Here is a 113,605-nt window from a genome sequence, read left to right on the forward strand (position 1 = left end):
GGATCTTCTCCCTGACGACGTCGGCCTCGATGCCGTAGTCGGTGTACTTGGCCAGGATGCGGCTGACGCGCTGCCAGGGTGAGAGGTTGGGGTAGCGGTCGGTGCGCTCCTCGAGGTCCATGAGGAGGGTGAGGTCCTCGCCGGTGACGGTGAGGGTCGTCTGCCCCGGCTGATTGCTGGCCCCCACCTCGTGGCGCACGATGAGCCCGTCGAGGAGGACGATCGGCGTTCCCTTGACGACGGCCGTGACGATCACACGGGTGCGGGGGTCGAAGAACCCCTCCGGGAGCAGCCGGTCGACGATCGCCCCCTTCTTGGTGAGGTCGAACGCCATCTGGAAGCCGCTGCGTTCGCCCGCGGTGGTGGTGATCTGCGCGGACAGCAGCGCCTCGGTGACCTCGGCCGGCACCGGGCGGGTGAGCTGGGGCCCCATGCGTAATTCCAGGTGGATGGGCCCCTGCCCGACGGGCTCATCGGCCATGGCGCCCACCGCCTCCGCCCGGGAACCCGCCCGGGATCGCTATCTCCTCGCCCGGCTCGGCGGTCAGCTCGCGCGGGTCGAGGACGGGGTTAGCGTCGGCGATCCGCCACCACGCGGCGGGGTCGCCGAAGTAGCGCTGACCGAGGTGGTCGGGGCGTTCGCCACCGCTGACGGTGTGGGTGGCGGTGCCCTCGGGGTTCGCGCTGATGGGCGGCAACAGCCGCCGCTTGACGTACCGGACGGGGGTGCCGTCGGGTTGGGTGTGGATCCCGATCTCGGCGTCGTGGTAGCGGCTGGAGCGGGGGTAGGGGTGCGATCCGGGTATCGCGTCGAGCGCGCTCTCGTACGACTGTGGCTCTGCCATCCGCTACACCCTCCCCAGCCCGATGTCCCCGCTGTTCAGCCCCAACGCACTGAGCGCCCCGCCACGCGCCGCCGCCGCGAGCCGCTCCTTCTGCGCGAGGTGCGCGAGGTAGAGCTCGGCGCCACGGTGGCCGGCGGGGAGGTCGCTGATGGTGAGCACCTTCAGCCCGATGCCGAGGGACGCCCGGATGGGATTGAGATTGACGTCGAACGCCGATTCGTTGATGGAGAGTTCCGTGATACGGACCGGCATGACGCGCTTGCTGCCCCAGGTGAAGAGCGTCAGCGGCATCTCGATCGGGGTGATCTCGATGGTCCCCTTCTTGGCGAGCCGCATGGCCTCCCGTAACGCCGCGGTGGTCGGCTGCACGAGCATTTCCAGGGTCGCGAGCTGCGGGTGTATCCCGTCGGGCGCGGCCACCTCGAACTGATCGGTCGCATCGATCTCCGCGGTGAACTTCCACGTCTCCTGGGCGGGCCCCTTGAGCCTCAGCGCCTCATTCCGGTCCCCGCTTCCGCTGCCGCCCCCGCCGCTGTCTGCTTGGTCCCCGGCGGATTGGGGTGAGAGCGAGCGTTCCAGGGTGTCGGGGTTGAACTGCAGCACGATGATGCGTTGGGGGGTGCCGCGCTCGGGGTCGACGAGGACGATGCCGGAGCGGATGGGCTTGGGGATGTCGGCGTAGGTGGTCACAGGCGGGCCTCCAGGCGCTCGACCAAGGGAGAGTAGTCATGGTCAGGGAAGATCTCCGGAAACAGCTCCAGCATGCCCTCAAGATATCCACGGATCTCTCCGAATCCCCGGGCGAGCGAAATATCGGTGTACAAATACTGCCACCCGTACGTCCCCTTGGTGAGCAAGATCGCGTCCAAGTACTCCCGGTACGTGATGTCCATTTTGATGAAACCGGGAGGGTAGGGAGAGGCACCAATATCCGCAACGTCGCTGTACCAGACCTCAAGCGGACCGAGGCCAGGCTTGAGCCGGATATACGTGAGCATGCCCGCTCCGGAACGCGGCGTCTGATCCATAACGCGTAGTTCCGACAAGAATTGGCGTTGGAACTCCGTGTCCGCTCCCCGGGCAGGGCCATCTGGCTGACTCAGTATGTCGTGGAAGGGACGCAGGAAGAACTCGCCACTGATCTCCGGCAGTTCACGAGTATGGAGGATGCTGTTGTCGGCCGCTTCTTCTTCGTCGTCGTAAGCGACGTCATCATCCTCGTCATCCTCCCCGGCTCGGGTCGACCATCGACATCCGAAGTCGATGAAGCGCAGTCCGCACGACCTGATGTCCTCATCCAGCACCAGGTCCGCCCATTTCTCGTTGAAGGCGCCCAGCGGCGGAAGGGCCTCCAAGGGAGGGGTCAGCCGGTCGGTGTCTCCACAGTCGGCGTCCAGTACCGGACAGTTCGCAATCTCCTCCAGTGACGTCAGATGCCGCTGTTCATTCGGGGTCAACTCCGACATTGGCCTTTCCTTTCAGTGGCGCAGAACAGCGCGCTTAGTTGAACCTGAAGTAACCGTACCTTTCCCGGTGTTTCAGCATGGCCAGGAGTCCAGGAAGGTCTGCTATCACTCTCCCGCTCGGGAGGGAGTACTTCCGCATCGCGTTTCTCATCTCCTGAAAGTCGTTGAACTTCCCGGCCCTGCTCCGCTCCTGCATGAAGGCATCCATGAACGCTTTCCGCTGGGAGCGCTTACTGGAGAGATTCACCCGGAATCCAAATGCGACTTCGATTTCAGGACGCGTGGCCGTATTGATCGGAACCGAGGAGAGCGGGGCGTAGTTGTGCACCGGCACCGGAGGAGGGGGGAACCGCAGCGTCGCCACGTTCCGCGATCCGGGCTGTAGCTTTTTCCAATGCGAGCGGCTGCGTCCCGAACCTCGCTCCTTTTTGTACATGCCCCACGCGGCATCGATCTTTTCGGGGAATCCCCTGGGGTACGTGGGGCCATGCGGATAGGGGCCAGGACTTTTGCCCGCGTAACGCTTCAGCTTCACCTCGTACCACCCGGGAAGTGGCGGATTCAACTTCGACGGTTCACCGAATATGTTCGCCGGTATCTTCTCGAAATTGTCGTAGAAGGGTCCATTTATGTCGTTCCGGGCAGGAACGAAGTTGGATGTCTTGGCGGGACCTCCCAATTGCCGGGGGATCAGGTGCATGCGATCCCATTGGTGCGGATTGTTCTGGAGGTCATACCTCACCAGGTAATCCCAACCTTCGGTGTACTGCCCCGACGGTTTCCTCCCGTATTCCTTTCCATACTCTGGGTTTATGTACTCGGCCACTGTCGTGATGGCCGGCCGCACATAGTTCTGTGGCGTCGGGCTGATCCCCGGATCCGGTAGTTGATATTTCTGGAGGTACCGCATCACGCTCTGCTTGTAGCCTCGCGTCACTGTGCCGCCAGGGTTGAGGCTGGCGCGCACCTGAAACCTCTCGCCGCCCATCACGTACAGGCGGGTGAGGCGATACCGGCGGCGCAGAACGGAAAGCAGGGAGTCCAGCGTATCCTTGTGCACTCCGGGCTCGAGCTCACCTTCGATGATCGGGCGAATCCGGGCGATGATCAGCGCCAACTGCGCATCCTTGAAGTTGGACGACTCCTCCTCTTCTCTCCGGTCATCACGCTTTTCGTCCTTGTTCCCCCTATTTCCCTTACCGCGTGATCCCTTACTCCCTTTACCGTCCTTATCGGGTTTGGGTTTCCGGGAACCGGGCTTGTCTTCGTTCTTGTCGTGCTTGGGCCTCCTGCCGTCATCCTCCCCGGGCTTCTTGGACTTGTGAGGAGCGTCGTTGTCGCCCTTGGGCCTGCGGGGGCCGTCCTTGTCCTCTGTCGACTTGGTCGGGCCCGGAACCTCGGACTTGGCCGGGTCCTGGTCGTCGCGCTTCAGCGGGGAGCCGTTGTCGTCCTTGTCCGGCTTGGGCCTCGTCTCCGGTTCGGGCTTCGGCTTGGCCGGGGGTTCCGGCTTGGGCTTGGGCTTGGCCGTGGGGGCTGGGCGGGTGTCCGGGCGGTCCTCGGCGGGCTTGGGCTTGCCGTTCTTGTCCTTGGTGGTGGGGGCTGGGGTCTTGGCGTCGGGTGTGGGCTTCGGCCTGCCGGGGGTTTCAGGCCGGGTGGGTTTGGGGTGGGGGCGCGATGGCGTTGTGGGCTTCGGCTTCGTGGTCGTTGTCGTTGTGGGGCGCGTTGCGGGAGTACTCGTCCTCGGTGAGGTCGGCTCTTGCGACTTCTCGTCGGGCTTCGGCTTGCCGCCCCGCCCGTCCGAGCCCTCCCCGTCCGTACCGCCCTTGCCGCCGGCTCCGTCCTTGCCGCCCTTGCCCTGGCCCAGCTTGGCGGCGATGGCCTTGAAGCGCCGGCCCACCTTCGCGACGTACTTGCCGATGCCGGACAGCAGCGCCTCGTAGGCCAGTTCGAGGAGCGCCACGATGCCCGCCGCGACGGCCTTCGCGAAGAGGATTCCCGCGCCGCCCATGCGGACGAGCTTCAGCCAGTCCAGGACCGCGCCCACCGCGCGCAGGATCGCCCCGAGCGCGCCGATGGCCGTGCGGATGGCGTCGATGACGGCCATCACCCAGCCCGCGCCCGGGATGAGCTTGGCGATGACCTTGGTGATGACGATCTCGCCGATGATGAGGGGGAGTTGGGGGACGATCGCGTCCCACGTCTCCTTGACGATCCGCTCCAGGGTGAAGCCGCCCTTGAACAGCTTGTCCAGGATGGCCTTCGGGACGCCGATGATCTCCTCGATCTTGGACTGGAACCACTCTTTGACGGCGGACTTGACCTCCCGGAACAGATGGTTCTTCGCGCCGTCCACCGCCGAGTTCTTGGCGCCGCTCAGCCAGCCGCCGGGGTCGGAGAGGAAGTCGACCGCGATGAGCATGAAGTCGCCGAGCGCGCCCAGCAGTTTGGAGGCGAAGTCCAGGACTGCCTTGACCGCGTCCACGACGGCCTTCACCACGTCGAGCAGCATCTTCTTGAGGACGTCGAGGATGCCGCTCAGCAGCTTGCCAAGGGCGTTCAGCAGGTCGGTGACGGCCTGCTTGAGCATGGTGGCGAGCTTGTTGACGAGGGCGATCGCCGCCTCGACCAGGCCCATGATGACGTTCCGGATGCGCTTGGCCAGGTCGATGACGGCCCGCACCATCGCCTTGGCGAACTCGATCAGGTCGTTGATGAAGTTCTTGATCGCGTCGACGATCGCCTTGCGGGCGTCGTTGATCCAGCGTTCGACCGTCTCCTTGAAGTTCTTGATGAAGCCGACGACCGCGTCACGCGCCTCCCTGATGACGCGGACGATCGCGTTCTTGATCTCGATGACCTTGTTCTTGATCCAGTCGAAGGCCTTGCTGACCCAGTTGCCGGACTCCTGGACGCTGTCGTCGCGCTTCTTCTCGGCGTCCCGTTCGGCCTGGTCGCCCTTGTCCTGGATCTTCTTGTCGCTGTCGTCCTTCTCCTTGTCGACGTCCTTGTCGGTCTGCTCTTCCTTGTCCTTGACGTCCTTGCGGATCTTGTCGTGCCGTTCGGTCTTCTTGTCCCCGAGAGACTGGAGCTCCTTGTCCTGCTCCGTGCGCCAGTCCGCGCGTTCGGCGGTGACCTCTGTCATCGCCTTCTCGCGCTCGCTCGCCTGGCTCTTGGTGTTGGCGGCTATCTCGGCGTCGACCTGTCGCTTGTGTTGCCGCTGGCCGTCCCGGAAGTCGCGGTCCTTGGTCTGCCGCCCTTCGGACATGCGCTGCCGGCCGTCGGTGAATGCCGCCTGGAACTGCGGTCCGCGTTCGTGCTCGGCCACTTCCGACGCGGCCTCGGGCGGTACTGCCCCCGTCGTGGCGCCGCCCTGGGGCGCACCGCCGCCCCCGCCGCCCTGCTGTCCGGGGACCTTCGCGGCCATCTGTTCCTGGGGAGCGTCGGGATAGACCTGGTCCTCGCCCATCCCCCGGCCGGCGTCGTCGCGGCCCGTCGCGACGGTCTCCTGGCCCTTGGTGTCGACGGCGGAGCCCTGCTCACCGGCCGTCTGGTCGGCGGCGCCCCGCATCCGCACGCCCGGTGCGTTGCCCGCCTGGGCCTGCTTGAGCGCTTCGTCCTTGGTCGGCAGCCCGGCGAACTTCGCGGCCAGGGCCTGGGGGTCCACTACGGGTTTGTCGGCGCCGAAAAGGCTCGCGACCCCGTTCACGATCTTGCCGCCGATGAAGCCCAGCGCCATCTTGAAGGTGTCCCAGCCGCCCGGCTCCTCGGCCTTCTCCGCCTCGATCTGGCCCTCGGGCTCCTTGGCACCCGTGACCTCGGCCTCTTCCTGCTCCGGGGCCTCGGACTTCTGGGCCGGGTCCTGCGAGTACTGGGCCGGTGCGTCGGTCTCCGGCTTGCCCTGGAGGGTCCGCGGGGCGCCTGCCGGGCGCCGCATCGAGGGCGGGGCGGCGGCGAGCGCCTTGTGTTCGTCGCCGACGGTGCGGTCCACCGAACCGCTCACGCCGGTCATGGCCTGAAGCGCCACATGGGGCTTGAGCTTCGAGGCCGTGGACAGGCCCGCTTCCGGGGACACCTGGGAGAGGTTCGGGGACGGTCCGGAATCCCTCTTCTTGCTCTTGGCCGGGGCGGACGCCTTGCCGCCACCACCGCCCACACCGCCGCCGCCCCCACCGCCGCCGCCTCCGCCCGCACCGCTGGGTGCCTTCGCCGCCGGAGCCGACGTGGGCTTCTCGGTCTCCGGGGTCGGGGCCGGTGCGGACGTGGGGGCGGGGGCCGACGCCGCGGGTTCGGCGGTCTTCTGGGGTTCCCTGGTGGACGGCGCCGGCTCCGCTGCCGGAGCCTCGGTCCGAGTCCCCGTACGCTCCCCCGGCGAACTTGGCTCGCTTCGCGCCCCGCTGCTCGCCCCGCCCGGCGTATCCGCGTTCGACCCACCCGTGACCTGGGTGTCCCGCGCGGGTGAGGGGGACGGGGAGTCGGCGGTCGGCTCGCTCCGGCCCGACGGCGCCGCGGCCGTCTTCTTCTGTTCCCGTTCGGCCGCGGGCTCCTGCGCGGCCGCCTGACCGCCCACCGCCTGCTGCGACGCCTTTTCCCGCGCACCGCCGGATGTCTCGCCCGCCGCGGGAGTGCCCTTCTCCTCCTTCGCGGCCTGTTCTCCGGTCTCGCTGCCGCCCTCGGACCTGCCCGCGGCCTCCTGCACCGTCATCTGGGCGACGACGGGTCCGTCCTTCGGGTCGGCGCCGCTCTTCGGGTCCCTCGTCGCGGCCGGTCCCGGGCGGCTCTCCGCGGCCTGCTCCACGGCGAGACCGCCGAGACCGCCGAGCCCGTCGCCTCCCGGAGCGCCGCGGTCCGCCTCTGCCGAGGGCTCGGGAGTTTCGGTGGCCGCGTCGGCGGCGTCCTCCTCGGGTTCGGCCTCCGCCGCCTCGTCCTCGGCGTCCTCGGCGTCCCGCTCGGCCTGGACCTTGTCGGCCTTGGTCACCGGAGGGGCGGGGAAGGACGGGAGCGGAGGGGCGGCGGACGAGGAGGGGTCGAGCTCGTCCGCGGTCGGTACGCCGGAGACGTCGAGGTCCTGGGCGGGCAGGAAGTCCTCGGGCTGGAGCTTGATGTCCCAGGCGCTCTTCTCCTCGCCCCCGACGTCGACCTCCGACTCGCTGCCGGAGCCGAACGGATCCTCCTCGGCCTGCTCCTCCGGGCCGTCGAGGTCCTGGGCGCGTACTCCGTCGAGGGTGGAGATCGCGCCGGACGGCCGGGGGTCCTTGCCGGACGCCACCGGCGAACCGGTGGGCTTCTCCGCCCCCCGTTCGTCCTCCTGCTTCGGCTGCCTGCCCGCCACGAGCGCATCGACCGCGCCCGGACGGTTCTTGGCCGCCGACTCCTCCTTGCTCGGTGTCGCGACGCCCTGCTGTTCCTGCTCTTCCTGCGCTTCCTGCCCCTGTTGCTCTCTCCCGGCCTTCCCGGAGCCCTCGGACTGCTTCTCACCGTCCTGTCGCCCGTCCCCGGACGTCCGGTCCGAGGGCGAGGACGGTGCGGCCTGCTTCTGGCCCCCGTTCCCGCCCCTGTCCTGGCCCCCGTTCCCGTCCCCGTCCTGACCCTCCTTCCGCGACGCGTCCCCGCCGTTGCGCGGCGTACTGCCGGGGGCGCCCTCCGCGGCGGGCTGGTCCACCTCCGGGCCCGGTGCCGGTGCCGGCCGCCGCTCCTCCGCACGGTGCTCCTCCGCCGTCCGGCGCTCGTTCTCGCGCTCGAACAGCAGCTCCTCGACCGGGTCCGGCTCGACGGCCGGGGCCGCCAGGGGTTCCGGCTCCAGGTTGTCGTCCGCCTCGATCTCGTCGACGAAGTCGAGCACCCGCTCGTGCTCCGCGCTCAGGAGCCTGGTTTCGAGGCGGTCGAGGACCGCGTCCTGCACCTCGTCCGGCATCCGCGCCAGCTGCATACGAGTGCGCTTGGAGCGGTCCTCCGGATCGCCGCGCAGGGAGCGGACGACGCTGTTGGCGAGGCGGTCGACCAGGGTGGCCGGGTCGAGCTTCTCCATGCGGTTGCGGTCGGCGTCGACCGTGGCGTAGCGGAGCCAGCCCGGGGTCGCGGACTCCTCCGGTGCCACGTCCGTTTCCGGTTGTCCGCCACGTTGCCCGCCGCGTTGTCCGCCGTGTACGAGTTCCTGGGCCGCGCTCTCCGCCTCGCGTTCGATGGCCTGCTGCGGCAGGCTCACCGCGCCCAGGTCGCGGCCCGCGCGGAGGGTGCCGAGGCCGTGGGGGTTCTGGACGGTGTGGAGCAGTTCGTGGGCGAGGAGGCGCCTGCCCTCCGTCGTGCCGGGGCGGTAGGTGTGCTCGCGGAAGAAGATGTCCTGGCCGACCGCCACCGCGTCCGCGCCCAGCAGTTCGGTGAGGTGGGCCGCGTCGCGGTCGGTGTGCAGGCGGACCTGGCCGAGGTCGTGGCCCAGCCGTTCTTCGAGGTCGCGACGGACGCTCGGGTCCAGGGGGTGCCCGGCGCCGCTGACGATGTCCTTGGGCTCGGGCGTACGGGTCGTACCGGCCCGCTCCTTGCGCTTGCGGCGCTTGGCGGACCGGGCGGAGGCGCGGTCGTCCCTTGTGGTGGACGGGGAATCGCTCATGTCCGCTTCCGCCCCCTTCCGGACAGGCCCGCGTGCACGGCCCGTGCCAGGGCCTCGCCCAGCCGGGCCGGGGAGGTGGTGGCGGGAAGCGGGGGGAGGCCGGCGAGCGCCTCGAACTCCCGGCTCTCGCCGTCCGCGGTCAGCGGTACGCCGCGCTCCCGTACGAGGCGGGTCAGCTCCGTCTGGAACGCGGTCCGGACCCGGTCCGGGTCGATGCGCGCGTCGAAGCCGGACAGCGCCAGCTCGCCGATGTCCACATGGACCGCGCTCGGCTGCTCGTTCAGACCCATCCGTGAACCTCCGAGGGCGTGAGCGAACGGTCCAGCTTCTGGTACTCGGTGCGCGCCGCCGCCAGCATGTGGCGCATCTGGAGGCGGTCGCCCTCCTCGGCGGCCAGGAAGGCGCCGGAGAGCGCGATATTGCGAATGGAGCCGCCGGCCACGGTGAGTTGGGCGAGGCGTTCGGTGTCGATGTCCTTCATCGGCGCCTGGGCGGGCAGCACCCGGCGCCAGATCTCGGCGCGTTCGCCCGCGCCGGGGAAGGGGAAGTCGACGACGAAACGGATGCGGCGCATGAAGGCCGGGTCGAGAGCCTTCTTCATGTTGGTGGTGAGGACGGCCAGGCCCCGGTACGCCTCCATGCGCATCAGCAGATAGCTGACCTCCAGGTTGGCGTACCGGTCGTGGCTGTCCTTGACCTCGCTGCGCTTGCCGAACAGCGCGTCCGCCTCGTCGAAGAGCAGCAGCGCGCCCCCGCGCTCGGCGGCGTCGAAGACCTTGCGCAGGTTCTTCTCGGTCTCGCCGATGTATTTGCTGACCACCTGGGAGAGGTCGATGATGAAGAGGTCCAGGCCCAGCTCCTTGGCCAGCACCTCGGCGGCGAGGGTCTTGCCGGTGCCGGAGCCGCCCGCGAAGAGGGCGGTGACGCCCAGGCCACGGCGCAGGGTCACGGCGAATCCCCACTCCTGGTGCACGGTGGCGCGCTGCCGTACGTGGGCGACGATCTCGCGCAGGATCCGCGACTGGTGATCGGCGAGCACCAGATCGTCCCAGGCGGCCTCGGGTTCGATCCGGCGGCCCAGCTCGTCCAGGCCGATGCGCGCCTCGATGAGCCCGGCGCGCCAGGCGAGTGCGGTGGGGTCCGGGTCGGCCGCGTCCGGGAGGTCGCGGCGTACGGCGGCGGCCGCGGACCGGATGATGTGCGGCGGCAGCCGGAACTGGGCCACGAGGGAGCGGAGATGGGTCTCCCGCATCTGGGGGATGTCCGCGAAGGCGTCGGCCCAGAGGGCGAGTTGTTCGGTGTCGTCCAGCGGGGGCACGGTGACGCGCTCGCCGCGCGGGCGGCCGGTCCGGCGCGGGTCCGGGCCGGAGACGACGAGGGGCACGGCGGCGGCGTCGATGAACGCGTCGGTGGCGGCCGTCTGTTCCCGGTCCATCTCGCCGACCTCCAACAGGAGGGCGGCGGGCAGCAGGACGGCCTCACGCTGCCAGAGACGGGCGAGGCGGTCGCGTTCGGCCGCGTCGGAGGGAACGTCCTCCGAGGCCATGACGTACAGGGCGAGCCCGGTGCGGCGGGCGGCCGTGGCGGCGATATCGGTACGGGTCGTCAGGTCGCCGCCGACGAGCTCGACCCGCAGCGGGGCCTGCGGGCGGGACTCGTTCCAGCCCTCGGCCACACGGTCCGCCGCCCGGTCGTACGAGGCGGGCAGCGGCGGTGGGACGGGGGCGCGGCGCAGCAGGCCGTGCAGACGCGCGTCGAGGTAGGGCGATCCGGCCAGGAAGTGCAGGACGCGCTCGTCGATCCGGAGCCGGGAGGTGGTGAGGCGGGTCTCGTCGTCGAGCTCGATCAGCCGCCAGCGGCGGAGCGGGGACACGGGGGTGAGCGCGCTCCAGTGCGGTTCGTCGAGCGCGGCGAGGGCGAGCGAGAAGGTGGGGTGCGTACGGGCCGGGTCGCCGCTCGCGGCGGCGCACCGGGCGGCGGCGGTGGGGTCCAGTTCGGCGGCCGCCACGAGCAGGACGAGCTGGCGCTCGAAGGTGCTGAGACCGAAGCAGGCGGCGAGCGCGTCGAGGGTGGCGGGGCCGTGGATCGCCTGCCGGTCCGCCTGCCGGTCCGCCTGCCGGTCCGCCTTTCGGTCCGCCTCTCGGTCCGCCTTCTCGCCGGACGCGGCCGCACCGCGTGCCCGCTCGCCGTGCGCGGCGGCGCCTGGTCGGTGGCCGTTGGTGGTGGCGTGGCGCGCGTGGGCGTCGACGCGGGCCAGTACGGCCTGGACGGCGGCGGCCAGGGCCTGTCCGTCCTCGGCCACGATGGCCCCAGCCGCGAAGGAGTCTCCGCCCGCGCCGGCATTGGCGCCCGCGTCGGCATCGTTGCCCGCGCCGGCATCGTTGGCTGCCGATGCGCGGGGGTCCCGCGTACCCATGCTGTGGTCCACCCCCTTCTCCCCCACCGTGTGCCTCAGCTCTCCGGGTCCCCGGAGCGCCCGCCGCGGCGCCGGGCCGTGGTCTTGCGCGGACGGGTGGGCGCGGCGGCCGTCTTGGCAGCCGCCGTCTTCGCGGCCGTGGTGCGCTTCTTGGCGGGCTTGGCCGGGGCCGGGGCCGGGGGCTCGGTCTCCGGCGCCGTCTTCGCCTCCGCCTCCGCCTGGACGGACTCGGCAGACGGCCCGTGCGGTCCTGGTGAAGCCGGTGGCTCCGGCGCCCCCGGTGCGCCGAAGGGCACCGCGCGCACCGTATGCCGTTCCACCGGCTTCGCCGGGACCGGCTGTTCGCGGCCCTCGATCAGAACCAGCGAGCCCTGGTAGCAGACCGACAGGACGTACGGGGTCTGGTAGAGCATCCCCCAGAGCTTCGAGGTCTCGTCCACATCCATCTGCGTCGGGGTGAAGCGCACCCGCTGCACCGACTCGGCCAGGTCGCTGCCCGCCAGGTACGAGCGCCGGGCGGCCTCCTCGATCACGTCCTTCGGCAGCATCGGTATCTCGTGCAGGATGCGCACCACGGCGCCGATCAGGCGCTGCCCGACCAGTTCGGATTCCTCCCCGTAGGCGCTGATCAGGTAGTGCAGGTCCATCGCCGCGGCCGGCCGCTTGAGGAGCGTGCCGTCCGAGGCCCGGGTGGGCAGGTCGGTGGCGCGCATGGAGGCGTTCGGGGTGACCTGGTAGAGGAAGATGTTGATGGTCGGTTCGGTGGGGGGCTCCGCCGGAGGTCTGTGGGTGTCCACCGTGACCGCGATGTCGATCTCGGGCCGCAGATTGTTCGCGATGAGCAGCGCGAGGGCCTGGGTGACGGTCGCGAAGGCGAGTCCGTTGCTCATGTCAGTCCCTCCTCTCGCCGCGTGCCAGGTAGTCGTCCAGGCTCAGCGCGGGTGCGCGCCGTCCCGTCGCTCCGGGGCGGGCCGCAGCTGAGCGGTCGGTGCCGGGCGGGGCGGCGGCGGTGACCTCCAGCCGCCCGATCTGGACGTGCACCGTGCGCTGCGCGGATCGGGCGCGGCGGCGCCCGGCGGGGAGCGGTGCGGCCTCCCGCCCCATGGCGGCGGCTGCCGCGCGGGCCGGCAGCGGTACGGCGGCGGCCGGGGACAGCACGCCCGCCGACGGCGGGCCGCTCGCGGGTCCCGCGGCAGCCGGTGCGGCGTCGGGGGCCGGGGCCGCCGGGGCGCCCCGCCGGGTGGCCGGGGCCTCGTGGGCGGCCGGGTGCGGCCCGACGGCGATCTGGGTGCTGGGGAGTAACAGCGGTGCGGGAGCCGGGATTTCGGCGTACCGGTCGATGTCCTCGTACGGTGCCGGATCGGCGCGTACGACGGTCTGCCGGTCGGTCCTGACCTCGCGCTCGTGCCGGACCACCTCCCGGTGGTGGTCGGCCGCCGGCGGCGGGGCCACCCGGGGAGGTGCGGACTCCTCCGGCAGCGGCGGTTCGCCCCGCAGCGCCTCGATCCGCTCGTACGGACCGGGCAGCCGCGGCCGGACCCGCACCGGGCGGCCGTCGGCGGCGCCGCCCGCCCCCGGCTCGGCCCCGAGGCCGGGGCCGGGGCTCGGCGCAGGGGCGTGCCGCGCGAGCAGCCGGTCGAAGTAGTCAGCCATCTGCGCACAGCTCCAGGTAGTAACGGCGCCGCAGCGGGCTGAGCGCCAGGATCTGAGGCTCGCTCCAGCCGTATGCGGTGGCGAGCAGGTGGACGTCGAGGAGCAGGTCCCGTGCCCAGTGGTCGAGTTCGGCCCACAGGTAGGAGGCGATGTCCAGCTCGGCCCGGGTGGCCGCACCGCATGCGGGACAGGTGACGTTGAGCGTCACATCGGCCGCCGGGTCGGCACGTTCGGCGGCCTCCGCGAGCCGCCGCTGTACGGCGTCGGGCAGATCGGCCACCGCCACGGCGAGGCGGTCGGCGGGGACCGGCCGCCCCGAGCGGTGGACGGACACCACGCATCGGACGAGCAGGGCCCGCCGGGCGCGGGCCGCGGCGGTGGTCTCGGCGGATTCGGCGGATTCGGCGGGTTCGGCGGTGTCGGCAGACGTGTCTCCGGCAGCGTCTCCGCCCGCGACCGAGAACCCGTCCACGTCCGACAACCCGCCCGCGACCGAGAACCCGCCCACGCCCGACAACCCGCCCACGTCCGAGAACCCGTCCACGTCCGAGGTCCCGTCCACGCCCAGGAAACCCTCCACGCCCGAGAACCCACCCACGCCCGAGAACCCACCCGCGACCGAGAACCCGCCCGCGTCCGAGGTCCCGTCCGCGTCCGAGAGACCGTCCGCACCCAGGAGCCCGTCCACGCCCGGGAGTCCGTCTCCGTCCGGGAGTCCGTCCCCGTCCGAGGGGCCGGCCGGGTCGGCCACGGCTTGCCCATCCACGGCGGCCACCGTCTGCCCGCCCGCCTCGGCCACCGCATGTGCCGCCGCTTCGAGGTCGGCGACGGTGGGCAGCCGGAACTCGACCGTCCATTCGCCCTCCTCCACCCGCAACGGGCCGTCCTGCCCCCGCGGGCGCACCCCCAAGTGGCGTGCGTCGAGGTCGAACTCCATGGCCTCGCCGCACGCCCCGCACTCGGCCCTGACCTGCATCCGCTCGCCGAACAGCGCTCGCCGCAGCGCGTACAGGTCCGCCTCGCGCTCGCCCACCGGCAGCGACCGCAGTTCGCCCGCGGCCGCCCCCGGGCGGGCCGCCCGGTGCAGCAGCAGGGCGCGGCCGGGGCCGTGGTGCGCCAGCCCCGCCTCCCAGATGGCCAGCAGCTCCGCGGGCCCCGTGTTCCCCATCTCTCAGGCCGTCCGCTCCCCGTACCGTGCCGTTGCCGTACCATCCTGCTCCCCGTACCGCCCCGCTCCTCTCCCGCCCCCGCCTACGCGGGGTGGGTGAACGAAGGCTCTTCCGGCTCCGGCACCTCGTAGTCCCGCTCCCAGCCCTCGCACTCCAGCTTCAGGCTCTGGATCGCGACCGCGTTGGCGTTGGCGTCCAGCTCGCCGAGCACCTGGTATTCGCTCGGCCAGGTCCGGTAGAGCTTGTGCGAGACGGCCACCTGGCCCGCCTCGTTGAGGACCTGGATGACGATGTCCTTGCGGAAGTCGGCGAGCGAGACCTCGGCGCCGAGCCCCGCGCCGACCTGCCAGACCTTGTTGGCCCAGCGGTCGAATTCGGGGTCGTGGGTGACGCCGCGCTCCAGGGTGATCCCCTCGAACTCGGACCGGCCCGGGGACTTGCGGGGCGAGCTGGGGTCGCCGCCGTTGCGGTGTTTGACGACCTCGGTGGTGCGCTTGAGCGGACTGATCTTGCTGATGCCCGCGACCGTACGACCGTCCCAGAGGACCAGAAACTTGAAGTTCTTGTACGGGTCGAAGCGATGGGCGTTGACCTGGAACTCAGCCATCACATTCCTAAATCTCGAACTGCCCGGCCATCTGCTGGATCTTGACGATCACGAACTCCGCCGGCTTGACCGGCGCGATACCGACCACCACATTCACGATGCCGGCTGCGATGTCCTCGTCCGTCGTCGTGTCCTTGTCGCACTTGACGAAGTAGGCCTGACGCGGCGTACCACCCTTGAACGCGCCCTTCTCGAACAGGGTGTGCAGATAACCGGAGGCGCTCAGTCGGATCTGCTGCCACAACTGCTCCGTATTGGGTTCGAAAACGACCCATTGCAGTCCGCGGCGCAGACTCTCCTCGATATGCAGCGCCAGCCGCCGCACCGGTACGTACTTCCATTCGCTGCTCTGCGCGTCGGCGCCGCTCAGGGTGCGTGCGCCCCAGACCAGCGGGCCCACCACCGGGAAGGTGCGCAGGCAGTTGATGCCCAGCGGGTTGAGCAGGCCGTTCTCGCGGTCGGTCAGCTGGACGCCGAGCGAGTACACCCCGGCCAGCCGGGCCTCGGTCCCGGCCGGGGCCTTCCACACGCCGCGCTCGCCGTCCGTACGGGCGATGACGCCCGCGAGTGCCCCGGAGGGCGGGAAGGCGCGCAGCCGTCCGGTGAGCGGGTCGGTGAGCCGCAGCTGCGGGAAGTACAGCGCCGCGTGGTCGCTGCGAACCGGCTCGAAGGCGCCGATCCCGGCACGGGCCGCGTCCACGCTGCCCCAGGCGGAGGGCGCGTCGACGAGCAGGAAGATCCGCCGCTCCCGGCACAGCCGGTCGGCCGCCGACAGCACGGTGACCATGTCGTCGACCGACTCGTACGCGGCGAGTTCCGGCAGCGACAGCAGATTGACGTCCTCGACGTCGCGCAGCGCCTGGAGGCCGGTTTTGTCCGCCTCGCCGCCGATGAGGTCGCGGGGGCCGGGCGGGGCGCCGTCCTCGCCGCCGGACAGCGGGAAGACGGGCGGGTTGACCGAGGCCTCCAGGCCGAGGTCATTGGCGCATTCGCCCAGGAAGCGCACCGCGTCGCCGGGGTCGATGGAACCGGCGACGACCTGGAGGCGGCGGCCGAACGCGGTGACCTCGGTACCCGCGAAGGCGTGCTTGCCGGGGGCGTCGGGCAGCGCGCGCAGCTTGCGCTCCAGGAGCAGGGCCAGCTCGGTGACGTCGCACGGAGCCTCGCCGTCACAGTCCGGGTCGTACAGGGTGAACGCGCGCTCCACCTCGCCGATCTTGACCGTCAGCTCGACGTTCAGATCGGGGAGTTCGCCCGCGAACGGCTTGGAGACCGTGCCGGAGGGGTCCGGCCGGCCCTCGCCGACCGTCTTGACCCGGACCAGCGCCGACCCGGCGTTGATCACGGTCTCGGCGTGCCGCCCGTGGGCGGGGTCGGTGGACAGGTGGGTGAAGGACTCCCGGGAGGTGCCCCGTGCGTCGAGCACATGGAGGTTGAAGGTCTCCTCCGGGCACGGGGTGTCGTAGTCCACCGCGAGGCGCAGACCCGAGCCCCAGTGGCCGGGCTCCTTGGCGTGCACCTCCAGCACCGGGCACGCGCTGTGGCCCTCGGTGGACTCGAGGGTGACGCGGGCGGCCTTGCCGGTCCCGGCCTTGGTCACGCGGACGACGACCGCCACGGTGCCGCCGTTGCCGAAGAACTGGTGCACCGCGTAGCCGACCGCGCTCTGCGAGGTCAGACCGCCGAAGCGGCGCTCGAAGTCGGCGAAGCTGGTGACGCGCACCGGGGTGTTCAGCGGGCCCCGCCGGGTGTGGCCCACGAACGCGGTCACCGAGGTGGTGACCGAGGCGATGGTACGGACGCTGCTGGGAAGCTCTTCGATGTAGACACCCGGATAGCCCGCGTGCGTCGGCATTCCCCCTCCATTCTCTTCAGCGCATCAAGAGATGAGGAGGGGAAGTGAAGATCGCTCGCGCGGATTTCCCGCCGCGCCCACACGTTCTCCGTGTACTTCCCCCGGTCGCACGCCCCCGCGAAACCGGTATCGCAGGGCTTGGAACGTCGCTTGCGGCTCCTGATGCGTGAGTGCGATCTGAGTTTCCGCGCCGGACACGATCCCGGTCAAGACATTGATCCGGTCATCTCCTTCACGTCGAAATTCTAGATCGTTTCCCGACCTTCACGAAGTTGACCAAGCTATTACCGTGCGGGATTCCTTCCGGTAATTCGTGATCGTAAAATTCCGCACGGAGTGCGCCGACGACGAGAACCCGCCGAAAGGGCAATCGGTTCGGCGTGCCGTTTTGCGGTTCCGCGCCCCCGGCGGTACCGACGGCGGTCAGGCGTCGGGCGTCAGGCGTCGGGCGTCAGGGGCGACGGCGGTCAGGCGTCGGGCGTCAGGGGCGACGGCGCGAGGACCGCGTGGCAGTCCAGCCAGGCGGACCGGCTGAGCAGCGGGCGCAGGCGGGTGAACAGGGCGAGGAGTTCGGGGCCTCGCCGCTCGCGGAAGACGGGGTCGCGGCGGGCGAGGTCGAGTTCATTGGCGGCCGACAGCTCGGCGAAGTCCCGGGCCAGCCGTGGTTCGGGAGTGTGGGTACGGCCGGTGAAGCGGTCGTGGAAGGCCGCGCCGGCGTCCCCGAGCCCCGGGCAGGTGGCCCTCCGGTCGCAGCTCGCGTAGAGGTACACGATGGCTTCGGCTTCCGCGCCGATCACCGCCGCCAGCTCACCGCGACGGCCGAGGGAGAGCAGGGTGACCGGAAAGCCGTCGGTTCCGTAGGACGCGTGGCACAGCCCCGCCAGTTGGAGCTCCGGGCGGGCTCCCCAGGCGGCGAGCCGGGCCCGTACCCGCTGGAGGTGGGCGAGGAGGGTGCCGCCGGGGTGCGCGATGCCCGCGGCGCCGAGCCGGCGCAGCAGGGTGACGGCCCGGTCGGCCGCGGCAGGAGGGGGAGCAGCAAGCACAGGTCCGTGTCCTTTCGTGCTCGGCAGGTCGGCACCCGTACCGCGCCGTCACCCGGTCCGGATCCGCGTGCCGGTGCCGTACGGGTTGCCGCCTGAGCCCTGCCACGATCGTCGCGAGCCGTGGCCACCCCAGTCAATCCTGGGGATTGCTCGCCAACTCCAAGCCATAGCTTGGAGGGTATGACTCTGAATGACCTTCGGGTGTTCGTGGCCGTGTGCCGCGCCGGGAGCCTGAGCGCCGTGGCCCGGGACCTGACCTGCACTCAGTCGGCGGTGAGCCAGCGTGTGAAGCGGCTGGAACGCGAGACCGGTGTCAGCCTGCTGGAGCGCCAGCCGCGCGGTGTCGTGCCCACCCCGGCGGGACGTCTGCTGTGCGAGGCCGCCGCCGACGGGATCGCCGGTCTCGATCTGGCGCTGCGCCGCCTCGGCGACCTGGTGAACGGGGAGAGCGGTTCGGTGCGGATCACCACCGGCGGCACCACCGTACGGCACTTCATGGCCGAGGCGATCGTCTCCTTCCGCCGGCGCCACCCCAAGGTGAGCCTGGAGTTCCAGACCGAGAGCTCCAGCCGTGGCTGTTTCGACGCCCTCATCGCCAGCAATCTGGACCTGGCCTGGATCACCCTCGGCGCCCCGGTGCGCGGGATCGAACAGCGGCCCGTGGTCGAGTTGCCGTGGGTGCTCGCCGTACGGGCCGGGGACCCGCTCGCCGCCCGGTCGCGCATGGAGGTGTCCGACCTCGCCGATGTCCGTCTGGTGCGGCTGCCGCCGAACTCCACGTCCGGCGGACGGCTCGACGCGGCCCTCGCCGCGCTGGGCGTACGGGCCGGTTCCGATACGAGCGTCGCCGACTGGGACACCGCTCTGCTGCTGGCCGAACTCGGGCTGGGACGCGCCGTGGTGCCCGCCCTGCCGGGGCTGCCGGTGCCCGGGGACGAGGGGCCGCTGCGGCTCGTACCGATTCCCGCCCTGCCGCCGCTTCCGGTCGGCTGGGCCGTGCGCCGCTGGGACGCGCTCCCGCCGCTGGCCCGGACCTTCGCCGACACCGTGGCCCGCACTCTGCGCGCGGACGACCCCGACGAGCGGCACTCGGCCGGACAGCACTCGCCCCGGCGGCACTCGGCCGAACAGCATTCCGGCGAGCCGAACTCCGCCGGGCCCCGCGGGTGACCTTTTTCGGACGTCCCCCAGCCGACGCGGGGGATGGGTCACGTCACGGAGGGCACACACCCTATGCTTCTACATGCGTGTAGAAGTCCGGAGGGAGGACGAAGTGCCAACGTGCCACCGGCCGCTGAAGTTCCGCGGCGCACGGCCCGTTGCCGCGCGGCCCCGTCCCCCGCCGCACGCGCTCTCCCCCATCCACCCATGAGCGCGTGATCACACACGCACAACGCGACAGTACGCATACGTGAAGGAGTGAACGCCGCGATGGTGTTCAAACGACTGCTCGGCTCGCTCGGTGTCGGCGGGCCCACCGTGGACACGGTGCTGGACCCCGGCCCGGTATTCCCCGGCGGGCCGCTGACCGGTCAGGTCCATCTCGAGGGCGGCAAGGCGGACTTCGAGATCGAGCAGATCACGCTGGAGCTCGTGGCCCGGGTGGAGGACGAGCGCGGCGACGAGGAGCGCGAAGGCGTCGTCCTCTTCGACCGCTTCACCGTCGCCGGCGGATTCCGGCTCGGCGAGGGCGAGCGCCGCAGCCTCCCGTTCACGGCCCACCTCCCCTGGGAGACGCCGATCACCGAGCTGTACGGGCAGCCGCTGGGCATCATCCTCGGGGTGCGCACCGGGCTGGAGATCGCGGGTGCGAAGGACAAGGGCGATCTGGACCAGCTGACCGTGAGTCCGCTGCCGGCCCAGGAGGCCGTGCTGGAGGCGCTGGGACAGCTCGGCTTCGGCTTCAAGTCCGCCGACCTGGAGCTGGGCCATGTGGGCGGCACCGGGCAGCGGCTGCCGTTCTACCAGGAGATCGAGCTCTCCCCGGCCCCGCAGTACGCGCACGCCATCAACGAGCTCGAGGTGACCTTCCTGGCGAACCCCGGCAGCATGGACGTCGTCCTGGAAGCCGACAAGCGCGGCGGGTTCTTCTCCGAGGGGCACGACGCCCTCACGCTCTTCACCGTCGGCCATGAGGGCGTCGAGCACCGCGACTGGAACACCGAGGTCGACGCCTGGATCCGGCAGCTCGTCGAGCAGCGCGCCGCCCACGGCTCGTACGGCTCCTACGGCCACGGCGAGCCGTACCCGCCCGGTCACGGCTACGGGCACCCGGACCACCACCACGGGCACCACGACGGGCACCACGACGGGCAGCGGCGCTCCGGCCCGAGCACGGCGGCGGTCGTCGGAGGCGTCGCGGCGGGTGTCGCGGTCGGCGTCGTCGGCGGAATGGTCGCCGCGGAGATCGTCGACGAGATCGGCGACGCCTTCGAGGACGACGAGGACTGACCGCCTCCCCGGCCGGGTCCCACCCGGCCCGGCCTTGGGCTCCCGGGTCCGGGACGTGGCTCCCCGGCCCGGACGTGACTCCCCGGCCCGGGACCTGGACTCCCCGGCCCGGGGCCGGACCGGGCCGGGGAGTCCGGAGGCTGGTTGAAAGACGCGGAGCTGGGCACTTCGTGGGGGCGCGTTGCCTGATACGGCCTTGCCGCCTCCGGAAGGACGATCATGAGCGAGCCCAGGCCATCCCCCCGCATGCTGCCCAGCGTCCACCCCACCCCCGGCCGGCCGGAGCCGCGGGAGGCGGTGGTCGGGTCATGATGCCGCCCCCGGAGGGCGCCGCCGAGATCCTCTTCATCGGCAACGCCACGCTGCTCATCCGCTACGGCGAGCTGACCCTGCTCACCGATCCGAACTTCCTGCACCGGGGCCAGCACGCCTATCTGGGCAAGGGGCTGACGTCCCGGCGGCTGACCGAGCCCGCCCTGGCCGTCGAGGACATCCCGGCCGACCTCGACGCCGTGGTGCTCTCGCATCTGCACGGCGACCACTGGGACCGGATCGCGCGCCGGCGGCTGGACCGCTCGCTGCCCATCATCACCACCCCGCATGCCTCCCGGCGGCTCCAGGGCCTCCACGGGTTCAGCCGGGCGACCGGGCTGCCCACCTGGCACGACCACGTACTGATCCGCGACCGCAGCCAGGTCCGGATCACCGCGCTGCCCGGCAGGCACGCCCCCGGCCGGTGGCAGCGGCTGCTGCCACCGGTGATGGGGAGTCTGCTGGACTTCGGCGAGCCGGGACGGCCTCCTCGGCTGCGGGTGTACCTCACCGGTGACACCCTGATGTTCCCGGGCATCCACGAGATCGCCCGACGCTGCCCGGAGATGCATCTCGCGGTGGTCCACCTGGGCGGCACCCGGCTCCCGGGAGGGCTCATCGTGACCATGGACGCGCTCCAGGGGGCCGCTCTGGTCAAGGCCGTACGGCCGGAGCGGGTGCTGCCGGTGCACTACGACGACTACGCCGCCTTCAGCTCCCCGCTCTCCGCGTTCCTGGACGAGACCCGGCGCCCGGACTTCCCGTCCGCGGTGGTCTACTGCGCCCGGGGGGAGCGCGTCACCGTGAGCGCGCGAGGGGCGCTCACGGCGCCCTGAAGCGAGCCTCGCGCTGACGGGCGGGCAGGCCAGCCACGCCGGGGGCGGGCCAGGCCACGCCACGCTGACGGGCAGGCCAGGCCACCACGCTAGGTGCGGGCCAGGCCACCACGCTAGGTGCGGGCCAGGCCATCACCCTGACGGGCGGGTCAGGCCGCGCTGGTGGGTGTCCGGTCGCTGTGCAGCTGCCGCAGCCGCTCCAGCAGCTGCGGGTGGTGCAGCTCCGCGACGGGGGCCATCAGGTCCGGGTGGCGCAGCAGCGGCGCGGCCCGCCGGTCGTACGCGTCGGGCTCCGTGAGCCGCCGGAACTCCCTGGGGGACGCGGCGGCGTGCGGGCAGTCGGCGAGCGCCGCCACGGCCTCACAGGCCAGGTCGGCGGAGGTGAGCAGGGCCGCCGCCCAGCTCGCCACGACCTCGTCCACCCAGGTGCGCCAGGCGCAGTCGGGGCCGCGGATCTCGTACGGCTCCGCGTCCACGAGCCAGTCCAGCCGGAAGGAGCCGCCCGGTCCGGCCAGGGCCACCAGGGCGGCGTCGGTGGGGGTCGGGTAGCGCAGCCATGCGGCCACCGTCACGGCCTGTCGCGCCTGGGCCTCGGAGAGTGACGCGTTCATCGCCCCGTCGGCCGCCGGATAGGCCCTGACCAGCCACTGCGTGGTCGCCGTGATGACGGATGACAGGTCCAGGGACAAACGAAGCCGCTCCTCGATACGACGGTAACGTCAGCACCGTACCCCCGGAACGGCGGTGTCCGACATGACGCAGATCACGGTGTGCGGCGGGGCGCTGTGGGCATGCCGGCCGCCGGACCCGGTGCCACCGGGGCCCCGGGCACCGTCGGCGCGCGCCGAACAGCGGCCGCCCGGCGGCCGCTTGGCGCATGCCCGGCCGGCGCTTGGCGGCCCGTGCGCCGGGTACCCGGCGGCCATGAACGCGCCAGGCCCCGCCGTCGGTGTGGTCATCGCCACGCGCGACCGCGCCGAGCGGCTCGCCATGGCTCTGGCACACCTCACCGCCCTGCCGGAGCGGCCACCGGTCGTGGTCGTCGACAACGGCTCGACGGACCACACCAGGGCCATGGTCGCGGAGCGTTTCCCGCACGTGCGGATCGTGGCGCACGCGGAGAACCGCGGGGCGCTCGCCCGCAACGACGGCGTACGCGCCATCGGCACCCCCTACGTGGCCTTCAGCGACGACGACTCCTGGTGGGCGCCGGGGTCCCTGTCGGTGGCCGCGGATCTGCTGAACGCCCATCCACGGCTCGGGCTGCTGGCGGCCCAGGTGCGGGTCGGCCCCGAGGAGCGGCCCGACCCGCTCAACGCCACGCTGGCCGCCTCCCCCGCCGGCCGGGCCGAGGACCTCCCCGGACCGGAGGTGTTCGGCTTCCTCGCCTGTGCGGCCGTGGTGCGCCGGGGCGCCTTCCTGGAGGCGGGCGGCTTCCATCCGCTGATCTTCTTCGGCGGGGAGGAGACCCTGCTCGCCTACGACCTCGCCGCGATGGGCTGGGGCGTCTCGTACTGCCCCGAGGTGGTCGCCCACCACCATCCGGCCCCCTCGCCGCGCGGGGACCGCGCCGCCGTGATGCGGCGCAACGAACTGATCGGCTGCTGGCTGCGCCGCCCGCTGCCGCTCGCCGCCCGGCGCACCGCCGGACTCCTCGCCGACGCCGGGAGGGACCCGGTGGCGCGGACCGCGCTGCGCGGGCTGCTCGCCCGGCTGCCGACCGCGCTGTGGCTGCGCCGGCCGCTGCCGCCGTGGGTCGAGGAGGCCGCCCGGCGGGTGGACGGGCAGCGGGCGGAGGGGTCCGGTACCGGGACAGTGGTCGGCACGCGGGAGGAGGGCCGTCCGCCATGGCCATGACGGATGACGTCGCCGCCGCAACGGCCGATGACCGCACAACGGTCGTCGTCATCACCCGCGACCGGCGGGCGGAACTGCTGCACACCCTGGACCGGCTGGCCGAACTGCCCGAGCGGCCGCCCGTGATCGTCACCGACAACGGTTCCACGGACGGCACCGCCGAGGCGGTGGCCCGGCTCCACCCGCGCGTACGGCTGTTGCGCCCCGGCCGCAATCTCGGCGCCGTGGGCCGGAACGTCGCGGTACGCCAGGTGCGCACGCCCTACGTGGCCTTCTGCGACGACGACTCCTGGTGGGCGCCGGGGTCCCTGTCGGCGGCCGCGGATCTGCTGGACCGCCATCCGGGGCTGGCGTCGGTGACGGCCCGGATCCTTGTCGAGCCCCAGGGCACCGAGGACCCCATCGTGGCGGAGCTGCGCTCCTCGCCGGTGCCGGGCCCGCGGTGGCTGCCGGGCCCGGCGCTGGGGTCCGTCCTCGCCGCCGCGACCTGCCTGCGCACCGCGGCGTTCCGTGCCGTGGGCGGGTTCTCGCCCCGGCTGTGGCTCGGCGGGGAGGAGGAACTGCTCGCCGCCGATCTCGCGGCCCTGGGCTGGTGGATGGTGTTCGCACCGGAGCCGGTCATCCACCACGCGCCGTCGGTCGCCCGCGACGCCACGGCCCGGCGGGTGCGCGGGCTGCGGAACACGCTGTGGTTCACCTGGCAGCGCCGCCCCCTGCCCTCTGCCGTACGCCGCACCCTGTTCCTGGCCCGCACAGTGCCCCGGGACCGGGCCAGCCTACGAGCCTTCGCCCAGGCCCTCGCGGGCCTGCCCGGCACCCTGGCCCGCCGGGCCGTGGTCCCCCCTAGGGTCGAGTACGGGCTGCGACTGCTGGACGAAACCCAACGAGCGTCGACGGCCCGGCGCTACGTGGGCTGACCCGGGGCCCGGCGCCATGTGGCTGACCCGGCAGCCCGGGGCTACGTGGGCTGGCCCGCTGCCCTGGGGCTAGGCGGGCTGGCCCGCTGCTCCAGGGGCACGTGGGCTGGCCCGGCGGCCCGGGGCTACGAGGCCCGCTGCTCCGGGGGCACGTGGGCTGGCCCGGCGGCCCGGGGTCAAATGGGCCCACTCCGCGGCCCGGAGCTACGTAAGCCGACCCGGCGGCCCGGCACCACACGAGCCGACCCCGTGGCCCGCCATTCCGTGGGCTGCCCTGGGTCCGGCGGCACGGGGGCTGACCCGCTGCCCCGGCACCATGTGGACTGACCCGGCAGCCCGGGGCTACGTGGGCTGGCCCGCTGCCCTGGGGCTAGGCGGGCTGGCCCGCTGCTCCAGGGCCACGTGGGCTGGCCCGGCGGCCCGGGGTCATGTGGGCCGACTCCGCGGCCCGGAGCTACGTAAGCCGACCCGGCGGCCCGGCACCACACGAGCCGACCCCGTGGCCCGCCATTCCGTGGGCTGCCCTGGGTCCGGCGGCACGGGGGCTGACCCGCTGCCCCGGCGCCATGTGGGCTGACCCGGCGGCCCGGGGCTACGAGGCCCGCTGCTCCGGGGGCATGGTCCGGCGGCCAGGCGCGACGGAAGTCCCGGGGCCCAGCACCACGTGGAGCCGACCCAGCGGCCCGGCGCTACGGGGGTCCCGGGGCCCGGCGGTACGTCGACCGGCCGAGCGCCCCAGCGGCACCTGAGCCGACCCGGCGACCCGGCGCTACGGGGGTCCTGTGGCCCGCCGCCACGTGAGCTGGCCCCGTGGCCTCCCACTCCCTCGGCCGCACCGGGGCCCGGCGGTACGTCGACCGACCCAACGGCCCAGCGCCACGTCAGCCGACCCGGCGATCACGCGCTACGGGAGCTGGCCCGGCAGCCCACCGCCGCGTGAGCCGACCCAGTGGCGCAGCACCGTGTGAGCCGGTCCGGCCGGCCCGCGCTACGGGGGCTGGTTCGGTTGGGGGCCGGGGGGTCCGGCGCCAGTGAGGGTGGGCGGTTGGGGGTGGGGGGCGGGTTCGGGGAGTTGGGCCAGGGCTGCCAGGACCTCGGGCACCGTGATCCGCAGCAGCCGCTCGTCCGGGACGTCCCCATGGGCGTCCCCCGGGCGCGCGTGGTCGCCGTCCGGATGCCACAGCGCGCGGTGGAGCGCGCCGGGCGGTGGCCCCCACAGCCGGGGGCCCACCGGGCCGAACAGCACCACGGACGGGGTGCCCAGGGCGGTCGCCAGATGGGCCAGGCCGGTGTCGCCCACGACCACCGCCCGCGCCTGGGCGACCAGCGCGGCCAGTTCGGCGAACGGCGGGTCGGTGTGGCCGCCCAGCACGGCCGGCGCGGGCAGTCCGGCACGCCGCGCCACGTCGTGGGCCCGCCCCGCCTCCCCCGCGCCCGCGGTGACGACGACCCGGTGCCCGGCGGCGCGCAGCGCGGCGCCCACGGCCGCGAACCGCTCGGCGGGCCACTGGCGCGCCGCCGCGTCCGCTCCGGGGTGGAGCACCACGGCGCCCGGGGCGGGCGAGGGGCGCACGGGTACGGGGAGGCGCAGGTCGCCGGGGTCGGACGGAATGCCGTACCAGGACAGCAGACGGCACCAGCGGAGCCGTTCGTGCTCGTCCTCGCGCCACAGGGGCCCGGCGATCCGCGCCGGGGGGTGGGCGTAGGCCAGCAGCAGGGCGGGGCGCAGCCGGGACAGCGGGCGGCTGCTGGCCGGGCCGTTGCCGTGGAGGTCCACCGCGACATCCGGCGGCGGTCCGCTCCAGTCGATCCGGCCGGGGACGCCCCGTCCGGGGGCGGAGGCGGGGATCACCCGGTCGACGGCTCCGGTGGCGGCCGCGGCCGGGGCCTGCCGGGCGGGCGCGGCGAGCAGCAGCTCGTGGTCGGGATGGGCCCGCCGCAGCGCGCGCAGGGCGGGAACGGCGGTGAGCAGATCGCCGAGGCCCAGGGCGCGCAGGACCAGCAGCCGCGGGCGGTCGGCGGCGGGGCGGCCGCTCATCGGCGGGTACGCAAGGGTGGGGCGGCGGTCCGGCCGGAGCCGGGATCGAGGGCGGGGCCGAGAGCGGCCCGGCGGGCGAGTTCGGTGGTGGAGCGCCCGTCGAGGTAGGGCAGGACAAGGGTCTGGCCGCCCCAGGCGCGCAGCACGGCGGCTTCGGGCAGGGCGTCCGCGCTGTAGTCGCCGCCCTTGACCCACACGTCCGGGCGCAGCCGCCGCAGCAGCCGCTCGGGGGTGTCCTCGTCGAAGACGGCGACGGCGTCCACACAGCCGAGCCCGGACAGGACACGGACGCGGTCGGCCACCGGGGTGATGGGCCTGCCGGGCCCCTTGAGGCGGCCCACCGAGGCGTCGGAATTGACGCAGACGATGAGGCAGTCACCGGTGCGGCGGGCGTTCTGGAGCAGCCCGACATGACCGGCGTGCAGCAGGTCGAAGCAGCCGCCGGTGGCGACGACCGTACCGCCCCGGGCGCGGACGGCCTCGGCCAGGGCGTAGGCGTCGGCGGGGCGGCGGGGCTCGGCGGGGCGGGTCCCCGGGCCGCCGGGGAACTCCCACAGGGCGGGGTTCCCCGCGCCGCCCGCCGTGACGAACGCGGCCGCTTCGGCCACGGCGAGCTGCACCGCCTCCTCGGGGAGCCCGCCGTCGGCCAGCGCCCCGGCCGCGGTGGCGGCGAAGCAGTCCCCGGCGCCGCAGGGGTCGCCCTGGGCCCGGTGGGGCGCGGGCACGTACATGGGGCTGTCGCTGTGCGGGAGGGTGAGGATGGCGCCGCGCTCGCCGAGGGTCACGGCGACGGCGGCGGCCCGCCAGCGCTCGGCCAGACGGGCGCCCCGGCCGCCGTGCGCGTGCAGCGTGTCGGCCCCGCCGGACAGGGCGGGGCGGGCGGCGCCGAGCAGGGCGCGGGCCTCGGCGGCGCTGGGCGTGGCGAGCCGTGCGCCGGGCACGGGCTGCTCACCGCGCGGATGCGGGTCCCAGACCAGGGGGACCCGGCGCGCGGCCGCGCCGAGTTGCTGCCGCAGCACGGTGGCCGTGCCGCGGCCGTAGTCGGCGACCAGGACGGCGCGGGCGTCCCGGAGCACGGCGAGGGCGGCCGGGCCGGGGTTCCCGGGGGTGCCGCCGCCGCGGTCGACCCGGACGAGCGGACGGCCCCCGGCGCGGATGCGGGTCTTGACCGGCACGGTGCCCTCCAACGGCAACTCCACCAGCTCCAGACACGGTGCCAGCGCGTTCCGTACGGTCTGACTCGCGGTGTCGTCGCCCAGCGCCGTGACCAGGACGACCTCGCGGCCCTGGCGCGCGGCGAGCATGGCGACGAGTCCCGCTCCCCCGGGGCGGCTTCGGTCCACGGCCACATCGACGACGGGCGCCGGGGCGTCCGGCGCCAGGCGGGTGGCCTCGCCGTCGATGTCCTGGTCCAGCAGGACGTCTCCGACGACGACGAGCGGTCGCGGGGCGGTGGTCATGCTCACCTCCGATCAGAGGGGACGGATGCCCAGGAACGGATGCCGGGGGACGGTTCTCAGGGTGGCGGATACGGCGCCACCGCCCCGCCCCCGGCCGCGGCCCCGTCCCCGTCCCCGTCCACCGATGCGGCCCCGCCCGCGGGCGCCGTCCCGTCCGGCAGCTCGTGGCCGGGCACTCCGACCTCGTGGTCGAAGGACTCGCACAGCAGGTGCAGGGCGACCAGGTGCGACTCCTGGACGGTGGCGGTGGAGCCGGAGCCGATGCACAGGGCCTCGTCGGCACGGAAGGCCAGCGGATTGGGGCGTGGGCCGGTCATGGCCCACACCCGCAGCCCTGCGGCCCGGCCGGTGTCGGCTGCGGCCAGCAGGTTGGGGCTGCGTCCGGAGGTGGACAGCAGCATCAGCACATCGCCCGGCCTGCCGTGCGCGGCCACCTGGCGGGCGTACAGCTCCTCGAAGCCGTAGTCGTTGCCGATGGCGGTGAGGGAGGAGGTGTCGGCGTGCAGGGCGATGGCCGAGTAGGCGGGCCGCTCACGTTGGTAGCGCCCGACGAGTTCGGCGGTGAGGTGCTGGGCCTGGGCGGCGCTGCCACCGTTGCCTGCGGCCAGCAGCCGGCCGCCGACGGGGAGGGTGGCGGCGAGGTGACGACCCCACTGGGCGACCTGCTCCAGCCCGCCTTCCCGCAGGGACACCAGGGCCTCCTGGAGCGACTGGCAGTGGGCGTGGGCCGCACGCAGCACGTCAGCCCTGGCCACCCCCGTCCGGCCCTGGCCGGAGCCCAGCGCCTGAGGGCCGGAGTCAGACGGCCGGGAGTCAGAGCCAGACGGCCGAGGACCGGACCCAGACACCCGAGAGCCGGACTCAGGCAATCGGGAGCCGGAGCCAGACGGCCGAGAATCGGAGCCGGACGGCCCAGAGCCGGACCCAGGCAGCCGGGGGCCAGGGCCAAGCGGCCGGGGGCCGGAGCCAGGCGGCTGGGGGCCGGAGCCCAGCGCCTGAGGGCCGGAGCCGGACGGCCGGGGGTCGACCGCGGCGGCTTCTTCCTGGGGCTCAGGCCGCCCGTCGCGGGTGCTCATGCCGCCTCCGTGGTGACGGGTGCCGGGCGCAGGGCCAGGACGGCCAGGTAGGCGGCCTCGGTGGCGGCGGCCACTCGGTCCCAGCTGTAGCGGGTCAGCACCCGGCGGCGGCCCGCCACGCCGCATGCCGCGCGCGTCGCGGGGCGGGCGAGCAGGGTGGCGGCGGCGTCGGCGAGGGCGACCGGGTCGCGGGGTGGGACGAGTCGGCCGGTGCCGGGGTCGGCGACGGTGTCGCGCTGGCCGCCGACGGCGGAGGCGACGACGGGCGTTCCGCAGCTCATGGCCTCCAGGGGGACGATCCCGAAGGGCTCGTAGTCGGCGGGGCACAGCACCAGGTCGGCGGCGCGCAGCAGGTCGGGGATCCGTTCCGGGGGCAGTCCGCCGATGAGGCGGACCCGGTCGGCCACGCCCATGCGGTCGGCGAGCCGGCGCAGCCGCCGCGCCTCGGGGTCGCCGTTCAGCTGGGCGGAGGGCGGCCCTCCGGCGATGACGAGTTCGGCGTCCGGCAGCAGGGTGAGCGCGGCGATGGAGACGGCGGCCCCCTTGCGCGGTACGAGCCGCCCGATCTGTGCCAGCAGGGCCCGGCGGGCCGGGCGGGGCACCGTCGGGCCGGTGGGGGTGAACAGGTGCGGGTCGACACCGCAGGGCACCACGGTGATCCGGGCGGGATCCAGGCCCATGGCGGCCAGTTCGCCGACCTCGTCACGGCAGGTGGCGACGATCCGGTCGCAGCCCTCGCCGACGGCCGTCTCCCAGGCGATGCGGTCCGGCGGGCTGGTGTCGGCGTCCGGCTGGTGGCGTCGCTTGACGGTGCCGAGCGCGTGGTAGGTGTGCGCGAGCGGCAGGCCGAGGGCGCGGGCGGCCTGGAGCGAGGCGACGCCGGACATCCAGAAGTGGGAGTGCACCAGGTCGGGTGGCGCGTCGGCCCATTCATGTGCCAGATACGCGCCGAACCGTGGCATGTACGGCAGGAGATCGTCCTTGGGCAGCTGCCGGGCGGGCCCCGCGGGCACGTGCCGCACCTCGACGCCCGTGCGCAGGGGGACGCTCGGCGGCAGGTCGGGGGCGTCGCGGCGGGTGTAGACCCGGACGCGGTGGCCGCGGTCGGCGAGGGCCCCCGCGAGCCGGGCGACGTGCACGTTCTGGCCGCCGGCGTCCACTCCGCCGAGCACGGCGAGCGGGCTGGCGTGCTCAGAGACGAGCGCGATGTCCAGTGGCTCGGTCAGCTCAGCCGGCTCGGTCAGCTTGGTCGATTCGGTCGGCTCGGTCGATTCGGTCGGATCTGTCGGCTCGGTCGGTTCCGTCGGCTCGGTCGGTCCATGGCGCGGAGTCATCGGGTCACCTCCTCCATCAGCCGCTCCCAGTCGTCGAGGAAGCGTTTGAGTCCGTAGGCGTCGAGGGCCGCCCGGCGGGCCCGCGCCCCGTCCTCGGCGGCGGCATCGGGGTCGGCGAGGTAGCCGCGTGCCGCGCGGGCGAGGACGTCGGGGCGGGTGGAGAGCACCCCGGCCCCGGCCGGGACCGCCTCGACGGCCTCGGTGGTGGCCAGGGCGACGACGGGCATGCCCAGGTGCATGGCCTCCAGGAGGGAGAGCCCGAGCGAGGTCCAGCGCACGGGGTGCAGATACAGCCGGCGCCGGGCCATCGCGGTGTGCAGTTCGGCCTGGGGCAGGTCGTGGGCGCGGCAGCGGTCGGCGGGCAGGCCGAGGTGGCGGGCGAGTCCTTCGGTGCGCATGCCGTAGACGTCGAGCGGGGCGGCCTCGCTGAGGGCGGGCAGCAGGTCGGTGCCGGTGTGTCGGCCGCGCCGGACCGGTTCGTTGACGACGACGGCGGCGCGGGCCAGCTCCCCGGTGTAGCGGTGCCCGGGGTCGACGATGCCGTGCTCGACGACGGCGGTGGGGGCGCGGCCGCTGTCCCAGAAGAGCCGGTTGAAGTGGGTGACGTGGACCAGGGTGAGGTCGTCGCGATCGGCGCAGGGGTGGCGGGTGCCGGGGACGTCGTGGTCCGGGGCGTTGTGCTCCAGGTAGACGGCGGGCACCTCGCGGCCGGGGCGCCGGCCGCCGAGCCAGCGCGCGGCCAGCTCCGCCTCGTGGGGGCGCTGGAGGACGATCAGGTCCACGGGGGTCTTCCGCAGCTCGCGCGGGGTGATCTCGGTGACCGTGTCGGGCCAGGGGTAGGTGCGGGCCCGGCCGCGGCCGTCCGGGCCGCGGCCGGGGAGGACGGGAACCAGGTAGTGGTGCGGGCCCTGGACGAAGGCCGTGGTCCAGGAGCCGTGCACATGCCACAGGAGGATGTTCATATGGCCTCCGGAGGGTCGTCGGCTCGGCCCGGCGCCAGCAGCGCGGCCACGGCGGTGAGCACCTCGGTGTCGGGGACGGAGTCCAGGCAGGGGTGGCCCGGTACCGGGCAGACCCGGGCGCGGCTGCCCGCGCACACCGCGTCCTGGCGGCCCAGCAGCCGGTGCGGCACGCGGTAGGGGGCCCAGCGTTCGGCGGGGACGACGGGGGCGAAGAGGCAGACCACCGGGGTGCCGACAGCGGCGGCCAGGTGGGAGGGCCCGGTGTTGCCGGTGACCACCACGGCGGCGCCCGCGAGGACCCCGGCGAGTTCGGGGAAGGAGGTGCGGCCGCCCAGGTCGAGGGCGATGCCGTCGGCGATGCCGGCCGTCAGCTCCTTCTCGGCCGGGCCGCCGGTGACCACCACGCGGTGGCCCGCCTCCTCCAGCGCGGCCACCGCCTGGGCGGCCCGGCCGGGGCTCCAGGCGCGGGCGGGCACGGCGGCGCCGGGGTGGACCACGACATAGGGGTCGGTGCCGGTGAGCGGGGCCGTGTCGGGGAGCGCGGTGAGGGCCAGCGCGCCGTCGTCGCCGGGCGGGAGGGCGAACCCGGACGCCTCGGCCAGGTCGAGCGCGGCCCGCGCCTCGTGGCGGTGCGGCGCGCGCCGGTGGCGCAGGTCCAGCAGGGTGCCGGGGTAGTGCTCGCTGTCGGCGGCGGTGAAGGGGATGCCGGCGAGCTTGAGCAGCAGGGCGGCGGGCAGCGGGCTCTGGTGGTACGAGGAGAGGATCAGGGCGCGGTCGAAGCGGCGTACGGCCAGGCAGTCCACGAGGGCGTCGATGAGCTCACGGCGCACCGGCGGGGCCTCGAAGCCCACCCAGGGCGCGTCGTGGACCAGCACCTCGTCGACGCCGGGCAGCATCCGGGCGGCGGGCTCGCCCAGCGGCCCGCACAGCATCGCGGTGTACGCCGACCCGGCGGCGACCGCGCGCACGGCGGGGCCGGCCAGCAGCACGTCTCCCGCGCTGTCGAGCCGTACGACGAGGGTGCGCGGCCCCGTGCGGCGCGGCCTCAAGGTTCGCCCTCCGGCCGGGCCGTGAGCCGCCGTACCGCCGTCAGCAGGTCCGGTGCGGTGCGTGCGGCGGCGGCGGTCTCCTCGGGGCGGGTCACGTCGTTGGGGACGAGCACCCCGTGGGCGCCCGCCGCCCGCGCCGCCGCCAGGTCCGCGCCGATGTCGCCGAGGACGGCGGCCCGGCGCGGATCGGTGCCGAGCGCCGCGCAGGCGGCGCGGATCAGCCCGGGGGCGGGTTTGCGGCACCCGCAGCCGTCGCCGGGGCCGTGGGGGCATACGGCCCACAGGTCGAAGGGGCCGAGCAGTTCCTCGACCCGGCGCCGTACGGCCTCGACCGCGCCGAGGGTGAGCAGACCGCGGGCGACTCCCGACTGGTTGGTGACCACCGCGACCGGGATGCCCCGCTCCCGTACCGCGTCGACCGCGGCCCTGGCGTGCGGCATCGGCCGCACCCGGCCGGGGTCGCCGTTGTACGGGACGTCCCTGATCAGGGTGCCGTCCCGGTCGAAGAGCACCGCGCCGGGGAGCCCCCGGCACACGGGCGCGCGGGCGGGGCCGCGCCGCGCCCGCGGGGCGAACAGCCACGGCTCCACACCGGGGACAGAAGGGGCTTTCGGGGCGTATGGGGCAAACACGGGCGTCGAGTAGCCCGAACACTCAATCACCAAACGCGACAGGGCGCTACACATGTCACAGGTCCCTGGCCCGCACCGTCACAAGCCGCCGTGACACGGCGGCCGAGCGGTGCCGCACCAGTCCGGCCAGCCAGTGGCCGGTGGCCACGGCCGGGATGACCGCGCTGGTCAGGGCCATTGTGGTGATCTCGTCCCGGGTGCGCGGGCCCGGCCGGATCCGGGCCAGGGCGAATTCGGCGGTGCCCGCCAGCCACAGCGCCGCCCCCACCGCGGCCGGCCGCCGCCGGCCCGCCACGGTGCCGACGAGGGCGGCGGCACCGGCCGCCGCGATGGCCAGATGGCGCGGCAGCCGGCCGCGCGGCGCGCCCGCCCTCGCCCACCAGTCGCGTCCGTGGATCCTGGTCATCAGCACGTCGTCCGCGTTGCCGGCCTGGGTGCGCACCGACACCCAGCGGTCGGCCGGGCGCACCGGATGGACCGTGCGGCGCGATCCCACCTCCAGCCGCCAGCCGGCGGCCATGATGCGCAGGGCCAGGTCGGCGTCCTCCCGGAAGGCGCGCGGAAACCGCTCGTCGAAGCCGCCGACCGACTCCAGGGCGGCCCGCCGGTACGCCATGTCGGCGGTGATCCAGCGGGCGGCGGCGAGCCCCGCGGTGGTGCGCTCCCAGTCCGTGGGCCTGCGGCCGGGCGGCAGCGGAACGGTGATCCGCGCCTGGACCCCCGCGGTGCCGGGGCCCGCCGCCGCCAGATCGGCGGCGAGGTCGTCGGCCCAGGTGGGGCCGGGGACGACATCGTCGTCGAGGAAGACGGTCCAGGGCTCGGGGGCGGCCCGGCGGCCGATGTTGCGCGCGGCGGCGGGGCCGGCGGCGCAGCCGGGCACGATCTCCACCAGGGGGGCGAGTTCGGTGGGGATGTCGGCGGGCAGCGGGGTGCAGTCCTCCAGCGGACGGTCGTCGACCAGGACGATCCGCCGGGGCGCGGGGCCCTTGGTGTCGGCGAGCGCCCTCAGGGTCACGGAGAGACTGGGGCGGCCCAGCGTCGGGATGACCACGGCGTACTCGGGTGCGTCCGTCCGCTCTCCGGCTTCCGTCATGTCCGGCTCCTCCCTCGTCGCGACGGGCCGTCGGCCGCCTGATGACGGCCCGTCGACGCTTCTCGTCGTCAGATCGCCTCGTGCGCGGCCGTGTCCGGACGGCCGCCCGCGAAGAAGGCGCCGCGGCGGATCACGAACGGGCCGATCGCCAGCAGGTCGACGGGGGCCGAGCCGAAGCACTCCAGCGCGTCCCGCGGATCGTCGACCATGGGCCGGCCGGAGGTGTTGAGGCTGGTGTTGACGACCACGGGCAGCCCGGTGCGCCGTTCGAACGCGCTCAGCAGGCGGGCCACCAGCGGTTCCGCGGCGGGGTCGACGGTCTGGATCCGGGCCGTGCCGTCCACGTGCACCACGGCCGGGATGCGGTCCCGCCAGTCCGGCGCGACCTGGTGCACGAAGAGCATGTACGGGCTGGGCAGGGGGCCGTCGAAGATCTCGGCCGCGCGCCCGGCGAGCACCATCGGGGCGACCGGCCGGAACTGCTCCCGCCCCTTGACGTCGTTGAGCCGCTCGAGGTTGCCGGAGCGGCCGGGGTGGGCGAGCAGCGAGCGGTGGCCCAGCGCCCGGGGCCCGTATTCGGAGCGCCCCTGGAACCAGGCCACGATCGCGTCCCGGGCGAGCGCCTCGGCCACCGTCTCGGCGACGTCGGCCGGGCGTTCGAAGGGCACGGCGGCCGTCTTCAGCCAGGCTTCCAGTTCGGCGTCCGACCAGCGGCGCCCGAGGTCGGCGCCGGCCATCGGCGAAGGCCGGTCGCCGCCGAGCGCGCCGAGGTAGAGGGCGCCGCCGAGCGCGGTGCCCGCGTCCCCGGCGGCGGGCTGCACCCAGACCCGGTCGAACGGGCCCTCGCGGGCGATCCGGGAGTTGGCCACGCAGTTGAGCGCCACTCCCCCGGCCAGGGTCAGCGTCCGGTCATGGGTGCGTCCGTGCAGCCAGCGGACCAGGTCCAGCAGCGTCTCCTCCAGGCACGCCTGGGCGCTGGCGGCCAGGTCGGCGTGCGGCCGCGACCACGCCTGGCCGGGGCGCAGCGCGGGGCACAGCTCCGCCCAGGGCACCCCGGTGGCGTGGAAACCGCCGTCGCCGGTGGCGTACACGTACCGGCGCAGGGCGCCGAGCATCCGCGGGGTGCCGTAGGAGGCGAGGGCCATCACCTTGTACTCGTCGCTGGAGCGCAGGAAGCCCAGGTGTTCGGTGAGCTCTTCGTAGACCAGCCCCAGGGAGTGCGGCAGCCGCTGGCCGTGCAGCGGTTCGAGCCGGTCGCCGGTGCGCCGCGCCGCGAGGTGGGAGGTGGCCTCGCCGCGGCCGTCCAGGACGAGGACGGAGCTGGGGTCGGCGCCGGGCGCGGCGAGCGCGGTGGAGGCGGCGTGGGCCAGGTGGTGGGGGACGAACCGCACGGCCTCGGGGTCCAGGCCGGGCAGGGCGGTGCGCAGGAAGCCGGGGGCCTGGCGGGCGTAGGTGAGCCGCAGCCGGTCCCAGGGGTCGTCCAGGCCCATGGACGCGGCGGGGCGGGCGAGGGAGGGGTCGAAGGAGTAGGCGACGGCGTCCAGGTCCTCGGGGCGCAGCCCCGCCTGCGCCAGGCACCAGGCGGCCGACTTCTCCGGGAGCTCCCAGGCGGAGAAGGGCACCGGCCGCTTGCCGTGTTTGCGCCGGGAGAACCGCTCCTCCTCGGCGGCGGCGACGGTGCGGCCGTCGATGACCAGGGCGGCGGCCGGGTCGTGGAAGAGGGCGTTGATGCCGAGGATGCGCATGGGCGTGACCTTTCGGCGGCCCGGGGCCGCGGCGAAGGGGCGGCCGGGACCGGCGGGGGTGTGGGGCCGGGGGATCAGGCGGCCTGGTGCCGGAACCAGTCGATGGTGCGGAGCAGCCCCTCGTCGGCGGGGACGACCGGCGTCCACTGGAGCTTGCCGCGGGCGAGGGTGATGTCCGGGCAGCGCACGGCGGGGTCGTCGGTGGGGCGGTCGATGTACTCGACGGTGGAGCGGGACCCGGCCAGCTGGATGATCTTCTGGGCGAGGTCCAGCATGGTGATCTCGTCCGCGTTGCCGATGTTGACCGGTCCGAGGAGGTCGGACCCGGCCATGGCGAGGATGCCCCGCACGGTGTCGTCGATGTAGGCGAGCGAGCGGGTCTGGGTGCCGTCACCGGTGACCGTGAGGGGTTCCCCGGCCAGCGCCTGCCGGATGAAGGTGGGCACGGCCCGTCCGTCGTGTCCGCGCATCCGCGGGCCGTAGGTGTTGAACAGCCGCACGATGCCGGTGTCCGTGCCGTTGGCCCCGGCCTCGGCGGTGGTCAGGGCCTCGCCGAAGCGCTTGGCCTCGTCGTAGACGCTGCGCGGTCCGACCGGGTTGACATGGCCCCAGTAGCGCTCGTTCTGCGGATGCTGCTGCGGATCGCCGTACGCCTCGGAGGTGGAGGCCAGGAGGAAGCGCGCGTCGTGGCGCCGGGCGAGGGCCAGGGCGTTGCGGGTGCCGAGGCTGCCCGTCTCCAGGGTGTGCAGCGGCAGCCGCAGATAGTCGGCGGGCGAGGCGGGGGACGCGAAGTGCAGCACCAGGTCGGCGGGCCGCTTCACCTCGAACGGCTTGGTGACGTCGGCGTGCAGCAGGGTGAAACCGGGCCGGTCCATGAGGTGGGCGACATTGTCCGGGTTGCCGGTGCAGAAGTCGTCCACACAGGTCACGGCCGCGCCCTGGTCGAGCAGCGCCGTGCACAGATGCGAACCGACGAACCCGGCGCCACCGGTGACCACGGCGTGCGCCCAGGTGCGGACGGGGACGACGGAGTCGAGACGCTCCATGGCCATTCCCTTCCTTCGCGCATGGGGGCCTTCCCCCAGTACCCGCGGCAAAAGAAGGCAATCAGGGCATATCCCCGTCAACCGATGGGGGAAAGATCCTCGGAGTGCACCGGCCCGGCGGCGCGAGCCGCCGCCGCGGGTTCCACGGGAACGACATCGCCGGGCCGCACCAAGGCGCGGCGGGCGGCGGCACGGCGGGCGTGCACCAGCGCGCCCGCGCCGATCACCGCCGCGATGACCAGCCCGCCGGTCACCAGGGCGCCGCGCGGCCCCGCCCACTCCATGAGCAGCCCCAGCAGGGGCGGACCGGCCAGGCCCCAGGCCGTCTGCGCGGTGCGCCAGACGCCCAGCACCCGGCCGCGCATCCCGGGCGGCGGATCGGTCTGGAGCACCGTGGCGCCGGCCGTGTCGGAGACCGACTCGGCCACCGCCATCGGGGCGACCAGCACCAGCAGCGGAAGCAGCCCCGGCGACAGCCCGGCCACCGCCTGGAGCAGCGCACCGGCGGCGGCGAGCGCGCCGACCAGCCGTACGGACGGCCGCTGCATCCGTCCCGCCAGGACCGCGCCCGCGATACCGCCCACGGCCAGCACGGTCGCGACGGTTCCGAAGTCCTGGGAGCTCCCGGCCAGCGGACCGGTGACCAGCACCGCGAGCGTCAGCCCGTAGTTCCGCCCGAAGACGGCGCTCACCGCCGTGATCACGGTGAGGGCGACCAGCCGCGGCCGCCCCATGAAGAAGGCCAGCCCGTCCCGGGCGCCGGCACCGGAGAACCGCTCCCGTCGCGGGGCGGGCGGGTCCGGGGTGGTGGTGGCTCCGCCCCCGTAGGGGCGCAGGAAGGGGATGACCGCCGTCACGCACAGGAACGACAGCCCGTTGGCGGCGTAGGCGGCCGCGGTGCCGAGCGCGCCCACCGCGACACCCGCGCAGGCCACGCCGATGAGCCGGCCGGCGCTGCTGACCACGGAGCCCAGGGCGATCGCCGAAGGGACGTCGGAGGGGGGCACCAGGTCGTTGCCGAGCAGGGCGCAGGCGGGTGCGTCCACGGTGGCGACCAGGCCGGTCACCGCGGCGAGGACCATCAGCGAGACCACGTTGAGCAGGTCGAACGCGACCAGCGCGGCCGTGACGAAGGCGACGAGGCCCAGCACCGCCTGGCTGACGGCCGCGGTCACCTTACGCGGCCAGGCGTCCACCACCGCCCCTCCGAGCAGCCCCATGAGCAGCCCGGGGGCGGCCTGCACGGCCAGGGAGACCCCGGTGGTGGCGGCGGAGCCGGTGATGTGCAGCACCAGCAGGTTCTGCACGGTCAGCTGCATCCAGGTGCCGACGTTGGACACCAGGTTCGCCGCCGACCACCACCGCATGCCGCGATGGCGCAGACTGCGCCACGGCGTGCGCGTGCCCCGCTCCGGGGAGCGGGGCCTGGGTATGAGGGGCGGCAGGCAGGAGGAAGTCATCGCGGGGTCACGCCGGATTTCCGGGTACGGGGCACGGGCAAGGGCCCTGTCCGGGGCCCGGCCGACAGCGGGCGAGCCGCCGCGCGTCGGCGACGGTCCATGCTCACAGACGGCCCCGGAATCCCCGTAACCGGACCGGGGTGGGTTTCCTCACATACCGGATATTCCCTGGTCAGAGCGGCTGTTCCGGCGCATCGCCGACAACGGGTCGGCCGCCGCTCAGACTCCCGCGTCGAGGTCGGCCCGCGCCGGCAGGTCGCGCGCGCCGAGCCGCAGGTGCTCGATGTGGTAGACCGCCTCGTCGAGGAGCTGGGCGACGTGGTTGTCGTAGAGGCTGTAGACGATCCGGCGGCCCTGGCGTGAGCCGGTGACCAGCCCGAGCGCGCGCAGCAGCCGGAGCTGGTGGGAGACCGCGGACTGCTCCATGCCGACCGCCTCGGCGAGTTCGGTGACCGCGCAGGGGGCCTGGCGGAGCCGGGTGAGGATCATCAGCCGCGAGGGGGTGGCCAGGGCCTGGAGGGTGGCGGCGATGGTGGCGGCGGAGTCCGCGTCCAGATGCGCTGCCGGGGTGGTCTGTCGGTCGGCTCCGTGTCCCATGGCATCATCGTATCCACAGCAACACTTGAAGAGATGTTCATGTGTTCCAGTATGGTGGCGGGTGCGGCCGGCGCCCCATGCCCGGCCGGCGCCCCCATGCCCGGCCGGCGCCTTACGTCCGACCAACGCCCCACGTCCGACCAACGCCCACGTCCGACCAACGTCCCACCGCTCGAGGAAGAGGTGTGCCCCGGTGTCCGCTGAGCTCATCGAGGACCGTCCCCGCGCCGACGCTCCACCACCCGCGCGGCCGCGCCGGACCCGCGTCCGCGATCTGCCCGAGGTGCGGTGGGCCGCGCTGGCCACCGCCGCGTTCCTGCCGGCCTTCCCGCTCGACCTGGCGGGCGCCCCGGCATGGCTGTGGGGCCCGCTCTACGCCGTCTGCTACGCCGCCGGGGGCTGGGAGCCGGGCTGGGCGGGACTGCGCGCCCTGCGGGAACGGACCCTCGACGTCGATCTGCTGATGGTCGTGGCCGCCATCGGGGCGGCGGCGATCGGGCAGTTCCTGGACGGCGCCCTGCTGATCGTCATCTTCGCGGTCTCGGGCGCGCTGGAGGCGTTCGCCACCCGGCGCACCGCCGACTCCGTGCGCGGGCTGCTGGACCTGGCACCCGACACCGCCGCCCGGATCACCCCCGACGGCGCCGAGGAGCGGGTGCCCGTCACCGCGCTGCGCGTCGGCGACACCGTGCTGGTCCGGCCCGGTGAGCGGCTGCCCGCCGACGGCACCGTGCGGGAGGGCATGAGCGACGTCCAGCAGGCCGGGATCACCGGCGAACCACTGCCGGTGGACAAGGGCCCCGGGGACGAGGTGTTCGCGGGCACGCTGAACGGGACGGGCGCGCTGCGCGTCACGGTGGAGCGGGACGCCTCCGAGTCGGTCATCGCCCGGATCGTGGCCATGGTCGAGGAGGCGAGCGAGAGCAAGGCCCCCGCCCAGCTGTTCATCGAACGGATCGAACAGCGCTATGCCATCGGTGTGGTGGCCGCCACGCTCGCGCTGTTCGCCATCCCCCTCGCCTTCGGCGCGGACCTCACCGAAACCCTGCTGCGGGCCATGACCTTCATGATCGTGGCATCGCCGTGCGCGGTGGTGCTCGCCACCATGCCGCCGCTGCTGTCCGCCATCGCCACCTGCGGACGCCACGGTGTGCTGGTGAAGTCCGCCGCCGCCATGGAGCGGCTGGGCGCCGTCACCCGGACGGCGCTGGACAAGACCGGAACGCTCACCGAGGCGTCGGCGCGGGTCCGCGACATCCAGGTGCTGCCCGGCGGTGACCTCGACGAGCACCAGGTGCTGGCCCTGGCCGCCGCGGCCGAGCGCCCCAGCGAACATCCACTGGCCCGCGCGGTGGTCACCGCCGCACAGGAGCGCGGTCTGCGCCTGGAGCCCGCCACGGACTTCACCTCGGCACCGGGGCGGGGCGTACAGGCGCGGGTCACGGGCCGCACCGTCCAGGTGAGCAGCCCGGCCGCGCTGCCGGCCGGCTCGGGGGCGCCGCTGGAGGACCCCGACGACCCGGTCCGTACGGCCGTCGCGGAGGTGGAGAACACCGGCGCCACCGCCGTCGCCGTACTCATCGACGGCCGCCCCGCCGCCGTCCTCGCCATCGCCGCTCCGCTGCGCGCCGGGGCCGCCGAAGCGGTGGCCGCGCTGGGCCGGCTCACCGGCACCCCGCCGGTGTTGCTGACCGGCGACAACAAGCGCGCCGCCGCCCGGCTGGGCGAGGAGGTCGGCATCACCGACGTACGGGCCGGGCTGCTGCCACCGGACAAGGTGGCCACCGTACGGGAGTGGGAGGACGCCGGGGAGCGGGTCCTGATGGTCGGCGACGGGGTCAACGACGCCCCGGCACTCGCGGCCGCGCACAGCGGTGTCGCCATGGGCCGGGCGGGTTCCGCCCTGACGCTGGAGACCGCCGACGCCGTGGTCGTCCGCGATGAACTGGCCGCCGTGCCCTCGGTCGTCGCCCTGTCCCGGCGGGCCCGCCGTCTGGTCACGCAGAACCTGGTCATCGCCTGTGTGTGCATCGGCGCGCTGGTGGTGTGGGATCTGCTCGGCCATCTGCCGCTGCCACTCGGGGTGGCGGGCCACGAGGGCTCCACGGTCCTGGTGGGCCTCAACGGTCTGCGGCTGCTGCGCACCTCCGCCTGGCCGGGCGCCACGGGGACCGATCACCAGGCCGCGGGGAGCTGAGCAGCGTCCGGGCCGGGCGGCAGACCCCCTCGACCCGCCGCCACGAGGACCGATCACCAGACCACAGGGAGCCAAGCAGCGTCCGGGCCGGGCGGCAGACCCCCTCGACCCGCCGCTCTACGATGGGCACATGCCGGTCAGCGAACCCTCCTCATCTGCGACCCGGTCGCATACGCATCCCAGCGGCGCGGCGCAGTTCGCCACGGCCGCCCATGTCTTCTCGCTGCTCTCCGACCCGACCCGGCTGCATCTGGTGTGGTCCCTCGCCCGGGGCGAGGCCGATGTCAACACCCTCACCGAGGCCAGCGGGGCGGCCCGCCCGGCAGTGAGCCAGCACCTGGCCAAGCTCCGGCTGGCCGGGCTGGTCCAGGTGCGCAAGGACGGCCGCCGCTCGGTGTACTCGCTCCACGACGGCCATCTGCGCCGGCTGGTCATCGAGGCCGTCAACCACGCGGATCACACGGTCACCGGGGCCCCGCCGCACGACTGAGCGTCACGCCACGGGCCCGCGGCCACGCCCTCCGGAACGTCTCACCCGGTGTGGTGGGCCAGCAGGCGGTGGGGGTCCGCCGCGCCCGGCGCCGGGGCCGGATCGGTGTGCACCAGGGCGGCGGTGAGCCGGGGCACCGCGTGCAGCAGGGCGTGTTCGACCCCGACCGCCACCTCGTGCGCCGCCCGCAGATCCAGGCCGCCGTCCACCTCGACCGTGACCTCGGCACGCAGCCGGTGGCCGATCCAGCGCATCCGCAGTTCGGTCACGCCCAGCACCCCGGGGACCTCGCGCAGCGCGGCCTCGCCCGTGTCGATCAGCGCCGGGTCGACGGAGTCCATCAGCCGCCGGAACACCTCACGGGCCGCGTCCCCCAGGACGAGCAGGATCGCGGCGGTGATGACCAGACCAACAACCGGATCGGCCCACTGCCGGCCGAGCGCCACGCCGCCCGCGCCCAGCAGCACGGCCAGGGAGGTGAAGCCGTCGGTGCGGGCGTGCAGTCCGTCGGCGACCAGGGCCGCCGAGCCGATCCGGCGCCCGACCCGGATGCGATGGCGCGCCACCCATTCGTTGCCGAGGAAACCGACGACCGCGGCGACCGCGACGACGCCCGGATGGGAGAGGTCGCGCGGGTGCAGCAGCCGATCCACGGCCTCGTAGGCGGCCAGGGCCGCCGAGGCGGCGATGGTGAGCACGATGACGATCCCGGCCAGGTCCTCGGCGCGGCCGTAGCCGTAGGTGAACCGGCGGTTCGCCGCCCGGCGGCCCAGGACGAACGCCACTCCGAGCGGCAGCGCGGTCAGCGCGTCGGCGGCGTTGTGCACGGTGTCGCCCAGCAGCGCCACCGAGCCGGACACCACGACGACCACGGCCTGGAGGACCGCGGTGGCGCCCAGGACGGCGAGGGAGAGCCACAGGGCGCGCATGCCCTCGGCCGACGACTCCAGCGCGGAGTCGACCTTCTCGGCCGACTCGTGCGCATGCGGTTTCAGCAGATGCGCCAGCTGGTGCCGCCGGTGGGACCGGCCTCCGTGACGGTGGGAGTCCATACGGCCATTATGTGCATACGAGTGCACGCATGCACCAGTCGGTTCGCGGAAGGCTTTCGGGGACCGCACCAGCGGCCACCCGAAGGCCGGCCGGGGACCCCGTCACCGCGGAAAACCAGCGGCCTCGGCGCCGAGTACGTTCAAAAGGGCCAGCGACTCGGCGCCAGGGGACCCTGGCGGCGCACTGTAGAGCACCAGGTGCTGGTCGCGGTCGGTGAGGGCGAGCGCATCGCAGTCGACGGTGATCTCCCCGACGACCGGGTGCCGGAAGGTCTTCGTGAGCATCTGCGCGGCCTGCACGTCATGCCGCTCCCAGAGCCGGGCGAACTCGGGGCTGCCATCGCGGAGTTCGTCGACGAGTCCGGTCACCGCGGGGTCGGACGGATAACGGGCGAGGGTGGCCCGGAGCTGGCCGACGACGCTCAGCCGGAACTCCGCGGCGTCGGAGATTCCGTAGAGCGTGGCATCGGCGCGCGCCGATGCGAGAAACGCCCGGCGGGCGAGGTTGCGGTCCTCGGGGGTGAGGAGGGCGAAGTCCTCCAGGAGCGCGGCCGCGAGGTCGTTCCAGGCGAGCACATCGAACGCGGCGGACACCACGAAACCGGCCGTCTGCGGCAACCGCTCGAGAAGCGCGAGGATGCTCGGGCGGACGTCGCGCCGGTGCAGTCCGGTGCGGTTCGGCGCGGTGCCCGCGAGGAGGTGGAGGTGATCGGACTCGGCGTCCGTGAGCCGCAGCGCACCCGCGATCCCGGCGAGGACCTCACCCGACGGTCGCGGCGCCCTGCCCTGCTCGAGCCGGACGTAGTACTCCGTGGAGATGTGCGCGAGGACCGCCACTTCCTCGCGGCGCAGACCTGGTGTGCGGCGCCGCGGGCCGGCGGGAAGGCCGACGTCCTGCGGGCGCAGCCGCTCGCGGCGGCTGCGGAGGAATGCCCCGAGCTCCTGTTTGTCCATGCGCCCAGTGTGCGCGCCGCCCGGCGGCGGATCCTGGTACTGCCTGTGCCTGTATCCGGCCGGCAGCCGGCCGAACGCTGTTGCCATGACGAACACCACGAACACCACGAACACCACCGACGGCGCCCCCGTCGGCCTGCTCACCGGCAAGGTCGTCTTCATCACCGGCGCCAGCCGCGGCATCGGGGCGGCCGCGGCCCGGCTCTTCGCCGCCGAGGGCGCCTCTGTCGTGCTCGCCGCCCGCGGCACCGACGCCCTCGACCGCATCGTGAAGGAGATCCGCGCCGACGGCGGCACCGCCGACGCCGTCACCCTGGACCTCGCCGACCCCGCGAGCATCCGCACCGCTGTCGACCACGTCGAAAAGCTCCACGGACGGCTCGACGGCGCCTTCAACAACGGCGCGGTCCCCCAGCGACAGTTCGGCCCTGTCGAGACCACCAGCGAGGAGGACATCGACGAGCAGTTCGCCGTGAACTTCCGTTCGCACTGGACCGCCATGAACGCCGAGGCCGCGCTCATGCGGCGGGGCGGCGGCGGGGCGATCGTCAACACCTCGAGCATCGGCAGCCGCCGCGCGAACCCCGCCCTGCCCGCCTACGGCGCCATGAAGCGTGCGCTCAACAGCCTTACCGAGACCGCCGCGGTGAACTGGGCCGGTGACCGTATCCGGGTCAACGGCATCACCCCCGGAGGCACCGCCACGGAGATGATCGACACCTGGGAGGCGGCGACTCCCGGCGTCGTCGAGCAGATGACCGCGACGATCCCGCTCGGCCGGATGGCCGAGCCCCGGCAGATCGCCGAGGCGGCCGCATGGCTGCTCAGCGACCGCGCCTCGTACGTGACCGGCGCGATCCTGCCGGTCGACGGCGGCGCCGGCGCCTGAACCACCGGGCCGACGAGTCGGCGAGCCGACGGGTCGGCGGGCCGGCGGGCCGGCGGGTCGGTGGGTCGGTGGGTCGGTGGGTCGATGTGAGGGGTCAGCGCGATCCGTAGGGCAGCAGCGCCATCTCCCGCGCGTTCTTGATGGCACGGGCGAGCAGGCGCTGCTGCCGGCGGCTCACCCGGGTCACCCGGCGGCTGCGTATCTTGCCGCGGTCGGAGATGAACTTCCGCAGCAGTTCGGTGTCCTTGTAATCGATGTAGGTGATACCCGCCTTGTCCAGCGGGTTGACACGGTCGCGCCGGGCATCCCGGCGGGTGGGGTGGGGGCGTCGGGACATCATCGGGTCCTCGTCTGTTCGTGCGGTGCGTACGGTGTCCGGGCCCGGGTCAGGACACCGGGTCCAGCAGTTCGTCGAAGGCGTGCGGCAGCCGGCTCCAGGCGTCCGGCCCGGCCGCGTACTCGGCGTCGGTCAGCAGACAGGAGTCGAGCAGGGCCAGCAGCCCGTCCCGGTCCAGGCCGGGCGAGGTGAAGGTGAGGTGCTGACAGCGGTCGCCGTGGTCGGGATGCCAGTCCAGCGCGGCGGCGACCCGCCGTTCGGCCGGCACCATCTCCCAGGCCGCGTCCGGCAGCGCGGCCAGCCACGGACCGGCCGACTCCACGCACAGGGCCCCGCCCGCCGCGTCCCACGACAGCAGGGTGTCGCCCCGGTCGGCCAGCCAGAAGCGGCCCCGGCTGCGGGCCGCCGCGCAGGTCAGGTCCTCCAGCGCCGCGTAGAGCCGCTGCGGGTGGAAGGGCCGCTCACGCCGCCAGACCACGGTGGCCACCCCGTGCGCGTCGCCCTCCTGCGGCAGCAGCGCACAGGCCGGGTGCTGGCGGGCGGCCGCCGCCGCGATGTCGAAGCCCTGGAGCAGGGCGGGCCCCAGGACCCCCTCGCCGAGCCGCACCTGGCGGGCGCCCGGGGTGAGCTGGGTGAGCAGCGCGTGGTCACCGTCGTCGGCGGCCTCCTCACCCGTGGGGTCCTCGGCGACGGCGATCAGCGTGGGGTACTCCAGCTGCCGGGCGAAGGTGTCGGCGATGGTGCGCTGATCGGTCGGGGCGGCGGCGAGACCCACCTCGGCCAGGTCGTCGCCGTTCGCGAGGTACGGCACCATCAGGGCCGGATCGATCGCGGTGGCCACTCCGGTCAGCTCCAGCGGGGCGCCCTCGGCCGCGATGACGGCCGCCATGGCCTGGGGTTCGACCGAGTCCCACAGTTCGACCACGGCGAGCCGGTGTCCGCCGCCGGTGGCCAGACGCAGCAGTTCGGGGACCATGTCCTCGCGCAGCGCACAGCACGCGCAGTCGTTCACCAGCGGCGCCTCGCCAGTGCCGAGCGTCCCGGAGGCGTCGCGCACGGTGCGGCGCACGGCCCGGTCGGTGGCGGCGGAGAGATCGTGGTGCAGGGCCACCGAGCCGGGCACGGTACGCAGGATCTCCTCGACGGCGGCGCGGCGGGCATCCGCGTGCAGCCCGCCCACCACCGCGACGGGCAGCCGGGTCTCGTCCGCGTTCACCGGCCCCTCCGTCCGCGCCCGTAGCGCCGCTCGAACCGCTCGACGCGTCCGGCGGTGTCCAGGACCCGCTGGGTGCCGGTGTAGAAGGGGTGGCTCGCCGCGGAGATCTCGACGTCGATGACCGGATAGGTGTTGCCGTCCTCCCATTCGACGGTCTTGTCACTGGTGGCGGTGGAGCGGGTGAGGAAGGCGAAGTCGGCGGACCGGTCGCGGAAGACGACGGGCCGGTACTCGGGGTGGATGCCGGGCTTCATGGCGGTCAGCGCTCCTCGCGGAAGTCGACGTGGCAGCCGACGACCGGGTCGTACTTGCGCAGGGTCATCCGGTCCGGGTCGTTCCGCCGGTTCTTGCGGGTCACGTACGTGTAGCCGGTGCCCGCGGTGGACCTCAGCTTGATGATCGGACGTAGTTCGTTGCGTGCCATGAGCCACAGCATACAGGGAAGTGGTTTTCATTTTCATCTAGCTGCTACGCTGCCGCGACATCCGCACCACACACCACCACCGAACGGAGGAAGAATGTCCGCCCACTGCCAACTCACCGGCCGGCAGCCCGGCTTCGGCCACCACGTCTCCCACTCCCACCGCCGCACCAAGCGCCGGTTCGACCCCAACATCCAGCGCAAGCGCTACTGGCTGCCCAGCGAGGGCCGCCATGTCCGGCTCACCCTCAGCGCCAAGGCCGTCAAGACGGTCGACCTGATCGGCATCGAGGCCGCCGTGGCCCGCATCCGCGCCCGGGGAGGGAAGGTCTGATGGCGAAGAAAAGCAAGATCGCCAAGAATGAGCAGCGGCGGGCCATCGTCGCCCGCTACGCCGCGCGCCGCGCCGAGTTGAAGGCGGTCATCGCCGACCCCCGGGCCTCGGCGGCCGAACGGCTCGAAGCGCAGCGGGAACTGCGCCGCCAGCCCCGCGACGCCAGCGCCACCCGGGTACGCAACCGCGACGCCATCGACGGCCGCCCCCGCGGCCATCTGCGCGCCTTCGGCCTGTCCCGGATCCGGCTGCGCGAGATGGCACACGCGGGCGAACTCCCCGGGGTGACCAAGAGCAGCTGGTAAACCCCGGTTGGGCCCGGGGGCGCTTAGTTGCGGCGGGCTGCTTGGTTGGGGTGGGGTCGCTTGGTTGCGGCGGGCCGCTTGGTTGCGGCGGGCCGCTTGGTTGGGGTGGGTCGCTTGGTTGGGGTGGGTCGCTTGGTTGGGGTGGGTCGCTTGGTTGGGGTGGGCTACTTAGCCGTGGCGGGCTATCCGCCGCTGTGGGTCACCTCGCCGTGGCGGGCTGCTTGGTTACGGCGGGTTGCCTGGTTGCGGTCGGCTGCTTCGCGCTGCGGCGGGTTGCTTGGTTACGGTCGGCTGCTTCGCCGCGACGGGCCGCCCGCCGCGGTGGGCTACTTCGCCACGGTGGGGCGCTTGGCACACTATTTCGGCGTCCGCACCGACGACGGTTCCCCCGCCGTGGCCGGGCGGGGTATCCGGCTGCCGGGCCTCCGCTACGAGGCGTCGGCGATGCGGAGTTCCCCGTCCCGGGGTGGTGCGAAGAAGCGGGCCACCTCGGCGTCGGTGACCTCGGCGAGATCGGCCGGGGACCAGCGGGGGCTGCGGTCCTTGTCGATCACCTGGGCACGGATGCCTTCGACGAAGTCCGGGCAGGACAGGGCCGCGCAGGAGACGCGGTACTCCTGTTCCAGCACCCGCTCCAGCGAGCCGAGCGCCCGCGCCCGGCGGACGGCTTCCAGGGTGACCTTCAGCGCCGTGGGCGACTTGGCGAGGAGGGTCTCGGCGGTCTCCTTGGCGGCCGGTTCTCCGACGGCCATCAGGCGGTCCACGATCTCCTCGACGGTGTCCGCGGCATAGCAGTGGTCGATCCACTCCCGGTGGCCGTCCAGGGTCCCGGTCGGCGCTTCGACGGCGTACCGGGGCAGGACGTCCGCCACCGGCTCCGCGGCCAGGTCCCGGGCGAGCGCGGGCAGCAGCGAGGAGGGGACGACGTGGTCGGCCAGCCCGCAGCGCAGGGCGTCGGCGGCGCCCACCGACGCGCCGGTGAGCGCCAGGTGCGTGCCCAGTTCGCCCGGTGCGCGGGACAGCAGGTGGGTGCCGCCGACGTCCGGTACGAAACCGATCGTGGTCTCGGGCATGGCCACCCGGGAGCGCTCGGTGACGATCCGCACGCCCCCGTGGGCCGAGACCCCCACGCCCCCGCCCATCACGATGCCGTCCATCAGGGCCACATACGGCTTGGGGTAGCGGGCGATCCGGGCGTTGAGCGCGTACTCGTCACGCCAGAACGCCCGGGAGGCCGCGCCGCCGCCCGAGGTCACATCCTGGTGGATCATGCGGATGTCGCCGCCCGCGCACAGCCCCCGCTCCCCCGCCCCGTCGATCACCACGGTCCGCACGGCCGGGTCCCGCTCCCAGGCGGTGAGGTACTCGGCGATCCGCGTCACCATCGGGTGGGTGAGGGCGTTGAGGGCGCGGGGCCGGTTGAGGGTGAGATATCCGGCGCGGCCCTCGGTGCGCGTCAGCACGGCGTCGTCATCGGTCGCGGGGACGGTCACGGGGTCGGTCACGGGGTCGGTCACTGGCGTTCGTTCCTTCCGGCGTTGGTGCGTTGGCGGATCTCTACCGATCCAGCACCGCCGATCCTCTCAACGCGCTTCCGGCCCGCGACAGCCGCCCGGATGCGCGCGGCGGCCGCCGCCGCGCGAGACCCTCTGGACACCCGCCGCCCCCGCCCGGAAGGGTTGGCGCAGTCCGCCACCGACCTCGGAGGACCCGCCTGATGACTCCCCATCCGCTGCCCACCAGTACGCCCGCCGCCGAGGGCGTGGACGCGCGAGGCGTCCACGCCTTCCTCGACGCCGTCGAGGGCGCGCCGGACATCGAACCGCACAGTCTGATGATCCTGCGCCACGGCAGGCTCATCGCCTCCGGCTGGTGGGCGCCGTACACCGCCGAGCGGCCGCATCTGCTGTACTCCCTCAGCAAGAGCTTCACCTCCACGGCCGCGGGGCTGGCCGCCGCCGAGGGGCTGCTGAACCTCGACGATCCCGTGGTCTCGTACTTCCCCGAGTTCGAGGCCGAGATCACCGACCCGGGCAGCCGCGCCATGCTCGTACGCCATGTCGCGGCCATGGCCAGCGGGCACACCGAGGAGACCCTTGAGCGGGCGTTCGGGGGCGACCCGGAGGAGCCGGTGCGGGGCTTTCTGCTGGTTCCACCGGATCGCGCGCCCGGCACCGTCTTCGCCTACAACCAGCCCGCCACGTACACCCTGGCCGCGATCGTCCAGCGGGTGACCGGGCAGTCGCTGACGGAATACCTGCGGCCGCGGCTGTTCGACCCGCTGGGCATCGGCGAGACGGCCTGGCTACAGGTGCCGGCCGGCCGTGACCTCGGCTTCAGCGGGCTGTTCGCCACCACCGACGCGATCGCCCGGCTGGGGCTGCTGTATCTGCGCGGCGGCGAGTGGGCGGGCGAGCGGCTGCTGCCGGCCTCCTGGGTCGCCGAGGCGACGCGGGTGCAGACCCCGACCGAGGGGGGCATGGGCGAGGGTACGGCGCCGGACTGGCGGCGGGGGTACGGGTTCCAGTTCTGGATGTCCGAGCACGGCTACCGGGGCGACGGGGCGTACGGGCAGTTCTGCGTGGTGCTGCCCGAGCACGACGTGGTGATCGCCACGACGGCGGACACGGTGCAGATGCAGGCCCTTCTGGACGCGATGTGGGAGCATCTGCTGCCCGCGTTCGGCGACGCGCCGCTCATCGGCCGCGAGGACGAGGACGCCGCGCTGGAGCGGCGGCTGTCCCGGCTCGCCCTCCCGCCTCTGGCGGCGAAGCCGGCGCCGCTCACCGACCCCGCCGCGTGGTCGGGCGCCGAGTTCGCCCCCGCGGGCGGTGCCTGCGCCGATCAGCCGACCCTGACGGGGGTCACGGTGGCCGAGGACGGCACCGGCGGGTGGAGCCTCGCGCTGGCCGAGGGGGCGTCCCGGCTGGAGGTGGGGTTCGACGGAGCGGGGTGGCGGACCGACACGGCGCCGGATGCGCCCGTCCCCACGGCGGTGAGCGGGGGCTGGACGGACCCGGACACGCTGACCGTGGACGTGGCGTTCCTGGAGACCCCGCACCACCTGGTGGTCACCTGCTCCCTCGCGGACCGCGCCTTCACCGCCCGGTGGCGCACGGTGCCGCTGCACAAGGGTCCCCTGCGCTCCCTGCGCGCACCGCGGCCGCACTGACCGGGCGGCCGCCCGGGGTTGCCCTGGGGGCGCGGTGGGTTGCGTGGGTGGGGGCGGGTGCGGGGTTGCCCTGGGGGCGCGGTCGGTTGCGTGGGTGGGGGCGGGTGCGGGGTTGCCCTGGGGTGCGCGGTCGGTTGTGTGGGTGGGTGCGGGTGCGGGGCCTCCGGGGCGGGGTTCTGGACCGTATATTTACGGCGCCGACGACAGTTGAACGTGGGGTGGGCCGGAGATTGGCGCCACAAATACACGTAAGCGTCCAGGACCCCGCCCCTCCGACCCCGCCCCCTCCCGTCTCGTCGGCGGCTCCCCGCCGGTGATCCCGGACACCTGCCCGGCCCCGGGTACGCCCGGCGGCACGGGTGCGGCCCCGTTCCCTCTTGCCTCGACGGCAACCGCGCCCGGTGGCACCTGACGCCTGCCCGGTGCCGGGCGGGGGTGGGCACCCGCCTCGTCGACGACCGCGCCCCGGCGGCCCCGGACACCTGCCCGGCCCCAGGTACGCCCGGCGGCACGGGCGCGGCCCCGTTCCCTCTTGCCTCGACGGCAACCGCGCCCGGTGGCACCTGACGCCTGCCCGGTGCCGGGCGGGGGTGGGCACCCGCCTCGTCGACGACCGCGCCCCGGCGGCCCCGGACACCTGCCCGGCCCCAGGTACGCCCGGCGGCACGGGTGCGGCCCCGTTCCCTCTTGCCTCGACGGCAGCCGCCCCCGGTGACACCTGACGCCTGCCCAGTGCCGGGCGGAGGTGGGCACACCCCGCCCCCTCCCGCCTCGTCGACAACCGCGCCCCGGCGGCCCCGGACACCTGCCCGGCCCCAGGTACGCCCGGCGGCACGGGCGCGGCCCCGTTCCCTCTTGCCTCGACGGCAACCGCGCCCGGTGGCACCTGACGCCTGCCCAGTGCCGGGCGGGGGTGGGCACCCGCCTCGTCGACGACCGCGCCCCGGCGGCCCCGGACACCTGCCCGGCCCCAGGTACGCCCGGCGGCACGGGTGCGGCCCCGTTCCCTCTTGCCTCGACGGCAGCCGCCCCCGGTGACACCTGACGCCTGCCCAGTGCCGGGCGAAGGTGGGCACCCGCCTCGTCGACAACCGCGCCCCGGCGGCCCCGGACACCTGCCCGGCCCCAGGTACGCCCGACGGCACGGGTGCGGCCCCGTTCCCTCTTGCCTCGACGGCAGCCGCCCCCGGTGGCACCTGACGCCTGCCCAGTGCCGGGCGAAGGTGGGCACCCGCCTCGTCGACAACCGCGCCCCGGCGGCCCCGGACACCTGCCCGGCCCCAGGTACGCCCGGCGGCACGGGTGCGGCCCCGTTCCCTCTTGCCTCGACGGCAACCGCGCCCGGTGGCACCTGACGCCTGCCCAGTGCCGGGCGGAGGTGGGCACACCCCGCCCCCTCCCGCCTCGTCGACAACCGCGCCCCGGCGGCCCCGGACACCTGCCCGGCCCCAGGTACGCCCGACGGCACGGGTGCGGCCCCGTTCCCTCTTGCCTCGACGGCAGCCGCCCCCGGTGGCACCTGACGCCTGCCCAGTGCCGGGCGAAGGTGGGCACCCGCCTCGTCGACAACCGCGCCCCGGCGGCCCCGGACACCTGCCCGGTGACAGGTACGCCCGGCGGCACGGGCGCCGGGCGGGGGTGGGCACGGTCCCGCGCACCCGTCTCGTCGGCGGCTCCCCGCCGGTGGCGCCGCTCTTGGTCGTGCGCGCGTGGGGTACTCGTGCGGGGTGTGACCGCGCTGCCCGCGTCGGGAGGACGACCATGGCTGTACCGGCCGCGACCCGCTCCGGCGGCATCCCCGAGCCGCCGTGGCTCGGGATCTACCTCAACGACCACCTGGCCGCCGCCACCGCCGGGCTGGTGCTGGCCCGGCGGATGACCCGTGGGCACCGGCGCTCGGCGTACGGCGGTGAGCTGGCGAGGCTCACCGCGCAGTTCGCCCAGGACCGCAGGTCACTGCTGTGGTGCATGGCATCGCTCGACATCCCCGTCCGGCGCGCCAAGGTCTACGCGGCGCGGGTGGCCGGGCGTGCCACCCGGCTGGCGCCGGGTGGTCGGCCACGGCGGCGTTCCGGGGTGAACACGCTGGTGGGGCTGGAGGCGCTGCGGATGGGGGTGGAGGGCAAGGCGCTGCTGTGGCGCTCGCTGCTCGCGGTGGCCGTCCATGACACCCGGCTGCGCACGGACCGGCTCGCCGATCTGCTGGAGCGGGCCGGGCGGCAGCTCACCGCCTTGGACTCGCTGCACGCGCGGGCCGCCTCGGCGCTGTTGTCCTCCCGGGCCCCGGGGTAGGTGTGCACGCTTCGGTGCGGCGTCGACGGGCACTCGGGGCCGATGAGTGAACTTCCTGGAGTGTTCGAGTCGTACTGGATGGGCACCGCGCCGCCCGGTGCCCCGCATCCGGCCCTGACCTCGGATGTGGAGGTCGATGTCGCGGTTGTCGGTGCCGGTGTCGCGGGGCTCGCCACCGCCTGGGAGCTGACCCGCGCCGGGTACCGCGTGGCCGTGCTGGAGGCCGGCCGGATCGCGGCGGGTGTCACCGGCCACACCACCGCCAAGCTCACGGCGCTGCATACGCTGGTCTACGACCGGCTGCGCCGCACCCGGGGCCCGGAGGGCGCCCGGTTGTACGCGCGGTCGCAGTCCGACGCCGTCGAGCGGGTGGCGGCTGTCACGGCCGAGCTCGGTATCGACTGCGAGCTGGAGCGGGTCCCGGCGTTCACCTATGTCGAGGACCCGGCGCGCACCGACGAGGTCCGTGCCGAGGCGGAGGCCGCCTGCGAGGCGGGGCTGCCGGCCTCGTACGTGACGGAGACCGGGCTGCCGTACCCGGTCGCGGGCGCGGTCCGGATCGAGGATCAGGCGCAGTTCCATCCGCGCGCATATCTCCTGGCGCTCGCCGAGGATCTGCGCGCCCGCGGCGGGCGGATCCATGAGCACACCCGCGCCACCGGTCTGGCGGAGGGCACCCCGTGCCGGGTCACCACGGAGAGCGGGGCGGTGGTGACGGCCGGGGACGTGGTGATCGCCACCCACTATCCGGTGTTCGACAGGGCGCTGCTGTTCGCCCGGCTCGCGACGCACCGCGAACTCGTGGTGGCCGCTCCCCTCCCCGCCGACCGGGACCCCCAGGGCACGTACATCACCCCGGAGCAGCACACCCGGTCGGTGCGCACCGCGCCGTACCGGGACGGGCGGCGGCTGCTGATCGTGACCGGGGAGTCCTTCAAGCCCGGCACCGGGGACACCCCGGAACGGTTCGAGCGGCTGGCCGCATGGGCCCGGGAGCGCTTCCCCGGCGTGGAGATCACCCACCGCTGGGCCGCCCAGGACAACGACCCCACCGACACCGTGCCGCTGGTCGGCCCCTTCCACCCCGGCGCCCGCCACACCTATGTGGCGACGGGCTTCGGCGGCTGGGGCCTGAGCGGCGGCATCATGGCGGGCCGGCTGCTCACCGCGCTGATCGGCGGTGAGCGGCCGCCGTGGGCCGGGCTGTACGACCCCCGGCGGCTGCGGACCGCGCTGCGCGAGGCCCCGGCGCTGATCAGCCATCAGGTCCAGGTCGGGCGGCATTTCATCGGCGACCGGCTCAGCACGGCGCGCGCCGGGACGGTCGACCGGATCGCGCCGGGCACCGGGGCCGTGGCCCGGCTGGACGGGCGGCACTGTGCCGTCTACCGGGACGAGGACGGCCAGGCGCACGCGGTCTCGGCCCGCTGCACCCATATGGGCTGCCTGGTCGCGTTCAACGCCGCCGAGCGGGCCTGGGAGTGCCCCTGTCACGGCTCCCGCTTCGGCACCGACGGCCGGGTGCTCCAGGGCCCGGCCAACCGGCCGCTGGAGCGGCGCGACATCTGATCCCGTCGGACAGCACATGGCCCCGGGCCATCCGGGTACACGCGCTGACGTCACCCCGCCGACTGAGAAAGGACCACTCCCGTGCTGATGGCCCACCCGGTCGTCCTTCAGAACCTCATCGAGCAGTACGAAACGCTCCGGATGCTGCACGCCGAGTCGGGCGGCACCGAGGTACGGCAGCGGATGGACGACCTCGCCTACACGCTGTGCGTCTCCACCGGGACACGGGATGTGGACGCCGCCCTCATCGCCGCCCGGCACCAGCTGCCCGGCGCCCGGGTGGAGGACGACTCGGCCCTCACGGCCGGGGCGGGCACACCGGGCGCCTGAGCCCGGTGTGCCGCCCACGGTGCGGGCGCCCGGCCGGGTCAGCCCTCGACGCCCTCCGTCAGCTCGGAGAGGTCCATGGTCTGGTCGGCCGGCGGCGCCTTCACGGTGACCGGCTCGTTGAGACCGGAGAAGGTCATGGTCATGTCGAGCGGGCCCTTGTCCCCCTTGCCGCGCATGCGGAACCGCTTGGTGTGGCCGTCCGGGTCGACCCACATGTCCATGGACATCCGGTCGATCCCCATCTCCTCGTACGCCTTGAGGCTCTTCTCGCGGCGCTCGCGGGTGGCCGCGTCCTCGCCCTTCAGGCTCTTGCGCATCTGGCTGAGGGTGATGGTGCCCCGGTAGTGCGTGGTGCGCACCCCGTCGATCGTCTCCTCGCCGACCCGCTTCACATCGTCGGCGCCGGAGAGGAAGGCCGAGTCGTCGGCCGGGTTCCGGTCCGCCTGGCGGGAGAGCGAACCGCCGCTCAGCGCGCCGGTCTGCTTCTCGTCCATGGCCGACATGTCGAACTTGAGCCAGCTCTTGCCGTCCAGCTCGCCGGCGGCCTCCTTGCCCCCGTTGAGGTACATCGCCCCGTCCAGCAGCCGGATCTCCACCGCCGCGTCGGCGCCCTGGCCGGCCGCGCGCATCTTCATGCTGACCGCGACCGGCTTGGTGCTCATCGCCGCCTCGCCCTCGATCCGCCCGTCCTCGGGGGTCGTTCCGGTCATCCGGTAGCGGAACGAGGTGAGCTTCTCGCTCTTCTTCGCGGCCGCCCGTACGGCCGCCGCCGGCGCCATCCGCACCTGCTCCGAGGACGTGTCCGCCGACTTGCCCGCCGTCTTGTCGTCCGACCCGGAGGACCCGCAGCCGACCGCGCCGCCGCAGAGCAGCACGCCGGCGAGGACGGCACCGGCCGCCCTGGTGCCCGCGCCGTGTCCCTTGCCGCGCCCCGCGCCATGTCTCTCATGTACGACCATGGCCATGAACCCCACCCCTTGCGGAACTTCTGTTCGTTTCTTGTGCTCCGGGACAGTACCAGCAGCCGGCGACAGTCACCCGCGGGCACCGGCCCGGAGGAGCCGGAGATCGCCGCGGGTTTCCCGTGGTCAAGGCGCTGGAGCGTAACTACAGTGGCGATCGGGCCGTGGGAACGGCGGACGTCGTCGTCCCGGCCGGACGGGCTGGTGTACGAGTTCCCGGTCGACTCCTGGCCGGCGGCTCCCCGACCGTAGTGCCGCGCACCGTGTGCCGACACCTCTCCCCGTCGGCATACTCGAAGACGCGGCCATTGGTTCACTCTCCGCCGAGGGCGCCGTGGTGGGGCGTCGCCCCGCTCTCGGCGGAAGTCCGGGGCAAGGGTGAGATGACGACATGACGCGACCGGACACCCCGTGGCACGAGCGGTCCGTCCGGTCGGGCGATCTCCTCGGCGAGGAGGCCACCGCCAGGGCCACGGTCGACGAGCACGGCATCGTCACGCGGTGGAACGAGGCTGCCCGTGGGCTGCTCGGTTACCGCCCCGCCGACATCGTGGGCAGGCCCGCGGCCGATCTGCTCCACGACGCCTCGCACGCCCGCGCCGAGGTGCGCAACGCGCTGCGCTCGGCCTCCCCGCCCAACCGGCTGAACGGCCGGGCCACCCTGCTGCGCCACGACGGCTCCACCCTGGACGTGCGGCTGCTGGCACACCGCCGCACCTCGGAGACCGGGGCCCCCGAGTGGCTGATCGTCTCCGCCCCGCCGTGCGCCGGACACCCCGCCGAGGAGGACGAGGAGCTGATGCGGCGCTCCTTCCTCCAGGCGCCGTGCACGATGGCGGTCTACGACGCCGGGCTGCGGCTGCGCTGGGCCAACCGCGACATGGAGCAGGTGATGGAGCTGACCCAGGAGGAGATGCGGGGCCTGCGGATCTCGGAGATCATGCCCGGTCCGGAGTCCGAGGTGGCCGAGCACGCGATCCGGCGGGTGCTGGAGACGGGTGACGAGCAGTTCCTGGAGCTGTCCACGGTCATGCCCGGCGACCCCCGCCTCTTCGCCTGGTCCACCGTCGTCTCGCCGCTGCGCGACCCCCGGGGGCGGGTGGCGGCCGTGGCGCTGACCGCCCTCGACACGACCGCCCAGCGGGCCGCCCGGCGGCGGCTGGCGCTGCTCAACGAGGCCAGCGTCCGCATCGGCAGCACCCTGGACATCGACCGGACCGCGCAGGAGCTGGCCGATGTGGCCGTCCCCGCGCTCGCCGACTTCGTGGCGGTCGATCTGCTGCCCGCGGTGCACGACGGCGGCGAACCGCGCCCCGGCCCGCAGGGCGGCCATGTGCTGCTGCGCCGGGTCGCCCGCCAGTCGATCTACGAGGGCTGCCCGGAAGCCGTGCTGCGGCCGGGGCAGCTGGCCTCCTACCCCGAATACTCCCCCGAAGCCGAGTGCCTGGTGGCCGAGCGGGGCCTGCTGCACAAGATCACCGATCCCGGCGTCGCCCGATGGGCCGACGAGGCACCGGAGCGGGCCGCCATGATCCGGCGGTTCGGATTCCACTCCGCGATGGCCGTTCCGCTGCGGGCCCGCGGCGCCACCCTCGGCGTGGCCAGCTTCTCCCGGCACCGCCGCCCCGAACCGTTCGAGCAGGACGATCTGCTGCTCGCCGAGGAGATGACGGCCAGGGCCGCCGTCTGCGTCGACAACGCCCGGCGGTACACCCGCGAGCGCCACACCGCGCTGGCCCTTCAGCGCAGTCTGCTGCCGCGCACCCTGCCCGAGAGCGCCGCGGTGGAGGTCGCCTCCAGCTATCTGCCGGCCGGCTACCGGTCCGGGGTGGGCGGCGACTGGTTCGACGTCATCCAGCTGTCGGGCGCGCGGGTCGCCCTGGTCGTCGGCGATGTGGTGGGCCATGGCGTCCAGGCGTCGGCCACCATGGGCCGGCTGCGGACCGCGGTGCGCACCCTCGCCGATGTCGATCTCGCCCCCGATGAGCTGCTCACCCATCTGGACGATCTGGTGAACCTGCTGTCCGGGGAGACGGAGAGCGGTGCGGACGGTCCGGGCGTGGCGGAGGAGGACGGCGGGGAGATCGGCGCGACCTGCCTGTACGCGGTCTACGACCCGGTCTCCCGCCGCTGCTCCCTGGCCCGCGCCGGGCATCCGCCGCCCGTACTGGTGACGCCGGACCACACCACCACCCTGCTCGACCTCCCCGGCGGACCGCCGCTGGGCCTGGGCAGCCTGCCGTTCGAGAGGGTCGACCTGGAACTGCCGGAGGGCAGCCTGCTGGCCCTCTACACCGACGGCCTGATCGAGTCCCACGACCGGGACATCGACCAGACGATCGGCACGCTGCGCACCACGCTCGCCCAGCCCGCGGACTCGCTGGACGGCCTCTGCCAGGCGGTGCTGGCCACACTGCTCCCCAGCCGCCCCACCGACGACGTCGCCCTGCTCCTGGCCCGCACCCGGGCCCTGGACGCGGACCGGGTGGCCACCTGGGAGCTGCCGTACGACCCGGCCGTGGTGGCCCGCGCCCGCCGGGACGCCGCCGAGCGGCTGGCCGCATGGGGTTTCGGAGAGGCCGCCTTCACCATGGAGCTGGTGGTCAGCGAGCTGGTCACCAACGCCATCCGGCACGCCACGCCGCCCATCGGGCTGCGGCTGATCCATGACCGGGCGGTGATCTGCGAGGTCTCCGACGGCAGCCGTACCGCACCGCATCTGCGCCGGGCCCGCGGCTTCGACGAGGGCGGCCGCGGACTGCTGCTGGTGGCCCAGCTGACCGAGAGCTGGGGCACCCGCCAGACCGAGACCGGCAAGACCATCTGGGCCGAGGTGGCCACGTCCGCCCTCTAGCCAGGGTCCGGACAGGGCCTGGACGGCTGCCAGGCGGCCGCTCCCCCGGGCCGGCTTCACTACAATCGCGGGACGACGAAGCCCGGTTCAGCAGAGGCTGAAGGCTGCCATCCATGCGTATCCAGCACCCACGCGACGCCGGTCCCCTGGCCGCGCTGAGCCCCGCCGAATCGGCCCGTCTCATGGCGGTGATCCGCGAGACGGCGCTGAGCCGGGGGCGGCTTCCGCTGCCCGCCCGCCCGGTGATCGGCGCGTCCTGGGACCGGATGCTGCGCCTGGGCCTCGACCCCGACCACGGCCGCGCCCCGCGGCCGCTGGGCCTGGACGAGCTGGAGCTGCGGAGGCGGCAGACCCGGCTGGCCGAGGTGCTGCCCACGCTGCACAGCGGGCTGCTGGAGGCCGCGGAGGCGGCCGGCCACATCATGATCATCGCCGATGCGGAGGGCCGCGTCCTGTGGATCGACGGCCATCGGGGCGTCCGCCGGCAGGCCGACGGCATCGCGCTCGTCGAGGGTTCGCACTGGGCCGAGGACGTCGCCGGGACCAGCGGCATCGGCACCGCGCTCGCCGTGCGATCCCCGGTACGGGTGCATTCGGCGGAGCACTTCGTGAGCGCCTTCCACACCTGGAGCTGTGCCGCCGCCCCCGTGCACGACGCACGGGACGGCCGGCTGCTGGGCGTCGTCGACATCAGCGGCCCGGCCGGGACCGCCCATCCGACGGTGCTCTCGCTGGTCACCGCGACCGCCCGGTGGGCCGAGGGTGAACTGCGGCTGGCCCACAGCCGGGAGCTGGAGGGCCTGCGGGCGGTCGCCGCGCCCCTCCTGGCACGAGTCCGTGGCAAGGCCGTCGTGGTCGACCGGCACGGCTGGGTCGCCGGGGTCACCGGGGTGACCCCGCGTGAGCGCCGGCTGCCGCTGCCCAAGGCGCCGTACGACGGGCCGGTGTGGCTGCCGGGGCTCGGCGCGTGCGCGGTGGAGCCGCTGCCCGGCGGCCATCTGCTGCGGGTGCTGGACGGCGAGACCCTCGAGGGGGGCGATCCGGCGGGCTGGGGCCATCTGCTGCTGGACCTGCGCCATCCGCACCGCTGGACCCTGACCTTCTCGGGGCCGTCGGGCACCTGGACGCATGAGCTCAGCGCCCGCCACGCGGAGGTGCTGCTGGTGCTCGCCGCGCACCCCGAGGGGCGCACGGCGGCGCAGCTGGCCCAGGACCTGTTCGGGGATGCGACGCGGACGGTGACCGTACGGGCCGCGGTGTCCCGGCTGCGCGGGCGCGTCGGGGCGGTGCTGGCGCACCGCCCCTACCGGATCGCCGAGAGCGTCCGCATCGACGTGGCGGCCCCGGACCGCCCCGCCGGACTGCTCCCGTTCAGCTCCGCCCCGGCCGTCGCCCGGCTGCGCGGCTCGCGCTCCCTCTTCTGAGGATCGGGGCGACGGTCTTTTGAGGCTCGGGGCGCGGTTCCCGTCAGGCGGCGGGCGGGGCCAGGAGAGCGGTGGGGTGCAGACAGCCGACGGTGACCCCGCCGCCGTGCACGGGCGTGGTGGCGAACTCGGTGAGGGCACCGGGGTCGACACCGCAGTGGGCGAGGGCCGCTGCGGTCACCGGCATCCGGGCGCGGTCGGCACCGTCGGCGATCTTCACGGCGACGGCCCGTCCGTCGGGCAGTGCCGCGATCTGCACGCCCTCGAAGCCGTCCTTGGCGATCAGACCTGGTACGGCGCGCATCAGCCGGGCCACATCCCGGTCGCTGCCGGACGCCATGTCCGGGTGGGCGCGCAGGGCGGCCGCCACCCGGCCCTCGGGGGTGTCCGCCGCGCCCGAGGCGATCCGGGCCGCGGCCGTGGCGAGCCCGCGCAGGGAGACGGAGAACAGCGGCGCACCGCAGCCGTCGACGGTGACCCGGGCGACGCGCTGCCCGGTGAGGTCCTCCACGGTCTCGGCGATCAGCCGTTGCAGCGGATGGGCCGGGTCGAGGTAGTCGGCCAGCGGCCAGCCGCGCAGCTGGGCGGTGAGCAGCATCGCGGCGTGCTTGCCGGAGCAGTTCTGGGCCAGCCGGGTGGGCTCGCCGCCGTCGCGCAGCCAGGCGTCGCGCTCGGCGGCGCCGTACGGCAGGTCGGGGACGTTGCGCAGATCGGCCTCGGTGAGCCCGGCCCGGTCGAGGATGCGGCGCGCTCCGTCCAGGTGGCGCCGCTGGCCGGAGTGGCTGGCGGCGGTGAGCGACAGCAGCTCCCCCTCCAGCGGCAGCCCGGCCCGCAGCAGCCCGACGGCCTGGACGGGCTTGAGCGCGGAGCGCGGGTAGAAGGCCGCGTCGATGTCGCCGGCCTGGAACTCGACCCGGCCGTCGGCGCCCAGGACGACGACCGAGCCGTGGTGGACGCCCTCGATGACCCCGCCGCGTACGACATGGGCGAGCGGCACATGGCGGGGTTCGCGGATGGCGGGGGGCTCGGCGGGGGTGCGGCGGGTCGCGTCGATGGTCCGTCCGAGGGGGATGTTCATGGTGGTGCTCTCGTGGTCGGGGGTGTTCGGGGCGCGGTCGGGGTGGTCACGGCGCGCCGGTGTGGTCGCGGCGGGTGTCGGAGGTGTCCGCGGCGTGTCGGAGTGGTCGCGGTCGGCCCGGCGCGGGCCGACCGGCCCGGTGCCGTCGGCGGTGCGCTCACCGGAGGAACGCTCGCCGCCCGCCGGAGGGGACTGCTCGTTCACGCCCGCCGGGCGCCTTCCACCGGTGCGGCCGTCCGGCCGTCGGGCGCGGCGGGCCGCACGATGGCGGTCAGCGTGGTCTCCACCCGCTCGAGGTGGTGGGTCATCGCCTCCACCGCGTCGTGCTCGGACCCGCCGGCGAGCGCGTCGACGATCGCCCGGTGCTCCCGGTTGGACTGCTCGCGGCGGCCGCCGAGTTCGTTGAGAAATGCCGACTGCCGGGCCAGGGCGTCGCGGATCTCCTCGATGACCCGCCGGAAGACCGGATTCCGGGCCGCCTGGGCGATGGCGAGGTGGAACAGCGTGTCCATCGCCACCCAGGCGGTGGTGTCGGTCTCCCGCTCCATCCGCTCCAGCAGATGGGACAGGTGGTCGAGGTCCTCGGCGGAGCGGCGCCGGGCCGCGTAGCCCGCCACCGGGATCTCGATGTGCCGGCGCACCTCCAGCAGGTCGCTCGCGGCGTAGTCGCCGAAGGTGGGGTCCGCCACCGGCCCGCTGGAGATGACGAAGGTGCCCTTGCCGGTGCGCGAGGCGGTCAGCCCCATCGTCTGGAGGGCCCGGAGGGCCTCGCGGAGCACCGGCCGGCTGACCTCGAGACGGCGGCACAGCTCCGCCTCGGAGGGGAGTTTGTCCCCCACCGCGTAGTCGCCGCGCTCGATCGCTTCCCGGAGGTGGCCGAGCACCGCCTCCATCGCGCTCACCCGCCGGGGGACGTCGGGTCCGGGACGTCCTGTCTGGCTGTCTGACAAGTTCACATGGAGATCCTCGGACGGGCGGGAGCGGGTTGTCAAACGCCGCTGCCGCGGGTCCGATAAGCACCGTAAGTCATAGGATGGAGAGAAATGTATCCGCAGTTGGGACGGGGGTGAGGGTCATCCCCCAGGGAATCGCGCCGGCCGAGACCCATGTCCCCTTCGACATGGCGGATGCGGCGACAGTGCTGGTCGACGCCGAGGGGATCATCACCGGCTGGACCCCGGCGGCGGAGCGGCTCCTCGGCTATCCGGCGGCGGAGATGGTCAAGCAGCCGGCCAGGGTGCTGCTGGCGGCGCCGGAGGACGCGGCGAAGGCCGAGGCGATCGGCGCGTGGTGCCGGGCACACGGCGGCTGGGGCGGTCTGGGGCAGGTCCGGCACCGGGACGGCCGGCGGATCGACATGGGGCTGCGGATCTCCGCGATGCGCGATCCGGACGGCGAGACCTCCTGGCTGGTCTCCGGGGTCGATGTGGGCTCCATCCCGAGCTGGGCGCTCAGCGGCTCGCTGCTCCAGGCGTTCCTCACCCGGTCGCCGATCGGGATGGCCGTGCTGAGCCCGGATCTGCGGTACGTGTGGATCAACGACACGCTGGAGCGCTACGGAGGGGTGCCGCGGGCGGAGCGGCTGGGGAGCCGGATGGGGGACTTCCTGCCGGGGCTGGACACCGAGGCGATCGAAGCGCGGATGCGGCAGGCGCTGGAGACCGGTGAGCCGGTGATCGACTACGAGTACCGGGGCTGGACGATGGCCGAACCGGGCAGCGAGCACGCGTACTCGACCTCGTTCTTCCGGCTGGACAACGCCGAGGGCCGGCCGGTGGGCGTGTGTTACATGGCCATCGACGTCACCGACCGCTGGCGGGCCCGGGAGCGGCTGGCGCTGCTCAACGAGGCCGGCGCGCGCATCGGCGGCACCCTGGACGTGCTGCGCACCGCCCAGGAGCTGGCCGACTTCGCGGTGGAGCGGCTCGCCGACTTCGTCACCGTCGATCTGGTGGAGGACGTCCTGCGCGGCGAGGAGCCCGCCAAGCCCTCGGGCGAGACCCTGCCCGCGTTCCGCCGCGCCGGTCAGGCATCGATCCGGGAGGGGTGCCCGGAGTCCATCGCGGCGCCCGGAGAACCGATCGCGGTCTTCCCCTCGTCCCCGCTCGCCCGCTGCTACTTCTCCGGGGAACCGCTGCTCGACCCGGTGATGGGCGTCTCCATCGACGCGTGGTCCGGCGACGATCCGGCGCGGACGGCGAAGCTGCGCGAGTTCGGGATGCACTCGCTGATGGTGACGCCGATCGGGGCGCGCGGCGCCCTCCTGGGCGTGGCCTCGTTCGTCCGCTCCCGGCACCCGGACCCGTTCGAGGAGGACGATCTGCTGCTCGCCGAGGAGCTGGTCGCGCGGGCCGCGCTGTGCGTCGACAACGCCCGCCGCTACAGCCGTGAGCACGCCGCCGCGCTGGCCCTCCAGCGCAGTCTGCTGCCGCACGCCCTGTCCGGCGGCCAGGCCCTCGAGGTGGCCTCGCGCTATCTCCCCACGGACGCGCGCAACGGGGTCGGCGGCGACTGGTTCGACGTGATCCCGCTGTCCGGCGCCCGGGTGGCGCTGGTGGTCGGCGATGTGGTCGGACACGGCATCACCGCCGCGGCGACCATGGGGCGGCTGCGGACCGCCGTGCACACGCTCGCCGATATGGACCTGCCGCCCGATGAGTTGCTGGCCCACCTCGACGACCTGGTCATCCGGCTCACCGAGGAGGAGGCCGGGCAGGAGGGCGTGGCGGCCGCGGTGCTGGGCGCCACCTGTCTGTACGCGGTCTACGACCCGGTCACCCAGCGGTGCACGATGGCGCGGGCGGGGCACCCGACCCCCGCGGTCGTGGACCCCTCGGGCGAGGTCTCCTTCCCGCCGCTGCCCGCGGGTCCCCCGCTGGGCCTCGGGTCGCTGCCGTTCGAGTCGGCGGAGCTGGAGCTGCCCGACGGAAGCCTGATCGCCCTCTACACCGACGGGCTCATCGAGGGCTGCGACCAGGACATCGACGTCGGTCTGGGCCGGCTGAGCAACGCGCTGCGCCAGTCGGCGCGTCCGCTGGAGGAGCTGTGCTCCACGGTCGTCGACGCCCTGCTGACCTCCCCGCAGTCCGACGACGTGGCCCTGCTGCTGGCCCGTACGCACGGCCTGGACAGCGGACACGTCGTCTCCTGGGACCTGCCCTCCGATCCGGCCGTCGTGGCCGGAGCCCGCTCCCTGGCGGTCCGCCGGCTCGCCGAGTGGGGTCTGGAGGACCTGGCGACGACCACGGAACTGATCGTCAGCGAGCTGGTCACCAACGCCATCCGCCATGGCACCGGCCCCATCCGGCTGCGGCTGATCCGGCACGAGGTGCTGATCTGCGAGGTCGCCGACACCAGCAGCACCTCACCGCGGCTGCGCCACCCCCGCACCACCGACGAGGGCGGCCGCGGGCTGTTCCTCGTCGCCCAGCTGGCCCACCGCTGGGGCACCCGCTACACCGAGGGCGGCAAGCTCATCTGGGCCGAACAAGACCTCCCGGAACCGGTATGAAGCGCGCCCCGGCGCATCCCCGCCCTGTTCATGATCGGCCGGCTGCCGCACACTGGCCCTGTGCCAACGGGAGGGGAGTGTCCGGAGTGCGGAGGCCGGTCGGCGGCGGGGGCCCGTGGAGGCGGCGGCTCGCCTCCCCGTGGTGGCGCGGTGGGATGGCGCTGGCGACGGGCGCGCTGCCCGCACCGGCCTTCCCCGAGCCCTCGCTGTGGTGGTGGGCGTATGTCGCCCTGGTGCCCTGGCTGCTGCTGGCGCGTTCGGCGCCCACCGGCCGCCGGGCCCTGCTGGACGGCTGGCTGGGCGGCGCCGGGTTCCTGCTCGCGGTGCACCACTGGCTGATGCCGAGCCTGCATGTGTTCATCGTGGTCCTGGCGCTGCTGCTGGGGCTGTGCTGGGCGCCCTGGGGGTGGCTGACGCACCGGCTGCTGCACGGCCGCCCGGGTCCCGGGCGGGTGGCGGCGGCGCTGGTGCTGCTGCCGTCCGTATGGCTGATGGCCGAGCTCGTCCGGTCCTGGCAGTACCTCGGCGGACCGTGGGGGCTGCTGGGGGCGAGCCAGTGGCAGGTGGCGCCCGCGCTGCGGCTGGCCTCGGTGGGCGGGGTATGGCTGCTGGGCTTCCTGCTGGTCATGGTGAATGTCACGGTGTGCGTGCTGATCGCGGTGGCCCGCGCCCGCGCGGTGGCACTGGCCGGGCTCACCGCGTGCGGCGCGGCGGCGGCCGGGGCGTGGGCGTGGGCGTGGGCGCCACAGGCCAAGGAGCCCGGGACGGCGCGGATCGCGGTGGTGCAGCCGGGCGTCATCCAGGGGCCGGGGCCGCGCTTCGAACGCAGCGCGGAGCTGACCCGGCAGCTGGCCGGCCGCCATGTCGACCTGGTGGTGTGGGGTGAGAGCAGCGTCGGGCGGGACCTGACCACCCATCCGGAGCTGAGCCGGCGGCTGGCCGGACTGTCCCGGACGGTCGGCGCGGATCTGCTGGTCAACGTGGACGCGCGGCGCGGCGACCGGCCCGGGATCTACAAGAGCTCGGTGCTGATCGGACCGGACGGGCCGACGGGGCAGCGCTACGACAAGATGCGGCTGGTCCCCTTCGGGGAGTACATCCCGGCCCGGCCGCTGCTGGGCTGGGCCACCTCGGTGGGCAAGGCGGCCGGTGAGGACCGCCACCGGGGCACCGGGCAGGTGGTGATGAGGCTGCCGGACGGCCTGCGGATCGGCCCGCTGGTGTGCTTCGAGTCGGCGTTCCCGGACATGAGCCGGGCCCTGGTGCGGGACGGGGCGCGGATGCTGGTCGTCCAGTCCTCGACCTCGACCTTCCAGGGGAGCTGGGCGCCCGAGCAGCACGCCTCGCTGGCCGCGCTGCGCGCCGCCGAGACCTGGCGGCCGATGGTGCACGCCACGCTGACCGGCCAGAGCGCGGTGTTCGGACCGCGCGGCGAACCGGTGGGACCCCGGATGTCCACCGACACCAGCGCGGCCACCGTCTACACGGTGCCGCTGGGGCAGGGCACGAGCCCGTATGTGCGGATCGGGCCCTGGCCGGTGTACGGGGCGATGGCGGCGCTCGCCGTGTTCTGCGCGGCCGAGGGGCGCCGGGCGCTCAGCCGGCGGGCGGACCGGAGAACGGGCGGACCGTCGAGCGGGCCGTCGGACCGGCGGACGGACCGGCCATCGGACCGGCCGACTCCAGGGCGTCCCTGACAACCCGTTCGCACAGCTCATGGGTGAGCAGCGCGTCCTCGGCGCCGATCCGCCGCCCGTCACGCACCGCGTCCAGGAAGGCGTCGGTGATCTGCTCGATCCCGCGCTGCCGCGCCACCGGCACCCAGTCGCCCCGGCGGCGCACACTCGGCTGGCCCTTGTGGTCGACGACCTCGGCGAGGTTGACCACCTGCCGCTTGGTGTCCTGGCCGGAGACCTCCAGGACCTCCTCGGTGGAACCGCTCATCCGGTTCATCACGCCGAGCGCGGTGAACCCGTCCCCGGACAGCTGCACCAGCACGTGGTGCATCAGCCCGTCACGGATCCTGGCGCGCACGTCGATGTGGTCCACCGGACCCGGCGCGAGGAAGCGCAGGGTGTCGACGACGTGGATGAAGTCGTCGAGGACGAGGGTGCGCGGGTCCTCGGGGAGGCCGACGCGGTTCTTCTGGAGCAGTATCAGATCGCGCGGATGGTCCAGGCACTGCGCGTAGCCGGGGGCGTAACGCCGGTTGAAGCCGACCATCAGGCTCACCCCGCGCTCCTCGGCGAGCCGCACGATCCGCTCGCTGTCGGCGAGGTGGTACGCGAGCGGCTTGTCGACGTAGGTCGGCACCCCGGCCTCGATCAGCCGGGTGACGAGGTCGGCGTGGGCGCCGGTAGGGGCGTGCACGAAGGCCGCGTCGAGCCCGGCCGCGAGCAGCGAGTCGAGGTCGGCATGGCGCTGGGCCTCCGGGACGCGGTAGGTGTCGGCGACCTGCTGGAGAGTGGCCGGGGTGCGGGTGTGCAGATGCGGCTCCAGCCCGGGGCGGGCCATGAGCACGGGCAGATACGCCTTCCGCGCGATGTCGCCGAGCCCTACGCAGCCGACCCTCATATCCGTGGTGCCTCCTCGTGCGCCGCTGGTCATGCCTTCCGCCGTGCCTCCGAAGGATACGTGCGGACGGGCGGCCGCCCATCGGCGATGCCCCAGGTCACTACAGCCGTAGTGGGAGTGATGGATGGGCTTGGGTCGGCCCCGTGACCGCTGATCGAACCGCCGCCTCCGCATCCGGCACCTCCGCGTCCGGCGCCTCCCGGGCCGAGCTGGTCGCCGACACCGCCCTGGCGCTGCTGGCCGAGCGCGGGATGCGGGGGCTGACGCACCGGGCGGTGGACGAGGCGGCCGGGCTTCCGCTCGGCTCGACCTCGCACCACGCCCGGACCCGCGCCGCCCTGCTGAAGGCGGCGGTCCGGCGGCTGGCCCAGCGGGAGGCGGAGGTGCTGACGCCCGACGAGATGCCGCGCCCCGCCGGGGCGGCGCCGGACGGGACCGATCCGGTCGCCGGTCCGGCCGACGCGCTCTCGCTCGCCCTGCACCGCTCGCTCACTGCCCGGCGCGATCTGCTGATCGCCCGCTATGAGCTCGCGCTGGAGGCGAACCCGCCGCCCGGAGCTGCGGGAGTTCTACGACGCGACCGGACGCGGCTTCCGGGAGCCGCTCGAGGAGATGATGACGGCGCTGGGTTCCGCCGAGCCCCGGCGGCACGCGCGGTCGCTGGTCGCCTGGTGCGAGGGGCTGATGTTCGGCTGCGCCGCGCGCGCCGACCACGACGCCGTACCGGACCGCGCGGCGCTGCGCGTCGAGGAGCTGCTGCGCGGGATGCTGGGCGACGGATAAAACGCGTGGCGGGCCGGGTGGCCGCACCGCCATCATGACCGCCATGACGACCGCAGAACGCCTTCAAGCGCCCCGGACCGCCGATGAACGCACCAGCCTGGAGGGGTGGCTGGACTTCCACCGCGCGACCCTCGCCCTCAAGTGCGAGGGGCTGGACGACGCACAGCTGCGTACGGCGTCCGCGCCGCCGTCCGGGCTGACCCTGCTCGGGCTGGTACGGCACATGGCCGAGGTCGAGCGGAGCTGGTTCCGGCGGGTGCTCGCCCAGGAGGACGCCCCGCCGATCTGGTACGGCGAGGCGGACCCGGACGGGGACTTCCACGTCACCGACGGCGACACCGCGCAGGACGCCTTCGCCACCTGGCGGGAGGAGATCGCCAAGGCCAAGGAGGCCGCCGCGGGCCGCTCCCTGGACGATGTCGTCACCCGCCCCGACCGCGGCGACTACAGCCTGCGCTGGATCTATCTGCACATGATCGAGGAGTACGCCCGCCACAACGGCCACGCCGACCTGCTGCGCGAACGGATCGACGGCGCCACCGGCGACTAGGTTCCCGGCCCGTCCTGGTCCTCGGCGGCACCCTCCAGCGTCAGCGTCAGCCGCGCGATGGCCGCCCGTACCCCGTCGCCGTACGGATCCTCGCCGAGCGCACCGGCGGTCGCCCGCGCCAGCGCCAACTGATCGCGGGCCGCCCGTTCCTGGCCGAGCCTCAGGTAGCCGGCGGCCACGTTGAGGTGGAGGGAGGGGAGGAACGCCCGTGGCGCCAGGGCCCCGGTGAGCCCGTCGGCGGCGGCGAGCGCCCGCAGGTCCCAGATCAGCTCGTCGAGCGGATCGTCCTGGGTGTCGGCCAGATAGTGGGCGAGGGCGCAGCGGTGGAAGGGGGCGCCGTCCCGTTCGATCTCCCGCCACAGCGCGGCGAGGCGATTGCGCGCCTCCTCGCGGTCCCCGCCCCGGTGCAGCATGACCGCCTGCCCGATCCGGGTCAGTACGGCATCGCCCTCCGGCGCCTCCCGCTGCGCTTCCGTCATCACGGCCTCCCGTCTTTGGGGAGACGCTAGGGGGTGTCCCGCCGATCACGCGCCGTTGGCGCCCGCCGCGCCCGGCGTGTCGTGGGCCGGCGGGGGCGCGCCGGCGTCGGGGGGCGCGCCGTAGCGGCGGGCCAGTTCGGCGACGGCGCGGGCGACGGCCGACCGCAGCTCGGGCGGCCCCAGCACCTCGGCGTCGGTGCCCAGCCGCAGCATGTCGTGGACCGCGACCGGCAGCGACTCCACGGGCAGGACGACTCGCACCCGCCCCTGGTCGTCGGGCGGGCCCGCCGCGGCCGCCGCCTGCGCGCCCACCGCCCCGAACTGCACCGGGAGCAGTTTCACTCCGCGCTCCGACAGCAGCAGTTCGGCCTCGCCCTGGAAGCGCATGTCCTCCAGCCGGCGGGACGACTCCGCCCAGTGGGCGGCGAGGTCGAACCCGGCGGGCCGCTCGAAGACCTCCGCCAGCACCTCGGCGTCCAGGATCCGCGCCACCCGGTAGCTGCGCACGCTGTCCTCGACCCGCGCCACCAGGTACCAGATGCCGCCCTTGAGGACGAGGCCCAGCGGATACAGCTCCCGCCGCACCTCTCCGCGCCAGCGGCGGTAGCGCACCCGCAGGACCCGCCGCTCCCATACGGCCTCGGCGGCCGCCGCCAGATGGGGCACCGGCTCGGCGTCCCGGAACCAGCCGGGCGCGTCGAGGTGGAAGCGCTCCTGGATACGGCGGGACCGCTCGCCCAGCTCCGCCGGAAGCGCGGCCCGCAGCTTGAGCTGGGCCGTGGTGAGGTCGGCGCCCAGGCCCAGTTCGGCGGCCGCCCCCGGCGTCCCGGCGAGGAAGAGCGAGTCCGCCTCGTCGCCGGTGAGCCCGGTCAGCCGGGTGCGGTAGCCGTCGAGCAGCGAAAAGCCCCCGGCCGGGCCCCGCTCGGCGTAGACCGGCACACCGGACGCGCCGAGCGCTTCCACATCGCGGTAGACGGTGCGCACCGAGACCTCCAGCTCGGCGGCGATCTCGGGCGCGGTCATCCGGCCCCGGTTCTGCAGCAGCAGGAGCAGCGAGAGAAGGCGGTCGGCACGCATGCGGTCCATGGTGATTCCGGTACCTGACAAAAGATGTCAGGTATGGCGGTCAGAGTGGGGGCCATCGCCGACCCGGCTTCCGGAAAGGACCCCTTATGACGACGCACACCGCCGGCCACTTCACCTACGCCGACTGGAAGGAGACGGCCCTCGGGGAGGCCGAGGGCGGCGCGAAGGCGGCCCACGCCGTGGTGACGAACAGCTTCTCGGGCGGCATCGAGGCGTCGCGCACCACCTGCACTTACGCGATCACCTATCTGTCCGAGAAGACCGGCGTCTGCTGCGGCTACGAGCTGCTGACCGGCACCCTGGACGGCCGCGCGGGCAGCTTCGTCGTGGTGCAGCACGGCAGCTGGGGCGAGGACGCCACCGTCCACTGCGCCTTCGAGGTGGTGCCCGGGTCCGGCACCGGCGAGCTGGCCGGGCTCACCGGATCGGGCACCTTCTCGGCCGTGCGCGGGGAGACCGAGATCCCCTACAGCTTCGACTACACGCTCCAGCCGGTCTCCTGACCGGCCCCGGTCAGGCGCCGAGGTCCGGGATCCGCCAGTCGATCGGGGTGTGCCCCTGGGCCTTGACCGCCTGGTCGATCTGGGTGAAGGGGCGCGAGCCGAAGAACTTCTTCGCCGACAGCGGGGACGGGTGCGCCCCCTTCACCACCGCGTGCCGCGACTCGTCGATCAGCGGCAGCTTCTTCTGGGCGTAGTTCCCCCAGAGCACGAAGACGGCCGGATCGGGGCGCGAGGCCACCGCGCGGATCACCGCGTCGGTGAACTTCTCCCATCCCTTGCTCTTGTGGGAGTTGGCCTCGCCGCCCCGGACCGTCAGCACCGCGTTGAGCAGCAGCACGCCCTGCTGCGCCCACGGCATCAGATAGCCGTTGTCGGGCACCGGGTGGCCGAGCTCCTCCTTCATCTCCTTGAAGATGTTCCGCAGCGACGGCGGGGTCTTGACGCCCGGCCGCACCGAGAAGCACAGACCGTGGCCCTGGCCCTCGCCGTGGTACGGGTCCTGCCCGAGGACGAGCACCTTCACCTGGTCGAACGGCGTGGCCTCCAGGGCGGCGAACACCTCCTCGCGGGGCGGGTACACCGGCCCCTTGGCCCGCTCCTCCTCGACGAACTCGGTGAGCTCCTTGAAATAGGGCTTCTCCAGCTCCTCGCCGAGGACCCCGCGCCAGGACTCGGGCAGCACATAGGGCACGTCGTCAACCTCCGGTCGGTAGTACGTCCAGGGCACAGAACCTACCGGCGGCCACTGACAGCGCCGCACGCGGACCGTGCCCGGTCCGGCGGCGCCCACGGCGCGGGACCGGACCGGGCGCCGGTCAGCCGAGTCCCGCGCCCAGGAGGACGCCGCCGTCCACCACGAGCGTCTGGCCGGTGATCCACGCCGCCTGGTCGGAGGTGAGGAACGCGGCCGCGCCCGCGATGTCGTCCGGTACGCCGAGCCGCTTCAGCGGATAGGCCGCGGCGGCCTCCTCCTCCCGCCCCTCGTACAGGGCGGTGGCGAACTTGGTCTTCACCACCGCCGGGGAGATGGCGTTGACCCGCACCCGCGGGGCGAACTCATGGGCGAGCTGCACCGTGAGGTTGACCAGGGCGGCCTTGCTGACGCCGTACGCCGCTATGAACGGCGAGGGGGACATTCCGGCGATCGACGCCATGTTGACGATGGTGCCGCCGTTCTCCTTCTGCCATGCCTTCCAGGTCAGCTGGGCGAAGGCCAGGGCCGAGACGACATTGGTCTCGAAGACCTTACGGATCACATCCAGGTCGAGATCGGCGATGGGCGAGTAGACCGGGTTGGTGCCGGCGTTGTTGACCAGGTGGTCGATCCGTCCGAACGCCTCCATCGTCCGCTCGACGGCGGCCGCCTGATGTGCCTGGTCATGGGCCTTGCCGACGGCATAGACGGCGCGGTCGGCGCCGAGCCGCCGCACGGCCTCCTTGAGCGCGTCCTCGTTGCGCCCGGTGATGCACACCCGGTCGCCGCGGGCCACCATGGCCTCGGCGATGGCGTAGCCGATCCCCCGGCTGGCCCCGGTGATGAGCGCGGTCTTCCCGCTGTCCGGTATCTGAGCGGTCATGTGGTGTGTGACTCCTGATCAGTTGAGCGGGCCGCCGGCCACGTACATGACCTGGCCGGAGACGAAACCGGCCGCCTCGCCGGTGAAGAAGGCGATCGCGTGGGCGACGTCGGCGGGCACCCCGACCCGCTGCACCGGGATCTGGCTCGCGGCCGCCTTCTGGAAGTCCTCGAAGCCCATGCCGACGCGCTCGGCGGTCGCGGCGGTCATGTCGGTGGCGATGAAGCCGGGTGCCACGGCGTTGGCGGTGATGCCGAACTTGCCGAGCTCGATGGCGAGGGTCTTGGTGAAGCCCTGCATCCCGGCCTTGGCCGCGGAGTAGTTGACCTGGCCGCGGTTGCCCAGCGCGGAGCTGCTGGAGAGGTTGACGATCCGGCCGAACCCGGCGTCCACCATGTGCTTCTGACAGGCGCGCGACATCAGGAACGCGCCCCGCAGATGCACGTTCAGCACCGTGTCCCAGTCGGAGTCGCTCATCTTGAAGAGCAGGTTGTCGCGGAGCACACCCGCGTTGTTGACCAGGATCGTCGGCGCGCCGAGCTCCTCGACGACCCGCGCGACGGCGGCGTCGACCTGCTCGGCGTCCGATACGTCGCAGCCCACGGCGATGGCCTTGCCGCCCGCCTCGGTGATCTTCTCCACGGTGCCCGCGCAGGACCCCTCGTCGAGGTCGAGCACGGCCACGACGCGGCCCTCCTCGGCCAGGCGCACGGCGGTCGCCGCGCCGATGCCGCGGGCCGCGCCCGTCACGATGGCAACACGCTGCTCGGTGGTGGACATGCGGGTTCTCCCTCGCCTCGATGCCCACCGCCCCGCTCCGGGAGTGAGCAACCGCTTAGTCTCTTCTGCGCACGAGACGCTATGAGGCCCGCCACCGCCTGTCAACGACCCGCCGTGATGCCCTTCCTCACCTTGACCGTTCAGCGCACCGGCCCCGGCCGTTCAGCGCACCAGGAGGTCGAGCAACCGATCGACCTCCGCCGCCGGGTCCGCCGTCAGACCCGTGTGCACCGGGCCCGGCTGGACGACCGTGGAGCGCGGTGCGACGAGCCAGCGGAAGCGCCGCCCCGCGTCCTCCCCCGCCGCCTGCCCGGCCTGCTCTCCCCCGCCGCAGACGCACTCCACGGCACGCAGCGCGGCCCGTACTGCCGGCACGTCCGCCGAGGGGTCGAGGGCGCGCAGCCGGTTCTCGTCCAGATGGACCCGGGCCGCCACGAAGGACGTGGCGCGGCAGTAGACGACGACGCCCGCGTTGATCTGCTCGCCGCGCTCGACCCGGGGCACGACCCGCAGCACGGCGTATTCGAAGACGTCCCGGCCGCCCTGGAACCCACTCACTTCGACGCCTTTCCCTCGACCCACACCCGCAGCCACTCCGGCGCCTGCGACGGCGCCTCACCGGTGCGCTCCCCGAGCGTGATCCTCGTCCCGACCGTGGCCGCCCGCTCCAGCAGCACCTCGACATAGGCGCGGCGCACCGCGTCCGGGCCGTCGAAGCCCGGCTCGTCGGTCAGCCATTCGTCGGGGACGTCCGCCACCACCTCGGTGAGCAGCTCCTCGGTGATCAGCGGTGCCAGGGCCTCGGTGGCCGCGGCGATGTCCGGCGCGAACGGCGCGAGGACGTGGTCGGAGGCGTCGTACGGCTTGCCGGCCGCCTTGTCCAGCCCGCGCCAGCCGTGGTGCCAGATCAGCGTGGCGCCGTGGTCGATGAGCCACAGCTGTCCGTGCCACACCAGCATGTTGGGGTTGCGCCAGGAGCGGTCCACATTGCCGACGAGCGCGTCGAACCACACCACCCGGCCGGCCTCCTCCGCGCCCACCTCGAAGGCGAGCGGGTCGAAGCCGAGCGAGCCGGGGAGGTAGTCCATGCCCAGGTTGAGCCCGCCACTGGCCTTGAGCAGCTCCTGCACCTCCTGGTCCGGTTCGCCCAGGCCGATCACCGGATCCAGCTGGATCCGCACCAGGTCCGGGACCCGCAGCCCCAGCCGCCGGCCCAGCTGACCGCATACCACCTCGGCGACGAGGGTCTTGCGGCCCTGTCCGGCGCCGGTGAACTTCATGACGTAGGTGCCCAGATCGTCGGCCTCGACGATGCCCGGCAGCGACCCGCCCTCCCGCAGGGGAGTCACATAGCGAGTCGCGATGACTTCTGTCAGCATTTCCCCAGGCTATACGCCCGTCTGACCTTAGGAATCACGACGGACCGACAAGGCCCTCCGACCTGGCGATCCGCCCTGAACCCCCCTGGGGAGTTTCTGGGGAGTTTCGGCCGCTGACGACGTCGCCGCTCTCCCCACCTCCGAACAGAGCGTCGATGGCACCCCGCCCCCTATTGCCGGCCTCGGGCATGAAGTGCGCGTAGTGGTCCAACGTGACTTGTGTAACCCGCAGGAAGTCTCGGTGCGGCTGGCACCGTGCCGGGCCTGGGCACCGGCTGAAAGTGCTCGGCAGGGTAGTGGCCGCACCACGTTGCTGCGGATCTCGCTGCCCGTCAGTCGGATGCCCCGCGTGAGCAGCGTCGACGACGTCGTGCTGCGTCGGGACTTCGTAGCCGGAACCGCTCCGGTGCAGCAGCTCGGCGATCGACGACAGCGGCGTGGCCGGATCCAACCCGCCGAGGCCGATCATGTAGCCGCTGTCGGTCCACACGTCGCCGACCGCACAGGTGCCGGTGTAGATGCTCGGGTAGGAGTCGTCGGGGCGGGCGAGCACCGCGTCGACGTGGGCGCCGTATCGGTCGCGATTGGTCTGCCGGCTGGTGCCATGCCGTCACCTTCGCCGCCTGCCTTTGGTCGGCCGACTCCGGGAGAGACGAGCCTCACGACCCCTCCGCGCGGCCGGAACTCAGTCGGATTGAGCCGGCAGCGGGTGCACAGAGTCCGCGACGGTGACGAGCGACTGGATCATGGCCTCCGAGGCCGGGCTCAGACGGCGTCCGGCCGCGAGGGTGATCCCGACGCGTGCGCCGACGAGGTCGAGCGAGATCGGCAGTGCGGTGAGCCGAGGGTCGCTCGCGCCGATGAGTTCCGGTAGCGCGGCCACCATGTCGGTCTCCACGAGAAGCTGACGGATAGTGAGGAACGCGGTCGTCTCGACGCGGTTGGGGGGCAGCGAGCAGTCGTTGCGGTGGAAGAACTCCTCGAGTTCCGTGCGCAGCGCCGTCTCCACCCCCGGCAGGGCCCACGGGTAGGCGATCAACTCGTCGAGCGGGATCTGGGGGCGTGCCGCGAGCGGGTGCCCGCTGCGCGCGATCACGCGGATGGTCTCCGCGTGCAGCGTCTGCTGGATCGTCCCCTCCGGGGGGACCGTCGCCAGGCGGCCGATGATGAAGTCGATCTTGCCTGCGACGAGGTCTTCGAGCAGCGCCTCCGGCGTCGCTTCGCGCACGACGATCCTCAGGGCGGGACGGTCTTGCTTGAGGTGGGCGATGGCCCGCGGCAGCAGGAGGTTGGAGCCCGCGAGATGGGTGCCGATGACCACGTGGCCACGCGTGGCGTCGGCTATCTCCTGGAGATGCCGGCTCGCCTGGTTCATCTGGGCCAGCGCCAAGCGCGCGTACTGAGTGAAAGCGTCACCGAACTCGGTGGGCTGGATCCCCCGCGGGCCGCGTTCATAGAGGGTGACGCCAAGGATGCGTTCGAGATCCTGGAGGCTGCGGGTGACCACGGGCTGGGTGACATGGAGCGCGGCCGCGGCGCCGACCACGCTCCCCTGGCCGGAGAGCGCCTCGACGAGGAGGAGATGGCGGAATTTCAGCCGCCCGTCCAACATCCGCGGTATTTCCATACGAGAACGGTAGACCGCCTCCTGTCCTGAGGCATAACCGCACGGCTCTGTGCATCGCCATGGACATACCCGCTGGTGGAGCCTGGTCCGAATGCCCGCCGACGGGCTTGTTCGAGCAGTGGAATGGCGGACCCTGGCCGTGATGGCACGGGTACCAGGGCCCGCCGGTCCCCACCGAGCGGATGACACTCGGCTGGAGTTTCACCTTCGGAGGGCCGGTTCGCGGTCAGCGATCGGCAGGCACGCGCCCGACCCAGCGCAGCGCGTTGCCGCCGGCGATCGCCTCGCGCTCCGCGGCGCTGAGGAAGTCGGCCTTCCGGAGTACCTGGCCGACGGGCCGTTCGCCCAGCGGGTAGGGGTAGTCGCTGCCCAGCATCACGTGGTCCGCGCCGAGGGTATCGACCAGCGTGCGCAGAGCCACGGGGTCGAAGACGACGCTGTCCACGCTGAACCGGCCGCGGTAGGCCGAGGGCGGCAACTGCGAGGTGGCGATGAGGTCCGAGCGGCGATACCAGGCGTTCTCCAGGCGCCCCAGCCAGAACGCGAACGATCCGCCGCCGTGCGCGAAACAGATCCGCAGCGAGTCCGGCACCCGGTCGAATACTCCGCCGAGGATCATGGCGAGCACGGAGAGGTGGGTCTCCGCCGGCATCCCGGTCAGCCACCGCGCCATCCAGCGTTCCAACCGCGGGGAGGTGGGCATGTCCCAGGGATGCACGAAGACCGGCGCGCCGCGCGAGGCCGCGTGCTGAAGGAAGGTGACGACGCCTTCCGCGTCGAGGTCCTGGTCGCCGACGTGGTTGCCGATCTCCACCCCCACATGTCCGGCGTCCAGGCAGCGGTCGAGCTCGCGGCAGGCCGCGTCGGGGTCCTGCAACGGCACCTGGGCGAACGGAATGAACCGCTCCCGGTCAGGCGCGCAGATCTCCAGGGCGAGATCGTTGAAGATCCGGCAGACCTTGACCGCCTCGGCACCGCTCAGGTCGTACCCGAAGAACAGTGGTGTGGGAGACACCACCTGGGCCTGCACCCCGTCGGCCGCCATGTCGGCAAGTCGGGCCGATACGTCCCAGCAGTTGGATTCGATGGGCCGGAACTCGGTCTCCCCCACCATGATCATCGCCTGGCGTTCGGACTCCACCCGCAGCCAGGGCCGGCCGGGACCGAGGTCGGGCCAGGCGGCGGGGACGTAGTGGGTGTGTATGTCGATGACATCGGACACTGGATCAGCCCTTACCGGGGTGCAGCGTGCCGCAGTTTCCGCACGTGCGCTGCTCGACGGACGCGTGAAAGGCTTCGAACACCGGAGGCAAGTCGGCGACGATGTCCCGCACCTGCAACTCCACCGAATGCACCTTCGTGCCGCACTCCAGGCAGAACCAGCCGAACTGCTCCGTGGTCCCCTCGGGGCGGACGCGCTCCACCACGATGCCGATGGATCCTTCCTCCGGACGCTGTGGTGAGTGCCAGGTGTTGCCGGGCAGCAGCCACATGTCGCCTTCGCGGATGTCCACGCGCTGCGGACCCTCCTCGGTGATCACGTTGACATGCATGTTGCCCTTGACCTGGTAGAAGTACTCCTCGAACGGGTCGAAGTGGAAGTCGAGCCGCTGATTGGGGCCGCCGACGATCTGCACGATGAAGTCACCGCTGGTGTCCCACATCGCCTTGTTGTTGACCGGAGGCTTCAGCAGGTCCTCGTTCTCGGAGAGCCACTGCGGGAAGTTGAAGACCGCAGGCAGTGACGACGTCATGAGTTCTCCTTGGCGGCATGGCCGGGCCGGCGCACGGCGACGGCCTGGATCTCGATGAGCAGATGCGGGTGGGGAAGCTGATGGACCGCGACGGTGGTCCGCGTGGGGCCAGAGGCGTCGAAGTACTCGGCCCATACGCGGTTGTAGCCGCCGAAGTCGTTCATGCTGACCAGGTAGGCGGTGACCTGGACCAGGTCGTCGAGGGTGCAGTCCACGGCGTCGAGGACGTCGCGGATGTTCTCGATCACGGCCCGGGTCTGCGCCTCGATGTCGAGGTCCGTCACCCCCATCCCGTCGGCGCTGGCCCCGGCGAAGGTGTTGTCGGGGCGGCGGCTGCTGGTCCCGGAGACGAACACCAGGTCACCGACGACCTTGACGTGCGGAAATCGGCCACGCGGGGTGGCCTTCCCTTCGACCACGAGGGACGTGTCGTTTCCTTCGGCCACGAGGGACTCGCCGTTCATCGCTCCTCCGTGGCTGTGCCGGTGGTGGTGACCCGGACGGAGCCGAGTCCGGGGACGGCCGCGCTGACCGTGACCCCGCCTGGGAGGGCGACCGCGGCGGTCGCCGCGCCGGCCAGCAGCACGGAACCGGCGGGCAGGACGACCCCTTGAGCCACGGCCATGCGTGCGATCGCGGGCAGGGCGAGGACCGGGTCACCGAGGATGTCGCTGGTGCTCCCGGTCGCCGCGGCCGCGCCGTCGATCTCCAGCGTCACCGGCCGGTCGTCGAACCGGACCTCGGTGGAGGTGAGATCGACCGGCTGCCAGGCGCCGGTCACGAACCCGGCCGCCGAGGTGTTGTCGGCGACGACGTCGGTGAGCGAGAACTGGAAGTTCGCGTAGCGGCTGTCGATGATCTCCAGACCGGGGGCGATCGCGTCGATGGCGGCCCGCAGTTCGGCCTCCGGTTCGGCCAAGGCGCGCGCGTCGAACCGTGCACCGAGACGGAAGGCGACCTCCGGCTCGACGCGAGGGTGGATGAAGTCCTCCATGGCGACGCTGCCACCGTCGGCGTACTCGCCGCTCGCGTACAGCCGGCCGAAGATGACATCGGAGACGCCCATCTGCAGCGCCTTGGCCTTACTGGTGAACCCCAGCTTCACACCGACGACACGGTCACCGCGGGCCGCCCGCAGTTCAGAACCGAGCGCCTGCACGTGGTAGGCGTCGTCCAGGGTGAGGGAGGCGGACCGGCTCAGCTGCGTGATCGCCCGCCTGGAGGTGACGGCCTCATCGAGAGCCGTGGCGTACTGGGAGAGGGGGGAGGTCGATTCGGTCACAGTGCCACGCACACATTCGTCGTCTCGGTGTAAAAGTGCAGCGAGTGCTTTCCGCCCTCGCGTCCGATACCGGAGCGGCCCGTCCCGCCGAAGGGGGCGCGCAAATCGCGCAGATACCAGGTGTTGACCCAGGAGAGGCCGACGTCCATCGCCTGTGCCACCCGGTGGGCCCGGTTCAGATCACTGGTCCACACGGCGGCGGCCAGCCCATAGTCGGTGTCGTTCGCCAGGCCGATCGCCTCCTCCTCCGTGTCGAAGGGGATCAGCGCGGCGACCGGACCGAAGACCTCCTCGCGGACGGTGCGACAGGAGTTGTCCAGGCCGGTCCACACCGTCGGTTCGATCCAGGCACCCTGCGCCAGGTCCGCGCCGAGGTCGGGTATACCGCCCCCGGCGAGGACCTCGGCCCCTTCCTTCACGGCGAGGTCGAGATACGACAGCACCTTGGCCCGGTGCCCCTGGGAGATCAGCGGGCCGGTCGTCGTGCCGGGGTCGTAGGGGCGGCCCAGGCGCAGTCCCCTGGCCCGCTCGGCGATCCCGGCCGCCAGTTCGTTGAAGAGGCCCCGCTGGACGTAGACCCGCTCGGTGCACAGGCAGACCTGGCCGGTGTTCAGGAACAGCGACCGGGTCAGCCCGTCGAGGGTCCGCTCCAACGGGGAGTCGTCGAAGACGACGGCCGCGTTCTTGCCGCCCAGTTCGAAGGAGACGGGCACCACCCGCGGCGCGACCTCCTTCATGATGATCGCCCCGGTCGAGGACTCTCCGGTGAAGGTGACTCCGTCGATCCCCGGGTGCCGGGTGAGGAACTCACCCGCCGAGCCGGGACCGAAGCCGTGGACGACGTTGTACACACCGCTCGGCGCGCCCGCATCGGCGATGACCTCCGCCAGCAGGGTCGCCGTCGACGGGGTCTCCTCGGACGGCTTGACCACCACGGCGTTGCCGCAGGCCAGGGCCGGTGCCACCTTCCACGTGAGCAGCAGCAGCGGAAGGTTCCAGGGCACGATGACAGCCACGACACCGAGCGGCTTGCGCACCGCGTAGTTGAGAGCCTGACGGCCGTCGGCCGTGTCGGTCAGATACGAATCGAGGCCCGCGGAGGCGATCGTGTCGGCGAAGGACCGGAAGTTCGCCGCCGCCCGGGCCACGTCCAGTTCGCGGGCCTGTGCCGCCGGTTTGCCGGTGTCCCGGATCTCGGCGTCCACGAACGCTTCGAAACGCTCCTCGATCCCGTCGGCGATCCGCCTCATCAGGGCGGCTCTCTGCTGGTCCGTGGACCGGCCCCAGCGACCGTCGAACGCCCGGCGCGCGGCCCGTACGGCGGCATCCACCGTCTCCTGCCCGGCCTCGTGCACCACGGCGACACGGGCCCCGTCGACCGGGCTGATCTTGTCGAACGTGTCCGCACCTTCGACGAAGTTCCCGTCGACGAAGTTGCGGAGCTGAACGATCTCGGTTGGCGAATCGTCAGTCATGAGGGGACCGTACGAGCGCCTTTCCATGCCCGTCCAATGCCGATTTGGGTTTCCGGTATAGCTGCTCGGACATGGCAGCGCCGAGCGCCGAGGACGGTCGGGCACGGGTGCCGTACGGAGCCGGGCCCGGCGGGGCACGCACCTTCCGGTATGACCGTTTGGCGATAGGTGCGGACGAACTAGGCATTACCCGAGGTGCCACGGGCCTGGCGAAGATACGGATCACTGCACACCCGGAGCCGTCAGGGCGCCGGCGATGACGAGGAGGCGCAGTGGCCGGAACCCCAGCAGTCCGTCCGGCGGACACCAGCGAGTTCTTCACCTGTCGGCGCCCGGAGGACTACCACCCCGACTGGCCGGGCTTCTACCGGCAAGCCGCACGCCGCCGCCAGGAACTTCGCTCGCGGGTGCCCCACGAGATCGACCTCACATACGGCTCCGACGCTCACCAGTTGGTGAACGTCTACCACCCCGGGCCGCCCGGCGACGGCTCCCAGGACCGCCCGGTCATCGTGTACTTCCACGGCGGCCGCTGGCGCGAGGGCCACCCGGCCTACTACGACCACCTCGCCGGCCCCTGGGTGGAGGCCGGCGCGGTCTTCATGTCCTTCGGCTACCGGCTCGAACCGCGCCACACCATCGCCGACGCGGTCACGGACGCGGCGCTGTCGGTGGAGTGGGCGCGCGCGAACGCCGCCCGTTACGGGGGTGACCCGGAACGCATCACCGTGGCCGGGCACTCCGCGGGCGGTCACCTCGCCGCGATGGTCACGCTGACCGACAGCTCCCCCGGCCCGGTGGCGGGCACCGTGTGCATGAGCGCGCCCACCGATCTGCGCGGCATGGTCGAGCACCCGACGGAAGCCGTACGGCTCAGCCCCGCGCTGCGGGTGAGCCGCGGCCCCGAGCGGGTGGTGGTCTCCTTCGGGGATCCGGAGCCCAACCGCAAGGCGGACGACGACTTCCTGCTGACCCGCCAGGGTCGGCTGCTCGCCGACGCCCTGACCGACGCGGGCCGGCCGCCGGTGATCGTGGCGCTGACCGGGACCGACCACATCGGCACCGGCACCGCCTTCGCCGAACCGGAGTCGGAGCTGTTCGAGGCCGCGCACCAGGTCGTCTTCGGAGGCTCCCGATGAGAGACGGCGAGCGTATGGCGACGGGGAGCGGGCGCGGCGGCGTCCTGGCGAGCCTCCGCGGGATGCGCTTCGACGTGGTGGGACTTGCCTTTCTCGCCGTGCTGCTCGACGGTTTCGACTCCGCGTCGCTCTCCTTCGTACTGCCCTCACTGGCCGAGCAGTGGGGCGTCACCTCGGCCGACTTCACCCCAACGGTGGTGCTGACCAACATCGGCGTGGTGCTCGGCTACCTCGCTTCGGGCACGCTCGCGGTGCGGCTGGGCCTGCGGCGAATGCTGATCGCCGGGACCCTACTGTTCGCCGCGGGCTCGCTGGTCACCGCCCTGGTACTGCCCGCGCAGTCACTGACCGCGCTGAGCGCGGTCAGGCTGGTCACGGGCCTCGGCCTCGGCGTGGTCCTGCCCGGCGCCGTCTCCCTCGCCACCGCGCACCACCCGGACCGGCAACGGCAGTCGGTCTCCGTCACGGTCACCCTCGGGCTCGCCTTCGGCGGGACGGTCGCCGGTGTCTTCGGCAGCAGCATGCTGGCGTCGGTCGGGACCACCGGGGTGTTCTGGATCGGCGGCGCACTGCCGCTGCCGCTGGCCGCACTGATGGCCCGTCGGCTGCCGGCCGCACCGGCGCCCGTGGCCTCGGACAGCACAGCGCCCGCTCCCGGAGCCGACGACCCGGCGACCGCCGCACGCGAGGCACGGGTCGGCGCGCTGTTCGCCCCCGGACTGCGCGCCGCCACCCTGCTGCTGTGGACCTTCGCCTTCCTGGTCTTCATCGCCAGCTACACCCTCCAATCCTGGGTGCCCACATTGCTGACCGGGTACGGCTTCTCCGCCTCGCAGGCCCCGATCGGCCTGGCCTTCCTGAGCTTCGGCGGAGTCATCGGCGGAATCGTGCTCCTCCTGCTGGCCGCCCGTAAGGGGATCGCGTTCGCCCTGATGGTGATGCCGGCGATCGGCGCGGTGTCGATGGTCGCCGCGTCCACGGTCGGGACGGACCCCACCGCGCTGCTGCTCGCGCTCGCCGGTTCCGGTGCGGGTGTCACAGCCAGCCAGATCGGTCAGCTGACCCTCGCGGTCGCGATGTACCCGTCGGCCACCAGGACCGCCGGAGTGGGCTGGGCCGCGGCTCTGGGCCGGGTCGGCTCGATCGTGGGTCCGGCCGCGGCGAGTGTCCTGCTCGCGCTCTCGCTCCCCGGCGACGACATCGTGCTGCTGACCGCCATTCCGGTGGTGGTGGCAGCCGTGAGCGCGGCGGTGCTGTGGCGCCTGCCCCACGCGGCCGACCGGACAGGCGGGACCGAAGACGCGGAGCGGAAGCAGCGGGAAGTGACGGCGCGATGAGCGGCTGGTTCGATCTCGGTGACGTTGCGGTGGTTCCGATCGTGGAGACACCGCGGCTGCTCATCGATCCAGTGGAGTTCTTCCCCGGACACCCGGGCGTGCCCTCCGGCTGGGCCGCCGAGGAGCCCTGGTATGCACCCGGGCAAGGACGGCTGGTCTTCGCCATGCAGGCCTTCCTGGTCGTCACCCCGCACGAGCGGATCCTGGTCGACGCCTGCGTCGGCGACGGGAAACACCGGGCCAGGCCGGAGTTCGACCGCCTGGACAGTGGCTGGTGGCAGCGGTTCGCAGCGACCGGACTGTCCGCCGACGACGTGTCCACGGTCGTCCTCAGTCATCTGCACGTGGACCACGTCGGATGGGCGACGCGGTGGTCGGACGGGCACTGGCGACCGGCCTTCCCGAAGGCCCGGCACGTTCTGACCGCACCGGAGTACGACTACTGGCGGTCCGCGGCGGGGGCCGCGGCGATGACCCGGACCGGCGACTACCTGGCCGACAGCATCGAGCCGGTCGCCGAGGCGGGGCTGCTGGATCTGACGCCCCTGGACGCCGAGCTCGGCCCTCATGTGCGGCTGTGCCCGGCACCGGGTCACACCCCGGGCAACACGGCCGTCCTGGTCACCGGCTCCCGGACCCGACTGCTGCTCACCGGCGACATCCTGCACCACCCACTCCAGTTGATGGATCCGGACGCCAGCACCCGGTACTGCGTCGACCCCGAACTGTCGGCGCGCACCCGCAGGTGGACGCTGGAGTGGCTGGCCGACACCGGAACCGCGATGGCACCCGCGCACTTCGCGGCCCCTTCCGCCGGCCGCGTCGGCCGGCACGGCTCCGGGTTCACCTTCGTCCCTGCCGCTGATCTCCATCGCCCGGGCCGGTACGTGGTGGCGGGCGGGCCCGCCGCCGGATAACGGGTGGTCGACAACCGCCGCGCCGCACTGAGTGTTTCGCCCTGTTTCATAGCGGGTCATCGCGATTTCGCAGTCCCGCTGTGACGGGGCGAGAGGCGACACTGTGGCAGCAGAGGGGTGTTCCGTTCCCACACCTCCCGTCTCCTCCCCACGCACTCCCGCCCACGGCTCTGAGGGGCTCACCGGGCCGTGCATCTCGCCGATCAGGGCACCGACGCCGGGAAACGGATCATCGGCACCCGGGCTGCGACACCCTCGGTCTGCTGCTGACCGTGCTGGTCACCGCCGAAGCCACCCCAACTGGCGCCACTCGCACATGGCAGGTCCCTTCGCTTGACTTCGCTGTACGTATCTTGTGGTGGGCCGACCCGTGGGGATCGAGCGGACGAGAGGAAGCACGTCCGCGACCACGGGGTCGGCGGCTACGCGGTAGCAGGTACGAACGTCTCACGGAGGGTCCCTCCCCGCGGCCGAGGGCGCACGGTCCGTCCCGGGCGGCACGGCGGACGAGCCGTCCGTACCCCTCAGGCCGCGCGAAGTCTCACGAGGCTGGTGCCCGGGCGCCCCCGGCCTTTGGTTGGGTGGACGGCTCGTCGCACCGGCCAAGAGGTGGCCGGCCGACGAGCACCGGCGCACCGGGTACGCGCTATTCGTGTGTTCCGGCCGGCTGCAGCCGCGGGTCCGGCGTGGGCGCGGTGTCGCGCTGCACCGTCTCGCGGGCGAAGTAGACCGAGACGAGCGTGATACAGCCAAGGACGACGAGGTACAGGGAGATGGGCCAGGAGGAGTCGGTGGCCGCCAGAAGAGCGGTCGCGATGAGCGGCGAGAGCCCGCCCGCGAACACCGAGGCCAGCTCGTGGCCGAGCGAGATGGCGCTGTAGCGCGAGGACTTGCCGAACAACTCGGTGAAGAAGCTCGGTTGGGTTCCGATCATGGCCCCGTGGCCGATGCCGATGGCGATGACGAAGGCGAGCCAGACGAGCGCGGGGGTGCCGGTGTCCACGAGCCAGAAGAAGGGGAACGCGAAGACGATGAGGGTGGCCGCTCCGGCCATGTAGACGGGGCGGCGGCCGATGCGGTCGGAGAGGGCACCGAATCCCACCATCGAGGCGCCTTCCACGATGTTCGCGACGATGATCCCGGTCAGCAGCAGGGTGTTGTCGACCCCGATGTGCTTGCCGTATGCGAGGGAGAAGACGAGGAAGATGTACGACGCGCCGTTCTCCGCCATCCGGGCGCCGGCGGTGATCAGGATGGAGCGCGGGTGGGTTTTCAGGGCGTGCAGGATCGGAAGCCGCTGCTTCTCGCCCGTGTGCTGAACGCTCTGGAACTCCGGTGTCTCCTCGATCTTCAGCCGGATGACGAGGCCGACCAGCGCGGGGACGGCTCCGAGGAGGAAGGGCAGACGCCAGCCCCAGGCCAGGAACGCCTCGTCGGACAGGGCCTGGACCGCGGCGAAGACTCCGGCGGAGGTGATGAAGCCGAGGTTGATGCCGACCTGACTCCAGGCTGAGTAGAAGCCGCGCCGTCCCGCGGGGGCGTGCTCGGTGATCATGAGGACGCTTCCGCCCCACTCGCCGCCGACCGCGATGCCCTGAAGGACACGCAGCAGGGTGAGCAGGACCGGCGCCCATACTCCGATCTGCGCGTAGGTGGGCAGGGCGCCGATGAGGAAGGTGGTGAAGCCCATGACCAGCAGGGTGATCACGAGCATGGGTTTGCGGCCCAGCCGGTCTCCGAAGTGACCGAAGATGATTCCGCCGAGGGGGCGGGCCGCGAATCCGACGGCGAAGGTGCCGAAGGAGGCCAGGGTGCCGGCGAGGGAGCTGGCCTCGGGGAAGAAGAGGGTGCCGAGCACCAGGGCGGAGGCGGTGCCGTAGAGGAAGAAGTCGTACCACTCGAGTGCGGTTCCGGTCAGGCTGGCGATGGCGATCTTGCGGATCGACTGCGGTCCGACTGCCGGTTTGTGCGGCGCGGTGGGGCTCATCTCGTCACCTCTGGATGAGGACGGTGGCCATCGGGACGTCGAAGGTCGCGCGGGGTCATCTCGATGGCCGGGAAAGGGGGACGTGCCGGGGCGGGGTTCGCTCGAGGGAAGGTTCAGTGGCCGCCGCTGACGGCCAGGACCTGTACGGTGACGGCCACCGCCCTTTCGGAGGCGGTGGCCGCGATGTCCACGGGGACGCCGCGTGGGCGGGTCCCCGGCCGACGCGCGGGAGGCCGCGCTCAGCTTTCGCCGTTCGGAGCCAACCGGACGGTGGCGTCCACTGGATCGATGTCGTTGAACGGGGATGCGCCGTCAAGGGGCCGGGCACCGACGAAGGTGCGGTATCCGGTCAAGTACAGGCTCCTTCCGAGCGGTCCGCGGTGGATTGATCGCGCCGCAGCACGACGCCGGCCGCCTCCCGGTCCCAGTCGGCGCGGTCGGCTCCCCACTCCCTCAGCACGGTCTTGCGCACCTTGCCGTTCTCGGTCAGCGGCAGTTCCGGGCACAGCGCCACGAAGCGGGGAATCGCGTAGTAGGCCAGCCGGGGCTCGCAGAAGGCCACCAGCTCGACGAAGTCGACCTTCTGCCCCTCGACCGGGACCACGGCGGCCATCACCTCGTCCTCGCCGAGTTCGGAGTCCACCGCGTAGACCGCGACGTCACGGACGCCGGGGTGCTGTGCGAGGACGTTTTCGACCTCGACGGAGGAGATGTTCTCGCCGCGACGGCGGATCACGTCCTTGATGCGGTCGACGAACCTGATCCACCCGTCCGCTTCGATCACCATCCGGTCACCGGTGTGGAACCACAGGTCCTGCCACGCGGCGACGGTGGCGTCGGGCATGCGGTGGTAGCCGGAGGCGAAGGCGAAGGGCTGCTCGCTGCGCAGCAGCAGTTCGCCCGGTGTGCCAGGGGGAACGTCGAGCCCGTTCTCGTCGACGACCCGGGCGGAGAACCCTTCCTGAAGGCGTCCGACGAATCCCGGCCGCTGTTCGGTCCGGCTCGCGGAGATCACCGCGTTGGTCTCGGTCGAGCCGTAGCCGTCGATGAGGACGACACCGAACCGCTGCTCGAACTCCCTGAGCAGCCCGGCCGGGGTGGCCGGCGCCAGCGCCGCGGTCACCCGGTGCGCCCGGTCGTGCTCCCCGGGCGGCCGGCCCGCCAGGATGCTGATCATGGCGCCCAGCAGATAGGTGAAGGTCGCCCCGCTGGCCGTCACGTCCGACCAGAAGCGGGAGGCCGAGAAGCGCGGGCCGATGACGTACTGGGCTCCACTGACCAGCGCCTGGCTGAAGGCGTTGAGCGCGTTTGTGTGGAACAGCGGCAGGCAGGTGTGCAGAACGTCGGCCGAGGTGATGCCGAGCTGAGCCGTGACGTTGCGGCCCCACCAGTAGAACTGGGCGTGCGGGCAGACGACTCCCTTGGAGACTCCGGTGGTGCCCGAGGTGTAAAGGATCACCGCGGGATGGCCGGGGCCGACCGCCACCGGCTCCACGGCCCGGCCGTCGTCCGGGATCAGGTCGACGGGAACCGGCAGCACCGAGACGGCCTCTTCCTCGTCCAGCAGCCAGATCTGGCGCAGCTCGGCGGTGCTCGGCAACGCCTCCACCTGTGCGAGGAAGGGATGTTCCAGAACCAGCAGCTCCGCTTGCGAGTTGGTCAGGATGTGCTGGAGCTGCTCACCCCGCGCGGCGGTGTTGATCGGCACCGCGACGGCACCGATCCACGCACAGCCCAGGATCAGGTCCAGCAACTCGACCCGGTTGGACGCCATCAGCGCCACCCGGTCTCCCCGCTCCACCCCGTGCCGGCGCAGCAGGCCTCCCGCGACGGCGACCCGTTCGAGCATCTGGGCGGCGGTTCTCTGCGTGTCCCCGCAGCGCAGCAGGATGCTGTCCGGGGTGATGTCCGCGCGCCATTGCAGCAGTCCGGAGACGGTTGCGCGGGTGAGGTCGGGGACGTCGGTGACATCGCTCATGACAGCTCCTTCCGGGGCAGGCCGCTCGGCGGTACGAAGGCAACGGGACGGCCGGACGTGTCGGGGCGATCGGTGAGTTCCACGACGTCACCGGGCTCGACCGTCCCGTGCAACCTGGCAACGAGCAGCGGTTCGGGGTCGCAGGCCACCGACGCGATGACGACGTCGCCGAGGTGGGTCAGCTGCTCGACCACCCCGCGCTCGACGCTCATGGGCGCCAGATCGGCACCACCGCAGCGAGGACACATCAACCGGGTGGGGAACCACTGGCCGCCGCACGTCCGGCAGTTCTGCACGATCACACTCATTCGGCCGCCTCCAGGAGCCCGGCGGTGGCACACGCGCCGTAGCGATAGAGCACCATCCCGTATCCGCTGAACAGGCCGAGACGGGCATCGACCTGCCGCTGTCCTGCCTGGCCGCGCAACTGCCGAACGATCTCCACGAGTCCGTGCATGCCTCCCGCGGAACCCGGCTGGCCGGCCGAGAGCTGTCCGCCGGAGGTGTTGACGGCAAGCTTCCGGGTGGCGAGACGCTCGGCGATGAAGGCCGGCATCTCACCGCCGGCGACCAGTCCAAGGTCCTTGAGCTGGGCGAGCGCCATGGCCGGGTAGTCGTCGTACACGCTGACCACGTCGACGTCGGCCGGCCCATGGCCGGCGGTGTCCCACAGCTCGGACGCGCAGTCGGCCAGGCCGGTGACCAGGCCGTCGCCTGTCTGGTCATCGCTGTTGTAACGGGCCGAGACGGTCAGCACCCTGGCTCGTCGTGTGCCCGCGGCCCGTTCGTCGGCCGCGACCACCACGGCATCGGCGCCCGTGACCGGCGGTACGCAGTCGTACCGGCCGAGGGGGTCGGCGATCATGGGAGCGTTCAAGTAGTCGTCGAGCGTCATCGGCTTGCGGTACACGGCCCCGGGGTTGAGAGATGCCCATGCACGTTGAGCCACCGCGAGTCGCCCATAATCCGTACGAGTGAGCCCCTCGGCCACCATCTGACGCTGAGTCAGCAGGGCGAAAAGGGCGTTCGGTCCGAGCATGTTCAGCGGAACCAGATGATCGGCGGTCGCCCGGTTGTACTCGGCCACCATCTTGAGGTGCACCTGCTGGTCCATCAGGTCGCCGGCCACGAGCACCACGACCGAGGCGTCGCCGGACTCCACGGCCCGCACGGCGTGCTGCAGCATCGTGCCGGCGCTCGCCCCGCCGTTGGTGTCCTGCATCAGCCAACGCAGCCGCAGTCCGAGCCGCCAGGCCAGGTCGATGGCGTGGTCAGGACCGAGGGTGAAGCTGCAGACACCGAAGCCGTCGACCTCGGATGTCCGGAGGTTCGCATCGGCGAGTGCACGGCGTACGGCGTCGGCGAGCACCTGTTCCGTCGTCGTGCCGGACGCCGGATGCCGGGTGTAGGGCGATTCTCCGGCGCCGATGACGGAGACGTCGCTTGTCGTCTTTCTCATCAGAGCTCCCTGTCCCATGTCGAGACGCGGTCGGGGGGATTCATCCTCGGGGCCCTCCTGGTGTCCATGTCGGGGTGCTGCCGACGGGCCTTGCGGCCCGGTCCGGCAGTCGACGGGTGCCTTGGCGGTGCCTCAGTGTCCGAAAGCTTCCTGCAGCCACCAGGAACCCCCGTCCGAGGCGATCTTGGCGTCCAGCACCAAGGGACGGACGGGACCGGCCGACAGCCACTCCTTCACCGCGTACGCGTCCTCGGGCCGTCGAACGGTCAACGCCTCGCACCCATGTCCCCGCGCGATCGCCGCGATGTCCACGTCGGGAAAGGTCACCGTGTCGAGGCCGCTGGCGCCGGACCCGAAGTGGTGCACCTCGGCGCCGTACATGGCGTCGTTGTAGACGACGATCAGCATGGGCAGACCAAGGCGTACGACAGTCTCCAGCTCCGACAGGCCCATCAGGAAGCCACCGTCACCGCAGCCGGCCACGGGCATCCGGTCGGGCTGCGCCAGGGCGGCACCGATCGCGGTCGCCAGGCCCAAACCGACGGACTGGAACGCCTGGGTGAAACAGAACCCGTACTCGTCGGGCACGTCGAGGTACATGCTCGGGTAGCCGAGGAAGTTGCCCGAGTCCACGGAGACGATCCGCTCGGTGGGCAGGATGTCGTTGAGCGTGGCGGTCAGACCGCGCGGGTCGACCCGTCCGTCGCCCGACGCGTCCTCGAATCCGACCTGGTTCCAACGCAGGCCGGTCCGGATCCGCTCCGCCACCCCCGGAGTGCGGTAACCCGTCCGCCCGCCGGGCGAGTTCGCCCGCAGCCACTCGGTCGTGGCCCGGGCCGTTCCCGCGACACCGCCCCACAGGCCGAGGTCCACGTCACGGTGTACGCCGATGGCTCCCGGTTCGATGTCGACCTGGACGACGGTCGCGTCCGGCGAGATGAGCCGGCCGTGCCGCATGGTCCACATGTTCAGGGCGCAGCCGAATCCCACCAACAGATCCGCGCCGGAGACGAGTTCGGCCGTCAGCGGCGAGGAGAAGCCACCGGAGACGTCGATGTTCCAGTCGTCGCCGTTGAACATCCCGCGGGAGACGGCGGATGTGGCGAGGAGGGCGCCCGCCTCGGCGGCCAGCTCACGGACGGCCTCCCGGGAGCCCGGGGAACGGCCGCCGCGTCCGACGACGAAGACCGGCCGCTCGGCGCGTTCCAGCAGCTGGGCGAACGTGGCGATCTCACTGTCGTCGGGCCGCGGTTCGGCGACCGGGCGGTACTCCCGGGCGGGTCCCTCCGCCTCCAGGGGCGCGTCCTGAACGTCTATCGGGACGTTGAGGACGACCGTGCGCCGCTGGTGGCGGCAGATGGCGAAGGCCCTTGCCACATCGTCGAGGGCGGTTTTGGGCGACCGGACGCGCAGGGCGACCGCCCCGACGCCGGTGGCGATCGCCGCCTGGTCGAGCGCGAAGTTCGAGGTGGGATCGGCGGCTTCGGCAGTCAGCACCAGCAGCGGCGTCCGGCTCTTCGCGGCCTCGGTGATCCCGGTGAGGGCGTTCGTGTAGCCGCAGCCCTGGTGCAGGGAGAGCACAGCGACCTCGTCGGACATACGGGCGTACGCGTCCGCCATGGTGGCCGCGCCGCCCTCGTGACGAGCGGCGACGAACCGGGCGCCGCCGCGCACCATCGCGTCGGTGAAGTGGAAGTTGCCACTGCCGACCACGCCGAAGACCGTACGGACGCCGAGGTCGGTGAGCTGCCTGCCGATGGCCTCGTGGACAAGCTCGGTCACCGGCCTTCTCCGTTCTCCATGAATGCCAGAACCCGCGCCGGACTGCCGGATCCTCCGGCGATGCGGAGTGGAGCGACGATCAGGACGGCGCCGGTGACGGGCAGCCGGTCGAGGTTCTGCAACTGGGTGACTCCGTACTTGCCCGCGCCCAACAGGTAGTGGTGCGCCGGGAACTGCGGAGTGAAGGTGAACGCCTGCCCGGCGTCGGTCCCGACCGTCTCCACGCCGAGTCCGACGATCGGTGACTCTTCGGCCAGCCAGAGGGCGCATTCGGCCGTGAGGCCGGGCGTGTGAGGCCCGCTGTCGTCGGCGTTGAGGAACAGTTGCTGGTCGTGCGAGCGCGCGGCCCAACCGGTCCGGTAGAGCAGCCAACCGCCTTCCGGAAGAGGGCCGTGGTCGTGCTGCCACTCCTCGAGATGCTCAACTGTCAGCAGAAAGTCCGGGTCGGCGGCGCACTCGGCAGTTTTGTCGATGACAACGGCGGGAGCCGTCAGACGCCGGACCGGTACGTCGGCGACGTCCCCCTTGTCGGCGCCGGTGATCCAGTGGCACGGCGCATCGAAGTGGGTGCCCACGTGCTCACCGGTGTGAATGCCGTTCTGGTAGGACGTGCGCCCCCGCTCGTCGTACCGCGCAAGCTCCTCCAGCTCGAAGTGGGGGATCGGCGCCATGTCCGGCGGAAGGTCGAGCACGGGCGTCGACGGCGACAGGAGGGCGGTCAGGTCGACCACCTCGACGTCGCCGGAGGCCAGAGCGGACGTCAGGCCACTCAACGCGCTCTCTGGGGAGAGTGTCGAAGACATGGCCCCATCATTTGGCAGGAATTCAACACTGACCAATGCTTCTCCGGTCGGGGCCATGCATGTATGGCTATACCGAAGCCCAACACCATGCTACGGAGAGATGTAGCGAGATGAACGTGGAACATTTCCTGGACGGCCGGCTGAAGCTGCGCCACCTGGTGCTCGTGACCGTCGTGGCCGACGAGGGCACCCTGGTCGGTGCCGCCAAGGCGATGCACGTCACCCAACCGGTCGTAACTCGAAGCCTTCAGGAGATCGAGACGATCATTGGGGTCAAACTCTTCGCCAGGGGGCCGCGCGGCGTCCGTCCGACCCAGTACGGCGACATCCTCATCGAGCACGCCCGCGCGGTCGTCGGCAATGTGCAAGCCGCGGCCGGACGTATCCACGAGCTCCAGCGTCTCGGCATGGAGCCCGTACGGGTGGGAACCATCCTCGCGGGCGCGCACTCCCTGCTGCCGCAGACCCTGATCCGGCTCAAGAAGGCCCACCCGCACCTCACCGTCTCGGTCGTCGAGGCGATGCCCGAGGAACTCGGCCTGCAACTCTCCCGAGGCGAAGTGGACGTACTGGTCGGCCGGCTCCAGCCGTCGAGCCCGCGCGCCGCGCTGCGTCACGTCCGGCTCTACGACGAACCGGTTCGCCTCGTCGTTCGGCATGCGCACCCCTGCCTCGGGACACCCACCAGCGGCATTGAGGACCTCATGGACCTGCCGTGGATCCTGCCGGGCCGAAACAGCCAGCTGCGCCAGGAAATCGACGAACTCTTCGACCGCCGGGGCCTGCCCCTCCCCACGAACATCATCGAGTGCTCGACGATCCTCACGCTGAGGACGGTCCTGTTGGAAACAGACGCCGTCGCTCCACTGCCCATGCTGATCGGCGCACGGGACCCGCTGCTCGCCGTGCTGCCCTTGGGGCTTGACACCGTGCCGCGCGAGATCGGGATCACCACGATCGCCGACCGGCGGCCGTCCGCGAGTACCAGGCTCCTGATCAAGGAGATCGTCGCAGTCGCCCGGGAGACCGACCCCGTGCTGTGGGAATCACGGCGATGATGGGAGCAATTTGTTCTCGCGTGCTTGTCTGCCCGTCCTCGATCGATCTGTCCAGCCGCACCTTGCCGTTCCTGCCCGGGCGACTCGATTCTCTGCGACAGGAGATCGGGACGCAGCGTCGACGCCTGACCTGTCGAGGTGGACGGCACAGGCAGAGCGAGCAGGCCCGTGAGTCAACCCCAGCCTCTCCGTCCCAGTGACTTTCCCGGCACTTCCAGCGCTGCCTGAGGGGCCTTTCGCCGCCGGACGCGGCAAGCCCCTGAAAGATCGGAAAAGACCTCCGCCTCAGGTCACAACACCCGAACCGGCCGTCGGAGGCCCGCACGACCAGGTGGCGCTCTACGAGCGAGACCAGAATGCGGTACGCGATGGCGCGGGTGGGCCCCGAGGTACCGCGCCACGTCCTGCACCACGAGGCCCTGCGGCTGCGCGGCGACGAGATCGAGGGCGAGCGGTCCGTGCGTCGGCATCGGGGACTCGACCGCCTTGCTGCCGCCGCGACGTCCTGCGGCCACGGGCTCGGCCTCGCCGGATCCGCCGCGCCGGGCGCTTCCTCGGCTACGAGGTCACCGTCTGCGACACCCGCCCCGTCTTCGCCACCGCCGCCCGCTTCCCGCAAGCGGACGAGGTCGTGGTCGACTGGCTCCACCGCTATCTGGAACGCACAACCGTGGATGCCCGTACTGCGGTCTGCGTCCTCACCCACGGCACCACATTCGATATCCCCTGCTGCGCCTCGCGCTCGATCTGTCCGTCGGCTACGTCGGTGCGATGGGCTCCCGACGTACTCATCACCAACGCCTGCGTCTCCTCCACGAAACCGGTATGTCCGACGAGCAGCCCGCCCGCCTGCATTCACCTATCGGCCTCGACCTCGGGGCGCGCTCTCGTCGCGTCGCGCTCAGTGCGCTGATCTCCCCTCCCAGCTTTGCGATCCCCCGATCCCGGGCCAACGGGCCGATCACAGCGCGTAGGCATTGGAGTCTACGGGTGACGACCTAGCTGGAGGAGGACTCCTGGGCCAGGGTCAGCGCCTCACGGCCGTACGTGATCACCTGGTCCGTCATACGCCTTTTCGCGCCGATCGCTGCGAGGTCGGTGAGCACGGCACCGCACCATCGGAAGGATTGCCCCTGGGCGAGGGCGTCCTGTTTCAGCGCAGTCGTCAGTGCGCTTTCGACGAGATCGAGCCGGCCGAGCTGCACGTAGCGGGCGCCACGTTCCTCGGCGAGCCGAGAGCCGTCGAACCTTAACCAGGGAGCTGCTACGCGCTTGGCGACCCTCTCGGCAGCCGACAGCCCTCCTGCCGGCTCCTCCCGGAGTCTGCTCTGCTGCCCGCGTCCCCGGGGATGGCGCCGAAGCCAGCGGGACCGCCACGAAACCGGCATGGCGAGGGCTGTCCTCCCGCGACTCTTGGGGAGTCTCTGGGGAGAACGACCCCCGCTGGGGAGCCCATGGGGAGTTCCGGCCGCACAAACTCGTACGACGCTCAAAGCTCCAGTAAGGGGCATCGCCGCAGGTCAGTAGCCGCTAGAGGCCGAAAGTGCAGGTCAGCGACGTCAGCTGGTCCGGCGGGGGCACCGCCCCCGAGGCGCGACGCTCTCGGCGGAGCGCCACCGCCGACGACGGACCCACCGGACCCCCTCGTGCGTCACGCGGCGGTGTCGGCCTGGGCGAGGATGCGCAGCGCCAGGTCGAGGCGGGGCTTGTCCATGATCTCCCCGTCGAGCCGGATGGCGCCGCCGTCCGACCGCTGTGCGGCCTCGGCGGCCCGGCGGGCCCAGGCGACCTCGGCCTCGGTGGGCAGGAAGGCGCGGTGCACGCCGGGAAGCTGGCGCGGGTGCAGGCACAGCTTGCCGCCAAAGCCCACGTCCCGGCTGCGGCGCGCCTCCCGCTCGGCGGTTTCCACGTCGTCCAGGGCGAGGGTCACCCCGTCGACCGGGGCGGCCAGTCCGGCGGCGCGCGAGGAGTTCACCAGGACGCTACGGGCGTACAGCAGCTCGTCCTCGGCGGGAGGGTGCGGCGTGGCCGCGATGTCGTGGGCGTAGTCCACGCTGCCGAAGACGAGGCGCACGACCCGGTCGCTCTCGGCGATCCGGTCCGCGTCACGCACCCCACGCGCCGACTCGACGAGGGGCAGCAGGGCGCTGCCCACGGGCAGCGCCGCTGCGGTGGCGGCGGTCGCGGCGGCATCGGCCTTGGGCAGCATCACGGCGGCGGGTCCTGAACCGGCCGCGTGGGCGGCCAGGACAGCGGCGAGGTCCGCCTCGTGCCAGTCGGTGCCGGCCGCGTTGATCCGCACGGCCACGCCGGCCAGGTCAGGCCAGCCGAAGACCGTCGCGCGGGCCTCGGCCTTGCCTCCGGGGCCGACGGCGTCCTCCAGGTCGATGACGACCAGGTCGGCGCCGCTGGCGGTGGCCTTGGCGAACCGGTCGGGGCGGGACCCGGGGACGAACAGGACGCTGCGCGCGGTCCCCACCGTCGAAGGGGCGCCGGGTCCGGCGGCCCTGTGGGGTGCGGCGGTCGGCGTGGGGCCCCGGCCCTTCTCCGTTGCCGTACCGGGCCGTGGATCCGTCATGGCATGCTCCTCTTGCGCGTTTGCGTGGGGGTGCCCGTGGCCGTGTCCGCGGCCGGGCCGGTACTTCCGTCAGCGGCTGAGCCGGTAGCCAGGTCCGTGACCGAGCCGGTGCCGGTGTCCGTGGCCGCTGAGGCGGCGTCCGCGCCGATCGTGTCGAGCGCCATGTTGGTCGTCCGTTCCCCGAGAGCGATGAGCACCAGGCCCATGGCCAGGGCCATCGCGGCCAGATAGACGAAGACGGCGGCGAAACCGAAGGTGGTGTAGATCCAGCCGACGGTCACGCCACCGATCACGCCGGAGAGGCGGCCGAAACCGGTGGCGATGCCCGCGCCCAGGCCCCGTAGCGGAGTGGGGAAGACCTCGGGGATGTAGGTGTACTGCACGGCCACGCCGCACTGGAGCAGCATCGTGGCGAGGAAGCCGCTGACGATCAGCGCGGTGGCACCGTCGATCAGGCCGAACACGAGCAGGAGCACGGCCACACAGGTTTCGATGCACAGCAGCATCCAGCGCCGGTCCCAGCGGTCGATGAAGGGGATCGCGAGCAGCGCGCCGGGGACGGCCGCAGCCGCGAGCACCGAAGTGACGGTGAGGCTCTCGGACTGGGTGTAGCCGTTCTCCACCAGCAGGGTGGGGACCCAGGAGTTGAAGCCGTAGAAGCACAGGATCAGGAAGATCGAGACGAGTGACGTGGCGATCAGCCGACGTCGGTTACGGCCGGTGAGCAGGTCGGCAAGGCCGCCGCGGGGCAGCGGCGGGGCCTGTGTGGGCGGGGGCAGCGGGGTGCCGGTCCGGGCGACGGCCTCCTCCTCCAGCCGGGTGACGAGGGCGGACGCCGCCTCCTCCTTGCCGTGCGCGACGTGCCAGCGGACGGATTCGGGGAGGATGCGGGCGGCGATGACCACACCGACGACGCCCAGTGCGCCGACGACGAAGACCCACCGCCAGCTCTCCGGGCCGAGCGGGATGACCAGCCGGGAGACCCACGCGGAAACGGGGACCCCGACGAAGCCGAGGACGAGGATCCACGACTGGTACCGGCCGCGCAGTGCCCGTGGGTACATCTCGCTGACCCACACCAGCAACACACCGGTCATCGCCTGGAGGCCGACGCCGGTGAGGAAGCGGGTGACGCCCATCTGCCAGGCGTTGAACGAGACCGCGGACAGCAGCGAGAAGAAGGAGTAGAAGACGACGGCGCCGAGCAGCACACGGCGGCGGCCGAAGCGGTCGGAGAGCCGTCCGCCCAGGAGTGCGCCGATGAACATGCCGGCGAAGCCGACGGAGGTGATGACGCCGACCCCGTCGAGCGGGAGGTCCCACTGTTCGCGCAGGCGGGGAGCGGCATAGGCGAAGGTGTTCAGGTCGATCAGGTCGAAGCTGAAGAGGAACCCGAGCAGCAGCGCCCATCTGCGGTGGGACGTGGTCGCCACGGGGATGCGGTCCAGCCGGGCCGTCACCGATGGGGTGCGCGCGTCTCGTGATGGGGACTGGCCGGTGGTGCTCGTTGTCATGGTGATCTGCCTCGCACGGTCGTTGGCGGGCTCGTTGCGGCTGGAGCCGGACGGCTCACCTCCGCGCGTCGCGTCGCGGGGCCGGAGGGAGGACGGGGGCGCCTCACGCCGGCGTACATCCCGCGAGCTGTGTCGTGTGTCACGACTGCGTGCACAGTAAAGGTCGAACTTTTTACGGCGCAATACTCCTGCAACAACTCATCGACATCGCCTGCGGCCACCCCACGCACCACGGCCCTGGCGGGTCCCGGCCGCACCGGGCCGGGGCCGCCCGGGGTGAGGTCAGCGACGATCGGTTCCCGGCTCCTCCCGGACGGAGCCGACCTGCATGACGTCGATACGCGTATAGGTGTCGCGCAGCGCCGAGAGGTGCGCGCGCATCGCGCGGCTCGCCGCGTCGGCCCGGCCGGCGCGCACGTGCTCCAGGATCGCCGCGTGCTCGTCGGCGACAGTGCGCCAGAAGGAGGCGTCCGCGCGCTCCCGCAGGAAGCGCTCGCGCAGCACCGAGAAGACCGGCTGGGTGACCATGTCCAGCAGGGGGTTGCCCGCCGCCCGCAGCAGCAGCACGTGGAAGTTGCTGTTGGCGCTCCAGCGGGCGCCCTCGGGGGTGTCCCCGCTGTCGACCGCCACGATCGAGGAGGCCAGTCGTTCGAGGTCAGCCTGGGTGCGGCGGCGGGCGGCGAGCCCGGCGGCGGGGACCTCCAGCATGGCGCGCACCTCAAGGAGCTGCGGCACGGAGACCCGGCCCCGGCTGAGCAGCCCGAGCGAGGTCTTCAGGTACTCGGAGACGTCCTCGACGGAGGGCTCGGCGACGAACGTCCCCCCGTTCACACCGCGGGTCGTGGTCAGCAGTTTCTGGGAGGACAGCACCCGCAGGGCCTCCCGGAGGGTGCCGCGGCTGACCTCCATCCGGGCGGTCAGTTCGGCTTCGGGGGGCAGCCGCTCGCCGGGCAGCAGCTCACCACTGAGGATCATGTCGCGCAGGGCGTCCGCGACGCGTTCGTAACCGAGCTGGGGGCGTCCACTTGACTGCATGGTGCGCACGCTACAGGCCCCCCGAGGTCCGGCGGCGCGAAGCGGTGAGGGGCGGAACGCACGGGAGAAGGCCGCGATGATCTGACCGACAAGCCGCCGACTTCTTGACGTAATAAAAGTCCTACATTTAGCGTCGCGGACACACCCCACCCCGCTACGAGTCAGGGGCGCCCGCCCCCTCGGGTGGAGGTCGAGAAGGAGCGGTGGCATGAGCATCAAGCCTGGATGGCAGGGCCGGTACTACGAAGACTTCACCATCGGGGACGTCTACCAGCACCCGCTGGGACGCACCGTCAACGAAACCGACAACACGTGGTTCACGCTGCTGACCATGAACACCAACCAGGCCCACTTCAACGAACAGGTCGGCGCCGGATCGGAGTTCGGCAAGCCCCTAGTGGTCTCCACCCTCACGCTGGCCATCGCCGTCGGCCAGAGCGTCATCGACGTCACCCAGAACGCCTTCGCCAACCTCGGCCTGGACGACGTGAAGTTCACCCACCCCGTCTTCGCCGGGGACACGCTGTGGACGGAGTCGGTGGTCCTCGCCAAGCGCGAGTCCGGCTCCCGTCCCACGGCAGGCATCGTCACGGTGCACTCGCGGTCGCTGAACCAGCACGGTGACGAGGTACTCAGCTTCAAGCGCTCCTTCTTCGTCCACAAGCGGGGCGCGGCCGGCGCCGAATCCCGCTTCCCCACGGCCAAGAAGCCACTGCCCGTACCGGAGGACGTCCCCGAGCACGGTCGGGTGACCGGCCCGGAGGGGAGCGGGAAATGAAGCCCCTGGAGGATGTCCGGATCGTCTCGCTGGAGCAGTACGGCGCCGGACCGTTCGGCTCGCTGCACCTGGCCGCGTTGGGCGCCGAGGTCATCAAGATCGAGGACCCGCGCTCCGACGGCGACATCGGACGGTACGTACCGCCGTTCAACGAGGGCCAGGACTCGCTCTTCTTCGAGTCCTTCAACCGCAACAAGTCCTCCGTCGCACTGGACATCCGCAGCCCGGCCGGGCGCGAGGTCTTCGAGGACCTGGTGCGCTCGGCCGACGCCGTCTACTCCAACCTGCGCGGCGATGTCCCAGCCAAGCTGGGCATCCGCTACGAGGACCTGGCAACGGTCAACCCCGCCATCGTCTGCTGTTCCCTCACCGGCTTCGGCATGGAGGGGCCGCGCAGCGCCCAGCCTGGATACGACTACGTACTCCAGGCCCTCGCCGGCTGGATGTCGGTCACCGGCGAGCCCGGCGGCCCGCCGCAGAAGTCGGGCCTGTCGCTGGTCGACTACAGCGGCGGTCTGGTCGCGGCCCTCGCCCTCACGGCGGGCGTTCACGCGGCGCGCCGCGACGGCCGGGGCATGGACTGTGACCTGAGCCTGTACGACACCGCGATCGGCATGCTCACCTATGTGGGCACCTGGCAGATGAACGCGGGCTGGGAACCGCAGCGCACCTCGCACTCGGCCCACCCCTCGCTCGTACCCTTCCAGGCGTTCGAGGCGAAGGACGGCTGGCTGGTCATCGGCTGTGCCAAGGAGAAGTTCTGGCAGCGGCTCACCGACGTCATCGGACACCCGGAGCTGGCCGCCGACCCGCGCTTCGCCACCTTCACCCAGCGCGGGATCCACAAGGACGAGCTGATACCGCTGCTGGAGGAGGTGCTGATGACGCGGACCGTGGCCGAGTGGCTGGAGCCGATGCAGGCCGCGTCCATCCCGTGCGCCCCGATCAACGAGGTGCACCAGGCACTCACCGATCCGCACACCCTCGCCCGCGGCATGGTGGTCGAGACCGAGCACCCGCGCTACGGGCGGATGTCGTCGGTGGCCTCGCCCGTGCGGGTCGGCCCGCCGCTGGCCGCCGACGAGCACCGCCGGGCCCCGCTGCTGGGCGAGCACACCGAGTCCGTGCTGCGCGGCCTCGGCTACGACGACGCGCGGATCGCGGACGCGCGCGCCACCGGCGCGTTCGGCGAGGTCCCCGGCCCGGACGCCGCCTCCGGCCCGGACGCGGCCTGACGCACCAGGCCACGCACCGCTGCCCCATAGCTTCCCCCTCCAGCCGTCGACTTGCCGTACCCCGGAGAACGCCGTGGATTTTGAACTGAACCCGGAACAGAAGATGTACCGCCAGACCCTGCGCGACTTCGTCGAGCGAGAAATCGTCCCCGTCGCCAGGGAGTACGAGCACTCGGGCCGCTATCCGACCGAGATCGTCGAGACGATGAAGAAGCTCGGCCTCTTCGGCCTGGTCATCCCCGAGGAGTACGGAGGGCTCGGCATCGACACCGTCTCCTTCGCGCTCACCTTCGAGGAGATCTCCCGCGGCTGGATGGGCGTGGCCGGCATCCTCGGCAGCCACTCCGTGTCCTGCTGGATGATCAACCGGCACGGCACGGAAGAGCAGAAGCGCGCCTATCTGCCGGAGCTGGCCACGGGCGAGCGCCGCACGGCCTTCGCGCTCACCGAGCCCGGCGCCGGAACCGACCTGCAAGGCATCCGCACCACCGCCCGCCGCGAGGGCGACCACTACGTCGTCAACGGCACCAAGATGTGGATCACCAACGCGCGGTACGCCAACCCGCTGCCCGTCCTGGTCAAGACCGACCCCACCGCCACCCCCGCCCACAAGGGCATGTCGGTGCTGCTCGTGGACACCGTGTCGCCCGGCTTCGAGGTCACCAAGGACATCGGCAAGCTCGGCTACAAGGGCCCCGAGTCCTGCGAGGTCGTCCTGACCGACCTGCGGGTCCCGGTGTCCGCCCTGCTGGGCGGCGTGGAGGGGCGCGGCATGCAGCAGGCCCTGTCGTCCCTGGAGACCGGCCGGATCAACATCGCCGCGCGCTCGGTCGGGGTGGCCCAGCGGGCCTACGACGAGGCACTGGCCTACGCCCGTGACCGGCAGGCCTTCGGGCAGCCGATCGGCGACTTCCAGGCCATCCAGCTCCGGCTCGCCGAGATCGCCACCCAGCTCCAGGCGGCCCGGCTGCTGACGTACTGGGCGGCCTCCCAGATGGACGCGGGCCGTCGCATGGACACCGAGTCGGGCATGGCGAAGATCTTCGCATCCGAGACGGCGCTGCGCTGCGCCACCGACTCGATGCGCATCCACGGTGGCTACGGCTACTCCACGGAGTTCGAGGTCGAACGGCTCTACCGGGACGCGCCGCTCATGTCGATCGGCGAGGGCACCAACGACGTGCTGCGTACTGTGGTGGCCAAGGCCCTGCTCGCGGGAAAGGCGGAGGTCGCATGAGGCCGGAGCAGCACGGAGCACCGGCGCAGCGGGATCCGGCCGGCGCGGGGATCGCCTACCGCATGGGCCGCTTCGCCGCCGGGCTCACGCTGGAGTCCATCCCCGAGGAGGTCGTGGAACGGGCCCGGTACCTGCTCCTCGACGCCGTGGGCCTGGCCTTCGTCTCGGCCGACCGGGACTTCGTCGAGACCGCCGCGGCGGCCGTCGGCCCCGGCTCGGCGGCGGGCGCCGCGGCCGGTGGGAACTGTCCCGTCCTGGGCCGCCCGGAGCGCCTTGAGCCGCGCGACGCGGCCGTGCTGAATGGCGTGCTCATCCACGGCCTCGACTTCGACGACACCCACATCGCCTCGGTCACCCACGTCACCGCCAGTGCCCTGCCCGCCGCGCTCGCCGCCGCCGTGCAGGCCGACCGGGGCGGCGACGAACTCCTCGCCGCGTATGTGCTCGGCATCGAGGTCGCCGCCCGGGTCGGCCTGGGCGGCGCGGGCCACTTCCACGACAGCGGATTCCACCCCACACCGGTCGCGGGCGCGTTCGGTGCCGCGACCGTGGCCGCCAAGCTCGCCGGTCTCGGCCCGGCCGGCATCGCCACCGCCCAGGGGATCGTGGGCTCCATGGCGGCGGGGCTGCTGGAGTTCCTGGAGGACGGGGCGTGGACGAAGCGGCTGCACCCCGGGTGGGCCGCGATGTGCGGGCTGACGGCGGCGTCCTTCGCGCGGGCGGGCTGGAGCGGCCCGCCGGCCGTGTACGAGGGCCGCTTCGGCCTCTACAACACCCACCTCCAGACCCCGGAGCGGACGGCGCGGCCGGAGGCGGTGACCGAAGGCCTCGGTGAGGTCTGGGAGCTGTCGCGTACGGCGGTCAAACCGTACGCCTCCTGCCACTTCACGCACCCGTTCATCGACACCGCACTCCTGCTGCGCCGGCAGGGCGCCGACCCGGCACGCATCACCCGCGTGACGGCGGGCATCCACCCGGTCCCGGGCAAGGTGATCGCCGAACCGCTCGCCGCCAAGCGCACACCCCGCAGCGAGTACGACGCGAAGTTCAGCCTGCCCTTCACGGTGGCCGCGGCGCTCGTACGGGATCGCTTCGGGCTGGCCGAGCTGAGCACCCCGGCCCGGGAAAGCGAGGAGATCCTCGCCCTGGCCGGCCGGGTGGACGTCACCGACGATCCCGAAAGCGCCTTCCCGAACGCCTACTCGGGGGTGCTGAGCATCGAACTGGACAACGGACAGGTGCTCACCCACCGCGAGCAGGTCAACCGCGGACACGAAACCCGGCCGCTCACCAACGCCGACATCACGGCGAAGTTCCGCGCGAACATGGCCGCCCGCTCCGATGCGGACGAGGCGGTCACCGCGCGCGTCGAGGCCGCGGTGCTCGGGCTCGGCAGGGGTGGCGCACACGCCATGACGGCACGTCAGTTCGCGGAAGTCTGCTCCTCCGCCCCGCGCTGACGACAACCCGGCGCCCGGCTGACGAGGTTCCGGGAAAGGGCGAAGGCCGTCTCCTCCGCGCACCTTGGCCGACCGATGCGGGCAGGTGGGCAGCGCTCACCTCGCTCCAGGCGGACGGATAGCCTGGGCACGTCAGCGAAGATCACAGAAGGGTGGAGCACATGGCGGACATCGTGGAGACCGCGGCGCGGAAGGTCTTCGAGCGCTACGACCTCGACGGGGACGGCCTGGTCACGGCGGACGAATACCGGAAGGTCGTGGCCGAGTTGGAGGGCTCGCAGATCACCGAGTCGGAGGCCCAGGCGCTGATCGACTCGCTGGACACCAACGGCGACCGCCAGATGTCCTTCGAGGAGTTCTGGGCGGCCATGAATGGCTGACACCGTGGGGTCCGGCAGGTGAGCGTGCTGGATCCGACTCGTCATCGCATCGGTTCGGTGGACATGTCGCATGGCCGCCGTGGCTCTCGTCCGCCGCGTGGCGGAGGAAGGCCGCGAGATCACCGACGGCGTCCGGAACATCTGTCGCTGATCCGCGAAGCGATCCGGGCCGGCGCCAGGAACATGTGACGGCGACGGGCGGAAGCGCTCGGTGCGGTCGCCGGTGGAGGTGGCCCGCCGCCGTCCGCCCGGCGCCGGCTCCCCCGCGGGCGGGCCGCGCCGGGACCGGCGGCGGCCCGGACGCGGGCGCCGGGACCGTCCCCGCTCAGCCCCTCTCCGCTCCGACGGGCCGCCGGGGCCGCCCCGCGCAGGACGGCGCTACGCCTCGTACACCCGGGTCAGCAGGTCCATCAACTGCCGGGCCTCGGCCGCGCTGAGCGGTGCCAGCAGCTCGGCGTTGGCCCGCTCGGCCAGTGCCGCGCACCGCTCCAGCGTGCGCACGCCCGCCGGTGTCACCCGCACCGCGTTCTTGCGGCGGTCCTTCGGATCGGGTTCCCGCACCGCCAGCCCGGCGCCCTGAAGGTGGTTGAGCAGCAGGACCACGTCCTTGGCGTCGAAGCCCAGCCGGCGCACCAGATCCGCCTGGGCCACCGGGCCGTACTCGGACACGGCCGCGAGCACGGCGTGATGCTGCACCTTCAGCCCCTCCTCGGCGATCGCCTCGGCGACCAGACTCCGGCCACGGGCCGCCACCCGGCCGGCCAGCCAGCTCGGCAGGGACTGGATGTGCGCCAGGGCGCGCGGGTGTTCGGTGTGCGTCATGGGAGGAGGCTACCGGCAAACCATTGGACTTCCCAACGACTCCCTCCTACGCTGACACCCGTTGGTAAGCCCAACGATCGATGGGCGCCGATTCCGCTCCCGTGTCCACACCCGGAGGTGTCCATGCGCCGTGTCCGCTATGAGGTCAACGGAGGCCCCGAAGTCCTCTTCACCGAGGAGATCCCCGCTCCGGAGCCCGGTCCGGGCGAGTTGCTCGTCCGGACCGAGGCGGTCGGGGTCACGCTGCCGGTCGTACGGAAGGTGCGCGAGGGCACCGAGCCCCTCCCGCTCGGCGGCGAGGTGGCGGGCACCGTCGCCGCCGTCGGTGCGGACGTCACCGGTTTCACCGTGGGCGACCGCGTCACCGGCCTCTGCTTCGCCCACGCCTACGCCGAACTCGCCCTGCTCCACCACACGATGGCCTCCCTCGTTCCCGACCGGGCCACCGCCGTCGACGCCGTGGTCCTGGTCCGCAGCGGCCTGGTGGCCCGCGGCGCCTACGAGGCCGGCCGCCCCCACCCCGGCGACGCGGTCCTGGTGACCGCGGCGGCCAGTGCGGTCGGCACCCTCGCCCTCCAGTACGCGCAGGCAGGCGGGGCCTCCCGCGTGGTCGCGGCCGTCAGCGGCGCGGACAAGGCGGAGTTCGTACGCGCCCTCGGCGCCGACGAGGTGGTGCTCTACGGGGACGAGTCCTGGGGCGACCCGGTCGATGTCGTCGTCGACGGGGTCGGTGGCGAACTCCTCGGCCCCGCGGTGCGCGCCCTGGCCCGCGGCGGCCGCCTGGTGGCCTTCAGCTCGGGCGGCGGCACGATCGACGCCTACGAGCTGCTGGTGCGGGGGGCCTCGGCCATCGGCTTCCAGACGGCGGCCGTCGCCCGGGACAACCCCGAGGTGTACGCGCGCTGGCTGGACGAGGTGTGGGAACTCCACCGCGACGGCACGCTGCGCCCCCGCGTGGACGCCGAGATCCCGCTCGCCGAGGCCGCGCGCGCCCACGAGATCATCGAGTCCCGGCGCAACCTCGGCAAGGTCGTCCTGACCCCATGACGCCACGGCCCCGCACGACGATTTTCCGGCCCTCTCGCCGGGCATGGCCCGGGTGGGGTTGAACGCGGGGGCCCCGCCGTCCGTACGGAACCGTGAAACGTCCCCTGACAGGAGGCACCACCATGACGCAGCCGGCAACCACCGGGCGGGGCAGCACCCGCCGTGCCGTCGTCACCGCGGCCACAGCGGCCGGGCTGGCCGCCACGCTCGCCGCATGCGGCAAGGACGACGACGGCGGCGGTTCGGGCGGCGGCGACGCGGGCGGCACCCAGGACACCGGCTCCGCGCAGCCGTCCCAGAGCGCCGGCGACGGCCAGTCGGGTGGCGGGGACGGCATGGAACTGGCCAAGACCTCCCAGATCCCGGAGGGCGGCGGCATGGTCTTCAAGGACCACAAGGTGGTGGTGACCCAGCCCAGCGCGGGTGAGTTCAAGGCGTTCTCGTCGATCTGTACGCACGCGGGCTGCTCGGTCGGCGAGGTGAGTGGCGGCACCATCAACTGCCCGTGCCATCGGAGCAGGTTCGACATCACCGACGGCAGTGTGAAGGGCGGCCCGGCGCGAAAGCCGCTGCCCGGCGCGCAGATCACGGTGCGGGGAAACTCGATCCGGATGGCGTGACGGCCGCCTCGCGCCAGCAGGCCACCACCTCGGCGGCCGTGGTGACGGTGGCCACGAGGGCGAGCGTGTGACGGACCATCGCCGGGGTGTACGAGGCGGGCACCCCGGCGATGGCGTCCTCGGGCACCACCGCCGCATAGCCGAGGTTGACGGCGTCGAAGACGGCGCCCGGGATCGCCACATTGGCCGACACGCCGGTGATGACCAGCGTGCGGCAGCCCAGATTGCGCAGCAGCGCGTCCACCTCGGTCCCGGCGATCGGCGACAGGCCGTGCAGCCGCCGTACCACCAGGTCCTCGGCCGCCACCGGGACCGGTGCGGCGATCTCCACCGCCGCGCTTCCGGTGAGCTGCCGGACCGGCAGCCGCTCGACGGCCCGGAACAGCGGTGCGTTGCGGTTCGCGCCGCGTCCGTCGGCGCGCCGCTCGGCCACCGCGTGCAGCACCTGGACGCCCGTGTCGTGGGCGGCCGCCACCAAGTGGGCGACACGCCCGAGGGCACCGGACTCATGGGCCACGGCGGCCAGTTCGGGCAGCGCGCTCCTGGGCCCCACCACACCGCGCTGGCATTCGACGGTGAGCAGCGCGCAGCCGTCCGGCCGGAGCAGCTCCACAAGGTCTTCGCGGGGATGCCTGGTCACGGCGCGGGAGAGTAGCGTCCCTTGCCTCATGGAGGAAGAGCCATCATCCTGTGCCGCACCCCCAGTCACCGGAGGTGCGGGTCGGATGACCGTCACCCAGCGGCGGGGACGCCGCATCATGATGAGCCAGGACGAGCTGGACGCCTTCCTCGCCGAACAGCGCACCTGCCGCGTGGCGACCGTGGCCGCGGACGGGCGGCCGCACATCAGCCCGCTGTGGTTCTGCTGGGACGGCGCGGCCCTGTGGCTGTACTCCCTGACCCGCAGCCGCCGCTGGGCGGAACTGCGCCGCGACCCCAGGCTCGCGGTGGTGGTCGACGACGGGCACGAGTACGGCGAACTGCGCGGGGTGGAGCTCTCCGGCGAGGCGGTCTTCGTCGGCGAGGAGCCCCGCTCCGGCGTGTCGTGCCCGGAACTCGACGCGCCGGAGCGGATGTTCGCGGCGAAGTACTTCGGCCTGGACACCATGCCGTACGACGGGCGCCACGCTTGGCTGCGCCTGGTCCCCGAGGCGATCCGCTCCTGGGACTTCCGCAAGATCCCACAGGGCTGAGGGCTTCCTCGGGGCCGGGTCCGACCCGGCTCCCGGCCGGCGGTCAGTCGACGACCTTCTCCCCGACCGAGCGCAGCACCTCGACCGCCGCCCGGATCGAGGGCCTGCGGTCGGCGTCCGCGCGCCAGATCGCGTAGATGTGCCGCCGCATCGTGGGCTGGCTGACCGGTACCATCCGCACCCCCTCGGGCACCGGGCCGCGGCCCAGCCGGGGCACCACGGCGATGCCCAGCCCGGCGGCGATCAGCGAGAGCTGGGTGTGGTGCTCATGCGCGGTGTGCCGGATGCGCGGCTCGATGCCCTTGCCGCGCAGGGTCACCATCAGCCAGTCGTAGCAGAATCCGCCCTTGGGCCAGGAGATCCACTCGTCGTGCACGAAGTCCTCCGGCTCGACCGCGTGCCGGTCGGCGAGGGGGTGGTCGGCGGGCATCGCCACATCCACCGGGTCGTCCAGCAGGGCGGCCTTGACCAGCCCGTCGGGCATCGGCAGCGGTTTGTTGTACCAGTCCAGGACCACCGCCAGGTCGATGTCGCCGCGCACCACCGAGGGCACCGACTCGTCCGGCTCCATCTCCTGGAGCCGGACGTTCAGCTGCGGATGCTCGGTGCGCAGCCGGCTCAGCGCCGCCGGGAAGAGACCGCGGACGGCGGTCGGGAACGCGCCCAGCCGCAGCTCGCCGACGGCGTGGCCGCGCTGCGCCTCCAGATCCGCCTGGGCCAGCTCCACCTGGGACAGGATGCGCGCCGCGTGGTCGGAGAGCAGCCGCCCGGCGTCGGTGAGCCGGATTCCGCGCCCGTGCTTGGCGAGCAGCTGCTGCCCGGTCTCCCGCTCCAGCTTGGCGAGTTGCTGGGAGACGGCGGAGGTGGTGACGTGCAGACCCTCCGCGGCCCCGCTCACGGAGCCGTGGCGGGCCACGGCGTGCAGGGTCCGGAGGCGATCCAGGTTCAACATGTAAGGAATGCTACGCGATCCCGCCCAGGAAGATCCTCTTGCCCTAAGAGGTTGTAGAACACATCGTAACGGACATGATCACACCGACCGCCCCGGCCCCCGCCAGGCCCGGCCGGCGATCAGTCACCGCCCAGGGCGCTGCCGAGGTCTTCCACCGTCCACCGCTGCACCTCGTCGACATGGAGCGCGGCGGCCGTCATGGCGGCCTCCGCGTCCCGGTCGAGCATGGCGTCGACGATCTCCAGATGGCGGCGGGTGGACCCGGCGATACGGTGCGGGCCGGTGGCGCCCAGGACGCGCAGCCACTGGACGAACGGCTCGACCGAACTGCGCGCCCGCACCAGGCGGGTGTTGCCCGCGTGGGTCACGATCAGGTTGTGCAGCCGGTAGTCGCTTTCGAAGAAGGGCTCGTAGTCCCCCTCGTCCGCGTGGCGCTTGGCCGCCACGATCTCCTCGCGCAGCTCGCGCAGCAGCGCCTCGGGCATCGTGCGGGCCGACAGGCCGGTCGCCACCCACTCGATGCCCTTGCGCAGCTGGCACACCTCGACCACGTCGTCGGCGGTCGGCTGGACCACGAAGGTGCCCGACCGGGGGCGGGTGACGATCAACTGGTCGTACTCCAGCCGGTTGAGCGCCTCGCGCACCGGCGTCTTGGACGTGCCGAACTCCTCGGTGAGGTCGTTGATGGCGATCCGCGAGCCCGCCTTCATCAGGCCGTGCACGATCCGGTGCCGCAGCACGCGGTAGATCTGGTCGGGCAGCTTCTCCACCACCACCCGCTGCTCGGGCGCGCCGAGCGGGGAGGCGGTCGGAAGGGGCGGGATCGGGGGGTTCATCGAGCTCACCTTCTACGGTCGCGGTCCGGTCAAGGAGCCGTCAGGAGACCGGCCTTCCCCAGTGCGTCGGCGATGACGGCGCGCTCCTCGTCTGTCGCGGGAGTGAACGGGTGGCGCGGCAGGCCGCCGTCACGCCCCTGAAGCGACAGGGCCGCCTTGATCCTGGCCGGCAGGTTGGGGCCGTCGATCGCGCGCCAGACCCCCAGTATGACGTTGTGGAGGCGCAGCGCCTCGCGGTGGTCCCCGCGCTGGACGGCCTCCCACAGCTCCACGCTGAGCCGGGGGGTGACGGTGGGGATGGCGGCGAGCGCGCCGTGGGCGCCCATCGCGAACGCCGGGTAGTGCAGGTCGTCCAGGGCGGCGAGGATGGCGAAGCGGTCGCCGACCCGGTGCAGCAGATCGGCCAGCAGATGCATGTCGCCGCCGCTCTGCTTGACCGCGATCACCTCCGGGACGTCGCCGAGCCGCTCGATGACGTCCACCGGGACCAGCGCCCAGGGCACCACGTTGTAGACGACGATCGGCAGGCCCACCGCGGAGCCGATGCGGCGGAAGTAGTCGACGGTCTGGTCCGCGTCGGGGGCGAAGACATAGTGGACCGGGGTGACCTGGAGGGCGTCCACCCCGGCCGCCTTGAGCGCCCGGCCGTAGCGGATGGCCTCCGCCGTGGAGTTCTGGATCACGCCGCCGATCACCGGGACCCGGCCGTCCACCTCCTTGACGACCCGGGCGCAGATCGCGGCGCTCTCCTCGGCCGACAGGGCGTGGCCCTCGCCGGTGCTGCCGCAGGCGCAGATGGCGGTGACGCCGGAGTCCAGCAGGTACTGGATCTCCGGGCCCAGGAGGTCCAGATCCACTTGATCGTCGGCGTCGAACGGTGTCACCACGGTCGAGATGATCCCGTGCAGATCGAGTGTCACATTGTCTCCCTCGTGCGTCGACGGCCGTCCACGGGCCCCACGAGCGCCGCCTGCCGTGATTCCGGAGTGCCGATCCCTGGACGGGACCTGCGCCGCAAGCCTAGCATCTGGCATCTGGAATATCAGAGGAGACCAAGGATGCCCACCCCTGCCTCAGCGTTGAGTCAGCAGACGCCTCATGACGCCGACCACACCGCCGCCCGCCGCGTCGCGATCGCCAGTGCCATCGGCACGACCGTCGAGTACTACGACTTCACGCTCTACGCCACCACCGCGGCCCTCGTCTTCGACCACGTCTTCTTCCCCTCGGTGAACGACGCGGTCGGGACGCTCGCGGCGTTCTCCACCTTCTTCGTCGGCTATCTCGCACGCCCGCTCGGCGGCGTGATCTTCGGTCACTTCGGCGACCGGCTCGGCCGCAAGACCGTCCTGGTGACCACCTTGCTGCTGATGGGCCTGGGCACCTTCTGCATCGGCCTGCTGCCCTCGTACGGCACCATCGGCATCGCCGCCCCGGTCCTGCTGGTCCTCATCCGGCTGATCCAGGGCCTGGGGATGGGCGGTGAGTACGGCGGCGGGGTGCTGATGGCGCTGGAGTACGCACCGCGCGAGCGGCAGGGCCTCTACACCAGCCTGGTGCACATCGGCACCCCGGCCGGGGTGCTGCTGCCGGTCGGCCTGGTGAGCGTGCTCAGTGCCACCATGTCCGACAGCGCCTTCGACGCCTGGGGCTGGCGGGTGCCGTTCCTCGCCAGCATCGTGCTGGTCGGCCTCGGGATGTATCTGCGCGTCACCGTGAGCGAGAGCCCGGAGTTCCGGCGGCTGCGCGCCGAGCGCGAGGTCAAGAAGATCCCGCTGCGCGGGCTGGCCGACGGCCATCTGACCTCAGTCGGCTGCTCGATCATCGCCAAGATAGCGGAGAGCGGGCTGTTCAACGTCTACTACGTCGTGGCGCTCGCCTACGCCACGGATGAGCTCGGCGTGGACAAGCAGCCGGTGCTGATCGCAATCCTCATCGCCTGTGCGCTGGAGTGTCTGACCCTCCCCCTGTTCGGCGCGCTCTCCGACCGCGTCGGACGGCGGCTGGTCTACGCGGGCGGCGCCGTCTTCCAGGCGCTGCTGATCGTGCCGTTCTTCCTGCTCGTCCAGACCCGCGAGCCGGTGCTGATCACCCTCGCGATGACGCTGGGCCTGGCGGTCGGGCACGGCGCGATGTACGGCGCCCAGGGCGCGCTGTTCGCCAACCTCTATCCGGTCGCCCTGCGGTACACCGGCCTGTCCGTGAGCCAGCAGGTCGGCGCCACGCTGGGCGGGGGCCTGTCACCGCTGCTGGGCACCGCGCTGATCACCGCCTTCGACGGGCGCCCGACCGGTGTCTGCCTCTACGCCGTCGGCGTCGTACTGCTGTCGGGAGTGTGTACCCTCGCCCTGCGCCGCGGTGACCACAGGCCGCTGCGGTGGCGCCCCGCCGGTGCGGCCGCCGCCGATGTCCGCGGCGCCACGGAATGACCCCATCCGGAGCCCTCCGCACCGTCTCCCCCACAATGGGCGCGTCCGTAACCGTCCGACTAGTTTCTCCTCATCAAGGAATATCATCACAATGCCCCTCTACTTCGCCGACTCGGCCGAGTCGATCGTCCCCGACGCCCTCGCCGGATTCGCCTCCGCACACGCCGACCTCGTCAGCCACCATCCCGACCACGGCTATCTCCGCGCCCGCGGCGGCTCCGCACAGCGCCGGGTCGGACTGGTCTCGGGAGGCGGCTCCGGCCATGAACCCCTGCACGCGGGGTTCGTCGGCGCCGGGATGCTGGACGCCGCCTGCCCCGGCCGGATCTTCGCCTCGCCCCACAACCGGCAGATCTTCGAGGCCAGCCGCGCCGTCGCCGGGCCCGAGGGGGTGCTGCACATCGTCAAGAACTACACCGGGGACCGCATCAACTTCGGCATCGCCGCCGAACGCCTCGCCCATGAGGGCATACCCTGCGCCCGCGTCCTGGTGGACGACGACCTCGCCACCGACTCCGACGAGATCGCGGTCGGCCGGCGCGGCACCGGCGCCACCCTGATCGTGGAGAAGATCCTCGGCGCCGCCGCCGACGAGGGACGCGGCCTGGAGGACCTGGCCGCCCTCGGCGCCGAGGTGACCCGGCGCTCCCGCAGCCTGGCCGTCGCCTCGGCCGCCCACACCGCGCCCGGCTCCGGCACCCCGGCGTTCGAGCTTCCCGACGGGGTCTGGGAGTACGGCGTCGGCATCCACGGTGAACGGGCCGACAGCACCACCCCCGCGGTGCCGCTCACCCAGCTCGTCCGGACGATGACCGACCGGCTGCTGGCCGCGCTGCCCGACGGCCCCCGGCCGCGGGTGCTCGCCCTGGTCAACGGGCTCGGCGCGACGACCTCCCTGGAGCTGTACGGCATACTCCACGCCCTCACCAAGGCCCTGGACGACAACGGCGTCGCCCTCGACCGGTCCCTGACCGGCACCCTGATCAGCGCCCTCGACATGCGCGGGTTCTCGCTGTCCCTGCTCGCCGCCGACGACGAGCTGCTGCGGCTGTGGGACGCGCCCGCCCGCACCCCCGCCTGGCCACTGTGACCCACCCGAGGCCCGTCACCGCCGCCGCGCATGCCGACCGCAGACCACAGATCCCCGAGGAGTTCCCCGCCATGTCAGCGATACCCGCACCACACCGCCTCACCTACGACACCACCGCGGCCTGGCTCATCCGCTTCGCCACCACGGCCGATTCCGTCGAACCCGAACTGACCGCCCTCGACCAGCGGGTGGGCGACGGCGACTTCGGCACCAACCTCACCGGCGGGATGGCCGGGGTGCGCCGCGCGCTGCACGCCCTCTCCGACGGCCCCGCCGCCGACCGGGAGTCCCCCGCCGTGCCGCTCGCCACGGCGGCACGGGTCTTCCTCGACGACGTGGGCGGCACCAGCGGCCCGCTGTTCGGCCTGCTGCTCCAGGAACTGGCCGCCGCGGTCGCCGCCAACCCCGCCACCGCGGGCACCCGCGAACTGGCCGCGGGCACCACCGCCGGCGCGGCCGCGATCCAGCGGGTCGGCGAGGCCGAGGTCGGCGACAAGACGCTGATCGACGCCCTCGTCCCGGCCGCCCAGGCGCTCAGCGCATGCGCCCCGGACACCGAGCCGGGGCAGGCGCTCCACCAGGCGGCGGTCGCCGCCCACCAGGGAGCCGGCTCCACCACCGATCTGCGCGCACGGCGCGGCCGCGCCAGCTACACGGGAGATCACGCCCGCGGCGTGCCCGACCCCGGCGCCATGGCCATCGCCCTGCTGTTCGCCTCCTACGACGACGCGCTCAGCTCGCTGGACCAGCTGCCGTAGCAGGCCGCGTCCCGGGCCCGGTCCGGTGACTCGTCGCGGCCCCGCGACGCCTGGGCACGGCGCCCCCGGCCACCGCCGGGAGGTACGCCCCCTGCCCGGACGCCGCGGGGCCGCCCTTCGGGCGACGACGCGCTCAGCTCGCTGGACCAGCTCCGTAGCAGGCCGCGTCCCGGGCCCGGTCCGGTGGCTCGTCGCGGCCCCGCGACGCCTGGGCACGGCGCCCCCGGCCATCGCCGGGAGGTACGCCCCCTGCCCGGACGCCGCGGGGCCGCCCTTCGGGCGACGACGGGAAGGGAAGGGGACGACAGGCCCTCGTCGAGCCGTGACGACAGGCCCTAGTCGAGCCGCCCGGCCACCGTCGCGCCCGTCGCCGCGGCCACCGCGTCGGCGACCGCCTCGATCTCGTCGGCGGCCAGCGGTGAGACCGTCAGCCGTACCCCGGGCGGCGAGGCCACCCGGAAGCGCGCCCCGGGGGCGGTCGCCCAGCCCGCCGCCAGCAGCCGGGCGACCGCGCCGGTCTCGTCCAGGACCGGCACCCACACGTTCATCCCGCTGTGCCCGTGCGCGGCGATCCCCCGCTCGCGCAGCGCCCGTACCAGCGCCGCGCGCCGCGCGCCGTACGACGCCGCCACCGCCGCCGCGTCCACCGCGTCCGTCCGCCACAGCCAGGCCACCGCGTGTTGCAGCAGATGGCTCACCCAGCCCGGCCCCAGCCGCTGGCGGCCGCGCACCCGGTCCAGGGTGACGGGGTCGCCGGTGAGCACCGCGAGCCGCAGATCGGGGCCGTACGCCTTGGCGGTGGAGCGGACCAGCGCCCAGTGGTCGGTGGCACCGGCCAGGGGGCGCAGGGGCATGTCCACGATGCCGTGCCCGTGGTCGTCCTCGATCAGCAGCACGGCCGGATGGCCGGCCAGCACGGCCCGCAGCTCCCGGGCGCGGCTCTCGCCGACCGCCGCGCCCGTCGGGTTCTGCGCCCGGTCGGTGACCACCAGCGCCCGCGCCCCCCGGACCAGCGCCTGCTCCACCCGCTCGGGCAACGGCCCGTCGTCGTCGACCCCGACCGGGACCGCGCGCAAACCGAGCGCCGGGATCAGGTCGAGCAGACTGCCCCAGCCGGGGTCCTCCACCGCGACCGCGTCACCGGGCCGCAGATGCGCGGCCAGCACCCGCTCGATCGCGTCGAGCGAGCCGGAGGTGACGGCGACGGGCCCGGCCGGCACCCCGTCCGCGTCGAGCGCGGCGCGGGCGAGTTCGGCCAGCTCGGGGACGAGGTCCGGCGCGCCGTACAGCGTCGGGCGCTCCGCCGCGCGGGCCGCGGCCGCCGCCAGCGGCGCGCCGAGCGGGGGCAGCAGCGCGGGGTCGGGGTTGCCGCTCGACAGGTCGCGCGCGCCGGTGGCGTCGACGCCGATCCACTCGCGGGGC

Annotated in this window: 102 protein-coding genes and 2 pseudogenes (2 of these 104 cut by a window edge); 37 read left to right on the plus strand and 67 right to left on the minus strand. The window is 72.8% G+C overall.

Features of this window, described 5'->3' with window-relative positions:
- From N6H00_RS05535 to N6H00_RS05600, 13 genes are all read right to left on the minus strand, one after another.
- A protein-coding gene (locus tag N6H00_RS05535) for a hypothetical protein (RefSeq protein ID WP_268970435.1) crosses the window boundary here: on the minus strand, positions 1-481 show its beginning. The gene continues 659 nt to the left of window position 1, outside the view; 481 of the gene's 1,140 nt are visible here — the first part of the coding sequence; its start codon is at positions 479-481; its stop codon lies beyond the left edge, outside the window.
- Positions 471-845, minus strand: a complete 375-nt coding sequence (locus N6H00_RS05540; protein WP_268970436.1) for a hypothetical protein — start codon at positions 843-845, stop codon at positions 471-473. Before N6H00_RS05540 ends, N6H00_RS05535 begins: the two co-directional genes overlap by 11 nt.
- A 3-nt stretch (positions 846-848) precedes the next feature.
- Positions 849-1,535, minus strand: coding sequence for a hypothetical protein (locus tag N6H00_RS05545; RefSeq protein ID WP_268970437.1), 687 nt, complete (start codon positions 1,533-1,535; stop codon positions 849-851).
- Complete coding sequence (locus N6H00_RS05550; protein ID WP_268970438.1) at positions 1,532-2,311, minus strand: hypothetical protein; 780 nt, start codon at positions 2,309-2,311, stop codon at positions 1,532-1,534. The genes N6H00_RS05545 and N6H00_RS05550 overlap by 4 nt, the downstream gene beginning before the upstream one ends.
- A gap of 34 nt (positions 2,312-2,345) precedes the next feature.
- Positions 2,346-8,915: an eCIS core domain-containing protein gene (locus N6H00_RS05555; RefSeq protein WP_268970439.1), complete on the minus strand. Its 6,570-nt coding sequence runs from the start codon at positions 8,913-8,915 to the stop codon at positions 2,346-2,348.
- Positions 8,912-9,205 (minus strand): hypothetical protein, encoded by a 294-nt coding sequence (locus N6H00_RS05560; protein WP_268970440.1) that lies wholly within the window; start codon positions 9,203-9,205, stop codon positions 8,912-8,914. The genes N6H00_RS05555 and N6H00_RS05560 overlap by 4 nt, the downstream gene beginning before the upstream one ends.
- Entirely contained in the window at positions 9,196-11,331 is a 2,136-nt protein-coding gene (locus N6H00_RS05565; RefSeq protein ID WP_268976846.1) for an ATP-binding protein, read from the minus strand. Before N6H00_RS05565 ends, N6H00_RS05560 begins: the two co-directional genes overlap by 10 nt.
- A gap of 35 nt (positions 11,332-11,366) precedes the next feature.
- Positions 11,367-12,221, minus strand: a complete 855-nt coding sequence (locus N6H00_RS05570; protein WP_268970441.1) for a DUF4255 domain-containing protein — start codon at positions 12,219-12,221, stop codon at positions 11,367-11,369.
- Position 12,222: 1 nt separating this feature from the next.
- Positions 12,223-12,984 carry a hypothetical protein gene (locus N6H00_RS05575; RefSeq protein ID WP_268970442.1) on the minus strand — a complete coding sequence of 254 codons (762 nt, stop codon included), beginning with the start codon at positions 12,982-12,984 and terminating at the stop codon, positions 12,223-12,225.
- On the minus strand, positions 12,977-14,152 hold the full coding sequence (locus tag N6H00_RS40420; RefSeq protein ID WP_443072900.1) for a hypothetical protein: 1,176 nt from the start codon (positions 14,150-14,152) through the stop codon (positions 12,977-12,979). Before N6H00_RS40420 ends, N6H00_RS05575 begins: the two co-directional genes overlap by 8 nt.
- 83 nt (positions 14,153-14,235) lie before the next feature.
- Positions 14,236-14,760: a phage tail protein gene (locus tag N6H00_RS05590; protein ID WP_014058531.1), complete on the minus strand. Its 525-nt coding sequence runs from the start codon at positions 14,758-14,760 to the stop codon at positions 14,236-14,238.
- A gap of 7 nt (positions 14,761-14,767) precedes the next feature.
- Positions 14,768-16,615 (minus strand): phage tail sheath family protein, encoded by a 1,848-nt coding sequence (locus tag N6H00_RS05595; protein WP_268970443.1) that lies wholly within the window; start codon positions 16,613-16,615, stop codon positions 14,768-14,770.
- A gap of 467 nt (positions 16,616-17,082) precedes the next feature.
- Positions 17,083-17,658: a DUF6817 domain-containing protein gene (locus N6H00_RS05600; RefSeq protein WP_268970445.1), complete on the minus strand. Its 576-nt coding sequence runs from the start codon at positions 17,656-17,658 to the stop codon at positions 17,083-17,085.
- A 180-nt stretch (positions 17,659-17,838) separates the two neighbouring features.
- Between N6H00_RS05600 and N6H00_RS05605 the strand changes: the two genes are divergently transcribed.
- The 3 genes from N6H00_RS05605 (at position 17,839) to N6H00_RS05615 (ending at position 21,257) form a co-directional block, all read left to right on the plus strand.
- A complete protein-coding gene (locus N6H00_RS05605; RefSeq protein WP_268970446.1) occupies positions 17,839-18,828 on the plus strand; it encodes a LysR family transcriptional regulator in 990 nt (329 codons plus the stop codon).
- A 261-nt stretch (positions 18,829-19,089) separates the two neighbouring features.
- Entirely contained in the window at positions 19,090-20,109 is a 1,020-nt protein-coding gene (locus N6H00_RS05610; protein WP_268970447.1) for a sporulation protein, read from the plus strand.
- A 308-nt stretch (positions 20,110-20,417) separates the two neighbouring features.
- A complete protein-coding gene (locus tag N6H00_RS05615) occupies positions 20,418-21,257 on the plus strand; it encodes an MBL fold metallo-hydrolase (protein ID WP_268970448.1) in 840 nt (279 codons plus the stop codon).
- Between the two features lie 149 nt (positions 21,258-21,406).
- Here the strand turns inward: N6H00_RS05615 and N6H00_RS05620 are convergent, their stop codons facing one another.
- Complete coding sequence (locus N6H00_RS05620; RefSeq protein WP_268970449.1) at positions 21,407-21,946, minus strand: hypothetical protein; 540 nt, start codon at positions 21,944-21,946, stop codon at positions 21,407-21,409.
- Between the two features lie 235 nt (positions 21,947-22,181).
- On the opposite strand from N6H00_RS05620, the gene N6H00_RS05625 reads away from it, so the two are divergent.
- Positions 22,182-23,114: a glycosyltransferase family 2 protein gene (locus N6H00_RS05625; protein ID WP_268970450.1), complete on the plus strand. Its 933-nt coding sequence runs from the start codon at positions 22,182-22,184 to the stop codon at positions 23,112-23,114.
- Positions 23,105-24,031 carry a glycosyltransferase family 2 protein gene (locus tag N6H00_RS05630; RefSeq protein WP_268970451.1) on the plus strand — a complete coding sequence of 309 codons (927 nt, stop codon included), beginning with the start codon at positions 23,105-23,107 and terminating at the stop codon, positions 24,029-24,031. Before N6H00_RS05625 ends, N6H00_RS05630 begins: the two co-directional genes overlap by 10 nt.
- A gap of 988 nt (positions 24,032-25,019) precedes the next feature.
- Here the strand turns inward: N6H00_RS05630 and N6H00_RS05635 are convergent.
- The 12 genes from N6H00_RS05635 to N6H00_RS05690 all read right to left on the minus strand — a co-directional run bounded on the left by N6H00_RS05635 (position 25,020) and on the right by N6H00_RS05690 (position 38,523).
- Positions 25,020-26,069 (minus strand): glycosyltransferase family 9 protein, encoded by a 1,050-nt coding sequence (locus tag N6H00_RS05635; protein ID WP_268970452.1) that lies wholly within the window; start codon positions 26,067-26,069, stop codon positions 25,020-25,022.
- Positions 26,066-27,529, minus strand: a complete 1,464-nt coding sequence (rfaE2, locus tag N6H00_RS05640; protein ID WP_268970453.1) for a D-glycero-beta-D-manno-heptose 1-phosphate adenylyltransferase — start codon at positions 27,527-27,529, stop codon at positions 26,066-26,068. Before rfaE2 ends, N6H00_RS05635 begins: the two co-directional genes overlap by 4 nt.
- Positions 27,530-27,585: 56 nt before the next feature.
- Positions 27,586-28,284: a D-sedoheptulose-7-phosphate isomerase gene (locus N6H00_RS05645; RefSeq protein WP_329618504.1), complete on the minus strand. Its 699-nt coding sequence runs from the start codon at positions 28,282-28,284 to the stop codon at positions 27,586-27,588.
- Between the two features lie 317 nt (positions 28,285-28,601).
- Positions 28,602-29,939, minus strand: coding sequence for a glycosyltransferase (locus N6H00_RS05650; RefSeq protein ID WP_268970454.1), 1,338 nt, complete (start codon positions 29,937-29,939; stop codon positions 28,602-28,604).
- Positions 29,936-30,901: a glycosyltransferase gene (locus N6H00_RS05655; protein ID WP_268970455.1), complete on the minus strand. Its 966-nt coding sequence runs from the start codon at positions 30,899-30,901 to the stop codon at positions 29,936-29,938. The genes N6H00_RS05650 and N6H00_RS05655 overlap by 4 nt, the downstream gene beginning before the upstream one ends.
- Positions 30,898-31,950, minus strand: a complete 1,053-nt coding sequence (locus tag N6H00_RS05660; RefSeq protein WP_268970456.1) for a glycosyltransferase family 9 protein — start codon at positions 31,948-31,950, stop codon at positions 30,898-30,900. The genes N6H00_RS05655 and N6H00_RS05660 overlap by 4 nt, the downstream gene beginning before the upstream one ends.
- Positions 31,947-32,540 (minus strand): D-glycero-alpha-D-manno-heptose-1,7-bisphosphate 7-phosphatase, encoded by a 594-nt coding sequence (locus N6H00_RS05665; RefSeq protein WP_329618505.1) that lies wholly within the window; start codon positions 32,538-32,540, stop codon positions 31,947-31,949. The genes N6H00_RS05660 and N6H00_RS05665 overlap by 4 nt, the downstream gene beginning before the upstream one ends.
- Before the next feature lie 97 nt (positions 32,541-32,637).
- Positions 32,638-33,675, minus strand: a complete 1,038-nt coding sequence (locus N6H00_RS05670; protein WP_268970458.1) for a glycosyltransferase family 2 protein — start codon at positions 33,673-33,675, stop codon at positions 32,638-32,640.
- 68 nt (positions 33,676-33,743) lie between these two features.
- A complete protein-coding gene (locus N6H00_RS05675; RefSeq protein WP_268970459.1) occupies positions 33,744-35,420 on the minus strand; it encodes a carbamoyltransferase family protein in 1,677 nt (558 codons plus the stop codon).
- A gap of 74 nt (positions 35,421-35,494) precedes the next feature.
- On the minus strand, positions 35,495-36,466 hold the full coding sequence (locus tag N6H00_RS05680) for an NAD-dependent epimerase/dehydratase family protein (protein WP_268970460.1): 972 nt from the start codon (positions 36,464-36,466) through the stop codon (positions 35,495-35,497).
- A gap of 77 nt (positions 36,467-36,543) precedes the next feature.
- Positions 36,544-37,833 carry an MFS transporter gene (locus N6H00_RS05685; RefSeq protein ID WP_443072901.1) on the minus strand — a complete coding sequence of 430 codons (1,290 nt, stop codon included), beginning with the start codon at positions 37,831-37,833 and terminating at the stop codon, positions 36,544-36,546.
- A gap of 312 nt (positions 37,834-38,145) precedes the next feature.
- Positions 38,146-38,523: an ArsR/SmtB family transcription factor gene (locus N6H00_RS05690; protein ID WP_268970462.1), complete on the minus strand. Its 378-nt coding sequence runs from the start codon at positions 38,521-38,523 to the stop codon at positions 38,146-38,148.
- 193 nt (positions 38,524-38,716) lie between these two features.
- On the opposite strand from N6H00_RS05690, the gene N6H00_RS05695 reads away from it, so the two are divergent.
- Together N6H00_RS05695 and N6H00_RS05700 are read left to right on the plus strand one after the other, a co-directional pair.
- Complete coding sequence (locus tag N6H00_RS05695; RefSeq protein WP_329618507.1) at positions 38,717-40,720, plus strand: heavy metal translocating P-type ATPase; 2,004 nt, start codon at positions 38,717-38,719, stop codon at positions 40,718-40,720.
- A gap of 130 nt (positions 40,721-40,850) precedes the next feature.
- Positions 40,851-41,210, plus strand: a complete 360-nt coding sequence (locus tag N6H00_RS05700; RefSeq protein ID WP_268970463.1) for an ArsR/SmtB family transcription factor — start codon at positions 40,851-40,853, stop codon at positions 41,208-41,210.
- Positions 41,211-41,251: 41 nt separating this feature from the next.
- On the opposite strand, the gene N6H00_RS05705 is transcribed toward N6H00_RS05700, so the two are convergent.
- A complete protein-coding gene (locus N6H00_RS05705; protein ID WP_268970464.1) occupies positions 41,252-42,262 on the minus strand; it encodes a cation diffusion facilitator family transporter in 1,011 nt (336 codons plus the stop codon).
- A 102-nt stretch (positions 42,263-42,364) separates the two neighbouring features.
- Entirely contained in the window at positions 42,365-43,216 is an 852-nt protein-coding gene (locus tag N6H00_RS05710) for a helix-turn-helix transcriptional regulator (RefSeq protein ID WP_268970465.1), read from the minus strand.
- A gap of 85 nt (positions 43,217-43,301) precedes the next feature.
- Between N6H00_RS05710 and N6H00_RS05715 the strand changes: the two genes are divergently transcribed.
- Positions 43,302-44,105: an SDR family NAD(P)-dependent oxidoreductase gene (locus N6H00_RS05715; protein ID WP_268970466.1), complete on the plus strand. Its 804-nt coding sequence runs from the start codon at positions 43,302-43,304 to the stop codon at positions 44,103-44,105.
- 94 nt (positions 44,106-44,199) lie between these two features.
- Here the strand turns inward: N6H00_RS05715 and rpsR are convergent, their stop codons facing one another.
- Genes rpsR through rpmG form a run of 4 tightly spaced genes read right to left on the minus strand, consistent with a single transcriptional unit; the run spans position 44,200 to position 46,082 of the window.
- A complete protein-coding gene (gene rpsR, locus N6H00_RS05720) occupies positions 44,200-44,442 on the minus strand; it encodes a 30S ribosomal protein S18 (protein WP_268970467.1) in 243 nt (80 codons plus the stop codon).
- Between the two features lie 49 nt (positions 44,443-44,491).
- Positions 44,492-45,658 carry a GTP-binding protein gene (locus N6H00_RS05725; RefSeq protein WP_268970468.1) on the minus strand — a complete coding sequence of 389 codons (1,167 nt, stop codon included), beginning with the start codon at positions 45,656-45,658 and terminating at the stop codon, positions 44,492-44,494.
- The gene (locus N6H00_RS05730; RefSeq protein WP_268970469.1) at positions 45,655-45,912 is read right to left on the minus strand and encodes a type B 50S ribosomal protein L31; all 258 of its coding nucleotides are present in this window, start codon (positions 45,910-45,912) and stop codon (positions 45,655-45,657) included. The genes N6H00_RS05725 and N6H00_RS05730 overlap by 4 nt, the downstream gene beginning before the upstream one ends.
- A 5-nt stretch (positions 45,913-45,917) precedes the next feature.
- On the minus strand, positions 45,918-46,082 hold the full coding sequence (rpmG, locus tag N6H00_RS05735; protein WP_268970470.1) for a 50S ribosomal protein L33: 165 nt from the start codon (positions 46,080-46,082) through the stop codon (positions 45,918-45,920).
- 94 nt (positions 46,083-46,176) lie between these two features.
- On the opposite strand from rpmG, the gene rpmB reads away from it, so the two are divergent.
- Both rpmB and rpsN read left to right on the plus strand, forming a co-directional pair.
- On the plus strand, positions 46,177-46,413 hold the full coding sequence (rpmB, locus tag N6H00_RS05740; protein WP_268970471.1) for a 50S ribosomal protein L28: 237 nt from the start codon (positions 46,177-46,179) through the stop codon (positions 46,411-46,413).
- Positions 46,413-46,718, plus strand: coding sequence for a 30S ribosomal protein S14 (rpsN, locus tag N6H00_RS05745; protein ID WP_268970472.1), 306 nt, complete (start codon positions 46,413-46,415; stop codon positions 46,716-46,718). The genes rpmB and rpsN overlap by 1 nt, the downstream gene beginning before the upstream one ends.
- A 428-nt stretch (positions 46,719-47,146) precedes the next feature.
- Here rpsN and N6H00_RS05750 read toward each other — a convergent pair whose 3' ends face one another.
- Entirely contained in the window at positions 47,147-48,235 is a 1,089-nt protein-coding gene (locus tag N6H00_RS05750) for an enoyl-CoA hydratase/isomerase family protein (RefSeq protein ID WP_268970473.1), read from the minus strand.
- 200 nt (positions 48,236-48,435) lie between these two features.
- Here N6H00_RS05750 and N6H00_RS05755 point away from each other — a divergent pair, with 200 nt between their 5' ends.
- The 4 genes from N6H00_RS05755 (at position 48,436) to N6H00_RS05770 (ending at position 54,081) form a co-directional block, all read left to right on the plus strand.
- Positions 48,436-49,890 carry a serine hydrolase domain-containing protein gene (locus N6H00_RS05755; RefSeq protein ID WP_268970474.1) on the plus strand — a complete coding sequence of 485 codons (1,455 nt, stop codon included), beginning with the start codon at positions 48,436-48,438 and terminating at the stop codon, positions 49,888-49,890.
- Positions 49,891-51,651: 1,761 nt separating this feature from the next.
- The gene (locus tag N6H00_RS05760) at positions 51,652-52,182 is read left to right on the plus strand and encodes a hypothetical protein (protein ID WP_268970475.1); all 531 of its coding nucleotides are present in this window, start codon (positions 51,652-51,654) and stop codon (positions 52,180-52,182) included.
- 42 nt (positions 52,183-52,224) lie between these two features.
- Positions 52,225-53,751, plus strand: coding sequence for an FAD-dependent oxidoreductase (locus N6H00_RS05765; protein ID WP_268970476.1), 1,527 nt, complete (start codon positions 52,225-52,227; stop codon positions 53,749-53,751).
- 81 nt (positions 53,752-53,832) lie between these two features.
- Positions 53,833-54,081: a DUF5133 domain-containing protein gene (locus tag N6H00_RS05770; RefSeq protein WP_268970477.1), complete on the plus strand. Its 249-nt coding sequence runs from the start codon at positions 53,833-53,835 to the stop codon at positions 54,079-54,081.
- Positions 54,082-54,119: 38 nt separating this feature from the next.
- Here the strand turns inward: N6H00_RS05770 and N6H00_RS05775 are convergent, their stop codons facing one another.
- Positions 54,120-55,040: a DUF1396 domain-containing protein gene (locus N6H00_RS05775; protein ID WP_268976849.1), complete on the minus strand. Its 921-nt coding sequence runs from the start codon at positions 55,038-55,040 to the stop codon at positions 54,120-54,122.
- A gap of 394 nt (positions 55,041-55,434) precedes the next feature.
- Between N6H00_RS05775 and N6H00_RS05780 the strand changes: the two genes are divergently transcribed.
- Together N6H00_RS05780 and N6H00_RS05785 are read left to right on the plus strand one after the other, a co-directional pair.
- The gene (locus tag N6H00_RS05780) at positions 55,435-57,897 is read left to right on the plus strand and encodes a SpoIIE family protein phosphatase (protein WP_268970478.1); all 2,463 of its coding nucleotides are present in this window, start codon (positions 55,435-55,437) and stop codon (positions 57,895-57,897) included.
- 113 nt (positions 57,898-58,010) lie between these two features.
- Positions 58,011-59,321: a GAF domain-containing protein gene (locus N6H00_RS05785; protein ID WP_268970479.1), complete on the plus strand. Its 1,311-nt coding sequence runs from the start codon at positions 58,011-58,013 to the stop codon at positions 59,319-59,321.
- 43 nt (positions 59,322-59,364) lie between these two features.
- Here the strand turns inward: N6H00_RS05785 and N6H00_RS05790 are convergent, their stop codons facing one another.
- Both N6H00_RS05790 and N6H00_RS05795 read right to left on the minus strand, forming a co-directional pair.
- Entirely contained in the window at positions 59,365-60,399 is a 1,035-nt protein-coding gene (locus N6H00_RS05790; RefSeq protein ID WP_268976850.1) for an asparaginase, read from the minus strand.
- 200 nt (positions 60,400-60,599) lie between these two features.
- Complete coding sequence (locus N6H00_RS05795; protein ID WP_268970480.1) at positions 60,600-61,355, minus strand: FadR/GntR family transcriptional regulator; 756 nt, start codon at positions 61,353-61,355, stop codon at positions 60,600-60,602.
- A gap of 77 nt (positions 61,356-61,432) precedes the next feature.
- On the opposite strand from N6H00_RS05795, the gene N6H00_RS05800 reads away from it, so the two are divergent.
- Positions 61,433-63,910, plus strand: coding sequence for a SpoIIE family protein phosphatase (locus N6H00_RS05800; RefSeq protein WP_443072902.1), 2,478 nt, complete (start codon positions 61,433-61,435; stop codon positions 63,908-63,910).
- A gap of 155 nt (positions 63,911-64,065) precedes the next feature.
- Positions 64,066-65,607, plus strand: a complete 1,542-nt coding sequence (lnt, locus tag N6H00_RS05805) for an apolipoprotein N-acyltransferase (protein ID WP_268970481.1) — start codon at positions 64,066-64,068, stop codon at positions 65,605-65,607.
- On the opposite strand, the gene N6H00_RS05810 is transcribed toward lnt, so the two are convergent.
- Positions 65,507-66,484, minus strand: coding sequence for a Gfo/Idh/MocA family protein (locus N6H00_RS05810; RefSeq protein WP_268970482.1), 978 nt, complete (start codon positions 66,482-66,484; stop codon positions 65,507-65,509). The two genes, lnt and N6H00_RS05810, sit on opposite strands and share 101 nt — an antisense overlap.
- Positions 66,485-66,627: 143 nt before the next feature.
- Here N6H00_RS05810 and N6H00_RS05815 point away from each other — a divergent pair.
- Together N6H00_RS05815 and N6H00_RS05820 are read left to right on the plus strand one after the other, a co-directional pair.
- Positions 66,628-67,267 (plus strand): annotated as a pseudogene (locus tag N6H00_RS05815) (TetR/AcrR family transcriptional regulator).
- A gap of 43 nt (positions 67,268-67,310) precedes the next feature.
- Entirely contained in the window at positions 67,311-67,817 is a 507-nt protein-coding gene (locus N6H00_RS05820) for a DinB family protein (protein ID WP_268970483.1), read from the plus strand.
- On the opposite strand, the gene N6H00_RS05825 is transcribed toward N6H00_RS05820, so the two are convergent.
- Together N6H00_RS05825 and N6H00_RS05830 are read right to left on the minus strand one after the other, a co-directional pair.
- Complete coding sequence (locus N6H00_RS05825) at positions 67,814-68,296, minus strand: hypothetical protein (protein ID WP_268970484.1); 483 nt, start codon at positions 68,294-68,296, stop codon at positions 67,814-67,816. The two genes, N6H00_RS05820 and N6H00_RS05825, sit on opposite strands and share 4 nt — an antisense overlap.
- A 45-nt stretch (positions 68,297-68,341) precedes the next feature.
- Complete coding sequence (locus tag N6H00_RS05830) at positions 68,342-69,373, minus strand: helix-turn-helix transcriptional regulator (protein WP_443072903.1); 1,032 nt, start codon at positions 69,371-69,373, stop codon at positions 68,342-68,344.
- Between the two features lie 95 nt (positions 69,374-69,468).
- On the opposite strand from N6H00_RS05830, the gene N6H00_RS05835 reads away from it, so the two are divergent.
- Positions 69,469-69,885 (plus strand): DUF3224 domain-containing protein, encoded by a 417-nt coding sequence (locus tag N6H00_RS05835; RefSeq protein ID WP_268970486.1) that lies wholly within the window; start codon positions 69,469-69,471, stop codon positions 69,883-69,885.
- 10 nt (positions 69,886-69,895) lie between these two features.
- Here N6H00_RS05835 and ung read toward each other — a convergent pair whose 3' ends face one another.
- The 12 genes from ung to N6H00_RS05895 all read right to left on the minus strand — a co-directional run bounded on the left by ung (position 69,896) and on the right by N6H00_RS05895 (position 79,759).
- Positions 69,896-70,576 (minus strand): uracil-DNA glycosylase, encoded by a 681-nt coding sequence (ung, locus tag N6H00_RS05840; protein WP_268970487.1) that lies wholly within the window; start codon positions 70,574-70,576, stop codon positions 69,896-69,898.
- 124 nt (positions 70,577-70,700) lie between these two features.
- Positions 70,701-71,462, minus strand: coding sequence for an SDR family oxidoreductase (locus N6H00_RS05845; protein WP_268970488.1), 762 nt, complete (start codon positions 71,460-71,462; stop codon positions 70,701-70,703).
- A gap of 18 nt (positions 71,463-71,480) precedes the next feature.
- A complete protein-coding gene (gene fabG, locus N6H00_RS05850; RefSeq protein WP_268970489.1) occupies positions 71,481-72,242 on the minus strand; it encodes a 3-oxoacyl-ACP reductase FabG in 762 nt (253 codons plus the stop codon).
- A gap of 162 nt (positions 72,243-72,404) precedes the next feature.
- Entirely contained in the window at positions 72,405-72,800 is a 396-nt protein-coding gene (locus N6H00_RS05855; protein ID WP_268970490.1) for a DUF3037 domain-containing protein, read from the minus strand.
- The gene (locus tag N6H00_RS05860; protein ID WP_268970491.1) at positions 72,797-73,621 is read right to left on the minus strand and encodes a HipA family kinase; all 825 of its coding nucleotides are present in this window, start codon (positions 73,619-73,621) and stop codon (positions 72,797-72,799) included. Before N6H00_RS05860 ends, N6H00_RS05855 begins: the two co-directional genes overlap by 4 nt.
- A 34-nt stretch (positions 73,622-73,655) precedes the next feature.
- Positions 73,656-74,174, minus strand: a complete 519-nt coding sequence (locus N6H00_RS05865; protein ID WP_268970492.1) for a hypothetical protein — start codon at positions 74,172-74,174, stop codon at positions 73,656-73,658.
- Positions 74,175-74,306: 132 nt separating this feature from the next.
- On the minus strand, positions 74,307-75,248 hold the full coding sequence (locus tag N6H00_RS05870; protein ID WP_268970493.1) for a LysR substrate-binding domain-containing protein: 942 nt from the start codon (positions 75,246-75,248) through the stop codon (positions 74,307-74,309).
- A 226-nt stretch (positions 75,249-75,474) separates the two neighbouring features.
- Positions 75,475-76,470, minus strand: a complete 996-nt coding sequence (locus N6H00_RS05875) for an amidohydrolase family protein (RefSeq protein WP_268970494.1) — start codon at positions 76,468-76,470, stop codon at positions 75,475-75,477.
- Between the two features lie 4 nt (positions 76,471-76,474).
- Positions 76,475-77,002, minus strand: coding sequence for a 3-hydroxyanthranilate 3,4-dioxygenase (locus tag N6H00_RS05880; RefSeq protein ID WP_268970495.1), 528 nt, complete (start codon positions 77,000-77,002; stop codon positions 76,475-76,477).
- Positions 76,999-77,466 carry a RidA family protein gene (locus N6H00_RS05885; protein WP_268970496.1) on the minus strand — a complete coding sequence of 156 codons (468 nt, stop codon included), beginning with the start codon at positions 77,464-77,466 and terminating at the stop codon, positions 76,999-77,001. The genes N6H00_RS05880 and N6H00_RS05885 overlap by 4 nt, the downstream gene beginning before the upstream one ends.
- Positions 77,463-78,284 (minus strand): 2-keto-4-pentenoate hydratase, encoded by an 822-nt coding sequence (locus tag N6H00_RS05890; protein WP_268970497.1) that lies wholly within the window; start codon positions 78,282-78,284, stop codon positions 77,463-77,465. The genes N6H00_RS05885 and N6H00_RS05890 overlap by 4 nt, the downstream gene beginning before the upstream one ends.
- The gene (locus N6H00_RS05895) at positions 78,281-79,759 is read right to left on the minus strand and encodes a 2-hydroxymuconic semialdehyde dehydrogenase (protein WP_268970498.1); all 1,479 of its coding nucleotides are present in this window, start codon (positions 79,757-79,759) and stop codon (positions 78,281-78,283) included. Before N6H00_RS05895 ends, N6H00_RS05890 begins: the two co-directional genes overlap by 4 nt.
- 272 nt (positions 79,760-80,031) lie before the next feature.
- On the opposite strand from N6H00_RS05895, the gene N6H00_RS05900 reads away from it, so the two are divergent.
- The 3 genes from N6H00_RS05900 to N6H00_RS05910 are packed head-to-tail and all read left to right on the plus strand — an operon-like array spanning position 80,032 to position 83,152.
- Positions 80,032-80,898 (plus strand): alpha/beta hydrolase, encoded by an 867-nt coding sequence (locus N6H00_RS05900; protein ID WP_268970499.1) that lies wholly within the window; start codon positions 80,032-80,034, stop codon positions 80,896-80,898.
- Complete coding sequence (locus N6H00_RS05905; protein ID WP_268970500.1) at positions 80,895-82,235, plus strand: MFS transporter; 1,341 nt, start codon at positions 80,895-80,897, stop codon at positions 82,233-82,235. Before N6H00_RS05900 ends, N6H00_RS05905 begins: the two co-directional genes overlap by 4 nt.
- Positions 82,232-83,152, plus strand: coding sequence for an MBL fold metallo-hydrolase (locus tag N6H00_RS05910; protein WP_268970501.1), 921 nt, complete (start codon positions 82,232-82,234; stop codon positions 83,150-83,152). The genes N6H00_RS05905 and N6H00_RS05910 overlap by 4 nt, the downstream gene beginning before the upstream one ends.
- A 646-nt stretch (positions 83,153-83,798) precedes the next feature.
- On the opposite strand, the gene N6H00_RS05915 is transcribed toward N6H00_RS05910, so the two are convergent.
- The 6 genes from N6H00_RS05915 to N6H00_RS05940 form a co-directional block, all read right to left on the minus strand.
- Positions 83,799-85,139, minus strand: a complete 1,341-nt coding sequence (locus N6H00_RS05915; RefSeq protein WP_268970502.1) for an MFS transporter — start codon at positions 85,137-85,139, stop codon at positions 83,799-83,801.
- A gap of 349 nt (positions 85,140-85,488) precedes the next feature.
- Positions 85,489-87,117 carry an ATP-dependent acyl-CoA ligase gene (locus N6H00_RS05920; RefSeq protein ID WP_268970503.1) on the minus strand — a complete coding sequence of 543 codons (1,629 nt, stop codon included), beginning with the start codon at positions 87,115-87,117 and terminating at the stop codon, positions 85,489-85,491.
- A complete protein-coding gene (locus N6H00_RS05925; RefSeq protein WP_268970504.1) occupies positions 87,114-87,425 on the minus strand; it encodes a zinc ribbon domain-containing protein in 312 nt (103 codons plus the stop codon). The genes N6H00_RS05920 and N6H00_RS05925 overlap by 4 nt, the downstream gene beginning before the upstream one ends.
- Complete coding sequence (locus N6H00_RS05930; protein WP_268970505.1) at positions 87,422-88,576, minus strand: thiolase family protein; 1,155 nt, start codon at positions 88,574-88,576, stop codon at positions 87,422-87,424. Before N6H00_RS05930 ends, N6H00_RS05925 begins: the two co-directional genes overlap by 4 nt.
- Before the next feature lie 132 nt (positions 88,577-88,708).
- Positions 88,709-90,358 carry a thiamine pyrophosphate-binding protein gene (locus N6H00_RS05935; protein ID WP_268970506.1) on the minus strand — a complete coding sequence of 550 codons (1,650 nt, stop codon included), beginning with the start codon at positions 90,356-90,358 and terminating at the stop codon, positions 88,709-88,711.
- A complete protein-coding gene (locus N6H00_RS05940; RefSeq protein WP_268976852.1) occupies positions 90,355-91,161 on the minus strand; it encodes a cyclase family protein in 807 nt (268 codons plus the stop codon). The genes N6H00_RS05935 and N6H00_RS05940 overlap by 4 nt, the downstream gene beginning before the upstream one ends.
- A gap of 110 nt (positions 91,162-91,271) precedes the next feature.
- On the opposite strand from N6H00_RS05940, the gene N6H00_RS05945 reads away from it, so the two are divergent.
- Together N6H00_RS05945 and N6H00_RS05950 are read left to right on the plus strand one after the other, a co-directional pair.
- On the plus strand, positions 91,272-92,219 hold the full coding sequence (locus tag N6H00_RS05945) for a LysR substrate-binding domain-containing protein (protein ID WP_268970507.1): 948 nt from the start codon (positions 91,272-91,274) through the stop codon (positions 92,217-92,219).
- 538 nt (positions 92,220-92,757) lie between these two features.
- Positions 92,758-93,221 (plus strand): annotated as a pseudogene (locus tag N6H00_RS05950) (XdhC family protein); the annotation flags it as partial.
- Here the strand turns inward: N6H00_RS05950 and N6H00_RS05955 are convergent.
- The 4 genes from N6H00_RS05955 to N6H00_RS05970 form a co-directional block, all read right to left on the minus strand.
- A complete protein-coding gene (locus tag N6H00_RS05955; protein WP_268970508.1) occupies positions 93,218-93,424 on the minus strand; it encodes a hypothetical protein in 207 nt (68 codons plus the stop codon). The pseudogene N6H00_RS05950 and the gene N6H00_RS05955 sit on opposite strands and share 4 nt — an antisense overlap.
- 446 nt (positions 93,425-93,870) lie before the next feature.
- Positions 93,871-94,797 (minus strand): HpcH/HpaI aldolase/citrate lyase family protein, encoded by a 927-nt coding sequence (locus N6H00_RS05960; RefSeq protein ID WP_268970509.1) that lies wholly within the window; start codon positions 94,795-94,797, stop codon positions 93,871-93,873.
- A complete protein-coding gene (locus tag N6H00_RS05965; RefSeq protein WP_268970510.1) occupies positions 94,794-96,311 on the minus strand; it encodes an MFS transporter in 1,518 nt (505 codons plus the stop codon). The genes N6H00_RS05960 and N6H00_RS05965 overlap by 4 nt, the downstream gene beginning before the upstream one ends.
- Before the next feature lie 282 nt (positions 96,312-96,593).
- Positions 96,594-97,346 (minus strand): FadR/GntR family transcriptional regulator, encoded by a 753-nt coding sequence (locus N6H00_RS05970; RefSeq protein WP_268970511.1) that lies wholly within the window; start codon positions 97,344-97,346, stop codon positions 96,594-96,596.
- Between the two features lie 208 nt (positions 97,347-97,554).
- Between N6H00_RS05970 and N6H00_RS05975 the strand changes: the two genes are divergently transcribed.
- The 5 genes from N6H00_RS05975 (at position 97,555) to N6H00_RS05995 (ending at position 102,436) form a co-directional block, all read left to right on the plus strand.
- Positions 97,555-98,124: a MaoC family dehydratase gene (locus N6H00_RS05975; protein ID WP_268970512.1), complete on the plus strand. Its 570-nt coding sequence runs from the start codon at positions 97,555-97,557 to the stop codon at positions 98,122-98,124.
- A complete protein-coding gene (locus tag N6H00_RS05980; protein WP_268970513.1) occupies positions 98,121-99,359 on the plus strand; it encodes a CaiB/BaiF CoA transferase family protein in 1,239 nt (412 codons plus the stop codon). The genes N6H00_RS05975 and N6H00_RS05980 overlap by 4 nt, the downstream gene beginning before the upstream one ends.
- Before the next feature lie 73 nt (positions 99,360-99,432).
- Positions 99,433-100,596, plus strand: coding sequence for an acyl-CoA dehydrogenase family protein (locus N6H00_RS05985; protein WP_268970514.1), 1,164 nt, complete (start codon positions 99,433-99,435; stop codon positions 100,594-100,596).
- A complete protein-coding gene (locus N6H00_RS05990; RefSeq protein ID WP_268970515.1) occupies positions 100,593-102,056 on the plus strand; it encodes an MmgE/PrpD family protein in 1,464 nt (487 codons plus the stop codon). The genes N6H00_RS05985 and N6H00_RS05990 overlap by 4 nt, the downstream gene beginning before the upstream one ends.
- A 161-nt stretch (positions 102,057-102,217) precedes the next feature.
- A complete protein-coding gene (locus N6H00_RS05995; protein WP_268970516.1) occupies positions 102,218-102,436 on the plus strand; it encodes an EF-hand domain-containing protein in 219 nt (72 codons plus the stop codon).
- A gap of 378 nt (positions 102,437-102,814) precedes the next feature.
- Here the strand turns inward: N6H00_RS05995 and N6H00_RS06000 are convergent, their stop codons facing one another.
- Positions 102,815-103,258: a MarR family winged helix-turn-helix transcriptional regulator gene (locus N6H00_RS06000; protein ID WP_268970517.1), complete on the minus strand. Its 444-nt coding sequence runs from the start codon at positions 103,256-103,258 to the stop codon at positions 102,815-102,817.
- A gap of 123 nt (positions 103,259-103,381) precedes the next feature.
- On the opposite strand from N6H00_RS06000, the gene N6H00_RS06005 reads away from it, so the two are divergent.
- Positions 103,382-104,305 (plus strand): quinone oxidoreductase family protein, encoded by a 924-nt coding sequence (locus N6H00_RS06005; protein WP_268970518.1) that lies wholly within the window; start codon positions 103,382-103,384, stop codon positions 104,303-104,305.
- Positions 104,306-104,427: 122 nt separating this feature from the next.
- Positions 104,428-104,925 (plus strand): Rieske (2Fe-2S) protein, encoded by a 498-nt coding sequence (locus tag N6H00_RS06010; RefSeq protein ID WP_268970519.1) that lies wholly within the window; start codon positions 104,428-104,430, stop codon positions 104,923-104,925.
- Here N6H00_RS06010 and N6H00_RS06015 read toward each other — a convergent pair.
- Positions 104,891-105,595: an isochorismatase family protein gene (locus N6H00_RS06015; RefSeq protein WP_443072904.1), complete on the minus strand. Its 705-nt coding sequence runs from the start codon at positions 105,593-105,595 to the stop codon at positions 104,891-104,893. The genes N6H00_RS06010 and N6H00_RS06015 overlap by 35 nt on opposite strands.
- Positions 105,596-105,650: 55 nt before the next feature.
- Here N6H00_RS06015 and N6H00_RS06020 point away from each other — a divergent pair, with 55 nt between their 5' ends.
- Complete coding sequence (locus N6H00_RS06020; RefSeq protein WP_268970521.1) at positions 105,651-106,118, plus strand: pyridoxamine 5'-phosphate oxidase family protein; 468 nt, start codon at positions 105,651-105,653, stop codon at positions 106,116-106,118.
- 43 nt (positions 106,119-106,161) lie between these two features.
- Here the strand turns inward: N6H00_RS06020 and N6H00_RS06025 are convergent, their stop codons facing one another.
- From N6H00_RS06025 to N6H00_RS06035, 3 genes are all read right to left on the minus strand, one after another.
- Complete coding sequence (locus N6H00_RS06025) at positions 106,162-107,070, minus strand: LysR family transcriptional regulator (protein WP_268970522.1); 909 nt, start codon at positions 107,068-107,070, stop codon at positions 106,162-106,164.
- A gap of 119 nt (positions 107,071-107,189) precedes the next feature.
- The gene (locus N6H00_RS06030) at positions 107,190-107,906 is read right to left on the minus strand and encodes a GntR family transcriptional regulator (RefSeq protein WP_268970523.1); all 717 of its coding nucleotides are present in this window, start codon (positions 107,904-107,906) and stop codon (positions 107,190-107,192) included.
- A 29-nt stretch (positions 107,907-107,935) separates the two neighbouring features.
- Entirely contained in the window at positions 107,936-108,826 is an 891-nt protein-coding gene (locus N6H00_RS06035) for a dihydrodipicolinate synthase family protein (RefSeq protein WP_268970524.1), read from the minus strand.
- 138 nt (positions 108,827-108,964) lie between these two features.
- Here N6H00_RS06035 and N6H00_RS06040 point away from each other — a divergent pair, with 138 nt between their 5' ends.
- The 3 genes from N6H00_RS06040 to dhaL all read left to right on the plus strand — a co-directional run bounded on the left by N6H00_RS06040 (position 108,965) and on the right by dhaL (position 112,183).
- Complete coding sequence (locus N6H00_RS06040) at positions 108,965-110,335, plus strand: MFS transporter (protein WP_268970525.1); 1,371 nt, start codon at positions 108,965-108,967, stop codon at positions 110,333-110,335.
- A gap of 91 nt (positions 110,336-110,426) precedes the next feature.
- Entirely contained in the window at positions 110,427-111,425 is a 999-nt protein-coding gene (locus tag N6H00_RS06045; protein ID WP_268970526.1) for a dihydroxyacetone kinase subunit DhaK, read from the plus strand.
- Positions 111,426-111,496: 71 nt separating this feature from the next.
- A complete protein-coding gene (gene dhaL / locus N6H00_RS06050; RefSeq protein WP_268970527.1) occupies positions 111,497-112,183 on the plus strand; it encodes a dihydroxyacetone kinase subunit DhaL in 687 nt (228 codons plus the stop codon).
- 335 nt (positions 112,184-112,518) lie between these two features.
- Here dhaL and N6H00_RS06055 read toward each other — a convergent pair whose 3' ends face one another.
- Positions 112,519-113,605 carry the 3' portion of an aminotransferase class I/II-fold pyridoxal phosphate-dependent enzyme gene (locus N6H00_RS06055; RefSeq protein ID WP_268970528.1) on the minus strand. It continues 242 nt past the right edge of the window, so the window shows 1,087 of its 1,329 coding nt (coding positions 243-1,329); its start codon lies beyond the right edge, outside the window; the stop codon is at positions 112,519-112,521.

Origin of the sequence: Streptomyces sp. S465, from assembly GCF_026898115.1 — a bacterium.
Taxonomy (GTDB): Bacteria; Actinomycetota; Actinomycetes; order Streptomycetales; family Streptomycetaceae; genus Streptomyces; species Streptomyces luomodiensis.

Coding starts and splice junctions, on each gene's coding strand:
- N6H00_RS05930 (WP_268970505.1), bottom strand. CDS start 88,576: ATGAGAAAGACGACAAGCGACGTCTCCGTCATCGGCGCCGGAGAATCG.
- N6H00_RS05575 (WP_268970442.1), bottom strand. CDS start 12,984: ATGGCTGACTACTTCGACCGGCTGCTCGCGCGGCACGCCCCTGCGCCG.
- N6H00_RS05615 (WP_268970448.1), top strand. CDS start 20,418: ATGATGCCGCCCCCGGAGGGCGCCGCCGAGATCCTCTTCATCGGCAAC.
- N6H00_RS06040 (WP_268970525.1), top strand. CDS start 108,965: ATGCCCACCCCTGCCTCAGCGTTGAGTCAGCAGACGCCTCATGACGCC.
- N6H00_RS05625 (WP_268970450.1), top strand. CDS start 22,182: ATGAACGCGCCAGGCCCCGCCGTCGGTGTGGTCATCGCCACGCGCGAC.
- N6H00_RS05550 (WP_268970438.1), bottom strand. CDS start 2,311: ATGTCGGAGTTGACCCCGAATGAACAGCGGCATCTGACGTCACTGGAG.
- N6H00_RS06025 (WP_268970522.1), bottom strand. CDS start 107,070: ATGTTGAACCTGGATCGCCTCCGGACCCTGCACGCCGTGGCCCGCCAC.
- N6H00_RS05685 (WP_443072901.1), bottom strand. CDS start 37,833: ATGCGGTGGTGGTCGGCGGCGAACCTGGTGTCCAACGTCGGCACCTGG.
- N6H00_RS05715 (WP_268970466.1), top strand. CDS start 43,302: ATGACGAACACCACGAACACCACGAACACCACCGACGGCGCCCCCGTC.
- N6H00_RS05845 (WP_268970488.1), bottom strand. CDS start 71,462: ATGACCGCTCAGATACCGGACAGCGGGAAGACCGCGCTCATCACCGGG.
- N6H00_RS05590 (WP_014058531.1), bottom strand. CDS start 14,760: ATGGCTGAGTTCCAGGTCAACGCCCATCGCTTCGACCCGTACAAGAAC.
- N6H00_RS05780 (WP_268970478.1), top strand. CDS start 55,435: ATGACGCGACCGGACACCCCGTGGCACGAGCGGTCCGTCCGGTCGGGC.
- N6H00_RS05755 (WP_268970474.1), top strand. CDS start 48,436: ATGACTCCCCATCCGCTGCCCACCAGTACGCCCGCCGCCGAGGGCGTG.
- N6H00_RS05960 (WP_268970509.1), bottom strand. CDS start 94,797: ATGACGGATCCACGGCCCGGTACGGCAACGGAGAAGGGCCGGGGCCCC.
- N6H00_RS05920 (WP_268970503.1), bottom strand. CDS start 87,117: ATGAGCGATGTCACCGACGTCCCCGACCTCACCCGCGCAACCGTCTCC.
- N6H00_RS05965 (WP_268970510.1), bottom strand. CDS start 96,311: ATGACAACGAGCACCACCGGCCAGTCCCCATCACGAGACGCGCGCACC.
- N6H00_RS05675 (WP_268970459.1), bottom strand. CDS start 35,420: ATGCGCATCCTCGGCATCAACGCCCTCTTCCACGACCCGGCCGCCGCC.
- N6H00_RS05915 (WP_268970502.1), bottom strand. CDS start 85,139: ATGAGCCCCACCGCGCCGCACAAACCGGCAGTCGGACCGCAGTCGATC.
- N6H00_RS06010 (WP_268970519.1), top strand. CDS start 104,428: ATGACGCAGCCGGCAACCACCGGGCGGGGCAGCACCCGCCGTGCCGTC.
- N6H00_RS05830 (WP_443072903.1), bottom strand. CDS start 69,373: ATGCGTGCCGACCGCCTTCTCTCGCTGCTCCTGCTGCTGCAGAACCGG.
- rpmG (WP_268970470.1), bottom strand. CDS start 46,082: ATGGCACGCAACGAACTACGTCCGATCATCAAGCTGAGGTCCACCGCG.
- N6H00_RS05605 (WP_268970446.1), top strand. CDS start 17,839: ATGACTCTGAATGACCTTCGGGTGTTCGTGGCCGTGTGCCGCGCCGGG.
- N6H00_RS05790 (WP_268976850.1), bottom strand. CDS start 60,399: ATGAACATCCCCCTCGGACGGACCATCGACGCGACCCGCCGCACCCCC.
- N6H00_RS05540 (WP_268970436.1), bottom strand. CDS start 845: ATGGCAGAGCCACAGTCGTACGAGAGCGCGCTCGACGCGATACCCGGA.
- N6H00_RS05870 (WP_268970493.1), bottom strand. CDS start 75,248: ATGGAAATACCGCGGATGTTGGACGGGCGGCTGAAATTCCGCCATCTC.
- N6H00_RS05925 (WP_268970504.1), bottom strand. CDS start 87,425: ATGAGTGTGATCGTGCAGAACTGCCGGACGTGCGGCGGCCAGTGGTTC.
- N6H00_RS05945 (WP_268970507.1), top strand. CDS start 91,272: ATGAACGTGGAACATTTCCTGGACGGCCGGCTGAAGCTGCGCCACCTG.
- N6H00_RS05835 (WP_268970486.1), top strand. CDS start 69,469: ATGACGACGCACACCGCCGGCCACTTCACCTACGCCGACTGGAAGGAG.
- N6H00_RS05880 (WP_268970495.1), bottom strand. CDS start 77,002: ATGACGTCGTCACTGCCTGCGGTCTTCAACTTCCCGCAGTGGCTCTCC.
- N6H00_RS05635 (WP_268970452.1), bottom strand. CDS start 26,069: ATGAGCGGCCGCCCCGCCGCCGACCGCCCGCGGCTGCTGGTCCTGCGC.
- dhaL (WP_268970527.1), top strand. CDS start 111,497: ATGTCAGCGATACCCGCACCACACCGCCTCACCTACGACACCACCGCG.
- N6H00_RS05975 (WP_268970512.1), top strand. CDS start 97,555: ATGAGCATCAAGCCTGGATGGCAGGGCCGGTACTACGAAGACTTCACC.
- N6H00_RS05885 (WP_268970496.1), bottom strand. CDS start 77,466: ATGAACGGCGAGTCCCTCGTGGCCGAAGGAAACGACACGTCCCTCGTG.
- N6H00_RS05680 (WP_268970460.1), bottom strand. CDS start 36,466: ATGGAGCGTCTCGACTCCGTCGTCCCCGTCCGCACCTGGGCGCACGCC.
- N6H00_RS05905 (WP_268970500.1), top strand. CDS start 80,895: ATGAGAGACGGCGAGCGTATGGCGACGGGGAGCGGGCGCGGCGGCGTC.
- N6H00_RS05980 (WP_268970513.1), top strand. CDS start 98,121: ATGAAGCCCCTGGAGGATGTCCGGATCGTCTCGCTGGAGCAGTACGGC.
- rpmB (WP_268970471.1), top strand. CDS start 46,177: ATGTCCGCCCACTGCCAACTCACCGGCCGGCAGCCCGGCTTCGGCCAC.
- N6H00_RS05825 (WP_268970484.1), bottom strand. CDS start 68,296: ATGACGGAAGCGCAGCGGGAGGCGCCGGAGGGCGATGCCGTACTGACC.
- N6H00_RS05995 (WP_268970516.1), top strand. CDS start 102,218: ATGGCGGACATCGTGGAGACCGCGGCGCGGAAGGTCTTCGAGCGCTAC.
- N6H00_RS05895 (WP_268970498.1), bottom strand. CDS start 79,759: ATGACTGACGATTCGCCAACCGAGATCGTTCAGCTCCGCAACTTCGTC.
- lnt (WP_268970481.1), top strand. CDS start 64,066: ATGGCGCTGGCGACGGGCGCGCTGCCCGCACCGGCCTTCCCCGAGCCC.
- rpsN (WP_268970472.1), top strand. CDS start 46,413: ATGGCGAAGAAAAGCAAGATCGCCAAGAATGAGCAGCGGCGGGCCATC.
- N6H00_RS06000 (WP_268970517.1), bottom strand. CDS start 103,258: ATGACGCACACCGAACACCCGCGCGCCCTGGCGCACATCCAGTCCCTG.
- N6H00_RS06020 (WP_268970521.1), top strand. CDS start 105,651: ATGACCGTCACCCAGCGGCGGGGACGCCGCATCATGATGAGCCAGGAC.
- fabG (WP_268970489.1), bottom strand. CDS start 72,242: ATGTCCACCACCGAGCAGCGTGTTGCCATCGTGACGGGCGCGGCCCGC.
- N6H00_RS05630 (WP_268970451.1), top strand. CDS start 23,105: ATGGCCATGACGGATGACGTCGCCGCCGCAACGGCCGATGACCGCACA.
- N6H00_RS05565 (WP_268976846.1), bottom strand. CDS start 11,331: ATGGGTACGCGGGACCCCCGCGCATCGGCAGCCAACGATGCCGGCGCG.
- N6H00_RS05990 (WP_268970515.1), top strand. CDS start 100,593: ATGAGGCCGGAGCAGCACGGAGCACCGGCGCAGCGGGATCCGGCCGGC.
- N6H00_RS05940 (WP_268976852.1), bottom strand. CDS start 91,161: ATGTCTTCGACACTCTCCCCAGAGAGCGCGTTGAGTGGCCTGACGTCC.
- N6H00_RS05690 (WP_268970462.1), bottom strand. CDS start 38,523: ATGGGACACGGAGCCGACCGACAGACCACCCCGGCAGCGCATCTGGAC.
- N6H00_RS05765 (WP_268970476.1), top strand. CDS start 52,225: ATGAGTGAACTTCCTGGAGTGTTCGAGTCGTACTGGATGGGCACCGCG.
- N6H00_RS06015 (WP_443072904.1), bottom strand. CDS start 105,595: ATGAGGCAAGGGACGCTACTCTCCCGCGCCGTGACCAGGCATCCCCGC.
- N6H00_RS05810 (WP_268970482.1), bottom strand. CDS start 66,484: ATGAGGGTCGGCTGCGTAGGGCTCGGCGACATCGCGCGGAAGGCGTAT.
- N6H00_RS05705 (WP_268970464.1), bottom strand. CDS start 42,262: ATGGACTCCCACCGTCACGGAGGCCGGTCCCACCGGCGGCACCAGCTG.
- N6H00_RS05570 (WP_268970441.1), bottom strand. CDS start 12,221: ATGAGCAACGGACTCGCCTTCGCGACCGTCACCCAGGCCCTCGCGCTG.
- N6H00_RS05555 (WP_268970439.1), bottom strand. CDS start 8,915: ATGAGCGATTCCCCGTCCACCACAAGGGACGACCGCGCCTCCGCCCGG.
- N6H00_RS06030 (WP_268970523.1), bottom strand. CDS start 107,906: ATGAACCCCCCGATCCCGCCCCTTCCGACCGCCTCCCCGCTCGGCGCG.
- N6H00_RS40420 (WP_443072900.1), bottom strand. CDS start 14,152: ATGGGGAACACGGGGCCCGCGGAGCTGCTGGCCATCTGGGAGGCGGGG.
- N6H00_RS05970 (WP_268970511.1), bottom strand. CDS start 97,346: ATGCAGTCAAGTGGACGCCCCCAGCTCGGTTACGAACGCGTCGCGGAC.
- N6H00_RS05910 (WP_268970501.1), top strand. CDS start 82,232: ATGAGCGGCTGGTTCGATCTCGGTGACGTTGCGGTGGTTCCGATCGTG.
- N6H00_RS06045 (WP_268970526.1), top strand. CDS start 110,427: ATGCCCCTCTACTTCGCCGACTCGGCCGAGTCGATCGTCCCCGACGCC.
- N6H00_RS05560 (WP_268970440.1), bottom strand. CDS start 9,205: ATGGGTCTGAACGAGCAGCCGAGCGCGGTCCATGTGGACATCGGCGAG.
- N6H00_RS05650 (WP_268970454.1), bottom strand. CDS start 29,939: ATGACTCCGCGCCATGGACCGACCGAGCCGACGGAACCGACCGAGCCG.
- rpsR (WP_268970467.1), bottom strand. CDS start 44,442: ATGTCCCGACGCCCCCACCCCACCCGCCGGGATGCCCGGCGCGACCGT.
- N6H00_RS05595 (WP_268970443.1), bottom strand. CDS start 16,615: ATGCCGACGCACGCGGGCTATCCGGGTGTCTACATCGAAGAGCTTCCC.
- N6H00_RS05820 (WP_268970483.1), top strand. CDS start 67,311: ATGACGACCGCAGAACGCCTTCAAGCGCCCCGGACCGCCGATGAACGC.
- N6H00_RS05775 (WP_268976849.1), bottom strand. CDS start 55,040: ATGGTCGTACATGAGAGACATGGCGCGGGGCGCGGCAAGGGACACGGC.
- N6H00_RS05785 (WP_268970479.1), top strand. CDS start 58,011: ATGCGTATCCAGCACCCACGCGACGCCGGTCCCCTGGCCGCGCTGAGC.
- N6H00_RS05860 (WP_268970491.1), bottom strand. CDS start 73,621: ATGCTGACAGAAGTCATCGCGACTCGCTATGTGACTCCCCTGCGGGAG.
- N6H00_RS05700 (WP_268970463.1), top strand. CDS start 40,851: ATGCCGGTCAGCGAACCCTCCTCATCTGCGACCCGGTCGCATACGCAT.
- N6H00_RS05800 (WP_443072902.1), top strand. CDS start 61,433: ATGGAGAGAAATGTATCCGCAGTTGGGACGGGGGTGAGGGTCATCCCC.
- rfaE2 (WP_268970453.1), bottom strand. CDS start 27,529: ATGACCACCGCCCCGCGACCGCTCGTCGTCGTCGGAGACGTCCTGCTG.
- N6H00_RS05655 (WP_268970455.1), bottom strand. CDS start 30,901: ATGAACATCCTCCTGTGGCATGTGCACGGCTCCTGGACCACGGCCTTC.
- N6H00_RS05730 (WP_268970469.1), bottom strand. CDS start 45,912: ATGAAGCCCGGCATCCACCCCGAGTACCGGCCCGTCGTCTTCCGCGAC.
- N6H00_RS05710 (WP_268970465.1), bottom strand. CDS start 43,216: ATGGACAAACAGGAGCTCGGGGCATTCCTCCGCAGCCGCCGCGAGCGG.
- N6H00_RS05610 (WP_268970447.1), top strand. CDS start 19,090: ATGGTGTTCAAACGACTGCTCGGCTCGCTCGGTGTCGGCGGGCCCACC.
- N6H00_RS05670 (WP_268970458.1), bottom strand. CDS start 33,675: ATGACGGAAGCCGGAGAGCGGACGGACGCACCCGAGTACGCCGTGGTC.
- N6H00_RS06005 (WP_268970518.1), top strand. CDS start 103,382: ATGCGCCGTGTCCGCTATGAGGTCAACGGAGGCCCCGAAGTCCTCTTC.
- N6H00_RS05760 (WP_268970475.1), top strand. CDS start 51,652: ATGGCTGTACCGGCCGCGACCCGCTCCGGCGGCATCCCCGAGCCGCCG.